The following is an 87,765-nucleotide window of genomic DNA, read 5'->3' on the forward strand; positions in this document are numbered from 1 at the left end:
ACTCCCCGGGGCCCTTCGGCGTACCCGCGTCAGCCGGCCAGCAGCGAGGTCAGCCGCCCGGCCAGCAGGTCCCAGCGCCAGGAGCGCTCCACCCAGCGCCGCCCGGCCTCGCCCATCCGCCGCCGCAGCTCCTCGTCGCGCAGCAGCCGTACGATCCGCTCGGCCGCCGCCGGGGCCGAGCCGCCGGGCACCACGTACCCGGTCTCGCCCTCCAGCACCGCGTCCGGCGCGCCGCCGGAGTCCCCCGCGACCACCGGAAGGCCGGTCGCCGAGGCCTCCAGGTAGACGATGCCCAGGCCCTCGACGTCCAGCCCCCCGCGCCGGGTGCGGCACGGCATCGCGAAGACGTCCCCGGCCCCGTAGTGGGCGGGCAGCTCCTCCCACGGCACCGAGCCGGTGAACCGCACCGAGTCCCGGACGCCCGTGGCGTCCGCGAGCTTCTCCAGGTCCGCCCGGTACGGGCCGCCGCCGACGATCAGCAGCACCGCGTCCGGCACGTCGGCGAGGATCTGCGGCATCGCCTCGATCAGGGTGTCCTGGCCCTTGCGGGGCACCAGCCGGGAGACGCAGACCACCACCGGCCGGTCCGCCAGCCCGAGCCGGCGGCGCACCTCGGCGCCCCCGGAGCCCGGGTGGAAGGTCGTCTCGTCCACGCCCGGCGGCAGCTGGACCATCCGGGCCGCGGCCTGCGGCCCGACCGCGGCGGCGATCCGGGAGCGGGTGTACTCGCCCAGGTAGGTCAGCACGTCGGTGCCCGCGCCGATCCGGCGCAGCAGCTGCCGGGAGACCGGCAGCTGGGCCCAGGCGGCCTCGTGCCCGTGGGTCATGCCGAGCAGCCGCCCGGCGCCGGCCCGGCGCAGCGCGGGCGCCATCAGCCCGAGCGGGGCGGCGGCGCCGAACCAGACCGAGTCGCACTTCTCCGCGCGCAGGATCTCGGCGGCCCGCCGGGTGACCCGCGGTGTGGGAACCATCACCTTCGTCCGGTCCCGGATCACCGGGAACGGCTGCTCGGCGTCGAACCGGGCCACCTCGGTGCCGTCCCGCCAGGTCGAGGCGTAGACCACGACACTGCCTGCGGGCTGACGCACGGCCATGTTGTGCACGAAGGCCTGGATGCCACCGGGGCGGGGCGGGAAGTCGTTGGTGACGATCAAGGTTCTGTGCATCAGGCCACGGCTCGCTCGGTCGGGGGGTGCGCGGTGTACCGCTGGGTGATCCGTACGATAGGTCAACACCATGACCCACCGGGAACGGAACCGCGCACGGCAACCGTTTGACCCCCGGGTCAGTCCTAGTACCTAGGCCGTCGTCCAGCACGCGGCCCGGGCGTCCGTCGGTACGACGCCTCCGGTGGGGACGTCCGAGACGAACGAGGGAGCGCAGTGGAATTGGCCCCGGCCACCGAGCCCGGTTCTTCGCGCGGCCGCCTCGGCCGCCCGCTCGGGGCGCTCGCCGCGCTCGGCGCGACCTGGGTCGCCACCCGCGCCCTGCTGGTGCTGCTGGCGACGGGTGTGCTGAAGGCGCCCGGCGGCGACGTCACGGCGGACGTCTGGATGATCTACCACGCCTGGTACGGCGTGCTCCAGACCGGTACCTTCCCGTTCGACGACGTGACCTGGCAGTACCCGCCGGGCGCCGCCCTGGTGATCCTGCTGCCGGGCCTGCTGCCCTGGTCGTACCTGGTCTCGTTCTGGGTGATCTGCGGGATCGCCGACGCCGCCGCGGCCGCGCTGCTGGTGCGCACCGGCCTGCGCCGGGGCCGGGCGCTGACCGGCGCCTGGATGTGGGTGGTGGGCGTCCCGCTGCTCGGCCCGATGATCTACAACCGCTTCGACGTCATCGTCACCGCGGTCGCCCTGGCCGGCCTGCTGGCGCTGATCCGCCGCCCGGCGGTCGGCGGGCTGCTGCTGGGCCTGGGCGGCATCGTCAAGATCTGGCCGCTGATCGGCCTGATCGGCACCCCGTCGGGCCGCCGCACCCGCCGCTCCTGGACGCTGGCGGCGGCCACCGCCGTCTCGATCGGCTTCCTGCTGACGGCCGGGATGAACGGCGCCTTCGAGTTCCTGGCGTTCCAGAAGGACCGCGGCATCGAGGTGGAGTCGCTCGGCGCGCTGCCGCTGCACTTCGCCCGGATCGCCGACGCCTGGGACGGCAAGGTCACCATGAACTACGGCTCCCCCGAGATGCTCGGGCCGTGGGTCGACGTGATCAGCAAGGTCATGCTGGCCGGCACCCTGCTGGGCTTCGCCTGGCTGCTGCTGTGGCGCTACACCTCCAAGCGCCGCAGCGCGGCCACCATGTACGACGCCGCGCTGTGCGCGCTGCTGATCTTCGTGGTGACCAGCCGGGTGATCAGCCCGCAGTACCTGGTCTGGCTGGTCGGCGTCGCGGCGGTCTGCCTGACCGTGCGCAACAGCAGCCAGCGGCCGGTGGCGGTGCTGATCCTGCTCGCCTGCCCGCTGACCCTGGTCGAGTTCCCGACCATGTTCACCCAGGTCCTGGCCAGCGAGCCGGCGGCGGTCGCCGTCCTGGCCGCGCGCAACCTGCTGCTGCTGGCCGCCGCCGTGCTCTCCTGCGTGCGGCTCTGGCGCTCCACCCGCGGCGAGGCGCCGCTGCCGCCGACCGTGGTGCTGGACCGCGAGCCCGCCGCGCTGCCGTCCGGCGGCTACCCGGTGCGCCCGGGCATCGCCTACGAGCAGGACCTGCTGGACGGCATCGACCACCCGGGCACCCCGGCCGAACAGCGCCGCTGACCTGCCCTCCGCGGCCGGTCAGCCCTTCAGTGCCGCCACCTGCTCCAGCCAGAGCCGGGTGAACTCCGCCAGGCCGACGCCCAGTTCGCGGCGCATCAGCCGGTCGGTGCGGCGCTCCCGGTCCTCGCCCTGCCCGTCGGCCGCGCCGATCGCCCGGTAGAAGGCGACCAGCCGCTGCGGCCCGTGGGTGCGGCCGATCAGCTCGCAGGCCAGCCAGGACTGCTCGTAGGCCTGGGCGATGCCGGTGGCCCCGGCGGCGAAGTCCCGGTCGGCGGGCAGCGCGGCGGGCAGCTTCCCGGCGGCCACGTCCCGGGCCAGCTCGGGCGCGATCTGCTGCGGGCCGCGGCCCGAGTCCCGGTACGCCGTCCAGTCGGCGACGCCCTCGGAGAGCCACAGCGGGGTCCAGGCCCTGGTGTCGTCCCTGGTCGCGACGTGGGTGGCCTCGTGGGTGACCACCACCTGGCGGCCGAAGCCGCTGAGCCGCCCGTACGCCTCCGGGTTGACCAGCACCCGGTCCGCCGGGGTGTGCCAGGGCGCGCCGGGGGCGGCCACGGTGACCGCCGCCATGCCCGTCCAGCCGGCCGGGTCGCCCTCCAGCAGCCGGGCGAACTGCTCCTCGGTGGCCGGCCGCTCCAGCAGCAGCCGCTCCGGCCAGGCGCCGCCCCAGACCTCGGTGACGGCGGGCACCGCCCGGTCCCCCACCGCGACCAGCTCGGCCTGGTCGGGTCCCGCGGCCGGCCCGACCACCAGGCAGTGCGCGCCCGGCGAGGACCGGAGCGGCCCGAAGTCCCACGGCGCGGGCGGCCCGGACGCGCTCTCCTCGCGCTCGACCCGCCAGCCGTCCCCGGCCCGTACCAGCCCGATCCGGCGCGGGTACACCACCGGGTGCTCGTCGTACCCGGCGATCCGCACCGCCAGGTCGGCGGCGGCGGTCACCCGCTCCCCGCCGGCGGCGCCGAGCACCAGGTTGCGGTACCCGGCCTCGGCCACCGGCAGCCCGGCCCAGGGCGGGGCCGAGCGCGCCCGCTCCGCCAGCGCGGCGGCCACCTCGGCGCGCCGGTCCACCGGCCGCGCCGCGGGCGCAGGCGGGGCGGCCGGCGGCAGCGACAGCTGGGCCAGCCCGCCGGCCGCGAGCAGCAGCGCGCCCCGCCGGGACAGCACGCGGCGGGGGCGACGTATGGCGGCGGGTCCGGCGGGGCCGGACGGCGGGGCGCTCAGAGCCGGACCACCCCGGAGACCGGCATGGCGGTGACGCTCTCGTAGCGGACCCTGGCGCCCGGGCGGGGGGCGTGCACGATCACGCCGCCGCCGGCGTACATGCCGACGTGGTGCATGTCCCGGTAGAAGATCACCAGGTCTCCCGGTCGCGCTTCGGACAGGCTGATCCGCTGCCCGGCGTACGCCTGGGCCTGCGAGGTGCGCGGCAGGGTCACTCCGGCCTGCCGCCAGCTGTAGTACATCAGACCGGAGCAGTCGAACGCGTGCGGGCCGGTGGCCCCGTAGACGTACGGGGAGCCGATCATCCGCACCGCGGCGGCCAGCGCGGCCGCCCCGCGCTCGGAGGCGGGCGGGGCGGTGCCGAGGTCCAGCCGGTCGGTGCCCCGGGTGGCGCGCTGCTCGGCGTCCCGGGCGTCCTGGACCGCCAGCCGGGCCCGCTCGACGGCGCCCAGGCCGTTCAGCAGCTTCTGCGCCCCGGCCAGCCGCTGCTGGACCTGCTGTTTGCTGTCGGCGAGCGAACGCCGGGTCCGGTCCAGCTCGGCGAGCTTGTCGGCCGCCTCGGTGCGGCGCTGGTCGAGCCGGCGCTGGCGGGTGATCAGCTCGTGCAGGGTCTCCTGCTGGCGCACGGCGGCCTGGCCCTGGGTGCGGGCGCGGGCCAGGTAGCCCTCCGGGTCGGGCGAGAGGATGAGCTGGGCGGTCTGGGTCATCCCGCCGCCGCGGTACTCGGCCCCGGCCACCATCGCCAGGTCGCCGCGCAGCCCGTTGAGCTGGTCCTGGGCGAGGGCGATCTCGCCCTGGAGGATCGTGGTCTCGCCCTGGAGCCGCCGCTGGGCCTCCTGCGCGGCGTTGAACCTCTCGGACGCCTGCTCGGCCTCGTCGTACAGCTGCTCGACCTGCGTCTTGACGTCCTGACGGTCGCCCGGGTCGGGGCTGGCGGGGGCCGCCTGGGCGCTGCCTCCGGTGGCCGCGCCCAACGCGGTGGCGGCGGCCGCGGTCAGCACCAGCGCCCGGGTGAGCAGTTGGGAACGGCGGTGCACGGGCATGGCGGCAGCGGCTCCAATCCTGCGGCGCGGCCCCCGCCGCCGCACCGGGACGGGCGGCCGTCGAGCGGGAGTCCGGTGGCAGACGTTAGCGAGTCCGGGCAAGCGAGTCCAAACCCCTCCCAACCCGAATATTCACTCCCTAATCGGACATCAGATCGAGCCGCCGGAAAAGCCGCAGGCCCGGCCTCCCCTGGGGGAGACCGGGCCTGGAGACGTCCGAGCGGGGATCAGACCCGCACGATGCCGGTCAGCGGCATGTTGGTGACCGCCTCGTAGCGCACCGACGCGCCCGGCTTGGGCGCGTGCAGCACCTGGCCGTTGCCGGCGTAGATGCCGACGTGGTGGGCGTCGGTGTAGAAGATCAGCAGGTCGCCGGGCTGGGCCTTGGAGAGGTCCGTCCCGAGCCGGGTGCCGGCCGAGGCCTGCGCCTGCGAGGTGCGCGGCAGCGACACGCCGGCCTGGTTGTAGGCCCAGACCATCAGACCGGAGCAGTCGAAGGAGCCCGGGCCGGTGGCGCCCCAGACGTACGGGCTGCCGATCTTGGAGGCGGCGGCGGACAGCGCGGCGGCACCGCGCGAGCTGCCGGGGGCCACGTTCACCGGAGCGGTGGTCGTGGGGGCCGAGAGGCTGCCGCGGCTGTTGTCGCGGGAGGCGCGGTCGGCCTGCTGCTGCTGGGCCTGGGCGGCGTCGGCCTTGGCCTTGGCCTCGGCGGCGGCCTTCTCCTCGGCCTGGCGCAGCGCCTGGCGGTCCTGCTCGGTCAGCGTGTTGAGCAGGTCCTGGGCCGCCTTCAGCTTGCCCTGGACCTCGTCCTTGGAGGCCTTCAGCTGCTGGGTGGTCGACTCCAGCTCGGCGAGCTTGCCCTGGGCCTCGTTGCGGTCCTGGTCGAGCTTGCGCTGCTGCTCCTGGAGCTCCTTCAGCTGACCCTTCTGGGTGCTGCCGGCCTGGTTCAGCGCGTCGGCCTGGCTGAGGAAGCTGTCCGGGCTGGAGGAGAACATCAGCTGGACGGTGGGGGATATCCCCCCGTTGCGGTACTGCTCGCCGGCGATCTCGGCGAGGCCGCCCTGGAGCTCGGTGACCTGGGCCTGCTGACGGGCCACCTGGTCCTGCAGGCCGGAGACCTGCTTCTCCAGGTCCTGCTGCTTGGCCTGGGCGGCGTTGTAGTTCTCGGTCGCGACCTCGGCCTGCTCGTTGAGCTGGTCGACCTGCCCCTTGACCTGTTCCTTGGTCGGCTGCGGGTCCGCGTGGGCACCCTGCGCGGAGAGGACGACGGCTGCGGCGGCGACGCCGGTCAGGATCGAGACCCGGGCGCGGCCGGCGGGCTTGGGACGACGATGGGACGCCACGAAGGCGGACTCCTTCTTCCTACGGCCGCCTACCGGGTGAGCTGACGGGTTCGGGCCGGAAGCATGCCCTACGACGCCTCACGGCCGTTCCACCGGCCGACCTGGCGCCGATTCACCCCGGAGGAACGTGGTTCCCCGGCTCCGCTCCGCAGCGCCCCCTACCACTGGGCTCCCCTGTCGGACAGTCGCTTCGACCTGTCCCGCTGCCTTGCGAACTCGACGGTAACCACCGCCGCCACCCTGGCTGGGCGATCGACAGTGCGGTGGTTCGGAGCATGACCCTAGTAACTGAACCGTGATCGGTTCAAATCCTTGTCAGAAAAAAGACAGAAGATTACCCAAGTTCCTTTGTGAAAATGACCGATGGTGACCATTGACGCACACAAGGCTGATCGGTTCTCACCATGTGGTCGTCGAAGGGCTGGAAACCCGAAACGCCACCCCGAACGGGGGTGGCGCTTTTCACAGGCCCCCGCGGGAGCCCCCCGGGCGTGTCGGTCCGTCAGACCCGGCGGATGGTGTTGATCGACATCGCGTCGGCCTTCATCACCTTCACCACGTCGCCGGTGTGCGGCGCGTGGACCACCATGCCGTTGCCGATGTACATCCCGACGTGGTGCATGTCGGGGCCGTAGATCACCAGGTCGCCCGGCTGGGCCTGGTCCAGCGAGGGGATCCGGGTGCCGTAGTGGCCCTGCTCCTGCGAGGTGCGCGGCAGCGAGACGCCCGCCTGCCCGTACGCCCAGACCATCAGGCCCGAGCAGTCGAAGGTGGTCGACCCGGTGGCGCCCCACACGTACGGCGAGCCCTGCTTGCTCATCGCCTTGGCCAGCGCCGTGGCCGCGTAGCCGCTGGCCGGCGGCAGGCTGCCGAGGTCGACCCGGTCGCTGCCGCGCGAGGCGCGGTCGTCCTGCGCCTGCTGGGCCCGCAGCGCGGCGCGGTCGGCGGAGCTCAGCGAGTTCAGCAGGTCCTGGGCGGCCTTCAGCTTGGTGTTGACGTCCGACTTGGCCTGGTTCAGGTCCTTGGTGGTGGTGTCCAGCGAGGCGAGCACGGCGGCCGCCTCGGTCTTCTCCTGGTCCAGCCGGCGCTGCTGGTCCAGCAGCCCCTTGAGCGCCTCGGCCTGACTGGTGCTGGCCTGCTGGACGGTGGAGGCCTTGTCCAGGTAGCCGGACGGGTCCGAGGAGAGCATCAGCTGGACGGACGGGTCGATGCCGCCGCTGCGGTACTGCTCGCCCGCCACCTCGGCGAGGCCGCCCTGGAGCTGGGTCATCTGCTCCTGGCCGCGGGCCACCTGGTCCTGCAGCTGGTCGGCCTGCTTGCGCAGCTGGTCGGCCCGCTCCTTGGCGCCGTTGTACTTCTCGGCCGCCTGCTCCTGCTCCTCCTGGAGCTGGTCGATCTGCGCCTTGACGTCCGTCTTGTTCGGCTGCGGCGCGGCGTGCGCGGCCACCTGGGCGGAGAGGGCGACCGCGGTCGCAGCGGCCGCGGTGAGCACGGAGATCCGTGCGCGGCTCGGCTGCTTGGGACGGCGGTGGGAGGCCAAGGGACCGGCTCCTTCTTCCAACGGGCTCACCTGATGGGATGAGATTCCGGAAAATAGGTTTGACGCCAGACCCTAGTGAAGATCTATCCGTTTTGCCACTCCCCCGAAGGCGTGAACTCCGGTCCCCACACTGACTTCACCGGACTCGCACAACACTCCGAAACAGGCCCTGACCAGGCATCATGCGAACCTCCCCGGGTTCAGGGCCGGGCCAGCCGGTTCAGCAGCAGCACCGACGCCACGGGGCGCGCGCCCGCCTTCCGCACGCCCTCCGCGACCTCCCGGTCGGTGGACACCACCACCACCGGACGGCCCTGCGGCTCGGCCCGCACCAGACGGCGGATCAGCTCGTCGGCCGTCTCCCCGGTCCGGCTGAACCGCACCCGGACCCCGCGCGGCGGCGCCATGATCACCGGGACGTCCAGGTCCTGCCCGTCGAACACGCAGGTGACCTCGGCCTGGGTCCGCTGGGCCAGCATCGCCAGCCCGCCCAGCAGCCGGATCCGCTGCTGCTCCAGCGGCAGCGTCGGATAACCGGTCTTGGTCACGTTGTAGCCGTCCACCACCAGGTGCACCTGGGGGATCGCCAGCAGCTGGTCCAGCAGCGCCGGATCGTCCTCGGCCAGCCCGCGCCGGGCCACGTCGTGCGGCGAGGCCGCCCCCGGCACCACCGCCTCCACCAGGTCCGCCGGGCGGATCTGGGCGACCGGCAGCGCCAGCTCCCGCTGGAGCCCCTGGGCCGACTGCAGCACGGTGTCCAGCAGCAGCCGCAGCCGCATGTCCTCGACGCTGCGCCCCTCGCGGGCCGAACGGCGGCCCTGCTCGGCCGCGTTCTCCAGCTCCAGGACCCGGTGCCGGAGCCGGCGCGCCTCGCTCTCGGCCGCGCCGCGCTCGGCCGCGGCCTGCGCCTTCAGCGCGTCCAGCTCGCCGGCCACCCGGCGGGTCTCGGCCTGCGCCCGGCGGGTGTCGCTCTCCAGCGACCGCACCCTCTTGCGCAGCGACTCGGCCTCTCTGCGGACGCCGTCGGACTCGGCCCGCTGCCGGTCCGCGTCCGCCCGCGCGGAGGCCCGCACCTCGGCCAGCTCGGCCTGCAGCTTCTCCACCAGCCGGACCGCCTCCGCGGCCGCGTCCTCGGCACCGGCCCGCTCGGCCTCCTCGCCGGCCTCGGCCACCAGCCGGCTCCAGCCCGTCGAACGCACCAGGTAGGCGGCGGCCGCGACGTCCATCGGATCGGCCGCGCTCGGGACGGTGCCCGACTCCAGCGCCTTCACCAGGTCCGGCTGCCCGAGGCGCAGCCGCTCCGCTATCCGCACCCGGAAGGCCGGCTCCGCCTCCAGCGCCGCCGCCAGCGCGGTGGCCGCGTACTTGGCCCGCCGCGCCGGGGTGAACTTGACGTACTGACGCAGGCTCTGCGGGAGCTCGGCCGGCGGCACCCCGCCGAGCGCGTCCGAGGCCAGGCCGACCACCCGACGGCGCACGCCCTCGGGCAGCGGCCGGTCGAGCTTCTCGACGGCACGCTCCGCCGCGGACCCGGAGGCGCCGTCCGCCGTCCCGGCAGCCTCGGCCGGGGCCTCGGCCGCAGCGGGCTGAAGCCCCTGGGCTGCGCCGGGCTCCTTCGCTGCGTCCACCACGTCCTCGGCTCCGATCCTGGTCCAGCGGGGCACGGCCGCGGCCGCCCCCGTCGGCACGCTCCGTGCGTCCTGTTCTGTATTGTCCCGTGCGGCGCGGGCGGGTGCGCCGCGCACCCACCCCGCCGCCGCGGCGGGGATCAGCCCTGGTCGGCGGGGGCCTGCGTCTCCTCGGCGCCCGGACGGGCCACCAGCTCGACCTGGTCCACCGCGTTGCACCAGCGGCAGCGCACCGACTCGACGGTCTCGCTCAGCACCTCGGTCTCCTCGACCTTGGACTCGCCGGCCAGGTCGAAGTGCAGGAACTCGGTCACCCGCGCGGTGCGGGTCACGTCGAAGCGGGTGAGGTTGCCGCACAGGGTGCAGCGCCAGCGCGTCTCGGCGGTCAGAGCGGGGACGGTCATCGGGGGTCCTCTCGGGTGGTCCCTGGGTGGGGCAGGCGCTCCCCCCGGAGCCCCGGCGTCGGCGGCGGGAGGCGGGAATGCCCGCCCCAAGCCTATTGCCTGGGGCAACCGTCGCGACCACCGGTTGCCTGAACACCCGGGCTAGTCCACCTGCCGTAAACCGCCGTGTCACCTGCGGCGCCCGGAGGGATGCTTGGCCGCATGGCGCTCGCGGTCCCCGACCACACCGCCGCCCGGGGCGGCCGCCCGGCGGCGACCGCCCCCGTGGTCAGCTACGCCCTGATCGCCCTCAACACCCTGGTCTTCCTGCTCGGCCCGGCCGCGGGGCTCAACCCGCTGTACGGCACGGGCCAGGCCCGGGTCTGCGCGGAGCAGCGGTACGAGCAGCGCTGGGGCGCCGTCCCGGCCGAGGTGCTGGCCGGACGGCCGCTGACCGCCGGACAGCTCGCCGAGGCCCCCGACCCGGTCCCCGGCTGCCCGGCCGCCCCGACCCCGGGCAAGCGCCCGGCGCTGTCCGTCCTCACCGGGCTCTTCCTGCACGCCGGCTGGCTGCACCTGCTCGGGAACCTGCTCTTCCTCCAGGTCTTCGGCCCCACCGTCGAACGGCGGCTGGGCCGGGCCCGGTACGCCGTCTTCTACCTGGCCGCCGGCAGCCTGACCACGTACGGCTTCGCGCTCGCCGAGGCGCACTCGCCGAACTCCACCCGGGTGCTCATCGGGGCCTCCGGGGCGATCGCCGCCGCCCTCGGGGCCTACCTGCGCCTCCACCCCCGGGCCCGGGTGACCACCCTCGTCCCGCTGCTGTTCTTCCTGCCGCTGCGCTTCCCGGCCTGGCTGGTGCTCGGCCTCTGGTTCGTCCTGCAGTGGTGGTCGGTGCACGCGGCCGGCCCCGGGGTGGCGTACCTGGTCCACGTGATCGGCTTCTCGGCCGGGTTCCTCTACGCCTGCACCGTGGTCCGCCACCCCCCGCGACGACCGGGCTGACGCCCGATACGCTGGCGGCACCCCACAAAGGAGCCCGAACTGTGATCACCGCCATCGTCCTGATCAAGACCAGTGTCGACCGCATCCCGGAGATCGCCGAATCCATCGCCGCCATCGACGGCGTGAGCGAGGTCTACTCGGTGACGGGGGGCTACAACCTGGTGGCGATGGTGCGGGTGCGCCGGCACGACGACCTGGCCGAGGTCATCCCGGGCCGGCTCAACAAGGTCCCGGGCGTGGCCCACACCGAGACCCAGATCGCCTTCCGCACCTACTCCCAGCACGACCTGGAGGCCGCCTTCGCCCTCGGCCTGGACGAGTAGCGGTCAGCCCTCGGCGCGCCGGCCCCGCTCGACCTGCACGGTGGCGACGCAGCGCCCGCCCTCGTTGCGGTAGTTCCACGCCGCGCCCTCCGTGACCAGCTCCCGGACGGCGGTCAGGAAGCGGTCGACGTGCTCGTCCGGCGTCCCGGCGCCGAAGCTCACCCGGATCGCGTTCAGGCTGCGCTCGCCCGGCAGCGACGGCTCGGGCGCACCACACTCGGACGGTGCCTCGTCCTCGTCGCCCAGCAGCGTGCGCACCAGCGGGTGGGCGCAGAACAGGCCGTCGCGCACCCCGATGCCGTACTCGGCGGACAGCGCGGCGGAGAAGTGCGAGCTGTTCCAGTCCCGGACGACGAAGGACAGCACGCCCACCCGGGCGGAGCCCTCGCCGAACAGGTTCAGCACCTTGACCTGCGGGATCTCGGCCAGCCCGGCCGTCAGCCGGGCGATCAGCTGCTGCTCGCGGGCCTCCAGCCCGTCGAAGCCGGCCTCGGTCAGCGCCCGGCAGGCCGAGGCGATCGCGTAGGCGCCGATGACGTTCGGCGAGCCGGCCTCGTGCCGGGCCGGGCCGGTGTGCCACTGCACGGCCACCGAGCCGTCGGCCTCCCGGGCCACCGTCCGGGTCGCCCCGCCGCCGGCCAGGTACGGCTCGGCCGCGTCCAGCCAGTCCGCCCGGCCGGCCAGCACCCCGGCGCCGAACGGCGCGTAGATCTTGTGGCCGGAGAAGGCGATCCAGTCGACGTCCAGCTCGCGCACCGAGACCCGGTGGTGCGGCGCCAGCTGGGCGGCGTCCAGCACCACCCGGGCGCCGTGCCGGTGCGCGGTCGCGGTCAGCTCGGCGACCGGCCACAGCTCGCCGGTCACGTTGGAGGCGCCGGTGACGCAGAGCAGCTTGGGGCCCTCGGGCGCCTCGGCGAGCGCGGCGTCCAGCGCGGCCACCGCCTCGGCCCGCGAGCGCGGCGCCCGCAGGTAGGTGACGTCCAGTCCGGCGTGCGCCCAGGGCAGCAGCGAGGCGTGGTGCTCGGTCTCGAAGGCGAACACCCGGGTGCCGGCCGGGACGGCGGAGGCCAGCAGGTTGAGCGAGTCGGTGGTGGCCCGGGTGAAGACCACCTGGTCGCCCTCGCGCAGGTCGAGGAACTCGCCGACGGTGCGGCGGCTCTGCTCGAACAGGTCGGTGGACAGCTGGGAGAGGTACCCGGCCCCGCGGTGGACGCTGCCGTAGTACGGCGCGTAGGCGGCGACGTCGTCCCACACCCGCTGGAGCGCCGGCGAGCTCGCCGCGTAGTCGAGCGCCGCGTAGCCGACCTTCTCACCGCTGGCGAGCGGGACCTGGACGTCGGCGCCGAGGACGGCGAGCGGGGTGCGGATTTCGGTGGCCAGAGACATGGGGATGCACTCCTTCTGGGGCAAGGGACCCCGGGAGTGCTAGTCGTCGGGCGTCCGCGCTTGTCGCACGGACGGCTTGCCGTGACGACCCGGTCCTCACCCAGGGCACCCCGCCACGGACGGAGGGTTGCCGGACAGCCAGCTGGGGCTTCGCGCTGTCACTCATGACCTGGCGAAGACTCTAGGCCGGGTCCACCGGGTGGTCAAACGGGCATCCAGCATCCGGACAGCACGGGAGCCCGCACCGGCGTACCGGCACGGGCTCCCCAACTACCGCCTCAGGCCCGGCTGGTGGCCTCCGACCAGCGCCGCAGCAGGTCCTGCGCGGCACCGGAGTCGATCGCCTTCGCGGCCCGCTCCATGCCGGCCGCCAGCTGCTCGGTGAGCGGCGCGTCGCCCAGTTCCAGCGCGACCAGCGCCGCCGCCGTGTTCAGCAGGACGGCGTCCCGCACCGGCCCGTGCTCGCCGGCCAGCAGCCGCCGCGCGACCTCGGCGTTGTACGAGGCGTCCGCCCCGCGCAACGCCTCGATGCCGACCAGCTCGATGCCCACGTCCCGCGGGTCGAAGGTGGACTCGGTGACGACCCCGTCGCGCACCAGCCAGACCTGCGAGGTGGTGGTGATGGTCAGCTCGTCCAGCCCGTCGTCGCCGCGGAAGACCAGCGCGGTGGCGCCCCGCCGGGCCAGCACCCCGGCGATCAGCCCGGACAGCCGGGTGTCGAAGCAGCCGATGGCGTGCGCGGTGACCTTGGCCGGGTTGGTCAGCGGACCGAGGATGTTGAAGGCGGTCGGCACCCCGAGGTCGCGCCGCGCGGTGGCGGCGTGCCGCATCGAGGGGTGGAACTTCGCCGCGAAGCAGAAGGTCAGCCCGACCTCCTCGGCCACCTCGGCGACCCGCCGGGGGGAGAGGTCCAGCGCCACCCCGAGCTTCTCCAGCACGTCCGAGGAGCCGCTGGTCGAGGAGGCCGACCGGTTGCCGTGCTTGACCACCTTGGCGCCGGCGGCCGCCGCGACGATCGCCGACATGGTGGAGATGTTGACGGTCTTCGCCCGGTCCCCGCCGGTGCCGACGATGTCCACCGCCGGGCCGGGGATCTCCAGCGGCTCGGCGTGCGCGTACATCGCGTCGACCAGGCCGGCGATCTCCTCGACCGACTCGCCCTTGGCCCGCAGCGCGATCATGAACCCGGCCACCTGGACGGGGGACGCCTCGCCGCTCATGATCCGGTCCATCGCCCACGCGGTGGACGAGCGGTCGAGGTCCTCCCCCTGCAACAGTGCCGCCAGGAGGTCCGGCCAGGTGCGGACCACCTGCGCGGGGTCGCTACCGCCGTTCGCAGGGTTCACGTTCACCATGGCTGACTCCAGCTGTTGTCGGTTCCCCGCTCCGGGGACGTCCGTACGGATGGAGCCAGCCTATCGAGCGGAGCGCCCGCTTCTACCCCTGTCTTTCCTACTCCTGGCGCGGATTTCAGCGGACGGCCGGAGTCCGCTTCGCCAGCCGGTCCCGCAGCAGGGTGGCGACCGCCCCGGCCAGCGCCACCGGCTCCACCGGACGGGAGATCGCGGCGTCGGCCCGGCTCCAGGCGGCCAGCCAGGAGTCCTGCGGCCGGCCGATCAGCACCAGGACCGGCGGGCAGCCGTAGATCTCGTCCTTGAGCTGGCGCCCGAGGCCCAGCCCGCCGGCCGGAACGGCCTCGCCGTCCAGCACGCAGAGGTCCACTCCCCCCTTCTCCAGTGCCTTGAGCACCGCGGGGGTGGTCGCGCACTCCAGGTAGGACAGTTCCGGAAGGTCCTCGGCAGGGCGGCGGCCGAGCGCCGTCAGCACCTGCTCGCGGGTGTTGCGGTCGTCGCTGTAGACGAGGACGGTGAGCGTCTCATCGGTCGTGTACGCCATGGGCCCTGCTCCCTCAAGTGTGATCCGGACCACGTTCGCCTGATCCGGATGCTACTCCCGATCACCCTCCGCCGAGTCCCCCTCGCGCACGTTCCTCCTCAAGCCGCCGCGCCCCGGACTCACCCGCCTGGAGGACGGCCCGTCACCCGACCCCGCCCGGTCCACCCGTACGGCTCACCCGGACGCCCTCCCCCCTACCTCCCCCGGCTACTCCGACCGTGCACCGGCGCGCCGGGCAACGGGGTCCAGGCTCCTCCGAGGAACCATCAGAAAAGGGACACGCCGCTGCTCACCCCCCGTACGGACACCCCGTCGCCCCCCAAGCGGGCATACCGCACGCACCGGACACTCCGAGGGACACCCCCCGACGTGAAGACGGAATAAGGGACCGACATAATGTCCGTCGTGGCGACAGCAACAGCAGTAGAAACCGGGCACGCGCACGGATCGGTCAACCGGCCGAACATGGTCAGCGTCGGAACGATCGTCTGGCTCAGTTCCGAGTTGATGTTCTTCGCGGCCCTCTTCGCGATGTACTTCACGCTCCGCTCCGTCAAGGGGCCGGAGTTCTGGACCGAGAAGGCCCACGCCCTCAACGTGCCCTTCTCCTCGGTCAACACCACGATCCTGGTGCTCTCCTCGCTGACCTGTCAGCTCGGCGTGTTCGCCGCCGAGCGCGGAGACGTGAAGAAGCTCCGGGCGTGGTTCATCCTCACGTTCGCCATGGGCGCGATCTTCATCGGCGGCCAGGTCTTCGAGTACACCGAGCTGGTCAAGAAGGACGGCCTGTCGCTGTCCTCCGACCCGTACGGCACGGTGTTCTACCTGACCACCGGCTTCCACGGGCTGCACGTGACGGGTGGTCTGATCGCCTTCCTGCTGGTCCTGGGACGGACGTACGCAGCCAAGCGCTTCACGCACGAGCAGGCCACCGCCGCGATCGTCGTGTCGTACTACTGGCACTTCGTCGACGTCGTGTGGATCGGCCTGTTCGCGACCATCTACCTGATCAAGTAACCAGCTGATCAGGTCGCTGGCCACCGGCTGCGGCCCCCGCCCTCACCGGCGACGGGCCGCTTCTGCCGGTGCCGACGCTCCCACCGACCGACCGCGCGCGCAGCCCTAGACAGGCAGCCTCGTGCCGGCCAGACCGGCCGCCGGGTGCACCCACCAGTCGACCAGATCCTGACACCGGGGTTATTCCGTGAAAAAGCTCTCCGCACGACGGCGCCACCCATTGGCGGCGCTGGTCGTCCTACTTCTCGCCCTGGCGGCAACCGGGGGGCTGTACGCCGCGTTCGCGCCCGCCGACAAGGCGCAGGCCGACGTCGCCGCGCAGTCGCTCGCGATCGATGAGGGCAAGAAGCTCTTCGCCGTGGGCTGCTCCTCCTGCCACGGCCTGAACGGCCAGGGCAGCAGTGACGGTCCGAGCCTGGTCGGCGTCGGCTCCGCCGCTGTCGACTTCCAGGTCGGCACCGGCCGCATGCCGGCCCAGCAGCCCGGCGCCCAGGTCCCGCGCAAGAAGAACATCTACTCGCAGGCGGAGATCGACCAGCTCGCCGCCTTCGTCGCCTCCCTCGGTCCCGGCCCGGTGACCCCGACGGAGGAGCAGTTCACCTCGACCAACCCCGAGGACGTCTCCAAGGGTGGCGAGCTGTTCCGCACCAACTGCGCCCAGTGCCACAACTTCGCCGGCCAGGGTGGTGCCCTGACCAAGGGCAAGTACGCCCCCTCGCTGGAGGGCGTGGACGCCAAGCACATCTACGAGGCCATGCAGACCGGCCCGCAGAACATGCCGTCGTTCCCGGACACCACCATGCCCGAGGAGCAGAAGAAGCAGATCGTGGCCTTCGTCCGCCACACCACCAACGATGAGCCCAACCCCGGCGGTCTCACCCTGGGCAGCCTCGGTCCGGTGACCGAGGGTCTGTTCGGCTGGATCTTCGGCCTCGGCACGCTCATCGCGGTCGCGATCTGGGTCGCCGCCCACACCACCAAGGCCAAGAAGTCATGAGCCACGACATGTCAGAAGAGAAGCTCCCGGAGCCGCACGGCTCCGCCGGCGAGGTGGCCGACCACGGCAGCCCGTTCGCCGACCCGGGCCTGCCGGCCCACGAGCCCCGTCGCACCGACATCGACGAGAAGGCCGCGTCGCGTGCCGAGCGCCAGGTCTCGCTGATGTTCGTGGTCTCGATGCTCGCCACCGTCGGGTTCATCGCCTCGTACGTGGCCATCGACCCGGACAAGATCGTCTACATCTTCCCGCTCGGTCACGTCAGCGCGCTGAACTTCGCGCTCGGCCTGACCCTGGGCGTCGCGCTGTTCATGATCGGCGCGGGTGCGGTCCACTGGGCCCGCACGCTGATGTCGGACGTCGAGCTGCCCGCCGAGCGTCACCCGATCGAGGCCTCCGACGAGGTCCGCAACGACGTCATCGAGCAGTTCAAGACCGGTGCCGCCGAGTCCGGCTTCGGCCGCCGCAAGATGATCCGCAACACCCTGATCGGCTCCATGGCGCTGGTCCCGCTCTCCGGCGTGGTCCTGCTCCGTGACCTTGGCCCGCTTCCCGAGAAGAAGCTCAAGGAGACCGGTTGGAAGGAGGCGACCGAGACCAAGCCGCTGCAGCTCATCAACATGAACACCATGCAGCCGATGAAGCCCGAGGACATCATCGTCGGCTCGCTCACGTTCGCCATGCCGGAGGGCCTGTCCACGCACAGCGAGGACTTCCAGCAGCGGATCGCCAAGGACGCCCTGATGCTGGTCCGCATCGCGCCCGAGGACATCAAGGACGACAAGTCCAAGGAGCTGGGTTTCGAGGGCATCCTCGCCTACTCCAAGATCTGCACCCACGTCGGCTGCCCGATCAGCCTGTACGAGCAGCAGACCCACCACGCGCTCTGCCCCTGCCACCAGTCGACCTTCGACCTGGCGGACGGCGCCCGCGTGATCTTCGGCCCGGCCGGCCACCCGCTGCCGCAGCTGAAGATCATCACTGACGAGAAGGGCAACCTGGTCGCCACCGGCGACTTCGCGGAGCCCGTCGGCCCGAGCTACTGGGAGCGTGCTCGATGAGTAGCGCGAGCAGCACCACGACCGGTGCCGCCAAGCCCTCCAGCACGCGTGAAAAGCCCGCCAACAAGTGGGAAGCCGCGGCTGACTGGACTGACGGCCGGCTGGGGATCTACTCCCTCGCCAAGGCCAACCTGCGGAAGATCTTCCCGGACCACTGGTCCTTCATGCTGGGCGAGATCTGCCTCTACACGTTCGTCATCATCATCCTGACCGGTGTCTACCTGACGCTGTTCTTCAAGCCCTCGATGGCCGAGGTCGTCTACGACGGCTCGTACGTGCCGCTCAAGGGCATCCCGATGTCGGAGGCCTACGCCTCCACCGTGGACATCAGCTTCGAGGTCCGCGGCGGTCTGCTGATCCGGCAGATCCACCACTGGGCCGCCCTGGTCTTCGTGGCCGCGATGCTCGTCCACATGATGCGCGTGTTCTTCACCGGCGCGTTCCGCAAGCCGCGTGAGATCAACTGGGTCTTCGGCTTCCTGCTGCTGATCCTGGGCATGTTCGACGGCTTCTTCGGCTACTCCCTGCCGGACGACCTGCTGTCGGGCACCGGTATCCGCTTCATGGAAGGCGCGATCCTCGCCGTCCCGCTGATCGGCACCTACGTCCAGATGTTCCTGTTCGGGGGCGAGTTCCCCGGCCACGACATCGTGCCGCGGTTCTTCACCATCCACGTGCTGCTGATCCCGGGCATCATGCTCGGCCTGCTGGTGGCGCACCTGATCCTGGTCTTCTACCACAAGCACACCCAGTGGGCGGGCCCGGGCAAGACCGAGAAGAACGTCGTCGGCATGCCGCTGATGCCGGTCTACATGGCCAAGGCCGGTGGCTTCTTCTTCCTGGTGTTCGGCCTCATCGCCGTCATCTCGGCGATCGCCACGATCAACCCGATCTGGGCGTACGGCCCGTACCGTCCCGACCAGGTGTCCACGGACGCCCAGCCCGACTGGTACATGGGCTTCTCCGAGGGCCTGATCCGGATCATGCCCGGCTGGGAGATCAGCGTCTGGGGCGGCCACACCCTCAACCTGGGTGTCATGGTCCCGCTGGCGATCTTCCCGCTGGTCCTGGTCTCGATCGCGGCCTACCCGTTCATCGAGGGCTGGATCACCGGCGACAAGCGCGAGCACCACATCCTGGACCGCCCGCGCAACGCCCCGGTCCGCACCGCCCTGGGCGCCGCCTGGATCAGCCTCTACCTGATCCTGCTGATGGCCGGTGGCAACGACCTGTTCGCCACCCACCTGCACCTGTCGATCAACTCGGTCACCTACTTCGTCCGCGTCGGCTTCTTCGTCGTCCCGGTCGTCGTCTTCATCATCACCAAGCGCTGGTGCCTCGGCCTCCAGCGCCGTGACAAGGAGAAGGTGCTGCACGGCCGCGAGTCGGGCGTCATCAAGCGCCTGCCGCACGGCGAGTTCGTCGAGGTGCACACCCAGCTGCCGCAGAAGGACCTGTACAAGCTCACCGCGCACGACCAGAACCAGCCGGTCGAGCTGCCGGCCCAGACGGACGAGAACGGCGTGGCCCGCAAGGCCGGCGTCGTCACCCGCACCCGGGCCAAGCTCTCCCGCGGCTTCTACGGCGAGGGCAGCCAGATCCCCAAGCCGACCGCCGAGGAGCACCACGAGATCACCAGCGGCCACGGCCACCACTGATCCCGTAGGCACCACCGCGTCACCCCGAGGGCCGCTGACCAGAGTTCTGGTCGGCGGCCCTCGGGCTTTCCCGTACCCGCCGCCCGCGCCACCTGGAGCCCCCGTGCAGCTGTCCGTCGACCCCGCCTCGGCCACTCCCCCGTACGAGCAGATCCGCGCCCAGATCGCCGACCGGGCCCGCTCCGGCGAGCTGCCGACCGGGCTGCGGCTGCCCACCGTCCGCGCCCTGGCCGAGGAGCTGGGGCTGGCGGCCGGCACCGTCGCCCGGGCCTACCGCGAGCTGGAGGCGGACGGCGTGGTGGAGACCCACGGCCGGCGCGGCACGCTGATCGCCGCCACCGGGGACGCCGCGCACCGGCTGGCCGCCGAGGCCGCCGCCGAGTACGCCGCCCGGGCGAGCCGCCTGGGCGTCTCCCGCGCGGAGGCCCTGGCCGCCGTGGACACCGCCCTGCGGCTGGCCTACCCGCAGGGCTGAGGCGCCCCGGAGGGCGCCTCAGGGGGTCTCAGAGCTCGGGGCGGACCATCCCGGCGGCGGGGGCCTGGGAGGCCGGTGCGGTGGTGCTGACGGGCTGTCCGGAGGCGCTGTGCTTGACCCAGTCCGTCCAGGCGATGTTCCAGTCCCCGAAGCCGTTGCCGAAGGGCTCCATCCGGCCGCCGCGGCTGTTCACCACCGTCACCAGGTCCCCCACCCGGGTGTGCTGGAAGAACCACTCGGCGTTGCCGGTGCTCATGCCGGTACAGCCGTGGCTGACGTTCTCGACGCCCTGCGAGCCGACCGACCAGGGCGCCGCGTGGACGTACTCGCCGCTCCAGGTCACCCGGGTGGCCCACAGCACGTCGAGGTCGTAGGACTCCGTGCTGCCCGGCGCTATCCCGATCGTCTCGCCGTTCATCCGGACCGACCGCTCCTGGCCGAGCACCACCTTGACGCCGTTGCGGGTGTCGAAGCCGGGCTTGCCGGTGGTGACCGGGATGGTCCGCAGCGCCTCGCCGTCACGCTTCAGGGTGAGCTCGTGGGCGGCCGCGTCGATCACCGACTCCACCCGCTCGCCGATCCGCAGCTTCAGCGAGCTGCGGTCACCGCCGTACAGGCCGTCGGCGATCCGGCTGCCGGTGCCGTCGAAGGCCAGCGAGACGGTCGTCCCGGCCGGCCAGTAGTCCTCCGGACGGAAGTGCAGGTCCTTGTCGTCCACCCAGTACCAGGCGCCGGTGACGGCGGGCTGGGAGCCGACGGTCAGGGCGCGCTCGACCTCCTGGCGGGCCTGCGGGTCCTTCACCGCCTCGGAGAGCTCCACGGTGAGCGGCTGGCCCACCCCGTAGACGCCGCTGCCGGAGGAGTCCGGGCCGAGCTTGGCGGTGAGCAGGCGTTCGGCGGCGAGGGTGCTGAAGCTCGCGGTGGTGTCGCCGCGGCCGCCCTTGCCGTCGTCGGCGGAGATCCGCACCGTGTACGCGGTGGCGGCCTTCAGCCGGCCGGTGGTCTGCCAGCTGCGCTGGTCCTCGGCGAGCTTCCCGGCGACCACCCGGCCGTCCGGGCCGACCACGGTGACGTCGGTGAGCCGGCTGTCCTGGATGGCCGTCACGGTGACCGGCTGGGAGGGGTCGGCCTTGGCGTCCGCCGAGAGGTGGACCAGCGGGGCCGCGTCGACCCGGTGCGGTCCGACGGGCTCCTCGTCCCGGGCCGTGCAGCCGGCCAGCGGGGCCAGCACGGCGAGGGCCAGCGAGATGCCGCCGAGAGCTGCGATTCCGCGCCTGTCGGCCATGGCCGCCTCCGAAGGTTTCGCACGATTGATCAGATCGTAGGAACGCCCCCGGTGAAGCGACATCCGAGGGACATCCGGTTCACCCAGCTGAGTGAGGCCGTCATCCCGGGGACGCAGCGGCGTCCGGGAACGCGGCAGGGCCGGTCCCCCCGTACGGGAGGACCGGCCCTGGTGCACGAGCGCGAACCCTACTGGTTCTGGTTCTCGCCGCGGTAGAACTCGAAGACCCATCCGAAGATGCCGATCATGATGATCGGGGCGGCCCAGAACATCAGCCACCAGCCGAAGATCACGCCCAGGAAGGCGAGCGCGCCACCGAGCGCCAGCGAGAGCGGCTGCCAGCTGTGCGGGGCGAAGAAGCCCAGCTCGCCGGAGTCGTCCGCGACCTCGGCCTCGGGGTTGTCACCCGCGCCGCTGTCCACCCGGCGGGCGGTGAAGGCGAGGTAGTACCCGATGAAGGCGCACAGCGCGAAGGCCAGGAACAGCGCCGTGGTACCGGCGGCCTCCAGACCCGGGCCGTTGGTGTCGGAGTTGGTCCACAGGCCGTAGGTGATGGCCATGGCCAGCACGAAGACCGACAGGCCCAGGAAGATCTTTCCCTGTTCCTTCATCAGGCGTCGCCCTCCTTGTTGCCCTTGCCCAGCTTCGGGGCGTCGTACTTCGCCGGGGTCACGCCGGCGAGGTGCTTGGCCGGCTCACCGTGGTTCTCCAGGTAGTCCAGCGCGGCGATCTCCGGGTGGTGGAGGTCGAAGGCCGGGGATTCGGAGCGGATCCGCGGGAGGGTGAGGAAGTTGTGCCGCGGCGGCGGGCAGGAGGTCGCCCACTCCAGCGAGCGGCCGAAGCCCCACGGGTCGTCCACGGTGACCTTCTCGCCGTACTTGGCGGTCTTCCAGACGTTGTAGAGGAACGGCAGGATCGACAGGCCGAGCACGAAGGAGCCGATGGTCGAGACGGTGTTCAGGGTGGTGAAGCCGTCCGAGGCCAGGTAGTCGGCGTAGCGGCGGGGCATGCCCTCCGCGCCGAGCCAGTGCTGCACCAGGAAGGTGGTGTGGAAGCCGAAGAACAGCGTCCAGAAGGTGATCTTGCCGAGGCGCTCGTCCAGCATCTTGCCGGTCATCTTCGGCCACCAGAAGTGGAAGCCGGCGAACATCGCGAACACGACGGTGCCGAAGACCACGTAGTGGAAGTGGGCGACGACGAAGTACGAGTCCGAGACGTGGAAGTCGATCGGCGGGGAGGCCAGCAGGACACCGGTCAGACCACCGAAGAGGAAGGTGACCAGGAAGCCGACCGTCCAGAGCATCGGGGTCTCGAAGCTCAGCGAGCCCTTCCACATGGTGCCGACCCAGTTGAAGAACTTCACACCGGTCGGGACCGCGATCAGGAAGGTCATGAACGAGAAGAACGGCAGCAGTACCTGTCCGGTGACGTACATGTGGTGCGCCCACACCGTCACGGACAGACCGGCGATCGCGATGGTGGCCGCGATCAGGCCGGAGTAGCCGAACATCGGCTTGCGGCTGAAGACCGGGATGATCTCCGACACGATGCCGAAGAACGGCAGCGCGATGATGTACACCTCGGGGTGGCCGAAGAACCAGAACAGGTGCTGCCAGAGCATCGCCCCGCCGTTGGCCGGGTCGAAGACGTGGGCACCGAACTTGCGGTCCGCCTCCAGGGCGAACAGCGCGGCGGCCAGCACCGGGAAGGCCAGCAGGACCAGCACCGAGGTCAGCAGGACGTTCCAGACGAAGATCGACATCCGGAACATCGTCATGCCCGGAGCGCGCATGCAGATGATCGTGGTGATGAAGTTGACCGCACCGAGGATCGTGCCGAAGCCGGAGAAGGCCAGACCCATGATCCACATGTCGCCGCCGACGCCGGGCGAGTGCACCGCGTCGGACAGCGGGGAGTAGGCGAACCAACCGAAGTCGGCGGCGCCGTTCGGGGTCACGAAGCCGGCCACCGCGATGGTCGAGCCGAAGAGGTACAGCCAGTACGCGAACATGTTCAGACGCGGGAACGCCACGTCCGGTGCGCCGATCTGGAGCGGCATGATCCAGTTCGCGAAGCCGGCGAAGAGCGGCGTCGCGAACATCAGCAGCATGATCGTGCCGTGCATCGTGAACGCCTGGTTGAACTGCTCGTTCGACAGGATCTGGGTCCCGGGACGAGCCAGCTCGGCACGCATGACCAGGGCGAGGATGCCACCGATCAGGAAGAAGGCGAACGACGTGCCCAGGTACAGGGTGCCGATCGTCTTGTGGTCGGTGGTGGTCAGCCACTTGATGATGGTGGAACCCGGCTTCCGGGTCCGCTGCGCCCCGACCGTGACGGCATCGGCGCCCCCGCCGGCCGCGGCGGGCTCGTTGAGGATGGTCACTTCTCTTCACTTCCCATGCCGATGAGGCCGGAGGGCACCCAGCCGTTCTGGCCCTTGGCGCGAAGCTCGGCCAGGTGCTTGTCGTAGTCGGCGCGGTCGACGACCTTGACGTTGAACAGCATGCGCGAGTGGTCGACGCCGCAGAGCTCGGCGCACTTGCCCATGTACTCGCCCTTGACGGTCGGCGTGACCTCGAACTTGTTCACCACGCCCGGCACGACGTCCATCTTCATCATGAAGTTGACGGGCCAGAAGTCGTGGATGACGTCACGCGAGGTGAGGCGGAACTGCACCGACTCGTTGACCGGCAGCCACAGCGTCGGAACCTCCTTGGGGGTTCCGACGTCGTACGCGGCGTCCTTGTTGGCCGGGTCGGGGGTCTCGGTGTTCTCGTAGTTGAACGCCCAGCTCCACTGGAAGCCCACCACGTTGACGTAGTGCTGCGGCTTCTCGGAGGTGGCCGTCAGCTTCGACTCGTCGCGGGCGACGAAGTAGAAGAGGACCGAGACGATGATGATGGGGACCGCGGTGTAGAGCGCCTCGATGGGCACGTTGTACCGGGTCTGCGGGGGGACCTCCACACCGGTGCGCTTGCGCCGGTGGAAGATCACGCTCCAGATGATCAGACCCCACATCAGTACGCCGACCACCAGCGCCGCGATCCAGGAGCCCTGCCACATCTGGAGGACCATGGGCCCTTCCTTGGTGACGGGGCTCGGGAGGCCAAGCCTGGGGAGGTCGTTGGCCGAGCAGCCGGTGGCGGTCGCGATGACGAGGCCCAGTGCCAGCGCCTGAGGCAGCTTCCGCCGCATCGTGCGCCGCGGCGAGCGGTCGGAGCCGTTGGGACTCACGTAGCGCCTTCCCGAAGTCTCGCCCGCCTTCGCGTCGCCCCGGGGAGGAGTGTGAGCCTCCCCGGCGACCCGTCCACGGGCACGGTTTGAATGCTTATGCGGGCCAAACCCTACTCCAGCCTTATGCGCTCCTGACGGGCAGCCCCCGGTAACGCGCCGCCCGCTAGCCCGATCAGGCCCGGTGGGGGCTGCGCCGCAGGTCATCGTAGGCATTCGAGGTCCGTACGCCCGATCGGGGGATGACCTCGGGCGACACCCGTGACGGCCCGTCGGGCGCGGACGAAGCGGACATTCGGGATGATCGACTGACGGCGGGTGAGCCGCGCGACCGACCGGGGACGCGGCCGGGTGTGTCGTTAAATGTGACCGTGTACTTCGACGCGGCCTCGACGGCCCCTCTGCACCCCGTCGCCCGGCAGGCGCTGACCGCCGCCCTGGACGAGGGCTGGGCCGATCCGGCCCGGCTGTACCGCTCCGGCCGGCAGGCCCGGATGCTGCTGGACGCCGCCCGCGAGACGGTGGCCGCGGTGCTGGGCACCCGGGCGGACGAGATCTCCTTCACCGCGAGCGGCACCCAGGCCGTCCAGCTCGGCCTGCTGGGCGCGCTGGCCGGGAACCGGCGGCGCGGCGGCCACTTCGTGCACTCCGCGGTGGAGCACTCCAGCGTGCTGCACGTCGCCGAACGCCACGAAAGCGCCGGGGGCGAGGTGTCGGTGGCGCCGGTCGACCGGGGCGGCCGGGCCGACCCGGCGGCCTTCGCCGCGCTGCTGCGACCGGACACCGCGCTGGCCGCGCTGCAGAGCGCCAACCACGAGGTCGGGACGGTGCAGCCGGTCGGCGAGGTCGCCGCGCTGTGCGCCGGGGCCGGCGTCCCGCTGCTGGTGGACGCGGCGCAGAGCGCCGGTCGGGCGGACGTCCCGGCGGGCTGGTCGCTGCTGACCGCGAGCGCCCACAAGTGGGGCGGCCCGCCCGGGGTCGGGGTGCTGGCGGTCCGCAAGGGCGTCCGGTACGCCTCGCCGCTGCCGGCCGACGAGCGCGAGGGCGGCCGGGTGCCCGGCTACGTCAACGTCCCGGCGATCGTGGCCGCGGCCGCCTCGCTGCGCGCCGTCCGGGCCGAGGCCGAGCGGGAGAACGCCCGGCTGCACGCGCTGGTGGAGCGGATCCGCACCCGGGTGCCGAGGCTGGTGCCCGAGGTCGAGGTGGTCGGCGACCCGGTGCGGCGGCTGCCGCACATCGTCACCTTCTCCTGTCTGTACGTCGACGGGGAGGTGCTGCTGACCGAGCTGGATCGGGCGGGCTTCGCGGTCTCCTCCGGCTCCTCCTGCACCTCGTCCACGCTGACGCCCAGCCATGTGCTGGCGGCGATGGGGGTGCTCACCGAGGGGAACGTCCGGGTCTCGCTGCCGTACGGCACGGCCGAGGCGGACGTGGAGCGCTTCCTCGCGGTGCTGCCGGACCTGGTGGCCGGCGTCCGGGCGCCGCTCGGGCTGGACCTGCCGGCGCCGACGCCCACCGCGATCGGGGCTGCGCCCCGAGCCGAAGGGCGCGCCGGTGCCGAAAGCGAGGAGCGACAAGCGACCGACGGAGGAGGGAGTGCCGGAGCGAGGAGCGTCGGCGCCGGGTCAGAGCGCCCGGAGGCGAGCGGGCGGGTCACAGTGATCGACGCGCTGGGCAAGCGCTGCCCGCTGCCGGTGATCGAGCTGGCGAAGCGGATCGGCGAGGTGCCGCCGGGTGGCACGGTCGTCGTGCTGGCGGACGACGAGGCGGCCCGGCTGGACATCCCGGCCTGGTGCGGGATGCGCGGACAGGAGTACGCGGGCGAGGCCCCGGCCGCCGAGTACGGCGGCGACCGGGGCTCGGCCTACCTCGTCGTCCGGCGGACTACTTGACCAGGCGGGCGCTGATCTCGGTGGCCGCCTCGGCGCCGTAGGCCTCCTCGAAGCGCTTCAGGAAGGCGGCCGGGCGCAGCTCGTACTCCTGGGTGCCGACGGTCTCGATCACCAGGGTGGCGAGCATGCAGCCGATCTGGGCGGAGCGCTCCAGGTCGAGGTCCCAGGACAGGCCGGCCAGGAAGCCCGCGCGGAAGGCGTCGCCGACACCGGTCGGGTCGACCTTGGCCTCCTCCTTGGCGCAGCCGACCACGATCGGCGCCTCGCCCTTGCGCTCGATCCGGACGCCCTTGCTGCCCAGGGTGGTGATCCGGGTGCCGACGCGGGTGAGCAGCTCCTCGGCGCCCCAGCCGGTCTTGGTCTCGATCAGCGCGGCCTCGTACTCGTTGGTGAAGAGGTACGCGGCGCCGTCCACGATCTCGCGGATGTCCTCGCCCTCCAGGCGGGCCAGCTGCTGGGAGGGGTCGGCGGCGAAGGCGTAGCCGCGGGTGCGGCACTCCTGGGTGTGGCGGACCATGCCCTGCGGGTCGTCGGCTCCGACGAGGACGAGGTCCAGGCCGCCGACGCGGTCGGCGATCGGCTTCAGCTCGATGTTGCGGGCCTCGGCCATGGCACCGGTGTAGAACGAGGCGATCTGGTTGTGGTCCTCGTCCGTGGTGCACATGAAGCGCGCGGTGTGCCGGGTCTCGGAGATGTGGACGGAGTCGCAGTCCACGTTGTTGCGCTCCAGCCAGCTGCGGTACTCGGCGAAGTCCGCACCGGCGGCGCCGACCAGGACCGGGCGCAGGCCGAGCACACCCATGCCGAAGGCGATGTTCGGCGCGACGCCGCCGCGGCGGATGTCCAGGGTGTCGACCAGGAAGGACAGCGACACGGTGTGCAGCTGCTCGGCGACGAGCTGGTCGGCGAACCGGCCGGGGAACGTCATCAGGTGGTCGGTGGCGATCGAGCCGGCGACGGCGATACGCACGGGGGGTCTCCTCAGGGTGGCTGCGGGGCCAGCGGGCAGGCGGGGACGAACCCGCCTACGGTACCCGGCCCCGGGGAGCGCCCGGCAAGAGTGCCGCAAGTTGCCGCCCCACGGCCATGGTGGCACCCGTCGCCCTCCTCCGTGTACTACCTCCCGGTAGCACTGGTGGGCGGCCGGGCCCCTGCCTAGGGTCGGCCGTGGGGGGCCCGTCGTGCGGGCCCCGTCGTCGACCGCGGCAGCGTGGCCGCGGCCCTGGATCGGAGCGATACCGGATGATGACCGACCACTGTGCCCTGCCCGTCCTGCGGACCGAGGACGGCGAGACGCTCGACGCCCTGCTGGACTCCTCCCGGCGGCTGCGCCGGTTCTGGCCGCAGCTCGCGGCCGGCCCGGAGCCCGTCGCCCCCGCCTCGACCGGGTTCCGGGTGTCCTCCGGGGCCCAGCGGGTGGTCGCCGGGATGGCCGAGTACGGCTTCTGAGCCCGCGCCGGACCGAATCAGCCGCGCGCGGAACCGGATCCGACCGGAGCACGTCACATCCGCGCGGAGCGGCGAGGAGGCGGCACCGCTGAACCCTCGGGAGGATGTGCAGATGGATCTGGAGACGATGCCCCGGCGCGGTCGGCGAGCGGTGGCCCTGACGGGGCTGGTGCTGGCGGCGGTGGTGACGGTGGCCGGCTGTGGCAGCGGCGGCGGCAAGCCCGCCTCGGACGCGGCGACGAGCGGCTCGGCCGCCGCGTCCGCCTCGGCCAGTGCCTCGCCGCAGGCCCCGGCGGACTCCGTGAGCCCGTCCTCGGCGGCTCCGACCGGGAGTTCCTCCGGGGCCGCGCAGCCGGCCCAGCCGCCGACCGGCTTCACACCCAGCCCGGCCTCGCCCCCGCCCGGGCAGCCGGCCCCGGCCACTCCCCCGGGCAACGGGATCGCGGTGGGCGAGCCGAACCCGAACGGTTCGGACGCGCCCGTCCGTCCGCCGGTCGCCTACCGGGTGGACGGCACCACCAAGCTGACCGTCTACTTCTTCGGCGGGGTCTGCACCACGTACGCGCTGAAGGCGGACGAGTCGCAGCCGGGCCGGGTGGACGTGCTGGTCGTGCCGGGCCCGCCCACCGTCCAGCCGGGGCAGGTGTGCAACGCGCTGGCCAAGCGGCAGTCGGTCGCGGCCGACCTGCGCTCGCCGCTGGCCGGGCGGACGGTGGTCGACAGGACGAGCGGTCAGGAGCTGCCGCTGGAGGGCGACCCGCACATGGGGCCGGACCCGGTCACCCCGGACGTCGCCGGGCGGTAGGCGCCGCGGCGCCCGCGGGCGGAAACGGAAAGGCGGCCCCGGGGATCACCCCGGGGCCGCCTTCCGCAGCGGGCTTAGCTGAACGAGTCGCCGCAGGCGCAGGAGCCGGTGGCGTTCGGGTTGTCGATGGTGAAGCCCTGCTTCTCGATGGTGTCGACGAAGTCGACGGTGGCGCCGCCCAGGTACGGGGCGCTCATCCGGTCGGTGACGACCTTGACGCCGTCGAAGTCCTTGATCACGTCACCGTCGAGCGAGCGCTCGTCGAAGAACAGCTGGTAACGCAGGCCGGAGCAGCCACCGGGCTGGACGGCGACGCGCAGCGCGAGGTCCTCGCGGCCTTCCTGCTCCAGCAGGGCCTTGACCTTGGCCGCGGCGGCATCGGTGAGGAGGATGCCACTCTCGACGGTGGTCTCGTCCTGGACGGTCATCTGCTTTCTCCCGGTCTTGACGACGGTCTGCCGCCAGTGCCAACCAACGGCCGTCCGGTTTCATTTCCCGGGCGGCGATCGATTTCTGCGGCCTGTTCGCGGCTGGTTGTCCGTAGGCCGGGTGTGCCACCCGCGTCCCCTACGCTCCCCATGCTCGCACACCCCCGGAGGGCCGGTCACCGCCCGAGGCACGGATCCGGGTGAACGGGCCCCACGGCCGCCCGTCGGACGCCAGGATGGTCGGCATGATCCTTCGCCAGGTCAGGGACACCGCAGCGGACGCGGAGGTCGTCCGGGAACTGTCCTTCGCCGCGTTCGCCGCACCGCCGTCCGACGACCCCGCGCGGCCGACCCCGCTGCAGCTGGCCCGGACCAGGCACCTGGCGCGCACCGATCCCGGGGGCTGCTGGCTGGCGGAGAGCGGCGGGCAGGCGGTCGGGGTGGTGCTGTCGATGCGCCGCGAGGGCCTGTGGACGCCCTCGCTATTCGCCGTCCGGCCGTCCGCGCAGGGCCGGGGGGTGGGGCGGCTGCTGTTCGAACGGGCGATGGCGCACGCCCGGGGCTGCCTGCGCGGGATGGTCTGCGCCTCCGGCTCCCCGGCGGCGGCCCGCCGCTACCGGCTGGCCGGGTTCACCCTGCACCCGGCGATGCGGCTGACCGGGACGGTGGACCGGCAGGGGCTGATCGATCCGGGCGACATACCGGTGCACCGCGGCAACGCCACCCACCTGCACCTGCTGGACTCGGTGGACCGCCGGCTGCGCGGGTCCGCGCACGGGCCGGACCACGAGCTGATGCTCGGGCACTTCGAGGAGCTGCTGGTCGCGGACGCGCTGGCCGGCAGCGGCTACTGCTACCGGGACGGCGGCACGGTGCGGCTGCTGGCGGCCACCAGCAAGCGGATCGGGGCCCGGCTGCTGCGCGAGGCGCTGGCCCGGGTGCCGGACGGGGCCGAGGCGCGGGTGGAGTACCTGACCGCGGAGCAGGAGTGGGCGCTGGACGTCGGGCTGGAGGTCGGGCTGACGCCGGAGACCGGCGGCTTCGTCGGGGTGCGCGGGATGCGGCCGCCGGCGCCGTACCTGCCGAACGGGGCGTTCCTGTAGACGGGCACGCGTACGGCCCCCTCCGGAGCGCTCCGGAGGGGGCCGTACGGACGTCAGGGGGCTCAGACCATGGTGTCCAGGATCTCCTTGACCATCTCCATGGTGGTGCCCGGGTGCAGGAAGGCGAAGCGGGCGACCGTCTCGCCGTCCCAGCCGGTGGGGGTGACGAAGCCGATCTGGTCCGCGAGCAGCTGCTGCGACCAGCGGTAGTAGTCGTCGTTGGTCCAGCCCCTGCGCTTGAAGCAGACCGCCGAGAGCTGCGGGTCGAACAGCAGCTCCAGGTGCTCGCTCTCGCGGATCAGCTGGGCCGTCTCCCGGGCCAGGGTGAGGCCGGCCTCGATGGCGTCGGTGTAGGCCTGGACGCCGTGGACGGCCAGCGAGAACCAGAGCGGCAGGCCGCGGGCGCGCCGGGTCAGGTGGTAGGCGTAGTCGGTGGGGTTCCACTCGTCGCCCTCGGTGTGCAGGACGTCCAGGTAGGAGGCGTCCTGGGTGTGCACGGCGCGGGCGAGCTGCGGGTTGCGGTAGATCAGCGCGGCGCAGTCGAAGGGGGCGAACAGCCACTTGTGCGGGTCGACCACGAAGGAGTCGGCGTGCTCGATGCCGTTGTAGCGCTCGCGCACCGAGGGGGCGAACAGGCCGGCGCCGCCGTAGGCGCCGTCCACGTGGAACCAGAGGTCGCGCTCGCGGGCGACCTCGGCCAGGCCGGCCAGGTCGTCGACGATGCCCTCGTTGGTGGTGCCGGCGGTGCCGACGACGGCGATCACCGTCTCCGGGTCGGGGTCGGCGGCCAGGGCGGCGCGCAGCGCCTCGCCGGTGAACCGCCGGTTGACGGTCGGGACCTTGAAGGCCTCGACGCCGATGATGTTGAAGGTGTTCTTGACCGAGGAGTGCACCTGGTCGGCGACGGCTATCCGCAGCCGGGCCTCCGGGCCGACACCCAGCTTGCGGCGGGCGGTGTCGCGGGCGACCACCAGGGCGGAGAGGTTGCCCGCCGAGCCGCCGGACACGAAGCAGCCGCCGGCCGACTGGGGCAGGCCCGCGCGGTCGGCGATCAGGCGCAGCACCTGGTTCTCGGCGGCGATCGCGCCGGCCGCCTCCAGCCAGGAGATGCCCTGGAGGGAGGCGCAGGAGACGACCATGTCGAACAGCAGCGCGGCCTTGGTCGGGGCGCACGGGATGAAGGACAGGTAGCGGGGGCTGTCGGCGGAGATGACCGCCCGGGACAGCTCGTGGTCGTAGAGCTTGAGCACGTCGACCGGGTTGTTGCCGTCCTGGTTCAGCAGGCCGGCCAGCTGGGTGCGCAGGTGCTCGCCGTCACCGGGGTGGTCGAGCGGGACGGGGTCGTACTGCAGCCGCTCCCGCATGTAGTCGAAAACCAGGTCGACCAGCTCGTTGTCGGGCCGGTGCATGCGGTCGGGTGCTGCGGACACGGCGGTCCCTCTCGGCGTGGGGGTGTCGGGGGGCGTCCGGTCGGCGGGACGCTTCACCGCGACGACCGGACGTGATCAGCGTAGGCAGCACCGGGCCCTCCCCGCGCGTCGGAACGCGGCTGGTCAGGCAGGTTTCGGGCGTCTTCGGGCGGGTCCGCGCAGGATTCCTGCGTACGGTCCGGGGGCGGCCGGCGGGCGGTCAGCCGATGAGCTGGGAGAGGACCACCGAGGAGCGGCTGCGCTGCACTCCGGGCTCGCGCCGGATGCGCTCGATGACGGCCTCCAGGTGGCGCATGTCGGCGGCCCGCAGGTGCACCAGGGCGTCCGGGTCGCCGGTGACCGTCCAGGCGGCGACCACCTCGGGGAACTGCCGCAGGCTGGCGAGGATCTCCTCGGGGGCGGTGCGCTCGCGGCAGTAGACCTCGACGAAGGCCTCGGTCTGCCAGCCCAGCACGGACGGGTCGAGCACCACGGTGAAGCCCCGCACCACGCCGCGCGCCCGCAGCCGGTCGATCCGCCGGCGCACGGCGGTGGCGGAGAGGTTCACCTGCAGCCCGATCTCGGCGTACGAGGCGCGGCCGTCGCTGCCGAGCCGGGCGAGCAGGAGCCGGTCGGTCTCGTCCAGGTCGGCCCCGACCACCTCGTGCGCTCGGCTGCTGGTCATGGGTGAGGGGCTCCACGGGTCGTACGGGGGGTTCGGCGGGGCGCTCCGGCGGTGGGCTGCCACTGCCGAAACGGTTCGCCACCATTCTGGCGGATGACCTGGACGAGTTCACCGCCGTCGGATGACGGGCGGGCGGCCGTCACGGGACGAGCAGCACGATCTTCCCCCGGGTGCGGCCCTCGGCGCTGAGCGCCTGGGCGGAGGCGGCCTGGGCCAGCGGGAAGGTGGAGGCGACGGTGACGGTCAGCCGGCCGTCGTCGGCGAGCGCGGCCAGCTCGGCGAGGTCGTCGGCGTCCGGGCGGACCCAGACGTACCGGCCGCCGAGCGCCTTGACCCCGTAGTCGGTGATCGAGGCGATCCGGCCCGGGTCCGCCACCAGGCCGGCCGAGAGCTGGACGGCGCCGTGGCCGACCAGGTCGAGGGCGGCGTCCACCCCGTCGGGGGCGAGCGCGCGGACCCGGTCGGCCAGGCCCTCGCCGTACACCACCGGCTCGGCGCCGAGGCCGCGCAGGAAGTCGTGGTTGCGCTCGGCCGCGGTGCCGATCACCCGGGCGCCGCGGGCCCGGGCCACCTGCACCGCCAGGTGGCCGACCCCGCCCGCGGCGGCGTGCACCAGGACGGTCTCCCCCTCGGCGAGGCGCAGCGCCCGCAGGCCCTGCAGGGCGGTGAGCCCGGCCAGCGGCAGGCCGCCGGCCTGCGCCCAGTCCAGCGCGGCCGGTTTGCGGGCCAGGGTGCGGACCGGCGCGGAGACCAGTTCGGCGTAGGTGCCGTGCTCGACGGCGTCCTTGCGGACGTAGCCGTACACCTCGTCGCCCGGGGCGAACTCGGTGATCCCGCCGCCGACCGCGCGGACCACGCCGGCCACGTCCCAGCCCATGACCAGCGGGAAGTGCGCGTCGAGGATGCCGTCCAGGGCGCCGTCCCGGACCTTCCAGTCCACCGGGTTCACCCCGGCCGCCCGGACCTCGACCAGTACGGAGTCGGGCCCGACCTTGGGGTCGGGCAGGTCGGTGTACTCGACCACCTCGGGGCCGCCGTAGCGGTTGATCGCGATTGCTTTCATGGGCTCAGCCATACCCGTCGGCTTCGAAGTATCGATTCGGCCACGCCCGGAAGCATCCGATTCGACGAGCGGTTCTCGTCACATCGACAGGATGGCCATCGTCACTCTGACGCTAAGCGGTTAGAATAGATAGCGTCAGTTAGACGAAAAGGCCCCACCGCTAGCTCGGCCGCACAGAAGGGCACCCGCCCGTGACCACCACCATCACCGAGACCCACGGCGTCGACCCCACTCCGACGCCGCTCGCTCTGCTGCTGCTCGGCCGCGAGGCCGACCCGAACAGCGAGCGCGGCGTCGAATGCCCCGGTGACCTCCCCCCGGCCTCCGACCCCCACCTCGTCGAGCGCGCCCGCGCGGCCAAGGCCGCGCTCGGCGACCGCGTCTTCATCCTCGGCCACCACTACCAGCGCGACGAGGTGATCGAGTTCGCCGACGTCACCGGCGACTCCTTCAAGCTCGCCCGCGACGCGGCCGCCCGCCCCGAGGCCGAGTACATCGTCTTCTGCGGCGTGCACTTCATGGCCGAGTCCGCGGACATCCTCACCAGCGACCGCCAGCAGGTCGTCCTGCCGGACCTCGCGGCCGGCTGCTCGATGGCCGACATGGCCACCGCCGAGCAGGTCGCCGAGTGCTGGGACGTGCTGACCGACGCCGGCATAGCCGACGCCACCGTCCCGGTCTCGTACATGAACTCCTCCGCCGACATCAAGGCCTTCACCGGCCGGCACGGCGGCCTCATCTGCACCTCCTCCAACGCCAAGCGCGCCCTGGAGTGGGCCTTCGAGCAGGGGCAGAAGGTGCTCTTCCTGCCCGACCAGCACCTCGGCCGCAACACCGCCGTACGGGACATGGGCTTCTCGCTGGACGACTGCGTCGTCTACAACCCGCACCGGCCGAACGGCGGCCTGACCGCCGAGCAGCTGCGGGACGCCAAGATGATCCTCTGGCGCGGCCACTGCTCGGTGCACGGCCGGTTCAGCCTGGACTCGGTGAACGACGTCCGCGAGCGGATCCCCGGCGTGAACGTCCTGGTGCACCCCGAGTGCAAGCACGAGGTCGTCGCGGCCGCCGACATGGTGGGCTCGACCGAGTACATCATCAAGGCGCTGGACGCCGCCGAGCCCGGCTCCAAGTGGGCCATCGGCACCGAGCTGAACCTGGTCCGCCGCCTGGCCAAGGCGCACCCGGACAAGGAGATCGTCTTCCTGGACCGGGCGGTCTGCTTCTGCTCGACCATGAACCGGATCGACCTGCCGCACCTGGTCTGGGCGCTGGAGTCGCTGGTCGAGGGCCGGGTGCCGAACGTGATCACCGTCGACCCGGAGACCGAGACGTACGCCAAGGCGGCGCTGGACCGGATGCTGGCCCTGCCGTAGCCGTCCGCGGACAACAGCCGAAGGGCGGGCCCCCTCCGTGGTGGAGGGGGCCCGCCCTTTCGTCTGGCAGCGGCCGCGGCCCTACTCCGGGAAGCCCGGGATCACGCCCTCGCCGTCGGCCATCAGCAGCTCGCGGACCTCGTCGATCGTCGCGTCGGCGCTCGGCAGGATCAGCTCGGACGGCTCCAGCGAATCCAGCGGCACCGGGGTGCCGTACTGCTTCACCGCCTCGATGAGCTTGCCGTAGGCCTCACGGAAGAGCGCCTCGTCCCCCGACTCCACTGCGGTGACGAGCTCGGCGTCGAGCTCGTTGAGCAGGTTCAGGTGGTCGTCGCCCACCTCGTACTGCCCCTCACCCATGACCCTCATGATCATGCCGTGCGTCTCCCTGGTTCGTGGGGTCGAGCTCAGATCACTTGTTGTAGTTGATGCGCGGGGTGTCCTGCTGCGGCTGCGGCTGGACGTCCTGCTTGCCCTGCTCGATCGCGGCGGGGCCGGCCGAGGAGGGACCGGAGAGCTCGGCCTTCATCCGGGCCAGCTCCAGCTCGACGTCGGAACCGCCGGCCACCCGCTCCAGCTCGGCCTCGATGTCGTCCTTGCGGCCGAGACCGCTCGCGTCGTCGAGCGCACCGGAGGCCAGCAGCTCGTCGATCGCGCCCGCCCGGGCCTGCATCTGGGCGGTCTTGTCCTCGGCACGCTGGATCGCCAGGCCGACGTCGCCCATCTCCTCCGAGATCCCGGAGAAGGACTCGGCGATGCGGGTCTGCGCCTGGGCGGCGGTGTACGTCGCCTTGATGGTCTCCTTCTTGGTGCGGAAGGCGTCCACCTTGGCCTGAAGTCGCTGGGAGGCGAGGGTGAGCTTCTCCTCCTCGGCCTGGAGCTGCTGGTACTGCGTCTCCAGGTCGTTGATCTGCGACTGCATGTTGGCCTTGCGGGTCAGCGCCTCGCGGGCGAGGTCCTCCCGGCCGAGCGACAGCGCCTTGCGGCCCTGGTCCTCGTACTTCGCCGACTGCTGCTGGAGCTGCGTCAGCTGGAGTTCGAGCCGCTTGCGCGAGGTCGCGACATCCGCGACACCACGCCGTACCTTCTGGAGCAGCTCAAGCTGCTTCTGGTAGGAGTAGTCAAGCGTCTCACGCGGATCCTCCGCCCGATCCAAGGCCTTGTTCGCCTTGGAGCGGAAGATCAGCCCCATACGCTTCATGATTCCGTCGCTCATGGGCCTCGGGTGCCCCCTTCTCCGGCCTGCGGTCTCTATCTCGTTACCAGACACGACGAGTGTATGTGCAGCGAGCCCTTCGCCGCAGTGCACCTGCCTGCAACAAGACTGCTACAGCGACCAGTGGCGTTTCCTCCTCCCCCGGGTGGATCCGCCCCTCATCCCCCCCATCGTCCATCCGACTGATCCCCTACGGGAAGGGCCCGGGAAACCCGCTTCGGACGGCGACCTGGCGGTATCGATATGCGTTCGGTTCCGAGGGCGCCCGTGGAAGCCGCGTCGCACCCCGTACGCTGGTGGTGTGTTCCGACGCCGTTCAGATGATGCCGCCGCCTCCGCCACCGTGCTGGAGAAGCAGGACGAGACGACCCAGGCCCGCGATCCGCAGGCCAAGAAGGGCCGCCCCACCCCCAAGCGCAGTGAGGCCGAGGCCAACCGGCGTACCCGGGTGACCGTGCCCAAGGACCGCAAGGAGGCCGCCCGCCAGGGGCGCGAGCGGATGCGCGCCGAGCGCGAGAAGCAGCGCCAGGCGCTGGTGAACGGCGACGAGCGCCACCTGCCGGCCCGTGACAAGGGCCCGGTGCGCAAGTTCGCCCGCGACTACGTGGACTCCCGCTGGTCACTGGCCGAGTTCTTCCTGCCGGCCGCCGTGGTCATCCTGGTGCTCAGCATCGTCAAGGTGCCGGCGCTCCAGCTGCTCTCCACGCTGCTGTTCCTGCTGTTCTTCGTGCTGGTGATCCTGGACTTCGTCCGCCTCGGCTTCGGCCTGCGCAAGCAGCTGGCCGAGCGCTTCGCCGACCAGAACACCCGCGGCGCCGTCGCGTACGGCATCATGCGCACCCTCCAGATGCGCCGGCTGCGCCTGCCCAAGCCGCAGGTGCGGCGCGGGGAGAAGCCCTGACCGCCGAACCGGTCGGCTCCGGCTGGGCCCCGCCCTCCTGGGAGGGGCCCGGCCTCTACGCACTCCCCGGGCAGGGCGGCGCGCTGCCGGGGCAGGGCGACGGCGGCCACGACCGCCTCGCCCAGGAGCGCCGGCTGCCCTCGCGCAGCGGCTCCTTCGCGGGCGGCACCGGCGCCTGGCTGGACCGGCTCGGCGGGCTGCGCAACTTCGTCCGCCAGGAGCTCGTCGCCCGCCAGCTCGCCGAACAGCTGGCCGGCCGCAGCGGGCAGCGCGTCCTCGACATCGGCTGCGGCCAGGGCACCCAGGCCCTGCGGCTGGCCCGGGCCGGCCACTACGTCACCGGGATCGACTCGGACCCGGTCGCGCTCGGCGTCGCCCAGGGGGCGCTCGCCGAGGAGCCGCCGGAGGTCCGCGGCCGGATGCAGCTGCTCAGCGGCGACGGCCACCAGTGCGGGCGCTGGTTCGGCCCGCGCAGCTTCGACGTGGTGCTCTGCCACGGCGTCCTGATGTACCTGCCCGACCCGGACCCGATGATCGCCTCGCTGGCCCGGCTGCTGGCGCCCGGGGGGCTGCTCTCGCTGCTGGTCCGCAACCGCGACGCGCTCGCCCTGCGGCCGGCCGCCGCCGGGGACTGGCGGGCCGCCCTGCACGCCTTCGAGAGCGACCGGTACTACAACCGGCTCGGACTGGCCGCACGGGCCGACCGGCTCGCCGACCTCACCGTCACCCTCTCCGAGGTGTCCGTCCCGCTGCGGCACTGGTACGGCGTGCGGGTCTTCACCGACAGCGCCCCGGACGACGCGGCCCCGCCGGTGGACGGGCGGCAGCTGGCCCAGCTCCTGGAAGCCGAGGACCGGGCCGGCCGCACCGACCCGTACCGGCAGGTCGCCGCGCTCCTGCACGTGATCGGGGCGAAGTAGCCGCGCCGCGGCCGCTCCACCCCGTCCGCGCTACTCCTCGCCCAGGCTCATCGAGTAGACGACCCGGTCGTCCTCCAGCAGCACCGCGGTGTCCACACCGTCCTCCGCGAGCTGCTTCCAGGTCTCCCCGATCCAGGTCTCGGCGTCCCCCTGGCCGGCGAACTCCTCCTGGCCGGCGCCCGGCGTCACCGCGCTGCCGTCCGCCTTCTCGTACCGCCACGTCCAGACCATGCCGGCTCCTCCCACTGACCACGCTGCCTGTGTTGCTGCGCACCATAGCCTGCCCGGCCCGATCTTCCGTATGCCTGCTCCGGCAGGATGGACGGCATGGCGACCCGATCCGAGCCCACCCGTCCCCCGCTGCCCCGCACCCTGCTGCTCGGCGGCGCCCGCTCCGGCAAGTCCACCCGCGCCGAGCAGCTGCTCGCCGACCGTCCGGACGTCCTGTACGTGGCCACCGGCGGCACCCGCGACGGCGACGCCGAGTGGGCCCAGCGGGTCGCGCTGCACCGGGAGCGCCGGCCGGCGAGCTGGCGCACCGCCGAGACCTGCGACCTGGAGGCCGTGCTGGCCGACCCGGACGACCCGGCACCGGTGCTGGTCGACTGCCTCGCCCTGTGGCTGACCGCCGTGATGGACGAGTGCGGCGCCTGGGACGACGAGGTCTGGGCGGCCGGCGGCGAGGCCGCCGTGCAGCGCCGCTGCGAGGCGCTGGCGCGGGCCTGGGCGGCCACCGGACGGACCGCCGTCGCGGTGAGCAACGAGGTCGGCATGGGCGTCGTCCCGGCCACCGCCGCGGGCCGCCGCTTCCGCGACACCCTGGGCCGGCTCAACATGGCCGTGGCGGACGCCTCCGAGCGGGTCCTGCTGGTGGTGGCCGGTCAGGTGCTGACCGTCAAGCCAGCCGTTGGCTGAACACCCGCGCCGTGTAGCCTTCCGGACGATGGACACGACCGTGGATCTCGATACGTTCTCCTCGCTCGTCGAGCGCCCCGACGAGAGCGCCCGGCGGGCCGCCGAGGAGCGCTGGCAGGCGGCCGACCGGCCGCGCGGCGGGCTCGGCCGGCTCGAGGAGCTGGGCAGCTGGCTGGCCTCCGTACAGGGGCGCTCGCCGGTGCTGCCCGTCTCCGCCCCCAAGGTGCTGCTGTTCGCCGCCGACCACGGCGTGGCGGCGCTCGGGGTCTCCCGGATGCCCGCCCGGGGCGGCACCGCGGCCCGGGTGCGGGCCGTGCTCGACGGCAGCGCGCCGGTGTCCCGGCTGGCCGCGCGCTACGGCGCCCAGGTGCGGGTCGTCGACGTCGCCGTGGACGCCGACCCGACCGACTTCCCGGACGAGGTGGTCGCCCACCGGATCCGGCGCGGCTCCGGGCGGATCGACGTCGAGGACGCGCTCACCGCCCAGGAGACCGTCCGGGCGTTCCGGGCCGGCATGGCCGTCGCCGACGAGGAGGCCGACGCCGGCACCGACCTGGTGCTGCTCGGCGACCTCGGGGTCGGCGCCACCACGGTGGCCGGCGTGCTGGTCGGCGCGCTCTGCGGGACCGACGCGGCGGCGGTGACCGGGCGCGGCTCCGGGATCGACGACCGGGTGTGGATGGTCAAGTGCGCCACCATCCGGGACTCGCTGCGGCGGGCCCGGCCGGTGCTCGGCGACCAGCTGGCCCTGCTCGGCGCCACCGGCGGCGCCGACTTCGCCGCGATCACCGGCTTCCTGCTCCAGGCGGCCGTCCGACGGCTGCCGGTGGTGCTGGACGGCGTGGTCTCGGCGGCCTGCGCGCTGGTCGCGCAGCGGATCGCCTTCCGGGCTCCGGAGTGGTGGCGCGCCGGGCAGTCCAGCGGCGAGCCGGCCCAGGCGAAGGCGTACGACCGGCTGACCCTGACGCCGCTGCAGGACCAGGGCATCACCATGGGCGAGGGCGTCGGCGCGCTGCTGGCGCTGCCGCTGCTCCAGGCCGCGGGGGACGTGCTCGCGGACGAGGCGCCGAAGCCCTTCGTGCCGGCGGCGCCGGGCGCGCCGAAGGAGCAGCCGAGGCTGCCCTCGGCGGCGGATCTGCTGCGGAAGCTGTAGCGGCGGCCCCGGCCGTCCGGAGAACGCCCCTTCGCCGGGGCGTTCTTGCTTTCCCGCCCTCTCCTACTGTCCTGCTGTCTGACTGTCCTGCTGTCTGACCCTTCGAGAGGAACACGCACATGACGGACCGCGGCGACCGGGCCGGCTGGGCCGAGGGCCTGCGGTTCGGGTTCGGGACGCTGTCCGTGCTGCGGGTGCGGGTGGAGCGCTGGGACCGGGCCGCGGCGGCCCGGGCGATGGTGACGGCCCCGGTGGTCGGGCTGGTGCTGGGCACCCTGGCGGCCGTGGTCGGGGCCCTGGTGGCCTGGCGGGCGGGCGGGCCGCTCGGCGCGGTGGCCGCGGTGGGGGTGCTCGCCGGGCTGACCCGGGGTCTGCACCTGGACGGCCTGGCGGACGTCGCCGACGGGCTGGGCAGCGGGAAGCCGGCCGAGGACGCGCTGCGCATCATGAAGCAGTCCGACATCGGTCCGTTCGGCGTCCTGACCCTGGTCCTCGTCCTGCTCGCCCAGGTGGCCGCGCTGGCCGGACAGTTCGGCCACTCCCCGCTGCGCGGCGCGCTCGTGGTGCTCGCCTCGGCGACGGCCGCCCGCTGCGCGCTCGCCTGGGGCTGTCTGCGCTCGGTGCCGGCCGCCCGGCCGGGCGGGCTGGGGGCGATGGTCGCGGGCACCGTGCCGCCCGCCGGGGCCGCCGCCGCGACGGCCGCCGCCGCGCTCGCCCTGGCCGCGGCCGGACTGCTCGACGGATGGTCAGTTCTCCGCCTCCCGCTGGCCGTTGCGGTCGGCACGGGCTGCTCCTGGCTGCTGCTCCGGCGGTGCGTGCGCAGGTTCGGCGGGATCACCGGGGACGTGCTCGGCGCGATGGCCGAAACCGCCGCGACCGCCTCGCTGTTCGCCCTGGCGTTGCTCGGCTGACACCGGGCGGCGCGTGATCCCACCATGCGGACTACCATGCGTGGAGCACCGCAGCCCTGCACCGTGGCAGGTCCTGCCCGCCCGGCGCGTACCGAGGAGCCGGGGCCTCTGGTGTACGCGGCCACCCCGGCGGACGCGCGCAGCCAGGGGGCCCGGACCCGGAGGCCCGCCGGCGGACGGCCTGCGACGGCGCGGGCTGCGCCGGTGCGGCAGCCTCGCCGTGGCCGGCCGTGGACCGCGAAAGAACAGGACGCATTACGTGACTGCATTGTCTGTGAGCACCTCCTCCGCCGCCTCGCTGCGCGCGGACGCCCTGGTGGTCGGTGTCGCGAAGGGCCCGAAGGGCATCGTGCTGGCCCCCGGTGCCGAGGCCGTGAACGAGGCGTTCGAGGGCAAGCTGACCGAGGTCCTCAGCACCCTGGGCGCGACCGGCGCCGAGGGCGAGGCCGTCAAGGTCCCCTCCCCCGCCGGCCTGAAGGCCGCGCTCGTGCTCGCGGTCGGCCTGGGCGAGGCCGCCGAGGACGGTTACGCGCTGGAGACGCTGCGCCGCGCCGCCGGTGTCGCCGCCCGCACCCTGGCCGGTGCCAAGAAGGCCGCGCTGGCCCTGCCGGCCGAGTCCGCGGCGGACATCGAGGCGGTCGCGCTGGGCGGCCTGCTCGGCTCGTACGCCTTCGGCACCTACAAGGGCGACGGCAACGGCAAGGAGCCGGTCGGCGAGCTGGTCGTGCTGGCCGCCCGCAAGGGCAGCAAGGACGCCAAGGCCGCCGTGGAGCGCGCCACCGCGATCGGCGAGGAGATGAACCGGGCCCGCGACCTGGTCAACACCGCGCCGAACGACCTGAACCCGAAGAGCTTCGCCGCGCTCGCCCAGGCGGCCGGCAAGGAGCACGGCCTCAAGGTCGAGGTGCTGGACGAGAAGGCGCTGACCAAGGGCGGCTTCGGCGGCCTGATCGGCGTCGGCATTGGCTCGGCGAACCCGCCCCGCCTGGTGAAGGTGGCCTACACCCACCCGAAGGCCAAGGCCACCCTGGCGTTCGTCGGCAAGGGCATCACCTACGACTCGGGCGGCATCTCGCTGAAGCCGGCCGGCCACAACGAGACCATGAAGTGCGACATGGCCGGCGCCGCCGCCGTGTTCGCCGCCGTGGTGGCCGCCAAGCGCCTGGGCCTGGCCGTCAACGTGACCGGCTGGCTGGCGCTGGCCGAGAACATGCCGTCCGGCTCCGCCACCCGCCCCGGCGACGTGCTGCGGATGTACGGCGGCAAGACCGTCGAGGTGCTGAACACCGACGCCGAGGGCCGCCTGGTGCTGGCCGACGCGATCGTGCGGGCCGGCGAGGAGAACCCGGACGTCATCGTCGACGTGGCCACCCTGACCGGCGCCATGGTGCTGGCCCTGGGCAACCGCACCTTCGGTGTGATGTCGAACAACGACGAGCTGCGCGACGGCCTGCACGCCCTGGCCGGCGAGGTGGGCGAGCAGTCCTGGCCGATGCCGCTGCCGGCCGACCTGCGCAAGGGCATGACCGAGTCGACCATCGCCGACCTGGCCAACATGGGCGAGCGGATGGGCGGCGGCCTGGTGGCCGGCCTGTTCCTGAAGGAGTTCGTGGCCGAGGGCACCGACTGGGCGCACCTGGACATCGCCGGCCCGGCGTTCCACGAGAGCGCGCCGTACGGCTACACCCCGAAGGGCGGCACCGCGAGCGCGGTGCGCACCCTGGTCCGCTTCGCCGAGCAGCGGGCGAACGGCAAGGCCTGACCCGGACACCCCTGACCCGGGGCGTCCCCCGGTCCAGGACCCGCTGCGACGGGGCCCGGCGCGTGTGCGCCGGGCCCCGTCGGCGTTCCGGCCCGGTTACCCGCGAGTAGGCCGGAGCGCCGCGACGCACGCCTGTTCGCTGCGGGCGAAACTTTGTTCCACAGTGCGGAAGAAGCCGTGGCGGATGGCGCGGAAGACGCCCGTCCGGCGGCTGTCAACACCGCTCTGAGCTGCGATGATGCCCTTCCGTCGGGGGCGTTCCCGCCCCGGTGACCACTCCGCGGGACACCCCTGGGGCGGACCCGGACATCAGCCACCGTGAACAAGTGCGAAGATGTATTTCCGGCACGACTGGGCGCCCCACAAAGGCTTCCGACCCACCGGACCGCGACCGGCCCGGCGACCCACCCCATGCATGGAGGACGTGACGTGGCGAACGACGCCAGCACCGTTTTCGACGTAGTCATTCTCGGAGGCGGAAGCGGCGGTTACGCCGCGGCGCTCCGCGCCGCTCAGCTGGGCCTGAGTGTTGCCCTGGTCGAGAAGGGTGAGCTGGGCGGCACCTGCCTGCACCGCGGCTGCATCCCGACCAAGGCGCTGCTGCACGCCGCGGAGATCGCGGACGAGACGAAGGAGGCCGCCGAGTTCGGCGTCCTGGCCACCTTCCAGGGCATCGACATCAACGGCGTCCACAAGTACAAGGACGACGTGATCGCCGGCCTGTACAAGGGCCTCCAGGGCCTGGTGGCCTCCCGCAAGGTCACCTTCATCCAGGGCGAGGGCAAGCTCTCCTCGCAGACCTCGGTGGACGTCAACGGCCAGCGCATCGAAGGCCGCCACATCGTCCTGGCCACCGGCTCCGTGCCGCGCTCGATCCCGGGCCTGGAGATCGACGGCAACCGCGTGATCTCCTCGGACCACGCCCTCAAGCTCGACCGCATCCCGAAGTCGGTCGTCATCCTCGGCGGCGGCGTGATCGGCGTCGAGTTCGCCTCGGTCTGGAAGTCCTTCGGCGTCGAGGTCACCATCGTCGAGGCGCTGCCGCACCTCGTCCCGCTGGAGGACGAGAACTCCTCCAAGCTGCTGGAGCGCGCGTTCCGCAAGCGCGGCATCAAGTTCGAGCTGAAGGCCCGCTTCTCGGGCGTGGAGTACACCGAGACCGGTGTCCGCGTCTCCACCGAGAACGGCAAGCAGATCGACGCCGACCTGCTGCTCGTCGCCATCGGCCGCGGCCCCGTCTCGGCCGGCCTCGGCTACGAGGAGAACGGCGTCGCGATGGACCGCGGCTACGTCCTCGTCGACGAGTACATGCGCACCAACGTGCCCACCATCTCCGCCGTCGGCGACCTCGCCCCGACCCTCCAGCTGGCCCACGTCGGCTTCGCCGAGGGCATCCTGGTCGCCGAGCGCCTGGCCGGCCTCAAGCCGGTGCCGATCGACTACGACGGCGTTCCGCGGGTGACCTACTCCAACCCCGAGGTGGCCTCCGTCGGCATCTCCGAGGCCAAGGCCGTCGAGCTGTACGGCAAGGACAAGGTCGTCACCCTGAAGTACAACCTGGCCGGCAACGGCAAGAGCAAGATCCTGAAGACCGCCGGCGAGATCAAGCTCGTCCAGGTCAAGGACGGCGCCGTGGTCGGCGTCCACATGGTCGGCGCCCGCATGGGCGAGCAGGTCGGTGAAGCCCAGCTGATCTACAACTGGGAGGCGCTCCCGGCCGAGGTCGCGCAGCTCATCCACGCGCACCCGACCCAGTCCGAGGCCCTGGGCGAGGCGCACCTGGCGCTGGCCGGCAAGCCGCTGCACGCGCACGACTGATCACGCCCCACCCCCTTTCCCGGTACTTCCCGTACGCAAGTACTTCCCGTACGCAAGACTTGATAGGAGTCGCTGAAACCATGGCGGTCTCAGTAACACTGCCCGCGCTGGGCGAGAGCGTTTCCGAGGGCACCGTCACCCGCTGGCTGAAGGCCGAGGGTGAGCGTGTCGAGGTCGACGAGCCGCTGCTGGAGGTGTCGACCGACAAGGTCGACACCGAGATCCCGGCCCCGGCCTCCGGCATCCTGGCCTCGATCAAGGTCGCCGAGGACGAGACCGTCGAGGTGGGCGCCGAGCTGGCGATCATCGACGACGGCTCGGGCGCCCCGGTCGCCGCCGCGGCCCCGGCCGTCGAGGCCGCGTCGGCCCCGGTCGCCGCCCCCGCTCCGGTCGCCGCCCCGGCTCCGGTCGCCGCTCCGGCCCCCGTTGCCGCCCCGGCCCCGGCCGCCGCTCCGGCCGCCGACGCCACCCCGGTGCTGCTGCCCGCTCTGGGCGAGTCGGTCACCGAGGGCACCGTCACCCGCTGGCTGAAGGCCGAGGGCGACACCGTCGAGGTCGACGAGCCGCTGCTGGAGGTGTCGACCGACAAGGTCGACACCGAGATCCCGTCGCCGGTCGCCGGCACCGTGGTGAAGATCCTGGTCGCCGAGGACGAGACCGCCGAGGTCGGCGCCCAGCTCGCGCTGATCGGTGCCGCCGGTGCCGTCGCCGCCGCCCCGGCCCCGGTCGCCGCTCCGGCTCCGGTTGCCGCTCCGGCTCCGGCTCCGGTTGCCGCTCCGGCTCCCGTTGCCGCCCCGGCTCCGGTCGCTGCCCCGGCCCCCGTCGCTCCGGCCGCTCCGGTCGCCGCCCCGGCTCCGGTCGCCGCCCCGGCTCCGGTTGCCGCTCCCGCCCCGGTTGCCGCTCCGGCCCCCGTTGCCGCTCCGGCTCCGGTCGCCCCGGCCGCCCCGGTGGCCGACAGCGGTGACGCCTACGTCACCCCGCTGGTGCGCAAGCTCGCCGCCGAGCACGGCGTCGCGCTGTCCTCCGTCGCCGGCACCGGCGTCGGCGGCCGCATCCGCAAGCAGGACGTCATCGCCGCCGCGGAGGCCGCCAAGGCCGCTCCGGCCCCGGTCGCCGCTGCCGCCCCGGCCGCCGCCCCGAAGGCCGCCGCCGCGCCGTCCGCCCTGCGCGGTCAGACCGTCAAGATGACCCGCATGCGCAAGGTCATCGGCGACAACATGCTGAAGGCGCTGCACGAGCAGGCCCAGCTGACCAGCGTGGTCGAGGTGGACGTCACCAAGATCATGTCGCTGCGCGCCAAGGCGAAGGAGGGCTTCCTGGCCCGCGAGGGCGTCAAGCTCTCCCCGATGCCGTTCTTCGTCAAGGCCGCCGCCCAGGCGCTGAAGGTCCACGCGGTCGTCAACGCCCGGATCAACGACGCCGAGGGCACGGTCACCTACTTCGACACCGAGAACATCGGTATCGCGGTGGACTCCGAGAAGGGCCTGATGACCCCGGTCATCAAGGGCGCGGGCGACCTCAACATCGCCGGCATCTCGAAGAAGACCGCCGAGCTGGCCAGCAAGGTCCGCGACAGCAAGATCACCCCGGACGAGCTGTCCGGCGCCACCTTCACCATCAGCAACACCGGCTCGCGCGGTGCGCTGTTCGACACCGTGATCGTGCCGCCGAACCAGGTCGCCATCCTGGGCATCGGCGCCACCGTCAAGCGCCCGGTCGTCATCGAGGCCGACGGCGGCACCGCCATCGGCATCCGCGACATGACCTACCTGTCGCTCTCCTACGACCACCGCCTGGTGGACGGCGCCGACGCCGCCCGCTACCTGGTCGCGGTCAAGGAGATCCTGGAGGCCGGCGAGTTCGAGGTCGAGCTCGGCCTCTGACCCCACCGGGTCCCCGCGGCACCCCGCGTACGGAACCCCGCGTCGTCCCCGGACGGCGCGGGGTTCCGCCGTTCCCGGCCCCCGGGCGCACCGGGTTCCGGGACCCCGGGCACACCGGGCACGGGCCCGTGTCGAGTCGTGGCATGCGCGGAGGCGGCCGAACGGGGATGCTTGAGCGGTGATGGACGAGACGGACTTCTGGCAGATCATCGACGACACCCGGGACGCCGCCGACGGCGACCCCGACGAACAGGCCGACCTCCTGGTGGAACGGCTCCTCCAGCTGACCCCGGACGACGTGATCGACTTCGCCCGGCTGTTCCAGGCGCGGTTCCGGCGCGCCTACCGCAACGACCTGTGGGGCGCGGCCTACCTGCTGCTCGACGGCGCCTCGGACGACTCCTTCGACTACTTCCGCTTCTGGCTGATCGGCCAGGGCCGCGAGGTCTTCGAGGGCGGACTGGCCGAACCGGACGACCTGGCGGACCTGTTGCCGGAGTTCGACGAGGAGGAGGACGGCGACGCCGAGGACCTCGGCTACGCCGCCGACGAGGCGTACGAGCGGCTGACCGGGCTGCCGCTGCCCGAGGTGGGCGGGCGGCAGGCCGAGCAGCCGTCCGGGCCGGCGCTGGACTTCGACGACCCGGACGTGATGGCCAAGCGCTACCCCAAGCTCTGGGAGCGGTACGGGGATTAGGGCGTACCGGCCGGGCCGGCGGACCGGCCCTCGCGGTTTCGTCAGGTGCTGCTGCCGGAGGAGCTGTCCTGCTGGATGCCGTTGAGGATCTGGTCCAGCGCCGAGAAGTCCGGCGCGGCCGGGCTGTCGTCCACGCCGCCCTCCATGACCACGTAGCCGCCGCCCTTGGCCGGGAGGGCGGCCAGCAGGACGTAGCCCTGGGTGCCGTCCGTGGTGCGGATGTGCCAGCGGGTGGCGTAGCCGAGCACCCCGGCCACCCTGACGTACCCGGATCCCGCGTCGGTGTGCGAGCTGACCCCGGAGAAGATCTGCCCGGCGTAGACGGGGATCTGGGCGTCGGCGGCCGCCTTGGGGGTGGTCCCCTGGACGGTGTCCTTCTCGACCGAGAACTGGCCGCGGATGCAGGAGCTGCCGTCCGGGCAGCTGTAGCGGCCGGTGCCGAGGTAGACCGTCGAGTGCGGCGGGTTGGTGGACACGTCCCAGCCGTCGAAGACCGGCACGGTGATCGCGTGCTGGGGGTCGGGGACGGTGCTCTTGACCACCGGCAGGGGCTTGGGCTTGGGGGTGGGCGTGGGCACGGTGGGGCTGGGGCTCGACGTGGGGCTGCCGCTCTGGGTCACGGTGACCGTGGGGTCCGGGGTCGGGTCCGCCCTCCGGTCGCCGCCGCCGCTGAACACGATGCCGGCGACGATCCCGCCCACGGCCAGCACGGCGACCGCGATGCCGATGACCAGGCCGGTCTGCGGCCTGGCCTTGGCCGCCGGGGGCGGCGGGTAGCCCGGGCCCGGGTAGCCGTAGCCGGGGCCCTGGCCGGGGTAGGCGCCCTGGAGCGGGTAGCCGCCCTGGGCCTGGCCCTGGGTCTGGTAGGCGTCCTGGCCCGGGTAGCCGTGGGGCGGGAGCTGGTGGGCGTCCTGGCCCGGGTAGCCGTAGGCCGGGGCCTGGTGGGCGTCCTGGCCCGGGTGGCCGTAGGGCGCCGCCGGGCCGCCGGGGTAGCCGTAGCCGGGCCGCTGGTCGGACGGCGGCCGGGTCTGGGTGGGGGCGTCGGCGAGCCCGCCCGCGACGCCGTCCTGGAGCGGTCGGACCTCGCTGCTCCAGGCGTTGCCGTCCCACCAGCGCTCGTGACCGGGGGTGCCGTCCGCACCCGGGACCGGGTACCACCCGGGAGGCGTCGAGTTGCTCACGGGCGTACGGTACCCGGCGCGGCGGCGGTCCAGACAGCGCGGAACCGTCACGACTCGGCACCGGCCCGGAACGCCGAACATCCGCTCGCGGCAAGCCTGTTCGGATCTTCGGCGCGGTCCCGGGCGGGCTCGGCGGGGTGCCGTCCGGGGCTCAGTCGGCCAGGCGGCGGGCCATCCAGACGTCGTCCACGTACCGGCCGTCGATGAGGAACTCCTCGGCCAGCGAGCCCTCGACGACGAAGCCGCAGCTCTCGTAGAGCCGACGGGCCGGGGCGTTCCAGCCGAGCACCCGCAGGGTCAGCTTGCGGGCGCCTTCGGCCCGGGCCGCCGCGCAGGCCGCCTCGACCAGCCGGCGGCCGATGCCCCGGCCGCGGACGGTGTCGTCGACGGCCAGGCCCTGGATCTGCCGGACGTGCCGGTTGCTCGCCAGCGGGGTGGCCGGGACCTGACGGATGTAGCCGACGATCCGGCCGTCCAGCACGGCCAGCAGGTACTGCTCGGCCGGGTGCCGCTCGTCGAAGACCGGGTCCTCGACGGGCGGTCGCGGGGAGACGTCGGACAGGACGGACCAGGCGGCGTGGTTGAGGACGGCGAGTTCGCGCTCGTCCTCGCTCCGCGCCGTACGGATGATCAGATCGTCGTCAGGCATGCGCGTCATGCTAACGGGACGCATGCGAAGGTGACGGGCGGTCGGGAACACCGCGGGAGCGGGCGGGAGCTGCGAGGATGGGCGCATGCGCATCGCTGTCACGGGTTCCACGGGTTTGATCGGTTCGGCGCTCGTCCGCTCCCTGCTGGCGGACGGCCACGAGGTGGTCCGGCTGGTCCGGCACCGCTCCAAGACCGGCCCCCGGCCGGACGGCAGCACGGCGATCGGCTGGAACCCGCTGCTCGGCGAGGTCGAGCGGGACGGGCTGACCGGGGTCCAGGCCGTGGTGCACCTGGCCGGCGCCGGGGTCGGCGACCGCCGCTGGACGGACTCCTACAAGCGGGAGATCCGGGAGAGCCGGGCGTACGGCACCGAGACGCTGGCCGTCGCCCTGGCCGCGCTCAAGGAGCCGCCGCAGGTCCTGGTGAGCGCCTCCGCGGTCGGCTGGTACGGACAGACCGGCGACCGGGTGATCGACGAGGACTCCCCCGCCGGGGACGACTTCCTGGCCGAGGTCTGCCGGGAGTGGGAGGACGCCGCCAGGCCGGCCGAACGGGCCGGGATCCGGGTCGTCCACCCCCGCACCGGGATGGTCCTGTCCGCGGCCGGCGGGGCGGGCGGACGGCTCTTCCCGCTGTTCAAGCTGGGCCTCGGCGGGCGGCTCGGCAACGGGCGACAGTACTGGAGCTTCATCTCGCTGCACGACGAGGTGGCCGCGCTGCGGTTCCTGATCGACCACGACGGCCTCTCCGGCGCCTTCAACCTCACCGCGCCGAACCCGGCGACCAACGCCGAGCTGACCACCGCGCTCGGGCGGGCGCTGCGGCGGCCCACGCCGTTCCCGGTGCCGGAGGCGGTGCTCAAGGCGGTGCTGGGCGAGCTGGCGGTCGAGGTGGTCGGCAGCCACCGGGTGGTGCCGCGGCGGCTGCTGGACGCGGGCTTCCGCTTCACCCACCCGGACGTGTACTCGGCGGTGCTCGCGGCGATGTGACCGGTGGGCGTGCGCGCGGGGACGCGACGCCTGGGCGTGCGCGCGGCGGTGTGACGGATGGGTGTGCGCGCGGGCATGTGACGCGTGGGTGTGCGCGCGGGGCGTGCGGAGCCGTGCGTACTCCGACCGCGGCATCCACCCTGGCCAGCGGCATATGCCGGGCCCGGCCCGAGGGGGCCCGAGGAGGGGGCGCACGGGAGCACATGGTGGGCGCGTCGCACGCCCCCGGTGACCGTACGCGCCCGCCGACCCCCGAACCCGGCCGCCACGGCGCACTGTCCGTGACCGCGCCCCTGCCCGGTGCCGCACAACCCTCCCCGGCCCTCGGATCCGGCCCGATGCGCTTGTCTGATGCTCGTACTGACTGGGCATCACCCTCCACGGACCGTGTCCCGGCACCCCGCTGCCTGCGTCGGCCGGAGCCCCGGGACCAGGGAGGGAGCACCCCAGTGCCCACGTACGACTTCACCCGCCGCGCCCGCCGGCCGTCCGACCCGGACGTCGTCGTGGTCGGCGCCGGACTCGCGGGCCTGGCCGCCGCCCGCGCGCTCACCGGCCACGGCCTCGACGTCCAGGTCCTGGAGACCACCGACCGGATCGGCGGCCGGATGGCCACCCGCGAACAGGACGGATTCCGGCTCGACGACGGCAGTCACCTGCTGAACACCGCCTTCCCCGAGCTGCGCCGCACGCTCGACCTCGACCGCCTCGACCTGCGCCCGCTCGCGCCCGGCGTGCTGGTGCACAGCGCCGGCCGCCGGTACCGCGCCGGGGACCCCCAGCTCGCCGTCGCCCGGCAGGCCGCCGCCCGGGCCCCGCTCGGCAGCCCGCTGGACAAGGCCCGGCTGGCCGGCCGGCTCGGCCGGCTCGCCACCACCCCGGTCGGCCGGCTCCAGGCCCGCCCGGAGACCACCGCCGCCCGCGCACTGGCCGGCCACGGCCTCGCCCAGCGCACCGTGGACGGCTTCCTGCGCCCGCTGCTCAGCGCACTGCTCTCCGATCCCGCCCTCGGCACCAGCAGCCGGATCGCCGACCTGGTGCTGCGCTCGTACGCGCGCGGGCGGCTCTGTCTGCCCGCCGGCGGGATCGCGGCGGTACCGGCCCAGCTGGCCGCCGCCCTGCCCGCCGGAACCGTCCGCACCCGGGTGCAGGTCACCTCGATCGCCGCGGACGGCGTCGAGACCCTCGCGCACGGGCGGATCGGCGCCCAGGCCGTCATCGTCGCCACCGACGCCCGCTCCGCCGCCGGACTGCTGCCCGGGCTGCGGCTGCCGGACTTCCACCCCGTCACGACCTTCTACCACGCGGCCGACACCGCCCCGCTGGGCGAGGCCGTCCTGCTGCTCGACGGCGACCGGCCGAACGGGCACCCGCCACTGGTCTCGCACTCGCTGGTGCTCAGCGAACTGCACCCGTCCTACGCCCCGGCCGGCCAGGCGCTGATCGCCACCACCGTGCTCGGGCGGCGCGCCTTCGACGTGGGCGGCCCGGCCGGGCTGGAGCCGGCCGTCCGGGCCCGGCTGACCGAGCTGTACGACGTCCCGACCTCGGGCTGGCAGTTCCTCGGCGTACGGCACGTCCCGGACGCGCTGCCCGCGATGCCGCCGCCGCACAACCCCCGCCGCCCGGTGCGGCTGCTGGCCGGGCTGTACGTCGCCGGGGACCACCGGGACACCAGCACCGTGCAGGGCGCGCTGGTCTCCGGGCGGCGGGCGGCGCAGGCGGTCCTGGGCGACCTCGGCGTCCCGGCGGACGCCCGGGAGGCGGAGGCGGCGGCCTGACGGCGGAACGGGTGGCCGTCGGGGCGGTCCGAGCGGCGGGGCGGCAGGGGCGGCCGTTGCCACCGCCGGAGCGCATCGGGGCACCGGGACACACCAGCGGTCTGCCGGGGTGACAGACCGACGGCGTGCCAGGATGCCGGGGTGCCTGCTCTGACCGTTCATCGGATGGTTTCGACCGTTCGGCCGGTTGCGCGGTGAGCGCCGCCGCCCAGCCGCTGACCCTGATCCTGATCCCCGCCGCAGCCGTGGCCGCCCCGCTGCTCGCCGACCGGCTGCTGCGGTGGATCGCCGTCCCGACCGTCGTGTTCGAGATCGTGCTCGGCGTCCTGATCGGCCCGGACGTCCTGGGCTGGGCGCACGTCGACGGCCTGGTCGACGCGCTCTCCCAGTTCGGCCTGGCCATGCTGATGTTCCTGGCCGGCTACGAGATCGACTTCGCCAAGCTGCGCGGCGGCCCGCTGAAACGGGCGGGCACCGCGTGGCTGGTCTCGGTGGCCGTCGGGCTCGGCGTGGGCGCGCTGGTCAACCGGGACCCGCTGGACGGCGCCTTCGCCGGGCTGGTGCTCACCACCACGGCGCTCGGCACCATCCTGCCGATCCTCCGCGACTCCGGTGAACTGCCCACGCCCTTCGGCTCCCTGGTGATGGCCACCGGGGCGGTCGGCGAGTTCGGGCCGATCATCGCGATCGCCGCCCTGCTCAGCGGCAACTCCCCGGCCCGCACGGCGGTCATCCTCGGGGCCTTCGCGGTGATCACCACGCTCGCCGTGTTCGGCGCGCGCCGGCCCCGCCCGGCCTGGACCACCCGGCTGATCGAACGGACCCTGCGCACCTCCGGGCAGTTCGCGATCCGCGCGGTGATCCTGGTGCTGGCCGCCATGGTCGCCGCCGCGCTCTGGCTGGACCTCGACATGCTGCTCGGGGCCTTCGTCGCCGGGATCGTCTCCCGGCTGCTGCTGGCCGGCGTCCGGCAGGCCGAGGAGGAGGTGATCGAGGCCAAGCTGGAGGGCATCGGCTTCGGCTTCCTGGTGCCGGTGTTCTTCGTGGTCAGCGGGATGAACTTCGACCTGGACGCCCTGCTGGACGACCCGGGCACGCTGCTGCTGGTCCCGGTGTTCCTGCTGCTCTTCCTGGCCGTGCGGGGGCTGCCCGCCGCGCTGCTCGCCCCGGCCGGGCTCGGCCTGCGCGACCGCGCGGCGCTCGCGCTGTACGGGGCGACGGCGCTGCCGCTGGTCGTGGTGATCACCACCATCGAGGTGGACGCCGGGCACCTGCCGTCCTCCACCGCGGCGGCGCTGGTCGGCGCCGGGATGCTGTCGGTGCTGGTGTTCCCGCTGGCGGCGCAGCGGGTGCGCGGCGGCGCGCGGCCGCCGGTGGCGGCCGACGCGGATCAGCCGAGGGTCCGGGCCGAGAGCTGGTAGGCCCGGGCCTCCGTACGCCGGGTGCGTGAGGCCCGTCCCCACGCACTCCGCCGGTCAGTTCACCTCCGCGCTCAGATCACTCCCGCCTGCCGGGCCGTCTCCTCGAAGGCGCGGGCCACCGGGCTGCCGCGGTAGGGGGTGAGGCGGCGGTGGAAGTCCCGGACGTACTCCAGCGAGCGGGCCGAGCGCATCTCCCCCGCCGCCCGCAGCGCGTCGGTGGCCATGGTGCACGCCTCGTCGAGGTCCCCCATGCCGAGCCGGGCGGTGGCCAGCACCAGGCGGCAGAAGATCCGGCTGCGGGCGTAGGCGGGCGAGCGCAGCCGCAGCGACTTCTCGGCGTGCTGCGCGGCCGTCCGCCACTGCTGGAGGTCGCGGTAGCAGTGGGCGAACTCGTCGGAGAGCTGGGCCTCGTCGAAGTACCGCGCCCAGGAGGGCAGTTCGTCGCCCGTCCGGGCCGCCGCCAGGGCGCGCTCGGCGCGCACCAGGGCGGTGGTGCAGGACCGGACGTCGCCCAGCAGGCCGTGCCCGCGCGCCTCGGCGGCGTGCATCAGCGACTGGACGACCGGCGGCACGGCGGTGCCCACGCCCTGCTGGGCGACCCTGGCGAGCTGGACCGCCTCCCGGCCGTGGCCGAGGTGGACGGCCTGCTGGCTCATCGTCACCAGCACGTAGCCGCCGAGCGCGCGGTCCCCGGCGGCCTGGGAGAGGCGCAGCGCCTGGACGAAGTAGCGCTGGGCGAGGCCGTGCGCGGCGATGTCGAAGGACGTCCAGCCGGCCAGCCTGGTGAGGTCGGCGACGGCGCCGAACAGGGCCCGGCCGATCTGCTCGCCGTAGCGGCCGCGCAGCATCGGCTCGGCCTCGCTCTCCAGGTAGCGGACCAGCGCCTGGCGGGCGTGGCCGCCGCCGTAGGCGTGGTCGAGCGCGCGGAAGAGGTCGCCGACGGCCCGGATGGCGGCGATGTCGCCGCGGCCGACCCGCAGGGTGGGGCGGGACTCGCGGGCCGGGTCGGTGTACGGCGGCTCGACGGCGACCGGCGGCCGGCGGCTCTGGATCGGCACCCGGCCGATGGTGGGGGCGGTGCCGGTCGTCCCGGCGGTGCTGCGCGCGGTGGGGGCCCCGGGGGCGCCGGGGGCCGGGCCGCGCAACGGGCTCCCGGGGGACGCGCCGGGCGCACCCGGCGCCGGGGCGCCGGTGATGGCCGCGGAGGTGGCGCTGCCGGAGGGTGGACCGGTGGCGGTGTCCGGCCGGGCCAGGGTGGAGCCGTCCCGGGCGACCCGCTCGTCGGTGCGGCCGATCAGCCAGTCCCGGCTGGGGACGACCAGGCCGGCCGGGGTGAAGGCGATCCGGCGCAGCTCGGACTGCGGGCCGTTGTCCTTGCGCCACATGCTCGCCACGATGTCCACCGCCTCCTGCGGCGTCTCGGCGAACTCCAGGCCCGCGTAGACCGGGGCGCAGGCGTCCAGGCCGAGGTCCTGGGCGGTGAGGCGGCGGCCGAGCCGGCGGGTGAAGACCTCGGCGATCAGCGCCGGGGTGGCCCCGCGCGGCTGCTGGCCGCGCAGCCAGCGGGTGACCGAGGTCTTGTCGTAGCGCAGGTCGAGGCCGTGCTCCAGGCCGAGCTGGTCGACCCGGCGGGCCAGGCCCGCGTGCGAGAAGCCGGCCTCCTCGATCAGCGCCGCGAGCTGGCCGTTCTGCGGGGCCGGGCCGGAGTGGCCGGCGCCGCGGGCCGGGGCGGGCGCGACGGGGTTCTCGTGCCGGTCGGGTGTGGCCTGCACCGGCAGCCGCAGGTCGTCGGCGTCCGGGGCGTCGGCGGTCAACGTGTCGGTGGTCGACGCGTCGGCGGTCATGGCGTCGGCGGTCAGGGCGTCGGGGGCGTCCGGAAGGGTCCGGCCGACCGGACCTCGGTGCTGGCCGAGCGGGTCGAGCGGTCCGTACGCCGGGCTGTCGGTTGCAGGCCGTTGGGGCATGTCTGTCAACACCTCTCGGACGTCGCACCGGGCCTCACCAGCACTTCGGCGGCCTGGGGCGGCGCCCCCTGTCGGGAATCGGCGTGAATGTAGCGAGCATTCGGGCGCTATGGGTGGATCTGACCGAGCAATCCACCGAACGGGTGAAGCAACCGCGCCCATTGTGGGGAAGCGGAGCCGGGAGGGGTTTGGTCTTCCGTAGCCGAACCGTCGGTGGTTCCGGGGGCCTCTCCGAGGGCCTCTCCGAGGGCCTCTCCGAGGGTCGATCCGCCGTTCGGGCTGCGGGTCGCCGTCATGGCGGACGACGCCACAACCTGGCGGGATGCTGTGGCGGTCCGCCACATGGGAGCGGGGCCGCCGGATTCCTACCGTTCTGGGCCATGGACACCTCTACTGCCCGCCCGCTCGCCGGGCGCACGGCCATGGTCACCGGGGCCGCCTCGGGCATCGGCCGGGCCTGCGCCGAGGCCTTCGCCGGGGCCGGCGCCCGGGTCTACGTCGTCGACCTCGCGGCCGGCCCGGCCGAGGAGCTCGCCGAGCGGATCGGCGGCCGCGCGATCGTCACCGACCTCGCCGACCCCGGGGCCGTGGACGCCCTCCCGGACGACGCCGACATCGTCGTCAACAACGCGGGCCTCCAGCACGTCGCCCCCGTGCACGAGTTCCCGCCCGACCGCTTCACCCTCATCCAGCGCGTCATGGTCGAGGCCCCCTTCCGCATCCTGCGCCGCACCCTGCCGCACATGTACGAGCAGGGGTGGGGCCGGGTCGTCAACATCTCCTCCGTCCACGGCCTGCGCGCCAGCGCGTTCAAGTCCGCGTACGTCACCGCGAAGCACGCGCTGGAGGGCCTGAGCAAGACCGTCGCCCTGGAGGGCGCGCCGTACGGCGTCACCAGCAACTGCGTCAACCCGGGCTACGTCCGGACCCCCCTGGTGGAGAAGCAGATCGCCGCCCAGGCACTCGCCCACGGCATCCCCGAGGACGAGGTGGTCGAGCGGATCATGCTCGACCGCACCGCCGTGAAGCGCCTCATCGAACCCGACGAGGTCGCCCAGCTCGCCCTCTGGCTCTGCTCCCCCGCCTCCTCGTACATCACCGGCGCCAGCCTCCCCGTCGACGGCGGCTGGACGGCGCACTGAGCGGCGGGCGCTCCGCGGTCCGGCCGTCCCTCTCATAGGGAGAGCGGGCACATTCGACCCCGGGACTGTGTGGGCCGCCCACATAGTCCCGGGGTCGGCCGCTTCCTACCTTGTGGCGACATCGTCTCCCCCCTGGTTCTGGAAGTGGTGGCCATGAGCACCTCCGCACGAGGTACGGCGGCGAGCAGTTCACTCCCGAGAGTGGTGGCTGCGAGCCTGATCGGCACGACGATCGAGTGGTACGACTACTTCCTGTACGGAACGGCGGCGGCCCTGGTGTTCGGGAAGCTGTTCTTCCCGCACAGCGATCCGCTGACCGGGACGCTGCTCTCCTTCCTGACCTACGCGATCGGCTTCGCGGCGCGGCCGCTCGGGGCGCTGGTGTTCGGGCACTTCGGGGACCGGGTGGGGCGGAAGAAACTGCTGGTGGTGAGCCTGCTGCTGATGGGCGGGTCGACCACGGCGATCGGACTGCTGCCGACGTACGACTCGATCGGGGTCGCGGCGCCGGTGCTGCTGACGGTGCTGCGGCTGGTGCAGGGCTTCGCGCTCGGCGGCGAGTGGGGCGGCGCGGTGCTGCTGGTGTCGGAGCACGGGGACCAGCGGCGGCGGGGCTTCTGGGCGTCATGGCCGCAGGGCGGGGCGCCGGCCGGGAACCTGCTGGCGGCCGGGGTGCTGTCGCTGATGACGGCGGTGCAGTCGGACGCGGCGTTCCTGGCCTGGGGCTGGCGGGTGCCGTTCCTGCTGTCGGCGGTGCTGGTCGCGGTCGGGATGTGGATCCGGCTCGCGGTGGACGAGTCGCCGCTGTTCAAGCAGGCGCTGGCGGCGCAGCAGTCCCGGAAGGCTCCCGAACGGCCGCCGCTGGTCGAGGTGTTGCGGAACCACTGGCGGGAGGTGCTGGTGGCCATGGGCGCGCGGATGGCGGAGAACATCTCCTATTACGTGATGACGACGTTCGTGCTCGTGTACGCCGTCAACCACGCCCACTTCTCCAAGCAGACCGCGCTGAACGCCGTGCTGGTCGCCTCCGCGATCCAGTTCGCGCTGATCCCGCTGTTCGGCGCGCTGTCCGACCGGGTCGGGCGCAGGCCGGTCTACCTGGTGGGCGCGGTCGGGGTGGGCGCCTGGGCCTTCGTCTTCTTCGGCCTGGTCGACACGAGGTCCTTCGGCTCACTGCTCGCCGCCGTGACCGTCGGACTGGTCTTCCACAGCGCCATGTACGCGCCCCAGGCCGCCTTCTTCTCCGAGCTGTTCGCGACCCGGATGCGGTACTCGGGCGCCTCGATCGGGGCCCAGTTCTCCTCCGTGGCGGCCGGCGCCCCGGCGCCGCTGATCGCCACCGCGCTGCTCAAGGACTACGGCAGCGCCACCCCCATCGCGGTGTACGTCGCCATCGCGGCGGCGGTCACCGTCCTGGCGGTGCTCTGCGGCCGGGAGACCAGGGGCCTGGACCTCGCGGAGGTCGAGGGGCAGGCCGGCCAGGACGGCCCGGAGCCGGACGCCGCCGCGGCCGGAAGGCCCGCCGTCGTCTGAGGGCCGAGCCGGTACGATCGCGCTTTCTCGGAACCGACGGAACCGACGCCGATTGGCAGCACGCACCATGAACCACCCTCAGGAAAGCGCCGCGCCCGCGCTGCGGCGACTGCTCGACCTGCTCGCCTCCGGCGCCGCCACCGAGGACTTCGCCGACGTGCTGGCCGACGCCCGCCGCCGCGGGGCGCCGGCCGCCGTCCTCGCCGAGATCGACGACGCCACCTGGCAGGCCCTGCGGGTCCACCGCACCCTGCGTCAACACCGGCGCCGCGAAGCCGAGTTGACCGCCCTGTTCGACACCGCCGGGGACCTCGCCGCCTCCCGGGACCTGGACACCGTGCTCCAGGCGATCGTCCGCCGGGCCCGGATGCTGCTCGGCACCGACACCGCCTATCTGACCCTGCCGGACGAGGCCGCCGGCGACACCTACATGCGGGTCACCGACGGCTCGGTCTCCGTCCTGTTCCAGACCCTGCGGCTCAGCCTCGGCCACGGCCTGGGCGGGCTGGTCGCCCAGACCGCCCGCCCGTACGCCACCCCCGACTACCGCACCGACGAGCGCTTCCACCACACCGGCACGATCGACGCGGGCGTGCTGGACGAGGGCCTGGTGGCGATCATCGGGGTGCCGCTGCTGCTCGGCGGGCAGGTCATCGGCGTCCTGTTCGCCGCCGACCGCTCGCCGCGCGCCTTCTCCCCCGACGAGGTCGCGCTGCTCTGCTCGCTGGCCGCGCACGCCGCGATCGCCCTGGACACCGCCAAGTCGCTGGCCGACACCCGGGCCGCGCTCGCCGAGCTGAACGCCGCCAACGAGCTGGTCCGGGCCCACTCCGCCGCCGTCCAGCGCGCCGAGCAGGCCCACGACCGGCTCACCGACCTGGTGCTGCGCGGCGCCGAGGTGCCGGACGTCGCCGCCGCCGTCGCCGCCCTGCTGGGCGGGGAGATAGCGGTCCTGGACGCCGAGGGCGAGCCGCTGGCCGGACGCTCCGCCCCCGCCGCCGAACTGGCCGAGGCGGTCGCCGCCTCCCGCGCCGAGGGCCGGTCCGTACGGCACCGCGAGCAGTGGGTCTGCGCGGTGCTGGCCGGGCACGACGCGCTCGGCACCATGGTGCTGCGCGGCCGCCCCGACCTCGACGACGCCGACCGGCGGCTGTTCGAGCGGGCCAGCGTGGTCACCGCCCTGCTCCTGCTGCTGCGCCGCTCCGTCGCCGAGACCGAGAACCGGATCCGCGGCGACCTGCTCACCGACCTGCTGACCGCCCCCGAGCGCGACCCGGCCGGGCTCACCGCCCGCGGCCGCCGGCTCGGCGTCGACCTCGCCCGGCCGCACCTGGTGCTGGTCGCGGAGCCGGCCGACGGGAAGACCGACGAGCGCGGACGGCTGGCCGGGGCGGCCCGGCGCTACCTGTTCGGCTCCCGGGGCGTCAGCGCCGAGCACGCCGAGACGGTGGTGCTGCTGACGCCCGTCGAGAGCGGCAGCGGCGGCAGTGGCAGCGGCGGCGCGGTCGGCGCCGGCGACCCCGAGGAGACCGCCCGGCAGGCCGCCGAACGGCTGGCCCGGCTGGCCGGGTTCCCGGTCACCGTCGGCGCGGGCCGCCCGGCCGCCGGGCCGTCCGCGCTGGCCGCCTCCTACGGCGAGGGCCTGCGCTGCCTCCGGGCCCTGCGGGTGCTCGGCCGGGCCGGGGAGGGCGCCTCCGCCCGGGCGCTCGGCTTCCTCGGCGTGCTGCTCGGCGACGGCCACGACGTGGACGGCTTCGTCGGCGCGACGCTCGGCCCGCTGCTGGCCTACGACGCCCGGCGCGGCACCGAGCTGGTCCGCACCCTGCGCGCCTACTTCGACTGCGGCGGCAGCCTGACCAGGGCCAAGGACGAGCTGCACGTCCACGTGAACACCGTGGTCCAGCGGCTGGACCGGGTCGAGGCGCTGCTCGGGCGGGACTGGAACCAGCCGGAGCGGTCGCTGGAGCTCCAGCTCGCGCTGCGGCTCCAGCTGCTCGCGGGGGGCTGAGCGGGGCAGGGCGGCCTAGCGGGCTGGGCGGGGCGGCTGCCCGCAGGCGGCTGAAGGGGTTCGGACGGGCTGGGCGTACAGTGGCGAGGTTGGTCTCGAACGCCTGGCAAGGAGCGGCAGCGGTGAGCGAGAACGTGCGTTTTGTTCGCATGGGCATAGGTGAGCGGACCGTGCCCTACCAGGAGGCCTGGGAGGAGCAGCAGCGGCTGCACGCGCTGCGGGTCGCGGACGAGATCCCCGACACCGTCCTGCTCCTGGAGCACCAGTCGGTGTACACCATGGGCAAGCGCACCAACCCCGCCGACCTGCCGCTGGACGGCACGCCGGTGGTCGAGGTCAACCGCGGCGGGGAGATCACCTGGCACGGCCCCGGCCAGCTGGTCGGCTACCCGATCGTCAAGCTGCCCGACCCGATCGACGTCATCGCCTACGTCCGCCGGCTGGAGGAGGCGCTGATCCGCACCGCCGGCGAGTTCGGCATCGACTCCACCCGGGTCGAGGGCCGCAGCGGGGTCTGGGTGCTGGGCGAGTCCATCCCGGACGCCGTGGTGGACCCGGCGCAGGTCGTGGACATCGGCAAGCTGACCCTGCGGATGGGCCTGCCCCTGGGCATCGACCCGCGCCTGGCCGGCCCCGAGTACGCCCCCTCCAACGCCGGCCAGCGCGGGGACGACCGCAAGCTCGCCGCGATCGGCGTGCGGGTCGCCCGCGGGGTCACCATGCACGGCTTCGCGCTCAACTGCGACCCGGACATGACCTGGTTCGACAAGATCGTGCCGTGCGGCATCCGGGACGCGGGCGTCGCCTCGCTCACCGGCGAGCTGCGGCGCGGGCTGTCCGCCGCCGAGGCGGCACCGGTGGTCGAGCGGCACCTGGCGGCCGTCCTCGCCGAGCTGCCGGAGCCGGCGCTCAGCCGCTGAGCCCCGCTGCCCGGCTCCGGCGCACCGCCGGACACCCAACCTGATGTGCCCTGACGGCCGTCCGCCCCGACAGCCGTCCGCCCCGCTGTCCTGACGGCCGTCGGAAATCCCGGCGGCCGCTGGGAATCTACCGACCGGTAGCCATGTTGCCCTGCGATTGCAGGGCAACAGGCCCGACGAAGGCCGTACAACCACAGGCGTACCCTGGGGGTACCCCGTCTAGTTCTAGGAGTCGCACGTGTCCGCTGTCGCGCCCGACGGCAGGAAGCTGCTCCGCCTGGAGGTCCGCAACAGCGAGACCCCCATCGAGCGGAAGCCCGAGTGGATCAAGACCCGCGCGAAGATGGGCCCGGAGTACAACGCCCTCCAGTCGCTGGTGAAGAAGGAGGGGCTGCACACGGTCTGCCAGGAGGCCGGCTGCCCCAACATCTTCGAGTGCTGGGAGGACCGCGAGGCGACCTTCCTCATCGGCGGTGACCAGTGCACCCGCCGCTGCGACTTCTGTCAGATCGACACCGGCAAGCCCGCCGAGTTCGACCGCGACGAGCCGCGCCGGGTCGCCGAGTCCATCGTCACCATGGACCTCAACTACGCCACCATCACCGGCGTCGCCCGCGACGACCTGGAGGACGGCGGCGCCTGGCTGTACGCCGAGACCGTGCGCCAGGTGCACGCGATGACCGCTGACCGCGCGGCCGGCCGCACCGGCGTCGAGCTGCTCATCCCCGACTTCAACGCGGTACCCGAGCAGCTGGCCGAGGTCTTCTCCTCCCGCCCCGAGGTGCTCGCGCACAACGTCGAGACGGTGCCGCGGATCTTCAAGCGGATCCGCCCGGCCTTCCGCTACGAGCGCTCGCTGGACGTCATCACCCAGGCCCGCGCGGCCGGGCTGGTGACCAAGTCCAACCTGATCCTCGGCATGGGCGAGACCCGCGAGGAGGTCAGCCAGGCACTGGCCGACCTGGTCGGCGCCGGCTGCGAGCTGATCACCATCACCCAGTACCTGCGCCCCTCGCTGCGCCACCACCCGGTGGAGCGCTGGGTGAAGCCGCAGGAGTTCGTCGAGCTCCAGCAGGAGGCCGAGGAGCTGGGCTTCGCGGGCGTCATGTCGGGCCCGCTGGTGCGGTCCTCGTACCGGGCCGGCCGGCTGTACCGGCAGGCGCTGGAGCGGCGCGAGCAGGCCGCGGTCTGACGGTCTCCTGACCGGTACGGTCCGATCGGGCCGGTCGGACCGTTCGGTCCGACCGTGTTGTTCGAGCCAGGGAAAGGGCGGAGCTTCGGCTCCGCCCTTTCGGTTTCACCACGCTTTGACGGCCTGGTCACGGGCTGGTAACACGGGGTGGGGACGCTGGACGCCTGGTGAGTGTTCGATTCTTCTCGGCCACCACGGCCGGCTCGGTCACCACGGCCACCACGGCCGTCTCACCCGGCTCGGCCGGCTCGGCCCCCATCAGCCCGGAGAGGAGCTGTTCGGCATGCGGATGCGGATCCGATCGGTCGGAGTGGCACTGCGGTACGCCGAGAGCGTCCTGCTGGCCCCCGGCCAGCAGCACGCGCGCCGCAACGCGTGGGCGGCGGTGTGCGAGAACCGCCGGTACGCGGCGGACCGCCGGCACGACGACGCGGAGGCCGCCCGGACCACGCCGCAGCCCCTCTCCACGCCCCCGGGCCGTCCCGCGCCACGGACCCGTTCCACGCCACGGAAGTGAGCCCCCGGCGTCGCTGTGCGCGACGGCGCACCGGCGCACGGGTCACGGTTGGGGCGAACGGGTACCCGGGCTTGGATATCCCGTACCCGTGCCACGTACCATGAGCGTTATGGCGAGGGAAACATCCGAGAACCCCGGACGGCTGAAGCAGATCCGTCTGGCGTACACCATGACCAAGAAGGTCGACACCAAGATCGGCCTGATCATCGCCGGCGTCGGCCTGCTGACCTTCGGCGTGTTCCTCGCCATCGGCTTCGCGATCGAGCATCCCGTCTACCTGGGCATCCTGGGCTTCATCGTGGCCGTGCTGGCCATGGCGATCGTCTTCGGGCGCCGGGCCGAGCGCGCCGCGTTCGGGCAGATGGAGGGGCAGCCGGGCGCCGTCGCGGCGGTGCTGAACAACATCCGGCGCGGCTGGAGCTCCAACAGCACCCCGGTCGCGGTCACCCGTAGCCAGGACGCGGTCTACCGCGCCGTGGGCCGGGCCGGCATCGCGCTGATCGGCGAGGGCAACCCGAACCGGGTCCGCCAGCTGCTGGCCTCCGAGAAGAAGAAGATGGCCCGTGTGGTCGGCGACGTGCCAGTGCACGACATCGTGGTGGGCAACGGCGAGGGCGAGATCCCGCTGAAGAAGCTCCAGATCCACCTGATGCGCCTGCCCCGCGCCATCACCGCCGCCCAGGTCACCGAGACCAACGACCGCCTGCGCGCGCTGGGCGACCTGCTCTCCAAGGCGCCGATCCCCAAGGGTCCGATGCCGAAGGGCGCCCGGATGCCCAAGGGCGGCCAGGCCCGCTGACCCTCCCCCGCCCCTCACGACACGAGAACGGCCCCGCTGAATCCTCAGCGGGGCCGTTTCGGCGTCGTCCGGCATCTGCTGCCGGGCTTGTCCGGACCGTGCTAGATGCGGACCTCGACGGTGCCGACCGCCTTGTCGTGCAGGCCGCGGGTGTCGCGGTCCCAGACCAGCGGCGGCACCACCAGGCAGAGCAGCAGGGTGCGCAGCAGGACCTGCGGGATGGTCGCGCGGCGGCCGTCCAGCCGGACCACCCGGAGGCCGAACAGCCGCTTGCCGACCGTCGTGCCGGTGGTGGACAGCATCAGGGCCGCGACGAGGAAGTACAGCGGGCTGGTCCACAGGTTGGCCTCGGCCTGGTCGCCGCGGGCGATCAGCCCGTACGAGATCAGGGCGACGAGCCAGCCGTCCACGAACAGCGCGCCGATCCGGCGGCCGGGGCCGGCGATCGAGCCGGAGCCCTCCTTGGGCAGCCCGAGGCGCTCGCCGCGGTGGCCGAAGTCGGCGCCCATCTTCTCGGCGGCCGCCCGGGGGCCGTCGATCCACGATCCCAACGCTTCTCTGGTGTCCACGAATCCACACTAACCGGGCTGACGGGTCGCACCGCCACCGGCTCCCCTCCGGCCGGGGCATCACCCCCGACCGGGTGAATCGTCATCCCGGCCCCCTTCCAAGTGGTCCAGACCACTTGCGGAAGGGTGCGCAGCTGGGCGGGGCGATTTGTACCGTCCCGTACATCTTTGCCGCCCGCGAGGCGACCGTGGTTAACATCTAGGAAACGAGCGGGTCACCGGCTGGAAACGACCCATTCCTATGGTGAGCCCAATTCGCACGCCGAGGAGGATGGATGTTCAACAACGCCGCCGAAGTGAAGCAGTACATCCAGGACAACGACGTGAAGTTCGTCGACGTCCGGTTCTGCGACCTGCCGGGCGTCTTGCAGCACTTCTCCGTACCTGCGGCGACCTTCGACCCGTCCGAGATCCTGATGTTCGACGGCTCGTCGATCCGCGGCTTCCAGGCCATCCACGAGTCCGACATGGCCCTGGTGCCGGACCTCGCCACCGCCCGCCTCGACCCCTTCCGGGCCGAGAAGCACCTCAACATCAACTTCTTCATCCAGGACCCGGTCACCGGCGAGGCGTACAGCCGCGACCCGCGCAACGTCGCCAGGAAGGCCGAGGCCTACCTGGCCTCCTCCGGCATCGCCGACACCGCGTACTTCGGGCCCGAGGCCGAGTTCTACGTCTTCGACTCGGTCCGCTTCGAGACCAGCGCCAACGCGTCCTTCTACCACATCGACTCGGAGGCCGGCGCCTGGAACAGCGGCGCCGCCGAGGGCGACGTGCGCGGCTACAAGGTCAAGTACAAGGGCGGCTACTTCCCCGTCCCGCCGGTCGACCACTTCGCCGACCTGCGCGCCGAGATGTCGCTGGAGCTCGCCAAGGCCGGACTGGAGGTCGAGCGCCAGCACCACGAGGTCGGCACCGCCGGCCAGGCCGAGATCAACTACAAGTTCAACACCCTGCTGCACGCCGCCGACGACCTGATGCTGTTCAAGTACATCATCAAGAACGTCGCCTGGCGGAACGGCAAGACCGCCACCTTCATGCCGAAGCCGATCTTCGGCGACAACGGCTCCGGCATGCACGTCCACCAGTCCCTGTGGACCGAGGGCTCGCCGCTCTTCTACGACGAGCAGGGCTACGCCGGACTCTCCGACACCGCCCGCTACTACATCGGCGGCCTGCTGCGGCACGCCCCCTCGCTGCTGGCCTTCACCAACCCCTCGGTGAACTCCTACCACCGCCTGGTGCCGGGCTTCGAGGCGCCGGTCAACCTGGTCTACTCGCAGCGCAACCGCTCCGCCGCGATCCGCATCCCGATCACCGGCTCCAACGCCAAGGCCAAGCGCATCGAGTTCCGCGCCCCGGACCCGGCCTCCAACCCCTACCTGGCCTTCGCCGCCATGCTGATGGCCGGCCTCGACGGCATCCGCAACAAGATCGAGCCGCTGGAGCCCGTCGACAAGGACCTCTACGAGCTGGCCCCCGAGGAGCACGCCAACGTCCCCCAGGTCCCCTCCTCCCTCCCCGCCGTCCTGGAGGCCCTGGAAGCCGACCACGAGTACCTCCTCGCCGGCAACGTCTTCACCCCGGACCTCATCGAGACCTGGATCGACTACAAGCGCACCAACGAGATCGCCCCGATCGCCCTCCGCCCCCACCCCCACGAGTTCGAGCTCTACTACGACCTGTAGACCCCCTCTGACCTGCGGGAACGCAGGTCGATCCCTCCTCGTTTCCGCAGGTCAGGCAGGGCCCTGACCTGCGGAAACGCGTGAAGAGGGGTGGGCTGCAGTACCTCTGTGGCTCGCGATGTGAAATGAGTGTGAAATGAGCAGGGGCAGATCGAACTCACGATGATGCCTTCTTGCCCTTACCAGCACTGAGCAGTACGCCGTCTCGCTGCCCTCAGTACCTATCACTCGGGGCTCCCGGCTCAACGGGTTCGATCTCTTACTAGCACTGCAACCCCCGTAGGCGCCCACACCGCTGTTCTACCTGCTGGAAGCGACCGAGGGGATCGAGCCGTGGCTGCTGAACACCCAGCACATCAAGACCGTGCCCGGGCGCAAGACGGACGTGAAGGACTGCCAGTGGACCTGCCTGCACGCACCGCGCACATGAGGGGAACGCATTGGCGGTATCGGCGCTGCGCGGATCAGAGTTGGACGGCGCCGTCGAGCAGCTTTCCTTCCGGGACCAGCGGCAATTCGAGGGAGTCGAGCATGTCCCTGTAGCGCTCCGCGAGCTGGGGGGGTGGTTTCTGCTGTAGGCGACCAGCTCGCGAACGAAGCCTAGCCCGATTCGGCGTGCGTGTCTGGCCCAGCGGAGCGGCACCGCGTTCTCCGGGGTGATGGTGAGGCCGATGCCCTCGACCGCGAACAGGAGCGCGGCGGATACCTGGCCGGTCCTTACGACGGCTCGCGGGGTGAACCCGAGACCGCCGTGACCCGGTCCACCACCTCGCTCATGCCCTGCTCGGACTCGTAGAGCACCCAGTCGGCCTCCTTCAGCTCGGTCGGTTCCGCGGACTCGCCCGGTGCGTGTTCGTTGGGTCCGACGACCACCATCTCCTCGAATCCGAGAGAAACCGCCGGACCTTCCCACGCGGTGACCGGACGAGCAGTTCGGTCGCCCGCACCGCTGGTGGGGAGGGGTGGGCTTCATCCACGGCCATCAGCCGCCGCTGGACGAGCAGGAGCCACCCGCCGAAGAATGCCCAGTCCGCGCGGTGCATCTGGCGTGAGGTCAGCCAATCCCTGCGGCGGTGACTCCGTGCGACGACCCGCTGATGCACGACGGTGACGAGATGCTGATCCTGCTTGCCGACTGCCCATCCGCCACCTGCATACGCCGCTCTACTGGTGTGTAATGACCAGTCAGCGTGTTTGGTCGGGGGCCTGTCCCCGCAGGCCAAGGCTCTTGGCAGAACTGGACGGGTCCTGCCGGGCTTGGTTGGGACAGTCCCGCTCTATGACCACCTCACAGGAGCCAGATAGGGATATCGCCGGTGACGTCGTTTGCGGTCCGCCATGCCTGGTACTCGGCAGCCAGCGATTCCCTATGCTCAGGAAGTGGCCGACAGTTGAAGGCGGTGGGCGGGCACTGGACCCGTCCAGGCCCGGCCGCCCATGGGCCCTCTCCCTGGAGGAGTGCTGCTGGTCGCGGCGTACTACCCAACCAACCTTACGATGCGCGATGGCCGCGAACTTCGCCCGCCGACGAGAGCCTTCCTGCGCTCTCGCTCCCGATCCGCTCCACCCCGTGGTCGTCTCCAGACCAAGCCTGACGGCTAATCAATGAGCAGCGGAATGAGCCCATCTCGGCCCGTTGTCAGTGATCTCCTCTACGCTGTGCATGCAGACTGCTCGACGTGATGGCGAGGTGTGGTGGAGCAGGACACCGGACTCAGAGTGAGGGTCCCTCCAAGAGCGTCCGCCCTGATGGAGAGCTTGCGTTCGTTCGGCTACGACATGGCCACCGCGCTCGCGGACCTGGTCGACAACAGCATCGCGGCCGGAGCTACTCAGGTGCGGGTCGATTACTCGACAACGGAGGGCCAGAGCTGGGTCGCGATCGTCGACGACGGGAAGGGTATGACCGAGGCCGCGCTTCACGAGGCGCTGCGGTTGGGAGGGGACGGGCCAGCGGCCTTCCGCGACCAGACCGACCTCGGGCGCTTCGGCCTCGGCCTGAAGACGGCCTCTCTGTCCCAATGCCGTCTGCTCACCGTCTTGTCGCGAACAGGAGACGGACTCATCTGTCGCTCGTGGGACCTCGAGCACGTCACGAGGGTCGACGACTGGGAGGTACTGGCAGAGGCTGACGCTGACGCGCTGCGGATCGTGGAGGAGGTCGGCTTCAACGGAACCGGAACGATGGTGCTTTGGAGGCGTCTCGACAACGCCGGCGAAGGAAGGGTGCTCGCCCAGCGCCTAGGCCAGGCCCGAGTCCGGCTGGCCATGTGGTTCCAAAGGTTCCTGACCGCCGGAACGGTCGACCTCCGGGTCGGCCAACGCAGCGTCAGCCCCTGGGATCCGTTCTGGCGGAAGTGGATGGCCACGCAGGACCTGGGCACGGAGTTCCTGGGTCCACAGGGGGAGGTGAAGGTCACCCCGTTCGTCCTTCCCCACCCTTCGAGGCTCAGCAACAAGGAGCTGGACCTCGGAGCCGGCCCGCGCGGGTGGAACGCTCAGCAGGGCTTCTACGTGTACAGACGCAACCGCCTGGTCTCCGCTGGCGGCTGGTTGGGGCTCCCGGATCTCACCATCACCCCGCAGGCCCGACTTGCCCGGATCGAGGTGGACATCGACCAACACGCTGACTCGACCTGGCTGGTCGACGTACGCAAGTCCCGAGTGCACCCGCCATCCGAGCTTGAGGCCGACCTTGCGCGCCTGGCCGGCGCTGCACGTGAAGCCTCGGTCCGGGCCTTCCGGCAGCGCGCCGTGACCCTGAACCGGAGCAGGGGTGGGCAGATCACCTTCGGCTGGCTACCGCGGCAGAGGGACGGCGCGACCGACTATGTCGTCAACCGTCAGCATCCCGTCGTACAGGCGGCGTTGGAGGAACCCGGCAGAGCAACCGTCGAGGCCCTGTTGCGCCTGGTCGAGCGCACCGTGCCGGTTGGGCTGATCGCCATCGAGGCAGAGCGGGACGAGACCCGCACCCCGCAGGCGGCCCTGGAGCACGTCGACGAAGAGGGGGTCCGATCCGAACTGGCGGCGATGCTCGTCGGGCTGCCGAAGGATCCCGTCGCGCGGGATCGCCTGGTTCGGGCTCTGGCCTCGGTCGAGCCTTTCAACCGCTTCCCAGCCCTGGTGTCTGAACTGACCGCAGAAGTGAGCACGGACGGAGAGAGAGCATGAGCAGCGACGACCTGAAGTTCGCTCTCGACATCGCCGAGGCGATGGTCATGCGGATCGATCGCTCGTCCCGGACCCGAGAGTCCCTCATCAAGGTGGCGGGGGATGTGCACGGGATCGTCCGGCTGGTACGCCCCGGCGTGACCGCGGAGGAGATCGCCCGTGCCCTCGAGGAGCGCTTCAACGTCTGGTCCCCCCGGGAGGTCTGGGTCCTGGATCCGGACAAGCACGACCAGTGGCTCGACAAACGCGAGACCGACATCGAGTGGCGGTACTGGGACCGCTACAGGAACTGGTTGTTGCACAGGAAGGCGTGGAAGCCGGCGACGGTCGAGACCCTCAACGACTCGACGAACACGGTCCTGTCCCTCATGGAAGACCCGCAGCGCCCTGGGGGTTGGCTGACGAGGGGGCTGACCTACGGCCAGGTTCAGTCCGGTAAGACCGCCAACTACACGGGTCTTGTCTGCAAGGCCGTCGACGCCGGATACCGTGTGGTGATCGTCCTCACCGGGGCGCACGAGAGCCTCCGCCACCAGACCCAGGCCCGTCTGGACCTCGAATTCCTCGGGTTCGACACCCGGTTCATGCGTGAGCGCACAGCCGGGTCAACGTACATCGGGGTCGGCAACCTGGACATGAAGGAGCCCCTGCTCTGCATGTCGATGACCACGCAGAACAAGGACTTCAACTCCAACACTCTCGAGTCGACGCCGGTCGATCCGCGACGCGTGCGCCTCCTCGCGGTCGTGAAGAAGAACGCGCGCATCCTGGAGAACCTCCAGCTGTGGCTCCAGGGGCACGGAACGGAGCAGCCTGACGGCAAGAAGGTGATCACAGACCTCCCATTGCTGATCATTGACGACGAGGCCGACTACGCGTCCGTGGACACGAAGAAGCCGCGTCGGGGGCGAACCGCAAGTGATCCTGAGCACGACCCCACGGCGATCAACCGCTGCATAAGGGAGATTCTCGGTACCTTCAAGAAGCGTGCCTACGTGGCCTACACGGCGACTCCGTTCGCGAACATCTTCATCTCGAACGAGACCGACCATCCGAACCACGGGGATGACCTCTTCCCGAGCAGTTTCATCGTGGCCCTGAACCCGCCGTCCAACTACTGCGGTCCGGAGACCGTGTTCGGCCTGGACGATCCAGCAGCGGACGAGGTCCGTGAGCCTCTTCCCATAATCCGGATCGTGGAGGACGAGGCTGCTTGGGTACCCGACGACCACAAGAAGGACCACGAGCCCACGGCCCAGCTCCCCAGTTCTCTCATGGAGGCCGTCAACGCCTTCGTACTCTCGACAGCTGCCAGGAAGGCGCGGACTGCGGAGTACGGGGTGGAACCGGGGCACAACACGATGCTCGTCCACGTCACCCGCTACCGGACCACCCAGGTCGCGGTCGCGCGACAGATCACATCCCATCTACGGGAGATGGACAACCTCTGGGGAGACCACGGGGCTGCCGGCCAGCATCTGCGGGCCCGACTCCGTGAGCTCTGGGAGCGTGACCACGTGAGCACCTACAGCACGTTGCGGGAACGGGCTGATCTCAGCGGCCTCGTCGGGGAACCGGTGGACTTCGACCAGGTCGTCGTCCAGATCCCCGGCGTGATCGAGGAGTGCGTCAAGGGAGTGAAGACCATCAACGGTCTGGCGGCCGACGTTCTCGAGTACGAGTCGACCACACCCGCGACGGTCATCGCGGTTGGCGGGGACAAGCTCTCCCGCGGCCTGACGCTGGAAGGCCTCACGGTCTCCTACTACCTGCGCGCGTCCAGGACCTACGACACGCTCATGCAGATGGGCAGGTGGTTCGGCTACAGGAACGGATACCTGGACGTGACCCGCCTGTACACCACGAAGAGCCTGGTCAACTCATTCGTGCACGTCACGCGCGCGAACCGCGAACTCATGGACCTCGTCTCGTTCCTGGCGGAGACGAACAAGCGACCTGCCGACGTGGGTCTGCGGGTACTCGACGGCTACGAGAAGCTCCAGGTAACCGCTGCCGCGAAAATGCGCAGCTCCACGGTCATCTCCCTCTCCTCGGCTGGCCAGCGGCCCGAGACGCTCTTCATGCGGACGGGCAGGCAGGACGTCGTCGAGAACTACGCCCGTCTGGAGCGCTTGGTCGAGGACATCCGAGACTGCGACCAACTCGAACCGGAGCTGCGGTACGGCAGCACGGGTTTCTTCCGGACGGGGGTCCCCGCCCGACTGGTGACCGAGTTCCTGGACGGCTTCAGCGCGTCGGGGAGGAACCTCCAGGCATCACCCAGCCTCCTCAAGCAGTACATCGAGAACCAGCTCGCGCGGGGCGAACTAACCTCGTGGACTGTCGCCGTGACCGCCGGCGCCTCCCCTCACCAGCGCCTGGACGTCGGCGAGAACACTTTCAGGCAAGTCACCCGAAATCCCCTGGTCGCGAACTCCGACAAGCAGGTGCCGGAAGGCACCGACTTCCCGCTCGGAGTGCTGGTCAGCCCAGGGCACGAGGCGATCGGGATCCCACAGGCGGCCTACAAGCAGGCCATGGAGGCAACTCGGCTGGACTTCAGGAAGAGCGGCGGTGGTAAGGAGCCCGTACGTCCCAGCGGTCGTCAGCTGCGTCAACACCGTGACGCACGTGAGGGGCTTCTCCTGATCTACCCGGTGGACGCGACTCGGGTGGCCTACCCCGACGGCCTTGCCGACGTCGAGCGGGTCGGCGCCGACGGTACGACACAACGACTTCCACTCGTGGGCTACGCGCTGTCCCTGCCGCACTCCGAGACAGCCAAGTCGATCAGCTACCGCGTCAACGAGATCTACCTCAAGGAACTCCAGGGACTGGTCGAGGACACGACCGAAGATTCGGAGGAAGTGTGACAAGCCCCACCACGGTTGAGATATCAGCACTGTTCGGGGTCCTGGAGTCCGACCGGCCCGGCGGCCCCGGGGTGGTACGTCGCCGCCTACCCTCAGTCGCGGCCCTGGACGTGTTCGCGGAGGTCAGGTTCCCGGAGGAGGAGTGGGCCCTCGTCATCGCCAGCATGGAGAGTCTCCGGGACCGTGACCTGGTGCTGGCGAACGGGCTCACCTGCTCCGTCCAGCACGGGAACGTGGAGATCGTCGCGCAGCCGAACACCGACCGCGGGGTATTCTCCGCCCTGCTGGCCGACCTGCTCGGCCACCTCGCCAACACGGCGGCGGCGCCAGCGGCCGGCGTGACTCGTCGGATCACCACCTGGCAACGCATGCTGGGGAGAGGTCTGGGGCAGGTACTCGCCCCAGAGGAGCGAGCAGGGCTGTTCGGCGAGCTCCTCGTACTGAGGGACCTCGTGATCCCGGCCGCACCGGGGAAGGCCGTGTCCGCGTGGAGCGGGCCGCGCGGCGGTGCGAAGGACTTCCTGTGGGGAGATTGGGGACTGGAGGCCAAGACGACCGCCAGTCGCCAGCGGTACCCGAGGTGTCGGATCCACGGCGAGGACCAGCTGGCCACCGGCTCGTTGGAGACTCTGCTGCTCGCGCACCAGACCCTGCGGAGCGACTCCACTGGAACAAGCCTTCCTGACCTGATCGACGAGCTGCGCGGGCACTGCGGTCTTGCCGACCAGCTGACGGAGCTGGAGGACGCCCTGCTGGAGGCCGGCTGGGTCGAGGCCCACCGCCGCCACTACGAGCACGAACGCTGGGTACTCGACGGACGCAGGTTCTACCGCGTCGGCGAGAACTTCCCGCGGATCGTGGACTCGATGCTCCCGTCTGGGGTCTCTGGAGTCTCCTACAATCTAGAACTGCGGCTCTGCGGCCCGTTCCAGGTGGACGAAGCCACGGTCCGGGACCTGCTGGGGGATGCCAAGAGTCGGCTGGGGGATGGGCAGCTTGTCCGAGAGTGACCTGACGGCCTTTGCCGAGGACCTGCACGAGACGGCTCGGGCGAGCTTCGGCGAGTCGACCGGTTCGCCGTACTACAACGACTCGTTCACGGAGGTCGTAGGTGGGTTCCTGACCGAGGACGGCGCCCTCGAGGGAATCGAGCCCTGCTACTTCCGGAAGGAGACCGACACCGGCCGCGGGGCCATGGAGGTCTTCGGATACTTCGTCAGCCGCGGCGGAAGCGTACTGGACGTCGTGGCCGGCGAACCGAACCGCAAGGCCGAGGTCGTCCGCAAGGCCGACGTCCAGCGGATCCTGCGTCGCGCCCGCAACTTCGTGGAACGGTGCCGACAGGGCATCCACCTAGAGCTCGCCGAGACCGACCGCGCCCATCCCATGGCGCTCGCGATCCATAACGCATGGCCCGACCTGACCAGGGTGCGGATCTTCCTCGTCACCGACGGCCGCGTGACGGTGGACACCTGGGAGGAGGACGAGGTCGCCGGCCTCCGGTGCACGTACGAGCTCTGGGACATCGCCCGGCTCCACCGGCTGGCCTCGTCCGGGCGACCGGAGGAGGACACGGTGATCGACCTGGACCCGCCTCTGGCCTGCCTCCCGGTGCCAGGAGACGAGGACTACTCCTGCCTGCTCGCCGCCATACCCGGTGCCGTTCTCGCGGAGCTGTACGACCAGCACGGGGCCAAGCTGCTCCAGCGGAACGTGCGCGCCTACCTGCAGGCTCGAACCAAGGTCAACAAGGGCATCGGCGAGACGGTCCGGAACACGCCCGGCCGCTTCCTCGCCTACAACAACGGAGTGTCGGCGACCGCCGGTCAGGTGGTCACTGAGACCGGGGTCGGCGGAGTCCAGCAGATCACCCGGCTGGTGAACCTGCAGATCGTTAACGGCGGACAGACCACCGCCTCGTTGCACCACATGTGGAACCGGGACCCTCGAAGCCTCGACCGTGTGTCGGTGCCCGCGAAGATCACCGTAGTGGGCGCCGAGGCGCTCGACACGCTCGTCTCGGAGATCTCCCGGTGCGCGAACTCCCAGAACGCGATCAAGGAGGCTGACTTCCAGGCCAACGGTGCGTTCCACGTCGCCCTCGAACGGCTCTCCCGCTCCGTCTGGAGCCCGGCACGTGAGGGGAGCACGGTCCAGTCGCGCTGGTACTACGAGCGCGTGCGCGGGCAGTACCAGGTCGACCTCTCGAGGCGGGACAGGGGCATCCAGCAGCGGGCCTTCCGGATGCAGAACCCGATCGCCCAGAGGTTCGGCAAGACCGACGTCGCCAAGTACGAGCTGACGTACCTGGGGCGTCCCCACGACGTGAGCCTCGGTGCGGAGAAGTGCTTCCAGATATGGACCACGGAGGTCCTGGGGCCACCCGCGGAGCAGACGGTCCCGGACCGCCCGTACTACCACCAGCTGGTGGCCAAGGCGATGCTCTTCGGCCGAGCCAGGAAGATCATCCAGTCGCTCAGGCTCGGAGGCTACCTCGGGCCGACGGCCACGTACGTGACGTCACTGCTCGTGGACCGGTGCGCCGACCGTATAGACCTGGACGAGATCTGGCGGGCACAGGATCTTCCTACCTGGATGCATCACGCCATCCCGGCTCTTGCGGTCGACGTTGTACGGCCACTTCTCGTGGACGCACCGGAAGCTGCCAACGTGACGGAATGGTGCAAGAAGCAGGCGTGCTGGGACCGGGTGAAGGCGTCCCGGTGGACCCCGTAACATTCACACCTGGCAGATCGTTAGGATGTGCGACCAGGGATCCAGTTTCCTGACAACCCGCACACAGTCGGCCGTTTTACCGGGATTCGCCCGGAGGCGGACCGAAGCAGGCGAGCACGGCGCGGACCACCGTGTCGAGTGGGCGCCGAACCGCCGAGGACATCGGGGCGGTTCGGCGCATTCTGCTTGATTGCGGCTGGAAGTCTGTGGTGTCGTGGTCCCCGTCAGCGGGGTTGAGCGGGAGGGTGAGAGTGGCGGGCCGGACTCGTGCGCCAGGTACCTACGGGGTCGCACTGGTGCGCAGCAAGTACCTCAAGCTGGAGGCCCACCCCGACTCCTGCACGCCCGACACCTTCCGGGAGTGGCTGAAGCGACGCCGGCCGGACGACCGTCTGGCTGTGGACCTCTTCTCGGGTGCGGGAGGCCTCAGTCTGGGGCTCAAGCGTGCGGGATGGACCGTCGCCGCGGCTGTGGACAACGACGACCGCGCGCTGGAGACCCACCGGCACAACTTTCCGGGTATGAGTCTCAAGCTCGACCTCGGCAGCCTCAAGGAGCGCAACGAGCTGCTGTCACTGTTCGAGGGAGTCAACGTCGACCTCGTTGCGGGAGGACCGCCCTGCCAGCCGTTCAGCCGGGCTGGCAGCGCCAAGATCCGCGATCTCGTGGCCAAGGGCATCCGCGACGAGCACGACGTCCGCAAGGAGCTCTGGCGCGCCTACATCGACATCGTGCTCGCGCTCAGGCCACGGGCAGTGCTCATGGAGAACGTTCCGGACATGGGTCTGGCGGACGACTTCCGGGTCGTTCGCATCATCGACCAGAAACTCGAGGACGCCGGGTACGCGACCCAGGTCCAGCTCGTCGACACGTGGAAGTTCGGGGTTCCCCAGCACCGGCGGCGCCTTATCCTCCAGGCGCGCAGGGACTCCACGGAGTTCCGCTGGCAGGAGCCGCACAAGAAGATCGTCACTCTCCGCGATGCCATCATCGATCTGCCTCCGATCCCGGTGGACGAGACCGGGAGCCGGGAGACCCCGTACAGCAGGGACGGGAAGAAGCTCTCCCGGTTCGCCGCGGACATGCGGAAGGGCGCTCCCCGGAGACTCGTACACGATCACATGACCCGCCCAGTCCGAAAGGACGACGCGGAACTTTTCGACCTCATGGACTCGAAGAGCCTCTACTCGGATCTCTACGAGAAGTACAAGGACGATCCCGAGAAGAGCAGGCTCTTCCGCTACGACACCGAGAACTTCACGGACAAGTACAACCGCCTCGGCTGGGACGAGCTGAGCCGCACCATCACGGCGCACATCGCCAAGGACGGCTACTGGTACATCCACCCCGACCAGCCCCGGATGCTGACCGTACGGGAAGCCGCTCGGATCCAGACGTTCCCCGACAACTTCCGGTTCGCTGGCATGCGCAGTGACGCCTTCCGGCAGATCGGGAACGCCGTCCCACCGTATCTGGGCGAGGCGGCTGCCCGCGCCATCTGGCCTCACCCTGAGGACTCGGCCTCCGCCCCGCTCCAGCCATTCTGGGGCGTCGTTCACAGAACGCTGGCGGAGTGGGCGACCGAACAGCGTACGAAGTCAGACTGGATCTCCCTTCCAGGACCCAGGATGGGCATCCCCCAGGCAGCGGTCGCCGCCGTGCTCAGCAGCGGCAAGGCGGACGTGGACGGTCTGACCGAGACGATGGCTCACGTAGAGGGCCTCCCACACCTGACCCGGACCGCGTACACGAAACTGGTCCAGTCGGCTGCGCGACCTGCCGCGGTCAGGTCCTTGGAACGTCTCGAGAAACTGGCTGGCAAGCGGAAGGTCTGGGAGGACCCGGACCAGGTCGTAAGCGAGCTCGGCCTCAAGCCGAACGAGAAGGCTGTCTTCAGGCTCCTCCTGGACAACGACCTGCTCCTGGCCACGCAGGGGCCGATCCGCGTTGCAGAGCGTGTGGCCGGGATATGCCTCAACACCGACGCCACCTCGGCGAACGCACTCAACGACGGACGGGTGAACCTCGCGAAACTGGTGGGGGCGGGCGACGAGGCACCCCTCCGCATGGCCGCCGTCCGGTTGCTCAGCCTGACGTACTGCCGCGCTGGCAGTCCGGTGTGCGCCGGCTGCCCGCTCCGGAAGATGTGCGCGAATCACAACGCCGCCAAGGCCGGGCAGGGTGCAGCCGCGCCGTCCTCCTCTCAGGAAGCGAGCGAGGGAGCGCTGTTCTAGAAGGCGGGACCTACCCGCCCGTGCGAGTGGCGGACCGAACGCGAAGCGCCGCAGCGGACGAATCTCGGCGGATCTCGCACTCCCACAGCCGGACGACCGTCCATCCGGCCGCCTCCGCAGCGGCAGTGTTCCGTTGGGCCCGCTGCCTGTTGGTAGTGATCTTCTCCCTCCATCGGTCGGCGTTGGGGCCTCGGAAGTCGCTGGGCCCGTGCTCCGGACACCCGTGCCAGGAGCAGCCGTCAACGAACACTGCCACCCGATGCCTGGGCATCACGAAGTCAGGGGTACACCTGGGCGCCACGGGAACGTGGGGCCGGAAGCGAAGACCGAGAGCGTGAACTCGTTGGCGCAGCACGACCTCGGGTTTCGTGTTACGGGTGACGCGGCCACACAGGTGCGCCCCCGCAGCAGAGCTGACCCATGCTCTCGCCACCTCGGCCCGGTCCTCCTGCCGCTCGTCGTGCTCCCCGGTGTCGTCTGGTCCTGCGGCTGTGGGCCAGACGACACCGCTCCGGGAACTCACAGTGCCGGGTCCCAGTACCCGACCCTTTCCCCGTCGGGGTCTCCGAAAAGGTGCCACCGGGACAGGTTGCGGTTCCAGTGCTGGCACGCGGTCTCAGGGAGGAGGAGACATCCCAAGTCTGCGCCGTCACTGAGCATGTAGTTCGGGTCATACAGGCACGAGTCGTTCTCCTTGGCCCGGGTGACGACGGCATCCAGGTTCTGCTCGATCACCGTGCGGAGCGCGCCCAGGCTGAACTCGGCTCCCCCGTTGGGATACAGGGCAAAGGCGAGGTCGTACGGGAAGAGGTACTCGGACAGGCTGGTCTCGCTGTATCCGCTGTCGACGGCGAGGGCTCACGAGTGTGAATCCCTGCCCGACGTGGGCGGCGCCGGCGGAGTGCAGCAGCGGCTGCATGTACTTGTCGGGATAGCTGCAGGTGGGGTTGTTGCAGTTCCACTGGACGGCGTGGGGGAAACCGCACGTCATGCACTCCCAACGGAAGTCCTTGAAGCTGCTGGCGCGGTCGTTCAGTTTGAAGGTGGTGCGGTTCCTCGGACAGCTCCGGGGAGGCTGCATCTGCGCGAGCTCTCCGCAGCGGTGGGCGAAGACGAACTGCAGCTGGCGGTTTCCGCCCGTGTTCCGGCAGGCGGGACAGGCCGGTGGCCACTCGTCCACACCGGGGCGAGAGTCCACGGCCGTCCAAACGAGGCCGCACCCAGCCCTGGCACACTGGATCACCCGGGGCCACACCCGACAGAACACCTTGCCGGGCGCGACGACCTCGTACTGCCGGTCCGCCAGACCGCCGTCCTGCGGGAACTCGGGAGCGCGGTCGGCTCCCGAGGAGGAGACTCGTCCCACCGACCGCCACCGGGCCACGAACCGCATGGCCTCACCCACCACGTGTTGCCGGTCGAGGTTCGGTCCCTCGAACTCGTCGTCGCGCCCGTACTGGATTACCTGCGCCGTGTAGCCAGCCGTATGGTCGAAGGTCTGGCCTGGACGGTAGCGGTACAGGACCTGGTTCCGGTCCCGGGACATGTCGTCCGACTTCCGCTTGAAGGACATCAGGACCTCCGGTCGGAGAGCACGTAGAAGGGCAGGCCCGGGGCGATGTCGCGCAGGCTCGTCATGGGCCGGTACTCCAGACCGAGGTAGTCGCCGGTGGCGCGGTAGGCCCGGGAACCACCCGCCGACACGCCGGCGCCCGCACCCGCCGTGGCGAGGCCAGCGCGCTCGGCAGCGGCCAAGGCGCCGGCCGGGTGGGGCCACTTGGGGTGGTCGGTGACCTTGTCGATGGTCGTGCTGAGCGCGGTTGCGGCGTCGGCGGCGTAGCCCTTGAGCGTGTCGGCCGAGACGTGCGGGTGCGCGTCGGGGCTTGGGCTGCGGCGGGCGCGATACCCGGAGCGGCTGGCTCGGCGGTCGCGGCCTCCTGGTCGAACCCGTGGGCAGGCAGCTTGGTGAGCTGCGCGACTAGGGCTGCGTAGCGGGCGGTGTCGGCGGTGGTCAGGTCGCCGCGCCAGGTGGCCACGGCGAGCAGCCGCTCGGGCTGCCAGCCGCCGGCTTCGGCGTTGCGCAAGGGCACGGGTGAGCTGGACGTACAGATCCTCGCGGGCGTAGAGCAGCTGGATGTGGGCGGAGACGTCCTCGGCGGGCAGGATGATGCAGCCGCGGTGGCCCACGTGCTAGACCCGGAGCGCGTCGCCCTCGTAGCGGTGCAGGACGTTCCGGGCGTCGCCGGTTCCTGACGAAGTCGGCGCCCCGATTGCTGGTGATCTTCGGTTGTTGTCGCGGGTGACGATCCAGTCGTCCCGGCCCGCGCGGTTGCCGTTGCGCAGCAGGACGCCGTCAGCCTCGACCTGGCCGGCGGCCATGCGCTCGTCGGGGGCGCGGGCGGACAGGTTGGTGACGTCGGCTCCGGCGGCGGCGCTGATCAGCGTGGTGCGGCCCGCGAGCATGTCGGTTCCAGCCGTCGTAGGCGGCCTCGATCATGGCCAGGCGGGAGCCGCTCACGACCCGGTCATTGGCGAGGTAGAAGCCCAGCCCGGCGTTGTCGCCAGTCGCCGAGCAGGCGCACAGTCGCGCCGCGGTCGGCGGCGATCCGGGTGAGGTTGTCCAGGTTGTGGGTGCCCGCTATTCCAGCCTCGTCCACTAGGACCACGTCGCCCGGGTTCAGGGCGAAGCTGGCCAGGCTCGCGGGGACGTTCTCGCCTCGGTTGAGCTGAGGGGCATAGGTGCCCCCGTGTACTCCCAGAGGAACTTGTGTTGCCCTGCACTTGGACTGGTCGTCCTGCGGGCGAACAGATCAGACGCGCGCCGACTTTCTGGCAACATGGTCACTCTGAACGCCGCCCACGAGCGGGTTCTCGGCTCGGTAGCGCTACGTAACGCCCCTCCTGAACGATCGACGAGACCTTCCTCGGCGTCTCTCATCCATTGACGCCGCCTCGTGTGCACTGGTTGTGAAATGATCTTCCACCCGGTCCATGTTTCCGCAGGTCAGAGGCATGTTCGATCAGAACTACGACCTGTAGGACCCTCGTCGGCCCTCGGGTGCGGAACAGGGACCGGTGCCGGGCGGCGCCGGTCCCTTTCGGTTGTGAGGGGGCGGCCGGTGGGTGGGAAACGGGGTTGCGGGGGTGGGTTGGATGGGGGGATGGGACGCAGGGTGAAGGTGGCGCCGACGGTGTACGTGTCGGTGGACGTGGAGGCGGACGGGCCGATCCCGGGGCCGTACTCGATGGTGAGCTTCGGGGCGGTGGTGGCCGGGTGGCACGACGGGGAGGGGTTCCGGCGGGCGGGGGCGGGCGGGGCGGCGTTCTACCGGGAGCTGCGGCCGATCAGCGCGGAGTACGTCCCGGAGGCGCTGGCGGTGTCGGGGCTGGACCGGGCGGTGCTGGAGGCGGACGGGGCCGATCCGGCGGCGGCGATGCGGGAGTTCGGCCGCTGGGTGGAGGGGGTGCGGGGCGGGCCGGGCGGGCGGCGGTACCGGCCGGTGATGGTGGGCTACCCCGCCGTGTACGACTGGCAGTTCCTCTACTGGTACCTGGTGCGGTTCACCGGCTCCAGCCCGTTCGGGCACTCCGGCTGCCTGGACCTGAAGACGCTGTACGCGGCGCGGGCCGGGGTGCCGTTCGCCGGGATCGGGAAGCGGTCGATGCCGCCGGAGCTGCTGCCGGACCTGCCCCATACGCACCACGCGCTGGACGACGCCCGGGAGCAGGCGGAGCTGTTCGCGAACCTCTGGGAGTGGGACGGGGCTACGGAGTGTCCGGGGTGAGGGCGAGGACGGCGAGGTCGTCGGCGAGGAGGCCGGCGTAGCGGTGGACGTCCTGGGCCAGGAAGGAGACCACCCGGTCGGGGGCGGTGGTGCCGAGGGCGGCGAGGCGAGGGGCCAGCGGGTAGAAGGCGCCGGTGGTGTCGCGGGCCTCGCTGACGCCGTCGGTGTAGAGCAGGACGGTGTGGCCCGGGGGCAGCGCGACGGCGATCGCCTTGCTGCGCTCGTCGGCGGGGCCGAGGTGGCCGAGGCCGAGCGGGAGCTCGTCGGCGCAGGACACCGGGGATATGCCCCCGCCGCCGAGGAGCAGCGGGGTGGTGTGGCCGCGGTTGACGATCTCCACGCAGTCCGAGCCGGGCCGGTACTGGAGCAGGACGGCGGTGGCGAACAGCTCGTCGTCGCCGCGGTCGGCGGCGTCGCGCAGCACCGCGCGGTCCAGCTGGTCGGCGAGGTCGACCAGCCCGGGGGTGTCGTACGCGGCCGCCCGGAACGCGCCGAGGACGTCGGCGACGGTGCGGACCGCGGCCAGGCCCTTGCCCCGGACGTCGCCGAGCAGCACCCGCACGCCGAAGCGGGTGTCGCACACCTCGTACAGGTCGCCGCCGACCAGGACGTCGGCCTGGGCCGGGCGGTAGAGGCCGGCCACCCGCAGCCCGCCGGCCCGTTCGGGCACCGGGCGCAGCACGGTGCGCTGCAGGGTCTCGGCGACCGTACGGGCCTGGAGCAGATTGCGGTTCTGCCGGGTGCGCTGCCAGGACAGGGCGGTGCCCATGACGCCGGAGAGCAGGGTGGCGATGTAGACCCAGACGTGGTGCTGCTCGTCGACGTGGTCCGCACGCAGCGCCAGGACGAGCTGGAGGCCCAGCGAGCCGGCCGTGGTGACGGCGGTCAGCACCGGCCCGTAGCTGAACGCGGCCACCACGGGCAGCGCGGTCAGCAGGAAGCCGGCGGCGACGGCGTCCGGGACGACGGCCTCGGCGACCAGGTCCAGCACCAGCAGGAGCACCGGCAGCCAGGGCACCCACCGCGGCGCCCTGGGCTCCAGCGCCGCGGGACGCGGCGGGCGGGGTGCTGTGCGCACGGCGGGACCTCCTGGCAGGCGGCCGCTCCGGGCGATCCGCCCGGATTGGCCGGTTTGGTCCCTCCATGCTCTCCCACGGACGGCCCTGCCACGAATGGCCGAACGTCCCGGTCCCTGGGGCCGGAGGAGCCAAATCCCCGGCCCCCGGGAGCGGAGCGTCAGCGGACGGTCACCGGCAGCGTCTCGTAGCCGCGCAGCACCAGGCGGTCGCGCCGGGTCGGGACGCCGCCCGGGGCGAGCCGGGGGAAGCGGTCGAGCAGGGCGGGCACCGCGACCTCGGCCTCCATCCGGGCCAGCTGGGAGCCCAGGCAGAAGTGGGTGCCGCCGCCGAAGCTGAGCGGCTGGCTGTCGGTGCGGGTCGGGTCGAACACCTCGGGGTGCTCGTAGCGGTCCGGGTCGTGGTTGGCCGAGCCGATCAGCAGGGTCAGCCCGCTGCCGGGCGGGATCGGCAGGCCCTCGACGACCAGGCCCGGCTCCAGCGCGACCCGCCCGGTGGCCTGGACCGGGGCGTCGAACCGCAGCACCTCGTCGGTGAACCCGGCCGGGGTGATCCTTCCGCTGCGCAGCCCGGCGGCCGCCTCGGGGTGGCGGAACAGCAGGGCCAGGCCGTTGCCGAGCAGGTTGGTGGTGGTCTCGAAGCCGGCCACCAGCAGCAGCACCAGGTTGGCCAGCAGCTCCCGGGCGGAGAGCCGCTCGTCGTCGGCGGCGGCGATCCGGGCCAGGTCGGTGACCAGGTCGTCCTGCGGGCGGGCCAGGCGCTCGGCGGCCAGCTCGGTGAAGTAGCCGGCCAGCTCGTCGGCGGCCTCGTCGGCGGCGGCCAGCCCGTCCAGGTCCTGCATGATCTCCAGCGCGACGGTCAGGTCGGAGGTGAGGCCGCGGAAGCGGTAGCGGTCCTGCTCGGGGACGCCGAGCAGCTCGCAGATCACCCCGACCGGCAGCCGGAAGGCGAAGGCGTCCATGAAGTCCACCGGCGAGCCGTCGGCGCCCTGCTCGGCCATCCCGTCCAGCAGCCGGTCGACCGCCGCCTCCACGGCCGGGCGCAGCGCGGCCACCCGGCGGGCGGTGAACACCGAGGCGATCAGCGAGCGGACCCGCGGCTGGTCGGGGGCGTTGCGCTGGAGGATCGAGCGGCCGAGCAGGGCGAGCGAGGAGTGCGCGGCGTACTCGGTCATCTCGGCGGTCGCGACGCCGAAGGCGGGCGTGCGCAGCACCTTCTTGACCGCCGCGTAGCCGCTCACCACGAACATGCCGTCCCCGGCCGGGGCCACCGGGCCCAGCTCGCGGGCCCTCGCGTACAGCGGGTACGGATCGGTCCTGACCTCCGTGGTCATCAGCTGTTCGATGATCGCCGCGCCGTCCATCCGGTGCTCCCCTCCCGAGCTCACGCTTCCTGACCGGTCAACCGCCGGTGGGCGGGGCGGAGTTCCCGTACGGAACGGATCGCGCGCGGCGGGACGGGAGGACGGCGAACGCCGGGGCCAGGGCGACGTCGCGCGCGGCGGCTGTCGGGGCCGGCGCGGGCGGCTCGGTAGGGTGGCCGGCATGGAGATCTGGATCAACCCCCGGTGCGGCAAGTGCCGGACCGCGCTCGGCGAGCTGGACGGCGCCGGGGTCGAGTACACCGTACGGCGCTACCTGGAGGATCCGCCGACCGCGGCCGAGCTGGTGCGGGTGCTGGAGCGCCTGGGCCTGGAGCCGTGGGACATCACCCGCACCGACGAGCAGGCCGCGAAGGACCTGGGGATGAAGGGCTGGCCCCGGGAGGAGGGTTCGCGCGACCGCTGGATCGCGGCGATGGCCGAGCACCCGATCCTGATCCAGCGCCCGATCATCACCGCGGACGACGGGCACGCCGTCGTGGCCCGCACCCCGGACGCCCTCAAGTCCGTTCTGCCGTAGGGCAGTTGCGGCCCACCCGGCCCACCCGGCCGACTCATCCGGGTCGGCCGGGTCATCCGGGTCGGCCGGTCAGTGGACCTGGATCCGCTCCACCGGCCGGCCGGGGTGCCAGTTGAAGACGAGCAGGTGGTCGCCCTCCAGGGCGGTGTGCACCACCTGGTCGAGCTCCAGCCGGAAGGCGTGGAACGGGGTGGGCGGAGGCTCGGGCAGATCGGCGGCGAAGGCGGCGAGTTCGGTCTCGTCGGTGACCTCCACCGCCCGGCCCGAGACCTTGGAGTCCCCGCCGGCCATGGTCTCGTCCCCCGGGTGCGCGTGCAGCGCGAAGCGGGCGTCGCGCTGGAGCTCACGCGCCTTGACCGCGCCATACATCGACCCGATCCACAGGTCGGCGCCGACGAACTCGACCTCCGTCCCGCTCACCCGGGGCGATCCGTCCTTGCGCAGCGTCGCCAGGACGTGGTGCTTGTTCGCCTCGAACCGGGCCCGGACCAGGGGCGCCAGGTCGGGGGCCTCGTGCTCGAAATCCTGCCAGGTAGCCATGGCGCCAGTCTGGCACCCGGCACCGACAACCGCCGGACGCGGACGACCGGACGGACAGGGGCGGTCGGGCGGATGCGGGGAAGGGGCGGCGGGCCGGTCGGGGGCGGCGGGCCGGGAGCGCCGGGCCGCTGTCGGTGGCCGGTGCCAGACTGGCCGGGTGACCACCACGACCACGTACATCGCCTTCCTGCGGGCCATCAACGTCGGCGGCCGGACGGTGCGGATGGAGCGGCTGCGGGCGCTCTTCGCCGAGCTCGGGCTGGGGAACGTCCGCTCCTACATCCAGAGCGGCAACGTCTTCTTCACCACCGCCGAGCCGGACCGCGCCGCGCTGACCGGGCGGATCGAGGAGCACCTGGAGCAGGCGCTCGGGTACCCGGTGCCGGTGCTGCTGCGGACGGTGGACGAGGTGGACGACCTGCTCGCCGCCGAGCCGTTCCGGGGCGTCGAGGTGACGCCGGACGTCCGGCTGGTCGTCGCCTTCCTCTCCGAGCCGCTGCCCGTCGAACTCGCCCTCCCCCACCGCTCGCCGAAGGGCGACGTCGAGGTGGTCGGCGCCGGTCCGGGGGCCGCCTACGTGGTTGTCCACCTCCGGGACGGCAAGTGGGTCACCAAGGAGATGTTCGGCAAGGCCTACCGGGGCGCGGTCACCTCCCGGTTCCTGCACACCACGGAGAAGATCCTGGCCGCCGCCCGCAAGGCCTGACGGCCCGTACGGCAGCCGGGGACGGCCCGGACGGCAGCCGGGGGCCGTCGGTACGGCGTCCCGGAACGGCCCGTACGGCACACCGGAAACGCGCGGAACCGCCCGGCCGGAAAGGGCGTCTGGACTGCCGTGACGTACGAACCCCGCGCCCGCGCCCGGCGTGATCTGGACAGTCGGAATCGGCCGCGCGGACAATGTGGCCATGACGCCTCCTGAGCTCCCCGCCGGCACGGCCGGGCCGACCGGCGCGGTCCGGCCCTCCGACGCCGAGCGGGAGGAGGCGCTCGGGGTGCTGCGGGACGGCGCGGGCAGCGGGCGGCTCTCGCACGACACCTTCCTCGGCCGGATGGACATCGTCCTCCGGGCCACCAGCCGCGGCGAGTTGGACGCGGCGGTGGCCGGACTGCCGACCGGCGGGCCGGTCGAGCGGTTCGTGCTGCGGACGGTCGGGCGGATCTCCGCCTTCGGCGACCGGCTGGGCAGGGCCTGGCGCACCGAGCGGCTGCCGGGGCTGAGCCTGCCGCAGTCCGGGGCCGGGAAGTTGACGATCGGCCGGCTCCCCGGCTCGGGGCTGCGGCTGCACGACCCCTCGGTGTCCCGGAACCACGCCGAACTGCGGCACGAGCGGGACGGCTGGATGCTGTACGACCTCGGCTCGACCAACGGCACCCATGTGAACGGGCGCCGGATAGCGGGCGGCGTCCGGGTCCGGCCCGGCGACCAGGTGCGGTTCGGGAACCTGGAGTTCCGGCTCGCCCCGCTCTGACCGGCCCGCCCCCGGCCCCGCCCGCCCAGGCGCCCCGGGTCAGTGCGGGAACTGCCGGGGCGGCCGCTGACGCGGCAGCTCGTCCTGGAACTCCGCGATGACGGTGGCGATCTGGCGGGTCACCACGGTGTTCTCCAGCCGGTCCAGGTACCGGTGCTCGGCGGCCAGCGCCTCGACCGTGACGCCGAAGTAGAGCGTCATCAGCGGATTGATGAAGAGCTGCTCGCCCTTGGTCCGCTCGGTGAAGCGGACGTCGCCGAACTCGCCGCGCAGCGCCGCCGCCACCGAGCCGTTGACGATGCTGGGGTGTTCCGGGAAGGCGGCCCGGGCGTGCTCGACGGCGTCCAGGTAGAGCACCCCCTCCCGGCTGTCGCGCGGGACGGAGAAGGCGCCGAGGTAGCCGCCGGCCCGGTCGATCGCGGCGAGGTTCTCCAGCACCAGGGAGTGGTTGACGCCGTGGTGGGCGTCGATGCCGAAGCCGAGGCAGGCGACCAGCCGCTCGGGCACCTCGTCCAGGCCGGCCACCGCGCCCAGGCTCGCCATGTCCTCCTCCGGGGTGCCGAGTCCGGCCTCGTCGCCGCGCATCAGGATGTCGGTGCCGCCGTCCACCAGCAGGACCGCGTCCACACCCAGGCGGCCGACCAGCGCGCGGTAGGCCTCGCGCAGCGGCTGCACACCCACCGACGGGAAGGCCCACACGGTGTCGGGCATGCCGTGCCGGTTCAGCCAGCGGGCCAGGGTGCGCTCCGGGAAGTAGCCCTCGGGGGCGGCGGTGTCCGGTCCGATCCGGGCCACGTCGGACTCCGCCCAGACGTCGAGCGGCAGGCCGTAGAGGTGGGAGAAGGAGAGGTTGGCCAGGTGCACCTCCTTTCCCGCGGCCCGCAGGGCGAGGGCGATCGGCAGCCCGGCGTACACGTCGAATCCGCCGCCGGCTCCGGCGATCAGGATGCGCTCGGCGGCCAGCAGCCGGGTGAGCAGCGGTGGTTGCAGCAGGGAGGTCACCGGCGGGACGGTAGCAGGACGGCGGCCCGCGGCGAAGCGCTGGTCCCCGCCCCCCGCGCCCGGCCGTCGGTGTCAGTGGCGGGTGCGAGGATGCGGGCATGACCGAGGAGACGGTTCTCACCCCCGACGTGCTGCGCGAAGTCCAGGAGCGGGCAAGCGAGTTGATCCGGTGCGGCTTCCAGGAGCCGGACGAGATAGCCGAGTCCCTGGTCGAGGACCTCGACGACCAGGGGCTGACGCAGGAGGAGGCGGAGCGGATCGTCGCTCCGCTGTGGGCCGCGCGGCTGGCCGAGCAGGCGGCCTGGCCGGAGACCACCGACGTGGACCGGCTGGCGGACGCCTTCGACGCGCTGGAGGACCAGGGCATCGTCGCGGCGATGGACTTCACCTGCTGCGCGGGCTGCGGCTACGCGGAGATCGGCGGCGAGGCCGGGGAGGGCTCGGTCGGCTTCGTCTTCTTCCACCAGCAGGACACCGAGGCGGCGGCCGCCGGCCGGGGGCTGATGCTGCGCTACGGCGGGTTCCGCGCCGGGGAGGAGACGACCGAGGCCTCGGAGCGCCGGACGGCAGAGGTCGGGCGGACGGTGGTCGCCGCGCTGGAGGCCGTCGGGCTGACGGCGGAGTGGGACGGCTCGCCGCACACGGCGATCCGGGTCGCACCGCTGGAGTGGCTCAACCGCCTGCCGGAGTAAGCGGCCGGAGCGGCGGGCAGGACGGCCGGCACCCGATGCCGGTGGGCCCAATCCCCCTTGAAATACGGAGAGTTGGAATATCAGCCAGCCCCCGGGAGCCGTCAGGCATATGCCGGAGGCCCGTACCGGAGGCCCATGCCACGCGCGTAGATCAACGGCCCGAGAAGAGGCCCCGGGGTCAGTCGGCGACGCTCCCCAGACCGCCGAAGCCGGGGCCGGGGCCGAGGCCGTAACCCGCGCCCGTGCCGGAGCCTGCACCGCCGACCGGACCGTCCACCGGCCCCCACAGCGGCGAGGTGCAGCGCTGGTAGGTCGCGTGCCAGTGCGGCCAGTTGCGGGCCACGTCGTCGTCGCACTCGGCCAGCAGCCGCTCGACCAGCGCGGGCTCCACGCCCTCCAGCAGCCAGGCCAGCGCGTCCGCGACGCCCGGGCCGTCGGCCAGCCGCAGCAGGTCCAGCAGCTCGCCCAGCCCGCCGAGCCGGGAGCCGTCGGCGATCACCCGCTCCATCCGGGGCAGCAGCTGCCGCTCCTCGATCCGCAGGTGGGTCTCCAGCCGGGCCGCCAGGTCCTCCATCGCGTACGCGACCGGCCAGGCGCTGCCGGTGTCCCGGCTCGCTATCCGCACCAGCGTGGTGACCCGGGTGAAGGAGTGGTCCAGGTTGTGGTGGTCGTCCTCCAGCCAGTTGAGCAGCAGCCGCAGCTCGGGCGCGAAGCGGCGCACGATCGGCCAGAGCCGGGTGTCCTGCTGCTCGTGGTGGCAGGTGAGCATGGCGGTGATGAAGTTCCAGTGCCGCAGCAGCGCCTCGCCCTTGTCGTCCTCGTCGGGCTGGAGCAGCCGCAGCGCGTTGGGCAGCCGGGCGAGGTCCCGGCGCAGCGCGGCGTGCACCAGGCGCAGGCCGGCGAACCGCGGGGTGGCCGGCTCGTCGTCCACGACCTGCCCGTACGCGTACGCGTCCCCGCCCAGCGAGTCGGCTCCGGACTGGCCCTGGGCGGGCACGGTGTGGACGGGCTGGGGCACCAGGTGGATCGGCATGGGACTCTCTTCACTGCTTGGGGCACGACGGGTGGCGGCGGCCGGTGAGGACCGCCCCAGCCAAGGTGCTCGCAGTCGATCAGAAGCGAATCAATGTCCGATTGACGCGCAGGTCACGGGGCTGCCGACGGGCGGCGGACCCGCACCGGAACCCCCCGACGAGCCCCACCGGGGAAGCCGCTGGAAGACCCGCGGGAGAACCGCGGGAAGGCCCGCGCACAGACCCTCCGGAAGCAGAACCGCCGGTGCCGGGAGCGCGAA

78 protein-coding genes, 1 pseudogene and 2 riboswitches are annotated in these 87,765 nt (G+C 72.2%); of the genes and pseudogenes, 43 read left to right on the forward strand and 36 right to left on the reverse strand.

The window, feature by feature from the left end; genetic code table 11:
• Positions 1–29 precede the first annotated feature (29 nt).
• Positions 30–1,166, reverse strand: a complete 1,137-nt coding sequence (locus tag ACFRQN_RS02990) for a glycosyltransferase family 4 protein (RefSeq protein ID WP_049657557.1) — start codon at positions 1,164–1,166, stop codon at positions 30–32.
• A gap of 216 nt (positions 1,167–1,382) precedes the next feature.
• Here ACFRQN_RS02990 and ACFRQN_RS02995 point away from each other — a divergent pair, with 216 nt between their 5' ends.
• Entirely contained in the window at positions 1,383–2,753 is a 1,371-nt protein-coding gene (locus tag ACFRQN_RS02995; protein ID WP_082346084.1) for a glycosyltransferase 87 family protein, read from the forward strand.
• Between the two features lie 18 nt (positions 2,754–2,771).
• Here ACFRQN_RS02995 and ACFRQN_RS03000 read toward each other — a convergent pair whose 3' ends face one another.
• The 6 genes from ACFRQN_RS03000 to ACFRQN_RS03025 all read right to left on the reverse strand — a co-directional run bounded on the left by ACFRQN_RS03000 (position 2,772) and on the right by ACFRQN_RS03025 (position 9,929).
• Positions 2,772–3,914: a hypothetical protein gene (locus tag ACFRQN_RS03000; protein WP_079271758.1), complete on the reverse strand. Its 1,143-nt coding sequence runs from the start codon at positions 3,912–3,914 to the stop codon at positions 2,772–2,774.
• A gap of 53 nt (positions 3,915–3,967) precedes the next feature.
• The gene (locus tag ACFRQN_RS03005) at positions 3,968–5,014 is read right to left on the reverse strand and encodes a C40 family peptidase (RefSeq protein ID WP_049651827.1); all 1,047 of its coding nucleotides are present in this window, start codon (positions 5,012–5,014) and stop codon (positions 3,968–3,970) included.
• Positions 5,015–5,241: 227 nt separating this feature from the next.
• Positions 5,242–6,357, reverse strand: coding sequence for an NlpC/P60 family protein (locus ACFRQN_RS03010; RefSeq protein ID WP_049651828.1), 1,116 nt, complete (start codon positions 6,355–6,357; stop codon positions 5,242–5,244).
• 10 nt (positions 6,358–6,367) lie between these two features.
• A riboswitch (cyclic di-AMP (ydaO/yuaA leader) is annotated at positions 6,368–6,521 on the reverse strand.
• 338 nt (positions 6,522–6,859) lie between these two features.
• Complete coding sequence (locus tag ACFRQN_RS03015) at positions 6,860–7,897, reverse strand: C40 family peptidase (RefSeq protein ID WP_049651829.1); 1,038 nt, start codon at positions 7,895–7,897, stop codon at positions 6,860–6,862.
• A 200-nt stretch (positions 7,898–8,097) separates the two neighbouring features.
• Positions 8,098–9,525, reverse strand: coding sequence for an NYN domain-containing protein (locus tag ACFRQN_RS03020; protein WP_074001186.1), 1,428 nt, complete (start codon positions 9,523–9,525; stop codon positions 8,098–8,100).
• A 140-nt stretch (positions 9,526–9,665) separates the two neighbouring features.
• Positions 9,666–9,929: a hypothetical protein gene (locus ACFRQN_RS03025; protein ID WP_049651830.1), complete on the reverse strand. Its 264-nt coding sequence runs from the start codon at positions 9,927–9,929 to the stop codon at positions 9,666–9,668.
• A gap of 201 nt (positions 9,930–10,130) precedes the next feature.
• Here ACFRQN_RS03025 and ACFRQN_RS03030 point away from each other — a divergent pair, with 201 nt between their 5' ends.
• Both ACFRQN_RS03030 and ACFRQN_RS03035 read left to right on the forward strand, forming a co-directional pair.
• Positions 10,131–10,913, forward strand: a complete 783-nt coding sequence (locus ACFRQN_RS03030; RefSeq protein WP_074000892.1) for a rhomboid family intramembrane serine protease — start codon at positions 10,131–10,133, stop codon at positions 10,911–10,913.
• Positions 10,914–10,954: 41 nt separating this feature from the next.
• A complete protein-coding gene (locus ACFRQN_RS03035) occupies positions 10,955–11,236 on the forward strand; it encodes an Lrp/AsnC family transcriptional regulator (protein WP_049651832.1) in 282 nt (93 codons plus the stop codon).
• A 3-nt stretch (positions 11,237–11,239) separates the two neighbouring features.
• On the opposite strand, the gene ACFRQN_RS03040 is transcribed toward ACFRQN_RS03035, so the two are convergent.
• The 3 genes from ACFRQN_RS03040 to ACFRQN_RS03050 all read right to left on the reverse strand — a co-directional run bounded on the left by ACFRQN_RS03040 (position 11,240) and on the right by ACFRQN_RS03050 (position 14,518).
• Positions 11,240–12,622, reverse strand: a complete 1,383-nt coding sequence (locus ACFRQN_RS03040; protein WP_049651833.1) for an aminotransferase class V-fold PLP-dependent enzyme — start codon at positions 12,620–12,622, stop codon at positions 11,240–11,242.
• Between the two features lie 51 nt (positions 12,623–12,673).
• Positions 12,674–12,792: riboswitch (SAM riboswitch) on the reverse strand.
• Between the two features lie 108 nt (positions 12,793–12,900).
• Positions 12,901–13,977: an anthranilate phosphoribosyltransferase gene (trpD, locus tag ACFRQN_RS03045; RefSeq protein WP_107086441.1), complete on the reverse strand. Its 1,077-nt coding sequence runs from the start codon at positions 13,975–13,977 to the stop codon at positions 12,901–12,903.
• Between the two features lie 115 nt (positions 13,978–14,092).
• Positions 14,093–14,518 carry a hypothetical protein gene (locus tag ACFRQN_RS03050; RefSeq protein WP_049651834.1) on the reverse strand — a complete coding sequence of 142 codons (426 nt, stop codon included), beginning with the start codon at positions 14,516–14,518 and terminating at the stop codon, positions 14,093–14,095.
• Positions 14,519–14,914: 396 nt separating this feature from the next.
• Here ACFRQN_RS03050 and ACFRQN_RS03055 point away from each other — a divergent pair, with 396 nt between their 5' ends.
• The 5 genes from ACFRQN_RS03055 to ACFRQN_RS03075 all read left to right on the forward strand — a co-directional run bounded on the left by ACFRQN_RS03055 (position 14,915) and on the right by ACFRQN_RS03075 (position 19,726).
• Positions 14,915–15,535, forward strand: a complete 621-nt coding sequence (locus tag ACFRQN_RS03055; protein WP_380737799.1) for a heme-copper oxidase subunit III — start codon at positions 14,915–14,917, stop codon at positions 15,533–15,535.
• Between the two features lie 187 nt (positions 15,536–15,722).
• On the forward strand, positions 15,723–16,532 hold the full coding sequence (locus ACFRQN_RS03060; protein WP_049651836.1) for a c-type cytochrome: 810 nt from the start codon (positions 15,723–15,725) through the stop codon (positions 16,530–16,532).
• Positions 16,533–16,540: 8 nt separating this feature from the next.
• Positions 16,541–17,593, forward strand: coding sequence for a ubiquinol-cytochrome c reductase iron-sulfur subunit (locus ACFRQN_RS03065; RefSeq protein WP_049651837.1), 1,053 nt, complete (start codon positions 16,541–16,543; stop codon positions 17,591–17,593).
• On the forward strand, positions 17,590–19,251 hold the full coding sequence (locus ACFRQN_RS03070) for a ubiquinol-cytochrome c reductase cytochrome b subunit (protein ID WP_074000891.1): 1,662 nt from the start codon (positions 17,590–17,592) through the stop codon (positions 19,249–19,251). The genes ACFRQN_RS03065 and ACFRQN_RS03070 overlap by 4 nt, the downstream gene beginning before the upstream one ends.
• 103 nt (positions 19,252–19,354) lie before the next feature.
• The gene (locus ACFRQN_RS03075; RefSeq protein ID WP_074000890.1) at positions 19,355–19,726 is read left to right on the forward strand and encodes a GntR family transcriptional regulator; all 372 of its coding nucleotides are present in this window, start codon (positions 19,355–19,357) and stop codon (positions 19,724–19,726) included.
• 28 nt (positions 19,727–19,754) lie between these two features.
• On the opposite strand, the gene ACFRQN_RS03080 is transcribed toward ACFRQN_RS03075, so the two are convergent.
• The 4 genes from ACFRQN_RS03080 to coxB form a co-directional block, all read right to left on the reverse strand.
• Complete coding sequence (locus ACFRQN_RS03080) at positions 19,755–21,011, reverse strand: Ig-like domain-containing protein (RefSeq protein ID WP_380737801.1); 1,257 nt, start codon at positions 21,009–21,011, stop codon at positions 19,755–19,757.
• A 188-nt stretch (positions 21,012–21,199) separates the two neighbouring features.
• On the reverse strand, positions 21,200–21,622 hold the full coding sequence (locus ACFRQN_RS03085; protein ID WP_049651840.1) for a cytochrome c oxidase subunit 4: 423 nt from the start codon (positions 21,620–21,622) through the stop codon (positions 21,200–21,202).
• Complete coding sequence (ctaD, locus tag ACFRQN_RS03090) at positions 21,622–23,397, reverse strand: cytochrome c oxidase subunit I (protein ID WP_074000888.1); 1,776 nt, start codon at positions 23,395–23,397, stop codon at positions 21,622–21,624. The genes ACFRQN_RS03085 and ctaD overlap by 1 nt, the downstream gene beginning before the upstream one ends.
• Positions 23,394–24,248, reverse strand: coding sequence for a cytochrome c oxidase subunit II (gene coxB, locus ACFRQN_RS03095; protein ID WP_049651842.1), 855 nt, complete (start codon positions 24,246–24,248; stop codon positions 23,394–23,396). The genes ctaD and coxB overlap by 4 nt, the downstream gene beginning before the upstream one ends.
• Positions 24,249–24,616: 368 nt before the next feature.
• Between coxB and ACFRQN_RS03100 the strand changes: the two genes are divergently transcribed.
• Positions 24,617–26,137 (forward strand): cysteine desulfurase/sulfurtransferase TusA family protein, encoded by a 1,521-nt coding sequence (locus tag ACFRQN_RS03100; protein ID WP_380737803.1) that lies wholly within the window; start codon positions 24,617–24,619, stop codon positions 26,135–26,137.
• Here the strand turns inward: ACFRQN_RS03100 and ACFRQN_RS03105 are convergent.
• A complete protein-coding gene (locus ACFRQN_RS03105; RefSeq protein WP_049651843.1) occupies positions 26,130–27,107 on the reverse strand; it encodes a carbohydrate kinase family protein in 978 nt (325 codons plus the stop codon). The two genes, ACFRQN_RS03100 and ACFRQN_RS03105, sit on opposite strands and share 8 nt — an antisense overlap.
• A gap of 272 nt (positions 27,108–27,379) precedes the next feature.
• Between ACFRQN_RS03105 and ACFRQN_RS03110 the strand changes: the two genes are divergently transcribed.
• Both ACFRQN_RS03110 and ACFRQN_RS03115 read left to right on the forward strand, forming a co-directional pair.
• The gene (locus tag ACFRQN_RS03110) at positions 27,380–27,586 is read left to right on the forward strand and encodes a hypothetical protein (protein ID WP_049651844.1); all 207 of its coding nucleotides are present in this window, start codon (positions 27,380–27,382) and stop codon (positions 27,584–27,586) included.
• A 112-nt stretch (positions 27,587–27,698) separates the two neighbouring features.
• Positions 27,699–28,391, forward strand: coding sequence for a hypothetical protein (locus ACFRQN_RS03115; protein WP_380737805.1), 693 nt, complete (start codon positions 27,699–27,701; stop codon positions 28,389–28,391).
• A 74-nt stretch (positions 28,392–28,465) separates the two neighbouring features.
• Here the strand turns inward: ACFRQN_RS03115 and erpA are convergent, their stop codons facing one another.
• Positions 28,466–28,819, reverse strand: coding sequence for an iron-sulfur cluster insertion protein ErpA (gene erpA / locus ACFRQN_RS03120; RefSeq protein ID WP_049651846.1), 354 nt, complete (start codon positions 28,817–28,819; stop codon positions 28,466–28,468).
• A gap of 245 nt (positions 28,820–29,064) precedes the next feature.
• On the opposite strand from erpA, the gene ACFRQN_RS03125 reads away from it, so the two are divergent.
• Positions 29,065–29,922 carry a GNAT family N-acetyltransferase gene (locus tag ACFRQN_RS03125; RefSeq protein ID WP_380737807.1) on the forward strand — a complete coding sequence of 286 codons (858 nt, stop codon included), beginning with the start codon at positions 29,065–29,067 and terminating at the stop codon, positions 29,920–29,922.
• 62 nt (positions 29,923–29,984) lie between these two features.
• Here the strand turns inward: ACFRQN_RS03125 and ACFRQN_RS03130 are convergent, their stop codons facing one another.
• From ACFRQN_RS03130 to ACFRQN_RS03140, 3 genes are all read right to left on the reverse strand, one after another.
• A complete protein-coding gene (locus ACFRQN_RS03130; protein ID WP_107086443.1) occupies positions 29,985–31,352 on the reverse strand; it encodes a pyridoxal-dependent decarboxylase in 1,368 nt (455 codons plus the stop codon).
• 199 nt (positions 31,353–31,551) lie between these two features.
• Entirely contained in the window at positions 31,552–32,016 is a 465-nt protein-coding gene (locus ACFRQN_RS03135) for an Lrp/AsnC family transcriptional regulator (protein WP_049651848.1), read from the reverse strand.
• Between the two features lie 139 nt (positions 32,017–32,155).
• Positions 32,156–33,079: an NADP-dependent oxidoreductase gene (locus ACFRQN_RS03140; protein WP_074000885.1), complete on the reverse strand. Its 924-nt coding sequence runs from the start codon at positions 33,077–33,079 to the stop codon at positions 32,156–32,158.
• A gap of 191 nt (positions 33,080–33,270) precedes the next feature.
• Here ACFRQN_RS03140 and nadA point away from each other — a divergent pair, with 191 nt between their 5' ends.
• The gene (gene nadA, locus ACFRQN_RS03145; RefSeq protein ID WP_375874022.1) at positions 33,271–34,455 is read left to right on the forward strand and encodes a quinolinate synthase NadA; all 1,185 of its coding nucleotides are present in this window, start codon (positions 33,271–33,273) and stop codon (positions 34,453–34,455) included.
• 81 nt (positions 34,456–34,536) lie between these two features.
• Here nadA and ACFRQN_RS03150 read toward each other — a convergent pair whose 3' ends face one another.
• Together ACFRQN_RS03150 and ACFRQN_RS03155 are read right to left on the reverse strand one after the other, a co-directional pair.
• Positions 34,537–34,830, reverse strand: coding sequence for a hypothetical protein (locus ACFRQN_RS03150; protein WP_049651850.1), 294 nt, complete (start codon positions 34,828–34,830; stop codon positions 34,537–34,539).
• 37 nt (positions 34,831–34,867) lie between these two features.
• The gene (locus ACFRQN_RS03155) at positions 34,868–35,656 is read right to left on the reverse strand and encodes a PspA/IM30 family protein (protein ID WP_049651861.1); all 789 of its coding nucleotides are present in this window, start codon (positions 35,654–35,656) and stop codon (positions 34,868–34,870) included.
• Between the two features lie 316 nt (positions 35,657–35,972).
• Here ACFRQN_RS03155 and ACFRQN_RS03160 point away from each other — a divergent pair, with 316 nt between their 5' ends.
• Positions 35,973–36,572 carry a DUF3043 domain-containing protein gene (locus ACFRQN_RS03160; protein WP_380737810.1) on the forward strand — a complete coding sequence of 200 codons (600 nt, stop codon included), beginning with the start codon at positions 35,973–35,975 and terminating at the stop codon, positions 36,570–36,572.
• Positions 36,573–36,751: 179 nt separating this feature from the next.
• Positions 36,752–37,492: a class I SAM-dependent methyltransferase gene (locus tag ACFRQN_RS03165; RefSeq protein ID WP_181970803.1), complete on the forward strand. Its 741-nt coding sequence runs from the start codon at positions 36,752–36,754 to the stop codon at positions 37,490–37,492.
• A 30-nt stretch (positions 37,493–37,522) separates the two neighbouring features.
• On the opposite strand, the gene ACFRQN_RS03170 is transcribed toward ACFRQN_RS03165, so the two are convergent.
• On the reverse strand, positions 37,523–37,723 hold the full coding sequence (locus ACFRQN_RS03170) for a hypothetical protein (protein WP_049651853.1): 201 nt from the start codon (positions 37,721–37,723) through the stop codon (positions 37,523–37,525).
• A gap of 123 nt (positions 37,724–37,846) precedes the next feature.
• Between ACFRQN_RS03170 and cobU the strand changes: the two are divergent.
• The 7 genes and pseudogenes from cobU to ACFRQN_RS03205 form a co-directional block, all read left to right on the forward strand.
• Positions 37,847–38,407 (forward strand): annotated as a pseudogene (cobU, locus tag ACFRQN_RS03175) (bifunctional adenosylcobinamide kinase/adenosylcobinamide-phosphate guanylyltransferase); the annotation flags it as partial.
• 28 nt (positions 38,408–38,435) lie between these two features.
• Positions 38,436–39,560, forward strand: a complete 1,125-nt coding sequence (locus ACFRQN_RS03180) for a nicotinate-nucleotide--dimethylbenzimidazole phosphoribosyltransferase (RefSeq protein WP_049651854.1) — start codon at positions 38,436–38,438, stop codon at positions 39,558–39,560.
• Between the two features lie 119 nt (positions 39,561–39,679).
• Positions 39,680–40,471: an adenosylcobinamide-GDP ribazoletransferase gene (locus ACFRQN_RS03185; RefSeq protein WP_380737812.1), complete on the forward strand. Its 792-nt coding sequence runs from the start codon at positions 39,680–39,682 to the stop codon at positions 40,469–40,471.
• Positions 40,472–40,730: 259 nt separating this feature from the next.
• A complete protein-coding gene (locus ACFRQN_RS03190) occupies positions 40,731–42,233 on the forward strand; it encodes a leucyl aminopeptidase (RefSeq protein WP_380737814.1) in 1,503 nt (500 codons plus the stop codon).
• Between the two features lie 411 nt (positions 42,234–42,644).
• On the forward strand, positions 42,645–44,051 hold the full coding sequence (gene lpdA / locus ACFRQN_RS03195) for a dihydrolipoyl dehydrogenase (RefSeq protein WP_107086631.1): 1,407 nt from the start codon (positions 42,645–42,647) through the stop codon (positions 44,049–44,051).
• A gap of 80 nt (positions 44,052–44,131) precedes the next feature.
• Complete coding sequence (gene sucB, locus ACFRQN_RS03200; protein WP_380737816.1) at positions 44,132–45,934, forward strand: 2-oxoglutarate dehydrogenase, E2 component, dihydrolipoamide succinyltransferase; 1,803 nt, start codon at positions 44,132–44,134, stop codon at positions 45,932–45,934.
• Positions 45,935–46,115: 181 nt separating this feature from the next.
• Positions 46,116–46,631: a DUF4240 domain-containing protein gene (locus ACFRQN_RS03205; protein WP_049658975.1), complete on the forward strand. Its 516-nt coding sequence runs from the start codon at positions 46,116–46,118 to the stop codon at positions 46,629–46,631.
• Positions 46,632–46,672: 41 nt separating this feature from the next.
• On the opposite strand, the gene ACFRQN_RS03210 is transcribed toward ACFRQN_RS03205, so the two are convergent.
• Together ACFRQN_RS03210 and ACFRQN_RS03215 are read right to left on the reverse strand one after the other, a co-directional pair.
• Positions 46,673–47,812 carry a DUF2510 domain-containing protein gene (locus tag ACFRQN_RS03210; RefSeq protein ID WP_380737818.1) on the reverse strand — a complete coding sequence of 380 codons (1,140 nt, stop codon included), beginning with the start codon at positions 47,810–47,812 and terminating at the stop codon, positions 46,673–46,675.
• 151 nt (positions 47,813–47,963) lie between these two features.
• Positions 47,964–48,470 carry a GNAT family N-acetyltransferase gene (locus tag ACFRQN_RS03215; RefSeq protein ID WP_380737820.1) on the reverse strand — a complete coding sequence of 169 codons (507 nt, stop codon included), beginning with the start codon at positions 48,468–48,470 and terminating at the stop codon, positions 47,964–47,966.
• Between the two features lie 76 nt (positions 48,471–48,546).
• Between ACFRQN_RS03215 and ACFRQN_RS03220 the strand changes: the two genes are divergently transcribed.
• The 3 genes from ACFRQN_RS03220 to ACFRQN_RS03230 all read left to right on the forward strand — a co-directional run bounded on the left by ACFRQN_RS03220 (position 48,547) and on the right by ACFRQN_RS03230 (position 52,654).
• Positions 48,547–49,452, forward strand: a complete 906-nt coding sequence (locus ACFRQN_RS03220) for a TIGR01777 family oxidoreductase (RefSeq protein WP_074000879.1) — start codon at positions 48,547–48,549, stop codon at positions 49,450–49,452.
• A 449-nt stretch (positions 49,453–49,901) separates the two neighbouring features.
• Positions 49,902–51,233, forward strand: coding sequence for an FAD-dependent oxidoreductase (locus tag ACFRQN_RS03225; RefSeq protein WP_380737822.1), 1,332 nt, complete (start codon positions 49,902–49,904; stop codon positions 51,231–51,233).
• Positions 51,234–51,427: 194 nt separating this feature from the next.
• The gene (locus ACFRQN_RS03230) at positions 51,428–52,654 is read left to right on the forward strand and encodes a cation:proton antiporter (protein ID WP_380737824.1); all 1,227 of its coding nucleotides are present in this window, start codon (positions 51,428–51,430) and stop codon (positions 52,652–52,654) included.
• Between the two features lie 71 nt (positions 52,655–52,725).
• Here ACFRQN_RS03230 and ACFRQN_RS03235 read toward each other — a convergent pair whose 3' ends face one another.
• Positions 52,726–54,618, reverse strand: a complete 1,893-nt coding sequence (locus ACFRQN_RS03235; RefSeq protein ID WP_380737826.1) for a regulator — start codon at positions 54,616–54,618, stop codon at positions 52,726–52,728.
• A 380-nt stretch (positions 54,619–54,998) separates the two neighbouring features.
• Here ACFRQN_RS03235 and ACFRQN_RS03240 point away from each other — a divergent pair, with 380 nt between their 5' ends.
• The 7 genes from ACFRQN_RS03240 to ACFRQN_RS03270 all read left to right on the forward strand — a co-directional run bounded on the left by ACFRQN_RS03240 (position 54,999) and on the right by ACFRQN_RS03270 (position 62,729).
• Entirely contained in the window at positions 54,999–55,760 is a 762-nt protein-coding gene (locus tag ACFRQN_RS03240) for a 3-hydroxybutyrate dehydrogenase (protein WP_049659106.1), read from the forward strand.
• A gap of 153 nt (positions 55,761–55,913) precedes the next feature.
• On the forward strand, positions 55,914–57,293 hold the full coding sequence (locus tag ACFRQN_RS03245) for an MFS transporter (protein ID WP_049659105.1): 1,380 nt from the start codon (positions 55,914–55,916) through the stop codon (positions 57,291–57,293).
• Between the two features lie 67 nt (positions 57,294–57,360).
• On the forward strand, positions 57,361–59,301 hold the full coding sequence (locus ACFRQN_RS03250; RefSeq protein WP_380737828.1) for a helix-turn-helix domain-containing protein: 1,941 nt from the start codon (positions 57,361–57,363) through the stop codon (positions 59,299–59,301).
• Between the two features lie 149 nt (positions 59,302–59,450).
• The gene (lipB, locus tag ACFRQN_RS03255; protein WP_049656811.1) at positions 59,451–60,221 is read left to right on the forward strand and encodes a lipoyl(octanoyl) transferase LipB; all 771 of its coding nucleotides are present in this window, start codon (positions 59,451–59,453) and stop codon (positions 60,219–60,221) included.
• Positions 60,222–60,459: 238 nt separating this feature from the next.
• Positions 60,460–61,413, forward strand: coding sequence for a lipoyl synthase (lipA, locus tag ACFRQN_RS03260; RefSeq protein ID WP_049656812.1), 954 nt, complete (start codon positions 60,460–60,462; stop codon positions 61,411–61,413).
• A 283-nt stretch (positions 61,414–61,696) separates the two neighbouring features.
• Positions 61,697–61,930, forward strand: coding sequence for a hypothetical protein (locus ACFRQN_RS03265; RefSeq protein ID WP_074000875.1), 234 nt, complete (start codon positions 61,697–61,699; stop codon positions 61,928–61,930).
• A 109-nt stretch (positions 61,931–62,039) separates the two neighbouring features.
• On the forward strand, positions 62,040–62,729 hold the full coding sequence (locus ACFRQN_RS03270) for a DUF4191 domain-containing protein (protein WP_049656816.1): 690 nt from the start codon (positions 62,040–62,042) through the stop codon (positions 62,727–62,729).
• A gap of 101 nt (positions 62,730–62,830) precedes the next feature.
• On the opposite strand, the gene ACFRQN_RS03275 is transcribed toward ACFRQN_RS03270, so the two are convergent.
• Positions 62,831–63,298 (reverse strand): RDD family protein, encoded by a 468-nt coding sequence (locus ACFRQN_RS03275; protein ID WP_380737830.1) that lies wholly within the window; start codon positions 63,296–63,298, stop codon positions 62,831–62,833.
• Between the two features lie 275 nt (positions 63,299–63,573).
• Between ACFRQN_RS03275 and glnA the strand changes: the two genes are divergently transcribed.
• Entirely contained in the window at positions 63,574–64,986 is a 1,413-nt protein-coding gene (glnA, locus tag ACFRQN_RS03280; RefSeq protein ID WP_049656821.1) for a type I glutamate--ammonia ligase, read from the forward strand.
• 717 nt (positions 64,987–65,703) lie between these two features.
• On the opposite strand, the gene ACFRQN_RS03285 is transcribed toward glnA, so the two are convergent.
• Complete coding sequence (locus ACFRQN_RS03285) at positions 65,704–65,862, reverse strand: hypothetical protein (protein ID WP_380737832.1); 159 nt, start codon at positions 65,860–65,862, stop codon at positions 65,704–65,706.
• 873 nt (positions 65,863–66,735) lie between these two features.
• Between ACFRQN_RS03285 and ACFRQN_RS03290 the strand changes: the two genes are divergently transcribed.
• The 5 genes from ACFRQN_RS03290 to ACFRQN_RS03310 all read left to right on the forward strand — a co-directional run bounded on the left by ACFRQN_RS03290 (position 66,736) and on the right by ACFRQN_RS03310 (position 76,003).
• Positions 66,736–68,160 (forward strand): ATP-binding protein, encoded by a 1,425-nt coding sequence (locus tag ACFRQN_RS03290; protein ID WP_380737834.1) that lies wholly within the window; start codon positions 66,736–66,738, stop codon positions 68,158–68,160.
• Positions 68,157–71,033: a Z1 domain-containing protein gene (locus ACFRQN_RS03295; RefSeq protein WP_380737836.1), complete on the forward strand. Its 2,877-nt coding sequence runs from the start codon at positions 68,157–68,159 to the stop codon at positions 71,031–71,033. Before ACFRQN_RS03290 ends, ACFRQN_RS03295 begins: the two co-directional genes overlap by 4 nt.
• The gene (locus ACFRQN_RS03300; protein WP_380737838.1) at positions 71,030–72,043 is read left to right on the forward strand and encodes a PD-(D/E)XK motif protein; all 1,014 of its coding nucleotides are present in this window, start codon (positions 71,030–71,032) and stop codon (positions 72,041–72,043) included. Before ACFRQN_RS03295 ends, ACFRQN_RS03300 begins: the two co-directional genes overlap by 4 nt.
• Positions 72,030–73,769, forward strand: coding sequence for an AIPR family protein (locus tag ACFRQN_RS03305; RefSeq protein ID WP_380737840.1), 1,740 nt, complete (start codon positions 72,030–72,032; stop codon positions 73,767–73,769). Before ACFRQN_RS03300 ends, ACFRQN_RS03305 begins: the two co-directional genes overlap by 14 nt.
• Before the next feature lie 296 nt (positions 73,770–74,065).
• The gene (locus ACFRQN_RS03310; protein WP_380737842.1) at positions 74,066–76,003 is read left to right on the forward strand and encodes a DNA cytosine methyltransferase; all 1,938 of its coding nucleotides are present in this window, start codon (positions 74,066–74,068) and stop codon (positions 76,001–76,003) included.
• Between the two features lie 10 nt (positions 76,004–76,013).
• Here the strand turns inward: ACFRQN_RS03310 and ACFRQN_RS03315 are convergent, their stop codons facing one another.
• From ACFRQN_RS03315 to ACFRQN_RS03330, 4 genes are all read right to left on the reverse strand, one after another.
• Positions 76,014–76,613, reverse strand: coding sequence for a very short patch repair endonuclease (locus ACFRQN_RS03315; protein WP_380737844.1), 600 nt, complete (start codon positions 76,611–76,613; stop codon positions 76,014–76,016).
• A 962-nt stretch (positions 76,614–77,575) separates the two neighbouring features.
• Positions 77,576–77,707 (reverse strand): hypothetical protein, encoded by a 132-nt coding sequence (locus ACFRQN_RS03320; RefSeq protein WP_380737846.1) that lies wholly within the window; start codon positions 77,705–77,707, stop codon positions 77,576–77,578.
• Between the two features lie 486 nt (positions 77,708–78,193).
• Positions 78,194–78,466 carry a hypothetical protein gene (locus ACFRQN_RS03325; protein WP_380737848.1) on the reverse strand — a complete coding sequence of 91 codons (273 nt, stop codon included), beginning with the start codon at positions 78,464–78,466 and terminating at the stop codon, positions 78,194–78,196.
• A 62-nt stretch (positions 78,467–78,528) separates the two neighbouring features.
• Positions 78,529–78,762, reverse strand: a complete 234-nt coding sequence (locus ACFRQN_RS03330; protein ID WP_380737863.1) for an AAA family ATPase — start codon at positions 78,760–78,762, stop codon at positions 78,529–78,531.
• A gap of 402 nt (positions 78,763–79,164) precedes the next feature.
• On the opposite strand from ACFRQN_RS03330, the gene ACFRQN_RS03335 reads away from it, so the two are divergent.
• Positions 79,165–79,788 carry an exonuclease gene (locus ACFRQN_RS03335; protein ID WP_380737850.1) on the forward strand — a complete coding sequence of 208 codons (624 nt, stop codon included), beginning with the start codon at positions 79,165–79,167 and terminating at the stop codon, positions 79,786–79,788.
• Here ACFRQN_RS03335 and ACFRQN_RS03340 read toward each other — a convergent pair.
• Both ACFRQN_RS03340 and ACFRQN_RS03345 read right to left on the reverse strand, forming a co-directional pair.
• Positions 79,769–80,866, reverse strand: a complete 1,098-nt coding sequence (locus tag ACFRQN_RS03340) for a PP2C family protein-serine/threonine phosphatase (protein WP_380737852.1) — start codon at positions 80,864–80,866, stop codon at positions 79,769–79,771. The genes ACFRQN_RS03335 and ACFRQN_RS03340 overlap by 20 nt on opposite strands.
• A gap of 158 nt (positions 80,867–81,024) precedes the next feature.
• Complete coding sequence (locus ACFRQN_RS03345; protein WP_380737854.1) at positions 81,025–82,251, reverse strand: cytochrome P450; 1,227 nt, start codon at positions 82,249–82,251, stop codon at positions 81,025–81,027.
• Between the two features lie 157 nt (positions 82,252–82,408).
• On the opposite strand from ACFRQN_RS03345, the gene ACFRQN_RS03350 reads away from it, so the two are divergent.
• Positions 82,409–82,765 (forward strand): arsenate reductase family protein, encoded by a 357-nt coding sequence (locus ACFRQN_RS03350; protein ID WP_049650761.1) that lies wholly within the window; start codon positions 82,409–82,411, stop codon positions 82,763–82,765.
• 69 nt (positions 82,766–82,834) lie between these two features.
• Here the strand turns inward: ACFRQN_RS03350 and ACFRQN_RS03355 are convergent, their stop codons facing one another.
• Positions 82,835–83,305: a pyridoxamine 5'-phosphate oxidase family protein gene (locus ACFRQN_RS03355; RefSeq protein WP_117487476.1), complete on the reverse strand. Its 471-nt coding sequence runs from the start codon at positions 83,303–83,305 to the stop codon at positions 82,835–82,837.
• A 157-nt stretch (positions 83,306–83,462) separates the two neighbouring features.
• Between ACFRQN_RS03355 and ACFRQN_RS03360 the strand changes: the two genes are divergently transcribed.
• A complete protein-coding gene (locus ACFRQN_RS03360; RefSeq protein ID WP_380737856.1) occupies positions 83,463–84,011 on the forward strand; it encodes a DUF1697 domain-containing protein in 549 nt (182 codons plus the stop codon).
• A gap of 202 nt (positions 84,012–84,213) precedes the next feature.
• Positions 84,214–84,777, forward strand: a complete 564-nt coding sequence (locus ACFRQN_RS03365) for an FHA domain-containing protein (protein ID WP_380737858.1) — start codon at positions 84,214–84,216, stop codon at positions 84,775–84,777.
• A 39-nt stretch (positions 84,778–84,816) separates the two neighbouring features.
• Here ACFRQN_RS03365 and ACFRQN_RS03370 read toward each other — a convergent pair whose 3' ends face one another.
• Positions 84,817–85,779, reverse strand: coding sequence for a DUF1152 domain-containing protein (locus tag ACFRQN_RS03370; protein ID WP_074000867.1), 963 nt, complete (start codon positions 85,777–85,779; stop codon positions 84,817–84,819).
• Positions 85,780–85,877: 98 nt separating this feature from the next.
• Between ACFRQN_RS03370 and ACFRQN_RS03375 the strand changes: the two genes are divergently transcribed.
• On the forward strand, positions 85,878–86,471 hold the full coding sequence (locus ACFRQN_RS03375) for a DUF6891 domain-containing protein (protein ID WP_380737860.1): 594 nt from the start codon (positions 85,878–85,880) through the stop codon (positions 86,469–86,471).
• Positions 86,472–86,649: 178 nt separating this feature from the next.
• On the opposite strand, the gene ACFRQN_RS03380 is transcribed toward ACFRQN_RS03375, so the two are convergent.
• The gene (locus tag ACFRQN_RS03380; protein WP_049650764.1) at positions 86,650–87,504 is read right to left on the reverse strand and encodes a hemerythrin domain-containing protein; all 855 of its coding nucleotides are present in this window, start codon (positions 87,502–87,504) and stop codon (positions 86,650–86,652) included.
• Positions 87,505–87,765 lie beyond the last annotated feature (261 nt).

It is taken from the genome of Kitasatospora sp. NPDC056800 (assembly GCF_042789775.1).
Taxonomy (GTDB): Bacteria; Actinomycetota; Actinomycetes; order Streptomycetales; family Streptomycetaceae; genus Kitasatospora.

What these genes read in the sequence shown, in the direction of transcription:
- ACFRQN_RS02990 (WP_049657557.1), bottom strand. Translation starts at nt 1,166, where the DNA reads ATGCACAGAACCTTGATCGTCACCAACGACTTCCCGCCCCGCCCCGGT.
- ACFRQN_RS03005 (WP_049651827.1), bottom strand. Translation starts at nt 5,014, where the DNA reads ATGCCCGTGCACCGCCGTTCCCAACTGCTCACCCGGGCGCTGGTGCTG.
- ACFRQN_RS03025 (WP_049651830.1), bottom strand. Translation starts at nt 9,929, where the DNA reads ATGACCGTCCCCGCTCTGACCGCCGAGACGCGCTGGCGCTGCACCCTG.
- ACFRQN_RS03030 (WP_074000892.1), top strand. Translation starts at nt 10,131, where the DNA reads ATGGCGCTCGCGGTCCCCGACCACACCGCCGCCCGGGGCGGCCGCCCG.
- ACFRQN_RS03040 (WP_049651833.1), bottom strand. Translation starts at nt 12,622, where the DNA reads ATGTCTCTGGCCACCGAAATCCGCACCCCGCTCGCCGTCCTCGGCGCC.
- trpD (WP_107086441.1), bottom strand. Translation starts at nt 13,977, where the DNA reads ATGGTGAACGTGAACCCTGCGAACGGCGGTAGCGACCCCGCGCAGGTG.
- ACFRQN_RS03050 (WP_049651834.1), bottom strand. Translation starts at nt 14,518, where the DNA reads ATGGCGTACACGACCGATGAGACGCTCACCGTCCTCGTCTACAGCGAC.
- ACFRQN_RS03055 (WP_380737799.1), top strand. Translation starts at nt 14,915, where the DNA reads ATGTCCGTCGTGGCGACAGCAACAGCAGTAGAAACCGGGCACGCGCAC.
- ACFRQN_RS03065 (WP_049651837.1), top strand. Translation starts at nt 16,541, where the DNA reads ATGTCAGAAGAGAAGCTCCCGGAGCCGCACGGCTCCGCCGGCGAGGTG.
- ACFRQN_RS03070 (WP_074000891.1), top strand. Translation starts at nt 17,590, where the DNA reads ATGAGTAGCGCGAGCAGCACCACGACCGGTGCCGCCAAGCCCTCCAGC.
- ACFRQN_RS03080 (WP_380737801.1), bottom strand. Translation starts at nt 21,011, where the DNA reads ATGGCCGACAGGCGCGGAATCGCAGCTCTCGGCGGCATCTCGCTGGCC.
- ACFRQN_RS03085 (WP_049651840.1), bottom strand. Translation starts at nt 21,622, where the DNA reads ATGAAGGAACAGGGAAAGATCTTCCTGGGCCTGTCGGTCTTCGTGCTG.
- ACFRQN_RS03110 (WP_049651844.1), top strand. Translation starts at nt 27,380, where the DNA reads ATGATGACCGACCACTGTGCCCTGCCCGTCCTGCGGACCGAGGACGGC.
- ACFRQN_RS03115 (WP_380737805.1), top strand. Translation starts at nt 27,699, where the DNA reads ATGGATCTGGAGACGATGCCCCGGCGCGGTCGGCGAGCGGTGGCCCTG.
- erpA (WP_049651846.1), bottom strand. Translation starts at nt 28,819, where the DNA reads ATGACCGTCCAGGACGAGACCACCGTCGAGAGTGGCATCCTCCTCACC.
- ACFRQN_RS03125 (WP_380737807.1), top strand. Translation starts at nt 29,065, where the DNA reads ATGATCCTTCGCCAGGTCAGGGACACCGCAGCGGACGCGGAGGTCGTC.
- ACFRQN_RS03135 (WP_049651848.1), bottom strand. Translation starts at nt 32,016, where the DNA reads ATGACCAGCAGCCGAGCGCACGAGGTGGTCGGGGCCGACCTGGACGAG.
- ACFRQN_RS03140 (WP_074000885.1), bottom strand. Translation starts at nt 33,079, where the DNA reads ATGAAAGCAATCGCGATCAACCGCTACGGCGGCCCCGAGGTGGTCGAG.
- ACFRQN_RS03150 (WP_049651850.1), bottom strand. Translation starts at nt 34,830, where the DNA reads ATGATCATGAGGGTCATGGGTGAGGGGCAGTACGAGGTGGGCGACGAC.
- ACFRQN_RS03155 (WP_049651861.1), bottom strand. Translation starts at nt 35,656, where the DNA reads ATGAAGCGTATGGGGCTGATCTTCCGCTCCAAGGCGAACAAGGCCTTG.
- ACFRQN_RS03170 (WP_049651853.1), bottom strand. Translation starts at nt 37,723, where the DNA reads ATGGTCTGGACGTGGCGGTACGAGAAGGCGGACGGCAGCGCGGTGACG.
- ACFRQN_RS03180 (WP_049651854.1), top strand. Translation starts at nt 38,436, where the DNA reads ATGGACACGACCGTGGATCTCGATACGTTCTCCTCGCTCGTCGAGCGC.
- ACFRQN_RS03185 (WP_380737812.1), top strand. Translation starts at nt 39,680, where the DNA reads ATGACGGACCGCGGCGACCGGGCCGGCTGGGCCGAGGGCCTGCGGTTC.
- lpdA (WP_107086631.1), top strand. Translation starts at nt 42,645, where the DNA reads ATGCATGGAGGACGTGACGTGGCGAACGACGCCAGCACCGTTTTCGAC.
- sucB (WP_380737816.1), top strand. Translation starts at nt 44,132, where the DNA reads ATGGCGGTCTCAGTAACACTGCCCGCGCTGGGCGAGAGCGTTTCCGAG.
- ACFRQN_RS03205 (WP_049658975.1), top strand. Translation starts at nt 46,116, where the DNA reads ATGGACGAGACGGACTTCTGGCAGATCATCGACGACACCCGGGACGCC.
- ACFRQN_RS03215 (WP_380737820.1), bottom strand. Translation starts at nt 48,470, where the DNA reads ATGACGCGCATGCCTGACGACGATCTGATCATCCGTACGGCGCGGAGC.
- ACFRQN_RS03220 (WP_074000879.1), top strand. Translation starts at nt 48,547, where the DNA reads ATGCGCATCGCTGTCACGGGTTCCACGGGTTTGATCGGTTCGGCGCTC.
- ACFRQN_RS03235 (WP_380737826.1), bottom strand. Translation starts at nt 54,618, where the DNA reads ATGCCCCAACGGCCTGCAACCGACAGCCCGGCGTACGGACCGCTCGAC.
- ACFRQN_RS03240 (WP_049659106.1), top strand. Translation starts at nt 54,999, where the DNA reads ATGGACACCTCTACTGCCCGCCCGCTCGCCGGGCGCACGGCCATGGTC.
- ACFRQN_RS03245 (WP_049659105.1), top strand. Translation starts at nt 55,914, where the DNA reads ATGAGCACCTCCGCACGAGGTACGGCGGCGAGCAGTTCACTCCCGAGA.
- ACFRQN_RS03250 (WP_380737828.1), top strand. Translation starts at nt 57,361, where the DNA reads ATGAACCACCCTCAGGAAAGCGCCGCGCCCGCGCTGCGGCGACTGCTC.
- lipB (WP_049656811.1), top strand. Translation starts at nt 59,451, where the DNA reads ATGGGCATAGGTGAGCGGACCGTGCCCTACCAGGAGGCCTGGGAGGAG.
- ACFRQN_RS03265 (WP_074000875.1), top strand. Translation starts at nt 61,697, where the DNA reads ATGCGGATGCGGATCCGATCGGTCGGAGTGGCACTGCGGTACGCCGAG.
- ACFRQN_RS03270 (WP_049656816.1), top strand. Translation starts at nt 62,040, where the DNA reads ATGGCGAGGGAAACATCCGAGAACCCCGGACGGCTGAAGCAGATCCGT.
- glnA (WP_049656821.1), top strand. Translation starts at nt 63,574, where the DNA reads ATGTTCAACAACGCCGCCGAAGTGAAGCAGTACATCCAGGACAACGAC.
- ACFRQN_RS03285 (WP_380737832.1), bottom strand. Translation starts at nt 65,862, where the DNA reads ATGGTGGTCGTCGGACCCAACGAACACGCACCGGGCGAGTCCGCGGAA.
- ACFRQN_RS03290 (WP_380737834.1), top strand. Translation starts at nt 66,736, where the DNA reads ATGGAGAGCTTGCGTTCGTTCGGCTACGACATGGCCACCGCGCTCGCG.
- ACFRQN_RS03295 (WP_380737836.1), top strand. Translation starts at nt 68,157, where the DNA reads ATGAGCAGCGACGACCTGAAGTTCGCTCTCGACATCGCCGAGGCGATG.
- ACFRQN_RS03325 (WP_380737848.1), bottom strand. Translation starts at nt 78,466, where the DNA reads ATGCTCGCGGGCCGCACCACGCTGATCAGCGCCGCCGCCGGAGCCGAC.
- ACFRQN_RS03335 (WP_380737850.1), top strand. Translation starts at nt 79,165, where the DNA reads ATGGGACGCAGGGTGAAGGTGGCGCCGACGGTGTACGTGTCGGTGGAC.
- ACFRQN_RS03350 (WP_049650761.1), top strand. Translation starts at nt 82,409, where the DNA reads ATGGAGATCTGGATCAACCCCCGGTGCGGCAAGTGCCGGACCGCGCTC.
- ACFRQN_RS03355 (WP_117487476.1), bottom strand. Translation starts at nt 83,305, where the DNA reads ATGGCTACCTGGCAGGATTTCGAGCACGAGGCCCCCGACCTGGCGCCC.
- ACFRQN_RS03365 (WP_380737858.1), top strand. Translation starts at nt 84,214, where the DNA reads ATGACGCCTCCTGAGCTCCCCGCCGGCACGGCCGGGCCGACCGGCGCG.
- ACFRQN_RS03375 (WP_380737860.1), top strand. Translation starts at nt 85,878, where the DNA reads ATGACCGAGGAGACGGTTCTCACCCCCGACGTGCTGCGCGAAGTCCAG.
- ACFRQN_RS03380 (WP_049650764.1), bottom strand. Translation starts at nt 87,504, where the DNA reads ATGCCGATCCACCTGGTGCCCCAGCCCGTCCACACCGTGCCCGCCCAG.